Source organism: Microbulbifer sp. 2205BS26-8, from assembly GCF_030731025.1.
In the GTDB taxonomy this organism is placed as follows: Bacteria; Pseudomonadota; Gammaproteobacteria; order Pseudomonadales; family Cellvibrionaceae; genus Microbulbifer; species Microbulbifer spongiae.
This window is the reverse complement of record NZ_JAVAMR010000013.1, coordinates 1-96851: the sequence shown is the minus strand read 5'-3', so window position 1 is coordinate 96851 and position 96851 is coordinate 1. Positions and strand designations below refer to the sequence as shown.

The 96851-nt window shown below is 55.3% G+C and carries 81 protein-coding genes and 1 pseudogene; 34 read left to right on the top strand and 48 right to left on the bottom strand.

From position 1 onward, the window contains the following. Window positions 1-253: 253 nt before the first annotated feature. Complete coding sequence (locus tag Q5Y71_RS06805) at window positions 254-2437, bottom strand: tetratricopeptide repeat protein (protein WP_306041066.1); 2184 nt, start codon at window positions 2435-2437, stop codon at window positions 254-256. A gap of 920 nt (window positions 2438-3357) precedes the next feature. Here Q5Y71_RS06805 and Q5Y71_RS06800 point away from each other — a divergent pair. Then, a complete protein-coding gene (locus Q5Y71_RS06800; protein ID WP_306041065.1) occupies window positions 3358-5121 on the top strand; it encodes an aminopeptidase P family protein in 1764 nt (587 codons plus the stop codon). Between the two features lie 195 nt (window positions 5122-5316). Here the strand turns inward: Q5Y71_RS06800 and Q5Y71_RS06795 are convergent, their stop codons facing one another. The 5 genes from Q5Y71_RS06795 to Q5Y71_RS06775 all read right to left on the bottom strand — a co-directional run bounded on the left by Q5Y71_RS06795 (window position 5317) and on the right by Q5Y71_RS06775 (window position 10831). Then, window positions 5317-6699: an MATE family efflux transporter gene (locus tag Q5Y71_RS06795; protein ID WP_306041064.1), complete on the bottom strand. Its 1383-nt coding sequence runs from the start codon at window positions 6697-6699 to the stop codon at window positions 5317-5319. Between the two features lie 132 nt (window positions 6700-6831). Continuing rightward, entirely contained in the window at window positions 6832-7317 is a 486-nt protein-coding gene (gene rimI, locus Q5Y71_RS06790) for a ribosomal protein S18-alanine N-acetyltransferase (RefSeq protein WP_306041063.1), read from the bottom strand. Further along, window positions 7314-8072, bottom strand: a complete 759-nt coding sequence (locus Q5Y71_RS06785) for a hypothetical protein (protein ID WP_306041062.1) — start codon at window positions 8070-8072, stop codon at window positions 7314-7316. The genes rimI and Q5Y71_RS06785 overlap by 4 nt, the downstream gene beginning before the upstream one ends. Then, window positions 8073-9608: a 2-isopropylmalate synthase gene (locus Q5Y71_RS06780; RefSeq protein ID WP_306041061.1), complete on the bottom strand. Its 1536-nt coding sequence runs from the start codon at window positions 9606-9608 to the stop codon at window positions 8073-8075. 743 nt (window positions 9609-10351) lie between these two features. Further along, window positions 10352-10831 (bottom strand): glutathione peroxidase, encoded by a 480-nt coding sequence (locus Q5Y71_RS06775; protein WP_301415034.1) that lies wholly within the window; start codon window positions 10829-10831, stop codon window positions 10352-10354. Window positions 10832-11002: 171 nt separating this feature from the next. Between Q5Y71_RS06775 and Q5Y71_RS06770 the strand changes: the two genes are divergently transcribed. Further along, window positions 11003-12934 carry a cytochrome c/FTR1 family iron permease gene (locus tag Q5Y71_RS06770; RefSeq protein ID WP_306041060.1) on the top strand — a complete coding sequence of 644 codons (1932 nt, stop codon included), beginning with the start codon at window positions 11003-11005 and terminating at the stop codon, window positions 12932-12934. A gap of 222 nt (window positions 12935-13156) precedes the next feature. On the opposite strand, the gene Q5Y71_RS06765 is transcribed toward Q5Y71_RS06770, so the two are convergent. From Q5Y71_RS06765 to Q5Y71_RS06755, 3 genes are all read right to left on the bottom strand, one after another. Further along, window positions 13157-15043, bottom strand: a complete 1887-nt coding sequence (locus Q5Y71_RS06765) for an MFS transporter (RefSeq protein WP_306041059.1) — start codon at window positions 15041-15043, stop codon at window positions 13157-13159. A 187-nt stretch (window positions 15044-15230) separates the two neighbouring features. After that, window positions 15231-17300, bottom strand: coding sequence for a M13 family metallopeptidase (locus Q5Y71_RS06760; RefSeq protein ID WP_306041058.1), 2070 nt, complete (start codon window positions 17298-17300; stop codon window positions 15231-15233). 165 nt (window positions 17301-17465) lie between these two features. Continuing rightward, on the bottom strand, window positions 17466-18671 hold the full coding sequence (locus tag Q5Y71_RS06755) for a TonB family protein (RefSeq protein WP_306041057.1): 1206 nt from the start codon (window positions 18669-18671) through the stop codon (window positions 17466-17468). 339 nt (window positions 18672-19010) lie between these two features. On the opposite strand from Q5Y71_RS06755, the gene Q5Y71_RS06750 reads away from it, so the two are divergent. The 4 genes from Q5Y71_RS06750 to Q5Y71_RS06735 all read left to right on the top strand — a co-directional run bounded on the left by Q5Y71_RS06750 (window position 19011) and on the right by Q5Y71_RS06735 (window position 25409). After that, the gene (locus Q5Y71_RS06750) at window positions 19011-19721 is read left to right on the top strand and encodes a cyclic nucleotide-binding domain-containing protein (RefSeq protein ID WP_306041056.1); all 711 of its coding nucleotides are present in this window, start codon (window positions 19011-19013) and stop codon (window positions 19719-19721) included. Between the two features lie 372 nt (window positions 19722-20093). Then, on the top strand, window positions 20094-21299 hold the full coding sequence (locus Q5Y71_RS06745) for an efflux RND transporter periplasmic adaptor subunit (RefSeq protein ID WP_306041055.1): 1206 nt from the start codon (window positions 20094-20096) through the stop codon (window positions 21297-21299). Next, on the top strand, window positions 21296-24442 hold the full coding sequence (locus Q5Y71_RS06740; protein WP_306041054.1) for an efflux RND transporter permease subunit: 3147 nt from the start codon (window positions 21296-21298) through the stop codon (window positions 24440-24442). The genes Q5Y71_RS06745 and Q5Y71_RS06740 overlap by 4 nt, the downstream gene beginning before the upstream one ends. 40 nt (window positions 24443-24482) lie before the next feature. Continuing rightward, entirely contained in the window at window positions 24483-25409 is a 927-nt protein-coding gene (locus tag Q5Y71_RS06735; protein WP_306041053.1) for a phosphoribulokinase, read from the top strand. A gap of 76 nt (window positions 25410-25485) precedes the next feature. On the opposite strand, the gene Q5Y71_RS06730 is transcribed toward Q5Y71_RS06735, so the two are convergent. Continuing rightward, window positions 25486-26271, bottom strand: a complete 786-nt coding sequence (locus Q5Y71_RS06730; protein ID WP_306041052.1) for a hypothetical protein — start codon at window positions 26269-26271, stop codon at window positions 25486-25488. A 962-nt stretch (window positions 26272-27233) separates the two neighbouring features. Between Q5Y71_RS06730 and Q5Y71_RS06725 the strand changes: the two genes are divergently transcribed. The 3 genes from Q5Y71_RS06725 (at window position 27234) to Q5Y71_RS06715 (ending at window position 29877) form a co-directional block, all read left to right on the top strand. Then, entirely contained in the window at window positions 27234-28631 is a 1398-nt protein-coding gene (locus Q5Y71_RS06725; RefSeq protein WP_306041051.1) for a tryptophanase, read from the top strand. A gap of 188 nt (window positions 28632-28819) precedes the next feature. After that, complete coding sequence (locus Q5Y71_RS06720; protein ID WP_306041050.1) at window positions 28820-29272, top strand: methylglyoxal synthase; 453 nt, start codon at window positions 28820-28822, stop codon at window positions 29270-29272. Between the two features lie 185 nt (window positions 29273-29457). After that, complete coding sequence (locus Q5Y71_RS06715; RefSeq protein ID WP_306041049.1) at window positions 29458-29877, top strand: biopolymer transporter ExbD; 420 nt, start codon at window positions 29458-29460, stop codon at window positions 29875-29877. A 161-nt stretch (window positions 29878-30038) separates the two neighbouring features. Here the strand turns inward: Q5Y71_RS06715 and Q5Y71_RS06710 are convergent, their stop codons facing one another. Then, entirely contained in the window at window positions 30039-30821 is a 783-nt protein-coding gene (locus Q5Y71_RS06710; protein WP_301415021.1) for a tryptophan 2,3-dioxygenase, read from the bottom strand. A 128-nt stretch (window positions 30822-30949) separates the two neighbouring features. On the opposite strand from Q5Y71_RS06710, the gene Q5Y71_RS06705 reads away from it, so the two are divergent. The 5 genes and pseudogenes from Q5Y71_RS06705 (at window position 30950) to Q5Y71_RS06685 (ending at window position 36361) form a co-directional block, all read left to right on the top strand. Then, window positions 30950-32197 (top strand): Zn-dependent hydrolase, encoded by a 1248-nt coding sequence (locus tag Q5Y71_RS06705; protein WP_306041048.1) that lies wholly within the window; start codon window positions 30950-30952, stop codon window positions 32195-32197. Window positions 32198-32278: 81 nt separating this feature from the next. Beyond that, window positions 32279-33199: a dimethylarginine dimethylaminohydrolase family protein gene (locus Q5Y71_RS06700; protein WP_306041047.1), complete on the top strand. Its 921-nt coding sequence runs from the start codon at window positions 32279-32281 to the stop codon at window positions 33197-33199. 257 nt (window positions 33200-33456) lie between these two features. Next, entirely contained in the window at window positions 33457-34236 is a 780-nt protein-coding gene (locus Q5Y71_RS06695; RefSeq protein ID WP_306041046.1) for an enoyl-CoA hydratase, read from the top strand. Between the two features lie 320 nt (window positions 34237-34556). Next, window positions 34557-35270: an FkbM family methyltransferase gene (locus Q5Y71_RS06690; protein ID WP_306041045.1), complete on the top strand. Its 714-nt coding sequence runs from the start codon at window positions 34557-34559 to the stop codon at window positions 35268-35270. A gap of 61 nt (window positions 35271-35331) precedes the next feature. Next, window positions 35332-36361 (top strand): annotated as a pseudogene (locus Q5Y71_RS06685) (IS256 family transposase). 278 nt (window positions 36362-36639) lie between these two features. Here the strand turns inward: Q5Y71_RS06685 and Q5Y71_RS06680 are convergent. From Q5Y71_RS06680 to Q5Y71_RS06610, 15 genes are all read right to left on the bottom strand, one after another. Beyond that, window positions 36640-37185: a serine O-acetyltransferase gene (locus Q5Y71_RS06680; RefSeq protein ID WP_306041044.1), complete on the bottom strand. Its 546-nt coding sequence runs from the start codon at window positions 37183-37185 to the stop codon at window positions 36640-36642. Window positions 37186-37892: 707 nt separating this feature from the next. Beyond that, window positions 37893-38990 carry a glycerophosphodiester phosphodiesterase gene (gene glpQ, locus Q5Y71_RS06675; RefSeq protein WP_306041043.1) on the bottom strand — a complete coding sequence of 366 codons (1098 nt, stop codon included), beginning with the start codon at window positions 38988-38990 and terminating at the stop codon, window positions 37893-37895. A gap of 195 nt (window positions 38991-39185) precedes the next feature. Beyond that, window positions 39186-40817 (bottom strand): long-chain-fatty-acid--CoA ligase, encoded by a 1632-nt coding sequence (locus Q5Y71_RS06670; protein ID WP_306041042.1) that lies wholly within the window; start codon window positions 40815-40817, stop codon window positions 39186-39188. 102 nt (window positions 40818-40919) lie between these two features. Continuing rightward, on the bottom strand, window positions 40920-42380 hold the full coding sequence (locus Q5Y71_RS06665) for a M48 family metalloprotease (RefSeq protein WP_306041041.1): 1461 nt from the start codon (window positions 42378-42380) through the stop codon (window positions 40920-40922). Window positions 42381-42561: 181 nt separating this feature from the next. Then, the gene (locus Q5Y71_RS06660; protein WP_306041040.1) at window positions 42562-43224 is read right to left on the bottom strand and encodes a hypothetical protein; all 663 of its coding nucleotides are present in this window, start codon (window positions 43222-43224) and stop codon (window positions 42562-42564) included. A gap of 12 nt (window positions 43225-43236) precedes the next feature. Continuing rightward, entirely contained in the window at window positions 43237-43905 is a 669-nt protein-coding gene (locus Q5Y71_RS06655; protein ID WP_306041039.1) for a hypothetical protein, read from the bottom strand. 23 nt (window positions 43906-43928) lie between these two features. Further along, window positions 43929-44933, bottom strand: coding sequence for a VWA domain-containing protein (locus Q5Y71_RS06650; protein WP_306041037.1), 1005 nt, complete (start codon window positions 44931-44933; stop codon window positions 43929-43931). Continuing rightward, a complete protein-coding gene (locus Q5Y71_RS06645) occupies window positions 44930-46012 on the bottom strand; it encodes a VWA domain-containing protein (protein WP_306041036.1) in 1083 nt (360 codons plus the stop codon). The genes Q5Y71_RS06650 and Q5Y71_RS06645 overlap by 4 nt, the downstream gene beginning before the upstream one ends. Next, on the bottom strand, window positions 46002-47306 hold the full coding sequence (locus Q5Y71_RS06640) for a hypothetical protein (RefSeq protein WP_306041035.1): 1305 nt from the start codon (window positions 47304-47306) through the stop codon (window positions 46002-46004). The genes Q5Y71_RS06645 and Q5Y71_RS06640 overlap by 11 nt, the downstream gene beginning before the upstream one ends. A 50-nt stretch (window positions 47307-47356) precedes the next feature. Then, window positions 47357-48151, bottom strand: a complete 795-nt coding sequence (locus tag Q5Y71_RS06635) for a MotA/TolQ/ExbB proton channel family protein (protein WP_301415004.1) — start codon at window positions 48149-48151, stop codon at window positions 47357-47359. Window positions 48152-48174: 23 nt separating this feature from the next. Continuing rightward, window positions 48175-48387, bottom strand: a complete 213-nt coding sequence (locus tag Q5Y71_RS06630; protein ID WP_306041034.1) for a hypothetical protein — start codon at window positions 48385-48387, stop codon at window positions 48175-48177. A gap of 9 nt (window positions 48388-48396) precedes the next feature. Further along, a complete protein-coding gene (locus tag Q5Y71_RS06625; RefSeq protein ID WP_306041033.1) occupies window positions 48397-50487 on the bottom strand; it encodes an SUMF1/EgtB/PvdO family nonheme iron enzyme in 2091 nt (696 codons plus the stop codon). 280 nt (window positions 50488-50767) lie between these two features. Beyond that, window positions 50768-52321: a hypothetical protein gene (locus tag Q5Y71_RS06620; protein WP_306041032.1), complete on the bottom strand. Its 1554-nt coding sequence runs from the start codon at window positions 52319-52321 to the stop codon at window positions 50768-50770. 215 nt (window positions 52322-52536) lie between these two features. After that, a complete protein-coding gene (locus tag Q5Y71_RS06615; protein WP_306041031.1) occupies window positions 52537-53766 on the bottom strand; it encodes a hypothetical protein in 1230 nt (409 codons plus the stop codon). A gap of 16 nt (window positions 53767-53782) precedes the next feature. Further along, on the bottom strand, window positions 53783-54460 hold the full coding sequence (locus Q5Y71_RS06610; RefSeq protein ID WP_306041030.1) for a hypothetical protein: 678 nt from the start codon (window positions 54458-54460) through the stop codon (window positions 53783-53785). Window position 54461: 1 nt separating this feature from the next. On the opposite strand from Q5Y71_RS06610, the gene Q5Y71_RS06605 reads away from it, so the two are divergent. Next, on the top strand, window positions 54462-54752 hold the full coding sequence (locus tag Q5Y71_RS06605) for a hypothetical protein (RefSeq protein ID WP_306041029.1): 291 nt from the start codon (window positions 54462-54464) through the stop codon (window positions 54750-54752). A gap of 334 nt (window positions 54753-55086) precedes the next feature. Here the strand turns inward: Q5Y71_RS06605 and Q5Y71_RS06600 are convergent, their stop codons facing one another. Beyond that, on the bottom strand, window positions 55087-56382 hold the full coding sequence (locus Q5Y71_RS06600; RefSeq protein WP_306041028.1) for an energy transducer TonB: 1296 nt from the start codon (window positions 56380-56382) through the stop codon (window positions 55087-55089). A 606-nt stretch (window positions 56383-56988) separates the two neighbouring features. On the opposite strand from Q5Y71_RS06600, the gene Q5Y71_RS06595 reads away from it, so the two are divergent. The 3 genes from Q5Y71_RS06595 (at window position 56989) to yghU (ending at window position 60492) form a co-directional block, all read left to right on the top strand. Further along, window positions 56989-58059: a branched-chain amino acid aminotransferase gene (locus Q5Y71_RS06595; protein WP_306041027.1), complete on the top strand. Its 1071-nt coding sequence runs from the start codon at window positions 56989-56991 to the stop codon at window positions 58057-58059. 382 nt (window positions 58060-58441) lie between these two features. Then, the gene (locus Q5Y71_RS06590; protein WP_301414996.1) at window positions 58442-59038 is read left to right on the top strand and encodes a Yip1 family protein; all 597 of its coding nucleotides are present in this window, start codon (window positions 58442-58444) and stop codon (window positions 59036-59038) included. 578 nt (window positions 59039-59616) lie between these two features. Then, the gene (gene yghU, locus Q5Y71_RS06585; protein WP_306041026.1) at window positions 59617-60492 is read left to right on the top strand and encodes a glutathione-dependent disulfide-bond oxidoreductase; all 876 of its coding nucleotides are present in this window, start codon (window positions 59617-59619) and stop codon (window positions 60490-60492) included. Between the two features lie 287 nt (window positions 60493-60779). Here yghU and Q5Y71_RS06580 read toward each other — a convergent pair whose 3' ends face one another. The 3 genes from Q5Y71_RS06580 to Q5Y71_RS06570 form a co-directional block, all read right to left on the bottom strand. Then, window positions 60780-61268 carry a hypothetical protein gene (locus tag Q5Y71_RS06580; protein ID WP_301414994.1) on the bottom strand — a complete coding sequence of 163 codons (489 nt, stop codon included), beginning with the start codon at window positions 61266-61268 and terminating at the stop codon, window positions 60780-60782. Window positions 61269-61307: 39 nt separating this feature from the next. Next, entirely contained in the window at window positions 61308-61559 is a 252-nt protein-coding gene (locus Q5Y71_RS06575) for a hypothetical protein (protein ID WP_301414993.1), read from the bottom strand. A gap of 350 nt (window positions 61560-61909) precedes the next feature. Continuing rightward, a complete protein-coding gene (locus Q5Y71_RS06570; RefSeq protein ID WP_306041025.1) occupies window positions 61910-62851 on the bottom strand; it encodes a D-2-hydroxyacid dehydrogenase in 942 nt (313 codons plus the stop codon). A 152-nt stretch (window positions 62852-63003) separates the two neighbouring features. On the opposite strand from Q5Y71_RS06570, the gene Q5Y71_RS06565 reads away from it, so the two are divergent. Next, a complete protein-coding gene (locus tag Q5Y71_RS06565) occupies window positions 63004-63906 on the top strand; it encodes an EamA family transporter (protein WP_306041024.1) in 903 nt (300 codons plus the stop codon). 18 nt (window positions 63907-63924) lie between these two features. Here Q5Y71_RS06565 and metG read toward each other — a convergent pair whose 3' ends face one another. Continuing rightward, on the bottom strand, window positions 63925-65952 hold the full coding sequence (gene metG, locus Q5Y71_RS06560; RefSeq protein ID WP_306041022.1) for a methionine--tRNA ligase: 2028 nt from the start codon (window positions 65950-65952) through the stop codon (window positions 63925-63927). 210 nt (window positions 65953-66162) lie between these two features. On the opposite strand from metG, the gene apbC reads away from it, so the two are divergent. Further along, window positions 66163-67314 carry an iron-sulfur cluster carrier protein ApbC gene (apbC, locus tag Q5Y71_RS06555; RefSeq protein ID WP_306041021.1) on the top strand — a complete coding sequence of 384 codons (1152 nt, stop codon included), beginning with the start codon at window positions 66163-66165 and terminating at the stop codon, window positions 67312-67314. A gap of 616 nt (window positions 67315-67930) precedes the next feature. Next, the gene (locus Q5Y71_RS06550) at window positions 67931-68329 is read left to right on the top strand and encodes a hypothetical protein (RefSeq protein ID WP_306041020.1); all 399 of its coding nucleotides are present in this window, start codon (window positions 67931-67933) and stop codon (window positions 68327-68329) included. On the opposite strand, the gene Q5Y71_RS06545 is transcribed toward Q5Y71_RS06550, so the two are convergent. Next, window positions 68317-69330 carry a rhodanese-related sulfurtransferase gene (locus Q5Y71_RS06545; RefSeq protein WP_306041017.1) on the bottom strand — a complete coding sequence of 338 codons (1014 nt, stop codon included), beginning with the start codon at window positions 69328-69330 and terminating at the stop codon, window positions 68317-68319. The genes Q5Y71_RS06550 and Q5Y71_RS06545 overlap by 13 nt on opposite strands. A gap of 190 nt (window positions 69331-69520) precedes the next feature. On the opposite strand from Q5Y71_RS06545, the gene Q5Y71_RS06540 reads away from it, so the two are divergent. From Q5Y71_RS06540 to Q5Y71_RS06525, 4 genes are all read left to right on the top strand, one after another. After that, complete coding sequence (locus Q5Y71_RS06540; protein ID WP_306041016.1) at window positions 69521-69781, top strand: hypothetical protein; 261 nt, start codon at window positions 69521-69523, stop codon at window positions 69779-69781. Window positions 69782-70060: 279 nt separating this feature from the next. After that, window positions 70061-70975: a transposase gene (locus Q5Y71_RS06535; protein ID WP_306041015.1), complete on the top strand. Its 915-nt coding sequence runs from the start codon at window positions 70061-70063 to the stop codon at window positions 70973-70975. A gap of 335 nt (window positions 70976-71310) precedes the next feature. Further along, window positions 71311-72315, top strand: a complete 1005-nt coding sequence (locus tag Q5Y71_RS06530; RefSeq protein ID WP_306041014.1) for a hypothetical protein — start codon at window positions 71311-71313, stop codon at window positions 72313-72315. Between the two features lie 314 nt (window positions 72316-72629). Then, on the top strand, window positions 72630-73190 hold the full coding sequence (locus tag Q5Y71_RS06525) for an AraC family transcriptional regulator (RefSeq protein ID WP_306041013.1): 561 nt from the start codon (window positions 72630-72632) through the stop codon (window positions 73188-73190). Here Q5Y71_RS06525 and Q5Y71_RS06520 read toward each other — a convergent pair. The 5 genes from Q5Y71_RS06520 to Q5Y71_RS06500 all read right to left on the bottom strand — a co-directional run bounded on the left by Q5Y71_RS06520 (window position 73187) and on the right by Q5Y71_RS06500 (window position 76568). Next, window positions 73187-73471 carry a high-potential iron-sulfur protein gene (locus Q5Y71_RS06520; RefSeq protein WP_306041011.1) on the bottom strand — a complete coding sequence of 95 codons (285 nt, stop codon included), beginning with the start codon at window positions 73469-73471 and terminating at the stop codon, window positions 73187-73189. The two genes, Q5Y71_RS06525 and Q5Y71_RS06520, sit on opposite strands and share 4 nt — an antisense overlap. A 70-nt stretch (window positions 73472-73541) precedes the next feature. Further along, window positions 73542-73865: a hypothetical protein gene (locus Q5Y71_RS06515; protein WP_306041010.1), complete on the bottom strand. Its 324-nt coding sequence runs from the start codon at window positions 73863-73865 to the stop codon at window positions 73542-73544. Between the two features lie 197 nt (window positions 73866-74062). Further along, entirely contained in the window at window positions 74063-75508 is a 1446-nt protein-coding gene (locus tag Q5Y71_RS06510; protein ID WP_306041009.1) for a coniferyl aldehyde dehydrogenase, read from the bottom strand. A 225-nt stretch (window positions 75509-75733) separates the two neighbouring features. Continuing rightward, window positions 75734-76012: a PepSY domain-containing protein gene (locus tag Q5Y71_RS06505; protein WP_306041008.1), complete on the bottom strand. Its 279-nt coding sequence runs from the start codon at window positions 76010-76012 to the stop codon at window positions 75734-75736. A 124-nt stretch (window positions 76013-76136) separates the two neighbouring features. Next, window positions 76137-76568, bottom strand: coding sequence for a hypothetical protein (locus Q5Y71_RS06500; RefSeq protein WP_306041007.1), 432 nt, complete (start codon window positions 76566-76568; stop codon window positions 76137-76139). Window positions 76569-76719: 151 nt separating this feature from the next. On the opposite strand from Q5Y71_RS06500, the gene Q5Y71_RS06495 reads away from it, so the two are divergent. The 3 genes from Q5Y71_RS06495 to Q5Y71_RS06485 all read left to right on the top strand — a co-directional run bounded on the left by Q5Y71_RS06495 (window position 76720) and on the right by Q5Y71_RS06485 (window position 79779). After that, window positions 76720-77751: a Fe(3+) ABC transporter substrate-binding protein gene (locus tag Q5Y71_RS06495; protein WP_306041006.1), complete on the top strand. Its 1032-nt coding sequence runs from the start codon at window positions 76720-76722 to the stop codon at window positions 77749-77751. Between the two features lie 67 nt (window positions 77752-77818). After that, window positions 77819-79516: an iron ABC transporter permease gene (locus Q5Y71_RS06490; protein ID WP_306041005.1), complete on the top strand. Its 1698-nt coding sequence runs from the start codon at window positions 77819-77821 to the stop codon at window positions 79514-79516. Window positions 79517-79533: 17 nt separating this feature from the next. Next, window positions 79534-79779 (top strand): hypothetical protein, encoded by a 246-nt coding sequence (locus Q5Y71_RS06485; protein WP_306041004.1) that lies wholly within the window; start codon window positions 79534-79536, stop codon window positions 79777-79779. A gap of 136 nt (window positions 79780-79915) precedes the next feature. Here Q5Y71_RS06485 and arsB read toward each other — a convergent pair whose 3' ends face one another. The 8 genes from arsB to Q5Y71_RS06445 form a co-directional block, all read right to left on the bottom strand. Then, entirely contained in the window at window positions 79916-80986 is a 1071-nt protein-coding gene (gene arsB, locus Q5Y71_RS06480) for an ACR3 family arsenite efflux transporter (RefSeq protein ID WP_306041068.1), read from the bottom strand. 20 nt (window positions 80987-81006) lie between these two features. Next, window positions 81007-81417, bottom strand: coding sequence for an arsenate reductase ArsC (locus Q5Y71_RS06475; protein WP_306041003.1), 411 nt, complete (start codon window positions 81415-81417; stop codon window positions 81007-81009). Further along, window positions 81414-81887, bottom strand: coding sequence for an ArsI/CadI family heavy metal resistance metalloenzyme (locus Q5Y71_RS06470; protein WP_306041002.1), 474 nt, complete (start codon window positions 81885-81887; stop codon window positions 81414-81416). Before Q5Y71_RS06470 ends, Q5Y71_RS06475 begins: the two co-directional genes overlap by 4 nt. A gap of 11 nt (window positions 81888-81898) precedes the next feature. After that, the gene (locus Q5Y71_RS06465) at window positions 81899-82267 is read right to left on the bottom strand and encodes a helix-turn-helix transcriptional regulator (protein WP_306041001.1); all 369 of its coding nucleotides are present in this window, start codon (window positions 82265-82267) and stop codon (window positions 81899-81901) included. A 304-nt stretch (window positions 82268-82571) separates the two neighbouring features. Next, window positions 82572-83681, bottom strand: a complete 1110-nt coding sequence (locus Q5Y71_RS06460; protein WP_306041000.1) for an ABC transporter ATP-binding protein — start codon at window positions 83679-83681, stop codon at window positions 82572-82574. After that, on the bottom strand, window positions 83678-84949 hold the full coding sequence (gene bioA / locus Q5Y71_RS06455; protein WP_306041067.1) for an adenosylmethionine--8-amino-7-oxononanoate transaminase: 1272 nt from the start codon (window positions 84947-84949) through the stop codon (window positions 83678-83680). The genes Q5Y71_RS06460 and bioA overlap by 4 nt, the downstream gene beginning before the upstream one ends. 49 nt (window positions 84950-84998) lie before the next feature. Beyond that, a complete protein-coding gene (locus Q5Y71_RS06450) occupies window positions 84999-87449 on the bottom strand; it encodes an ABC transporter permease (protein WP_306040999.1) in 2451 nt (816 codons plus the stop codon). Continuing rightward, window positions 87449-88171 (bottom strand): ABC transporter ATP-binding protein, encoded by a 723-nt coding sequence (locus Q5Y71_RS06445; protein WP_306040998.1) that lies wholly within the window; start codon window positions 88169-88171, stop codon window positions 87449-87451. The genes Q5Y71_RS06450 and Q5Y71_RS06445 overlap by 1 nt, the downstream gene beginning before the upstream one ends. 44 nt (window positions 88172-88215) lie before the next feature. On the opposite strand from Q5Y71_RS06445, the gene Q5Y71_RS06440 reads away from it, so the two are divergent. Next, on the top strand, window positions 88216-88884 hold the full coding sequence (locus Q5Y71_RS06440) for an arylesterase (protein WP_306040997.1): 669 nt from the start codon (window positions 88216-88218) through the stop codon (window positions 88882-88884). 91 nt (window positions 88885-88975) lie between these two features. Next, complete coding sequence (ttcA, locus tag Q5Y71_RS06435; protein WP_306040996.1) at window positions 88976-89896, top strand: tRNA 2-thiocytidine(32) synthetase TtcA; 921 nt, start codon at window positions 88976-88978, stop codon at window positions 89894-89896. Here the strand turns inward: ttcA and Q5Y71_RS06430 are convergent. After that, window positions 89778-90386: a hypothetical protein gene (locus Q5Y71_RS06430; RefSeq protein WP_306040995.1), complete on the bottom strand. Its 609-nt coding sequence runs from the start codon at window positions 90384-90386 to the stop codon at window positions 89778-89780. The two genes, ttcA and Q5Y71_RS06430, sit on opposite strands and share 119 nt — an antisense overlap. A gap of 204 nt (window positions 90387-90590) precedes the next feature. On the opposite strand from Q5Y71_RS06430, the gene putP reads away from it, so the two are divergent. From putP to Q5Y71_RS06415, 3 genes are all read left to right on the top strand, one after another. Then, on the top strand, window positions 90591-92057 hold the full coding sequence (gene putP / locus Q5Y71_RS06425) for a sodium/proline symporter PutP (RefSeq protein WP_306040994.1): 1467 nt from the start codon (window positions 90591-90593) through the stop codon (window positions 92055-92057). Between the two features lie 152 nt (window positions 92058-92209). Beyond that, window positions 92210-92722, top strand: a complete 513-nt coding sequence (locus Q5Y71_RS06420) for an O-acetyl-ADP-ribose deacetylase (protein WP_301417088.1) — start codon at window positions 92210-92212, stop codon at window positions 92720-92722. A 105-nt stretch (window positions 92723-92827) separates the two neighbouring features. Beyond that, on the top strand, window positions 92828-93292 hold the full coding sequence (locus Q5Y71_RS06415) for a DUF962 domain-containing protein (protein ID WP_306040993.1): 465 nt from the start codon (window positions 92828-92830) through the stop codon (window positions 93290-93292). Between the two features lie 89 nt (window positions 93293-93381). On the opposite strand, the gene Q5Y71_RS06410 is transcribed toward Q5Y71_RS06415, so the two are convergent. After that, window positions 93382-93867: an Lrp/AsnC ligand binding domain-containing protein gene (locus Q5Y71_RS06410; RefSeq protein WP_301417092.1), complete on the bottom strand. Its 486-nt coding sequence runs from the start codon at window positions 93865-93867 to the stop codon at window positions 93382-93384. Window positions 93868-94067: 200 nt separating this feature from the next. Between Q5Y71_RS06410 and ald the strand changes: the two genes are divergently transcribed. Then, window positions 94068-95213: an alanine dehydrogenase gene (gene ald, locus Q5Y71_RS06405; RefSeq protein WP_306040992.1), complete on the top strand. Its 1146-nt coding sequence runs from the start codon at window positions 94068-94070 to the stop codon at window positions 95211-95213. A 278-nt stretch (window positions 95214-95491) separates the two neighbouring features. On the opposite strand, the gene Q5Y71_RS06400 is transcribed toward ald, so the two are convergent. Continuing rightward, complete coding sequence (locus tag Q5Y71_RS06400; RefSeq protein WP_371877005.1) at window positions 95492-96844, bottom strand: substrate-binding domain-containing protein; 1353 nt, start codon at window positions 96842-96844, stop codon at window positions 95492-95494. Window positions 96845-96851: the final 7 nt, after the last annotated feature.

The window sequence follows — 96851 nt, the reverse complement described above, 5'->3', positions numbered from 1 at the left end:
AATCAATTTAAGCGTATTCTATGAAGTAAGGTGTATTTACAGGGCTTTTGAAAATTAAACTTCCACAAATTGGCTGTTTAGTAATTATTTTTTTCTCGTTATCGGATTATATTTGAAACTTACTCAGAAAATTGGAGTGAAAAATAGTGTCGGGAAATAATAGCATAGCTTTTGAGAGTGCGAAGTAATGTGCCGGTGGGGCACCTGGAAATACCCTTGTGCCCGCCGTAAGTGAAATAATTAACATAAAATATCACTCTTCTGAGGATAAAAGATTGAAAAGCCTATCCAGATTCCGTTCGATACAGTTTTGTGATTCCTGACACATTTCCAAAGCGCGTTTTATCTTTCCATCATTGCCCTGTTCGGCAGCAAGTTTGAAAAAATGCGCTGCCATTTTGAGGTCTTTATCGACCGCCTCCCCAGAGCTGTAGGCCTGGGCGAGTTTAAGCGAGGCGATATCGTGTCCCAGGTCTGAGGCTTTCCGGTAATGGGCCAGAGCGCGGGATGGATCGTTTTCAACCCCCAGTCCCTGCTCGTACATCCTGGCCTGGTTAAAGTAGCCGTATCTGGAATTATTCTCCGCAGCCCGCTCAAACCAGGACAGGGCTTTGGAGTAACTGTGAAATTCCGGGGCAGAATCCAGGTATACTAGCCCAAGTGCATTCATGGCATCAGTTGATCCGCCCTCTGCTGCCTGTGTCAAGTAATCAATCGCTTGTTCCAGGTTTCTGGATACGCCCTGGCCGAGCCGATAGAGTTGTCCGAGATTATAACTGGCCCTGGCTGATCCCTGTGCTGAGGCATACTGGTAAATTTCGACTGCGCGCGGGTAATTTTGTTCCACGCCCCTTCCATGGGCAGTGGCATAGCCGAGGTTTGTGATGCAATCAAGGTTGTTGGCTTTGGCACAAAGGGCATACCAGCCATAGGCAATATCCTGGTTAGTTGCCGTAAGCCTGCCGGTGGAATTTAAAATGCCCATGTGAAGCTGTGCTGGTGGATACCAGCGTACTGCAGCGGCTTCATAGTCCCGCAGGGCCTGAGCCGTATCTATTTTTCGCCCAAAAAGTCCCTCCTCAGCAATCCGTGCTCGCAGATTGAGGGCTGGTGGAAAGTCGGCTGAAGCGGCTTTGTCCAGTAGCGCGAGACCGGTTTTTACAGAGTGCTCGCCTTTTTGCTTCAGAAGGTAGCGGGCGTAGAAAAATTGCGCAGGCGGAAAATTGGTATCAACGGCCTGTTGGATAAATGCTTCAAAATCCTCCAGTGGTTTTTGATCTGAACTGAGCCGGTCAAGAGCCAGTGCCAGTTGAGCTGGAGGATATCCCTTTGAGGCAGATACCTGGCGAAAATCCTGTGCCAGCTTTTCTCTGGCGTTGGTGAATTCTGTGGAAGTCATCAGTAAGGCCACTTCATATTCGGCCTGTCCCGGGGGCATTGATACCGCAGCGCTGTTTAGCAGTTGCTCCGCCAGTGCGGGATCGGCTTCTATACCGAGGCCGGTAAGGGCCATATAGGCAAGCACGATCTTTGCCTCTTCAAGCCCAAGGTCTGATGCGGAGACAAAGAGTTGCGCACACTCGCTTTGGGAGAACCTGGTCGACTTCCCAGCCAGGCAAAGTTTGCCGAGGCTGATATTGGCGGTAACGGACCCCATACCAATGGCATCCAGGTAAGCTTGCTCAGCCTTTTGAAATTCTTCCTCTGCGTGATAAACCTGCCCGACAGCGTGGCGTGCTGCGTAATCGGAGTTTGCCAGTGGCTGCAGGATTTCTCGATACAGAGCGTCTGACAATCCGGCAAAAGGGTGTTCGACTGCAAGCAGGCGATGCAAGAAACGGCTATTGTCAAAATAGATTTTTGCGACCTTATTGTTATCCTGGGTGCGGACATTATAAATCCGGTACAGCCCGTTGCGGCTCTCGGCAAACTCAAAATAACTGTCAATAATCTCATAGCCGGAAAGGGTGAGCAGGTCTTCGGCATCCCCCCAGCTTGCGATTTCATAGGCACTGTAGTAAGTATCACCGCTGTGTTTGCCCAAGATGCCAGTGGCGATAAAATTGAAAATATTTTGATGGAAGAGGGCCAGTTCGGTTTTGCCGAGAGTTTCATAGCATTCGGTGGCGCTGAGGTGTGGCAGTAGGGAAAAGGTATTTTGCTGGGTAATCTGTTGCCAGTTAATTTCCTCGCAGATTTTCTTCCCCGATTCCACTGAGGCCATCGCTTCGAGATACTGCGCCTGCGCGGTCACTGTTTTGAGCGATTGGGGAGATTCCAGGTAAGCCTCCCAGTAGCTGGCAAAACTGACCGAATCCGGTGACTGCGCCACTTGCCGTGTGAGTGAAAGCATTGGATCTTCGAGCGCAGTGGTGACTGTCTGAGCGCTACAGGATGCCAGCAGTAGGGCAGAGAGAATCAACAAGCATTTTTTCATAAGCTTTTCCTGATAAGGGAGTTTTATAAGGAGCGCCAATCCCTTTCTGGTACTGATCGTTTCCTGGGACAGTTGGCTTGGGGCAAAGCGGTTAGGTAAGGCAAATGTACGAAGAATGTCATGTTGGACTTTTTCGCCCCCTATAACAGCAGGGGTGATCTCATTGTGAAACATTTTTTTTAGTGCGGGGCAGTTTTCGCCATTGCGGAGTGTTTCATTTGCCGCACAATTTTGCGCGATGGCGCTCTCCCCACTTTTCCTGACAGTGTTGGTTTTCTCTGCTTCTCTCAAGTGCAGAATGAGTAGCTGCTGTGTGCAAGACATGGCAGTCTGTCACTGATACGGGTACTCAAACCGCGTTGGCCAATCTGTTCAGTCCACTTTTCTCTATTCTGTGCAGAGGTTACACCCAGCCAGAAATGAATTCACGCGGTAAAATACGCCCTTCCATGCTTGAGGTAACGTAACAGCGATAGCGGTGACCCAGGTTATCGCAGGCAGGAAGAGGAAGGCCAAGCAAACTCAGAGTGTTTTCTGTGTTTTTTTGCCTGAACACCCAATCACTTGATTCGCCTGACTGGAGGAAAGAGCATTGCTCAGTGCCGGCAGCAGCTGGGCAGCACACTGGCACAACATTGAATATCCGATTACCCGGTCCGGCGGTAAACACAGGCCTCTATTATACCCTCCAGTGGTGTTTCCAAGATAGGATATACTGCATAACTGGATTTGGTGGAAAATCTCACAAACGCTTTTTTCGGTTCCAATGGGAATCACTGTAGGAGCGGGATTGGCGAGTCACGACATTTTGTGGTTTATCCCGATTGTTCGATTGAGTCAAAACAGGATTGCCTGCAAAGGGTAGCTGACCCGTGGCCGCACCCTTCGGCTTGGCGGGCTCAGCTTGTGAAGGGGGATGTATGAATGAAGAGCGATTAGAGGCCTTGAGAGAGGGACTTCGACAGCAGGGAATAGAGGCCTTCTTGGTACCGCGTACCGATGAATACCAGAATGAGTCTATACCGCCGGGGGAAGAGCGCCTGTCCTGGGTAACCGGGTTTACGGGATCGGCCGGTATGGCGGTGATTGGCTTGAAAGCGGCCGCGTTGTTCGTCGATGGGCGTTACACACTACAGGGACAGCAACAGCTGGGTGACCGGCCAATAGTGCTGGAAAACCTGGATAGCGATGGCATTGCCAACTGGATTTGCGACCAGCTGCACGAGGGGCAGACACTGGGCTATGATCCGCGCCTGCACACAGAACCGGGCCTGGCCCTGTTGCAGGGGCGTCTGGAAGAGCGGGTTATCACCCTGAGACCGCTGGAGGAGAATCCTATCGATGCCATCTGGACAGACAGGCCCGAGGCACCATCCGGTACCGCACGGCCCCATCCGTTTGCGTTCAATGGTGAGCATTCCAGGGACAAACGCCGGCGTATAGCAGCGCAGCTGACGGAGAAATGCGTCGATGCTCTGTGGCTGCCAAGCCCCGAGAACTGTGCCTGGCTGTTCAATATCCGCGGTGAGGATATCCCGCATTTGCCGGTTGCCCTGGCCAATGCTGTGCTCTATCGGGATGGCAGCGCCACTTTGTACCTGTCAGCGGAGGCAGTCGGCGAGGGGCTGCTTGAGCACCTGGACCGGGAAGTGACCGTGGTATCCGACAAGCGCCTGCTGCTTTCGGACTTGCGGCGGCGGCATATCCGCAAGATCTGGGTGGACCCCCAGATCAGTAATTGCTGGATTCTGCAGCAGTTGCGCGCCCTGGATATCCAATTGGTACAGGAGCGCGATCCTGTCTCCGGGGCCAAAGCCTGCAAGAATGCCGTGGAGCTGGCTGGTGCCAGGGCCGCGCATGAGCGCGATGGCGCTGCGCTGTGTGAATTTCTCGCGATATTATCCGAAGCGGTCGATACCGGGCTCGATGAATTGTCGGCGGTTAAACTACTGTACAGTAAACGTGCAGCGAGAGAAGGTTTTCGCGGAAACAGTTTTGACACCATATCCGGTTACGGCCCCAATGGAGCCATAGTCCACTACCGGGTGAGTCCTGAGTCCAGTCTGCCTATGAAACCCGAGGGCATTTATTTGTGCGACTCGGGTGCCCAGTACCCGGATGGCACTACCGATGTGACCCGTACCCTGGCCCTGGGGGATTTCCCGGCCCCGGCGCGGGAGCATTTTACCCGGGTGCTTAAGGGGCACATTGCCATCGCCACTCTGCGTTTTCCACAGGGCACTTGCGGAGAGCAGATTGATGCGATTGCGCGCCGCTCCTTGTGGGAGGCAGGGCTGGACTATGCCCATGGCACTGGCCACGGGGTCGGCAGTTATTTGAGTGTGCACGAGGGTCCGCAGCGTATCGGCAAGGTGGCTACCGGGGTGGCGCTGCAGCCCGGCATGATCCTCTCCAATGAGCCGGGGTTTTATCTCACCGGGCAATACGGTATCCGCATAGAAAACCTGGTGTATGTCAAAGAGAGTGGGGAGTACCCCGGTTTTCTCGAATTCGAGACATTGACCCTGGTGCCGATTGATCGTGTGCTGATCGATACGGATCTGCTCGCCACCCGGGAGCGGGATTGGTTGAACCGCTACCATCAGCGGGTTCGGCAGGTCATAACGCCACTGGTTGACCAGCACACCGCAAACTGGCTGCGGGCAGCCACTGAACCTCTGTGATGTCGGTGCGGGGCACAGTCCGGGCATCGGCTTGCTTTTTCGATTTCGGTACCATACGCAGTGCTGCCCAGGGAGCCGCCCCGGTGTGTTGTCCCGTGGAGTTTTGCTGGCCAGTGGCGAAACACTGTATCCGTCGAACAATCTGGCAGGATTGCTTGCCGGAAAATACTGCGTAAGACCGTTTGGCTCAGTGTTTCAGTTGGCGGACATGTGTGGTGTAGAGGCCACCGCTGAACTGCGTCGGCGGAGGTTGTGCCGCAACCACCACCAGGACAGGGTGCCGAGCAACAGGTTGGCGGCGGCCGTCGCGGCAAAAAGACCGGTCAGGCCCCACAGCTTGTTACCCAGCCAGGCCAGGGGTAAATAGACACCCAGCACACGCAGGAAGGAAATCAGCGTGGCGGGCAGGGGTTGTCCGAGGCCGTTAAAGGCCGCATTGGCTGACATCACAAAACCATAGCCGGCGTAACTGAAAGGTACCAGACTCAGGTAGGCCACGGCCACTGCGACCACCTCGGGGGATTTGCTGAACAGGCGGGCGATCGGCTCCCCGGTAAAAAACAGCAGAATTGCCAGGCCCGCGCCCAGGATCAGGCAGAAGCGGGCAAGTACTCCAACAGTCTCGCGCAGCCGCTCTATGTTGCCGGCACCGGCATTTTGCCCCATAAACGGGCCGATAACTGCGGAGAGTGCATAGAATATGATCAGAGCCAAAGGCTCAATGCGCAGTGCCACCCCGAGACCGGCCACGGCATCCTCGCCGTGCACCGCCACCAGGGCCACCATCACACCGCTGGCCATGGGAATAATCACATTGGTAAGCACCGCCGGTAGCCCCACGGCCAATACCCGGCGCCAGGATTCGAGCAGGGAGCCGAGATGCCAATGGGGCACAGCCATCAGGTGTTCACGGCGGACCAAAAAATACAGCGCCATGAAAAAACTCAGGGTGCGCACGGTCACGGTAGCGATTGCTGCGCCCTGCAACTCCAGCCTTGGAAAACCCAGCAGCCCGAAGATTAAAATTGGGTCGAGAATCAGATTGAAGAGCGCCACGCCCACCATGATCCGTCCGGTGAGCGCGCTGTTGCCGATCGCGCGCAGGGCGGATAGCGCGATGGTGGGCACTATGACGAAGATGGTGCCGAGATACCAGGGCACCATGTAGTCGGCGATCAGCGGTAATATCTCCGGGCCGGCACCGAGCAGGCTGAACAGGGGGCGAATCGTCAGCAAGCCGATGGCGGTGATGACCAGCGATATCAGCAGGGCGAGTACAGAGGCATCGGTCACCAGCCTGCGTACACGGTGGACATCCCCCGCGCCGTAGGCCCGCGCCACCGCCGATGAGGTGCCGGCACCGAGGCCGATAGCAAAACTGTTGATTGCCATAACCACGGGAAAGGTAAAACTCATGGCCGCGAGCGGTGCACTGCCCAATTGGGAGACAAAGTAGGTGTCCACGATGTTGAACGACATCACGGCGAGGATGCCCCACACCATGGGCAGGGCCAAGCGCTGCAAGTGGCCGGATACCGAACCTTCGAGCAGTGAGGGACTACTTGTTGTTAGTGGCATTCAGTAACTCTTTACAAACCGGCCGGATATGCGGCGAATCTCTCCGGGCTCGCCAGAGCGCGCTGGCTTATGTGGTGCAGCACCCTATGCGTCGGTGGCCCAGGTGCGGTGAGAGAGCAGCGGATTTTACCTTCAGCCCGCTTCCTTTACGATCGGATGCAGGGCCAGACTCATCAGCACAGCATCCTCGCGCCCGCCATTGTCTGCGGGGTAGTAATTCTTACGCAAGCCGTCCTCGGAAAAACCCAGTTTGCGGTAGAGTGAGTGTGCGGCGAGGTTTGAGGTGCGCACTTCCAGCAGAAGTCGCCGGGTGTGCCTGGGCAGCTGGGCAATCAGGTGGGATAACAGCTGTTCAGCGAGGCCTCGCCGGCGCCATCCGGGTGAAATCACCATGTCCAGAATTTCAGCCTCGTCACCTGATTGGTTGAATACACAGAAGCCAATGGCCCCCGCGTCAGTGGCAAGCAGCCAGCACTGGTGACCAGCCACCAGGCTCTGCAGGTACTGAGCCTGATTCCAGGGGCGGCTGTGGGCGCTTTTGGCCAGGCCGGCCAGGGTGCTGCAATCCGCTTTCTCGGCCCGGCGCAGATGCAAACCGGTAGCGGATGAGCTCCTCATTGCGCCCGAGTCTCGGAGGGGTAGGCTTTGCACAGCAGCTGCCAGAGGTCCTGTTTGCGTTCCGGCTCCCGCAATAGCTGGGACAGGCTGGGCAGGGGGAGGATGCGCACCCCCTGCCAGTTGTTGACGGTCTCATCGAGAGAGATGGGTGTACAGAATGTCCTCGCCTCGTCCCCCATCAGCCAGATGGACTTCACCGGCTGGCGTGTGCAGGAAGCTTCCAGCCAACTGGAGAAGGTATCGCGGGCCTCGGAGGCGCCCGCGGCCGGAGCAAAGGGGTTTTCTGTGATCGGCCAGCACAGGCGCTCGTGCTGGCATGGCAACTGGTGCCAATTCAGCGCGCGCAGAATATTGCCAAACAGCGACTCCATCGGCAGTGCGGCACCGGGCTCGTGGCTGTCCACCGCCAGCAATTCCTCACCGATCCGCCAGCAGCTGAGGATAAAGGGCTGGACTGCCTGTTGTGGCTGGGCCACTGCCTCATCGGATTTGCCCCAGGTAGGGACAGCCACTGACGCCTTCGCACTGTCGCTTGCGGGAGCGGTCGCGATGGAGTCGACAGCCGGTGCAGCCGACTGTGGCAGTGGGCTCAACACAGCGGGTGCGGCCCGCTGCCGCTGGGAGGTGGCGACCGCGGACAATGCCGGCGGAAGTTGGGCCTGGCGGGGTGCGGGTGCAAGGGGCAAAACAAATCGCGGCACATAACTGGTCACGCCAAGTACCGACAGGTATTCTGCCCGCTCAAGCTCGTTCACTTACACGCCTTGTTTCTTGCTTTCACCCATGGCGAGCAAGTTTAACGCATCCATGTAGGCCTGTGCCGAGGCAACCAGAATATCGGTGTCGGCACCGACACCATTGACCAGGTGACCGTCTTTTTCCAGGCGCACGGTCACCGAACCCTGGGAGTCGGTGCCCTGGGTAACGGCATTCACCGAGTAGAGTTTCAGATCGGCGCCGCTGCCAACGATGCGTTCTATGGCCTTGAAAATGGCGTCCACCGGGCCGCTGCCGCAGGCTTCGGTCTGGTGCGACTCACCCTCTACCAGCAGGCTGATAAAAGCCTGGGGTGCGCTGCCGATCTTGCTGCGCACATCCAGATCCTGCAGGTGGAAGCGCTCCACCGGGGTTTCGCTACCGGTGATCAAAGAGTGCAGGTCCTCATCAAAAATCTCGTGCTTTTTGTCTGCCAGTATCTTAAAACGCTGGAAAACCTGTTGGAAGGTTTCCGAGTCGGAGAACGCGACCCCCAGTTCCCCGTAGCGTGCGCGCACCGCGGCCCTTCCCGAGTGCTTGCCCAGCACCAGACGGTTCTGTCCCCAACCCACATCCTCGGCGCGCATAATTTCATAGGTTTCACGATGCTTGAGCACACCGTCCTGATGAATACCGGATTCATGGGCGAAGGCGTTGGCGCCGACAATAGCTTTGTTGGGTTGTACAGGGAATCCGGTAACAGAGGAGACCAGGCGCGAGGTGGGCACGATATGGCGGGTATCGATGCTGGTTTCTACCGAATAGAGATCCTGGCGGGTCTGTACCGCCATCACGATTTCCTCCAGGGAGGCATTGCCCGCGCGCTCACCCAGACCATTGATCGTGCATTCCACCTGGCGCACGCCGTTCATGACGGCGGACAGGGAGTTGGCCACCGCTAGACCCAGGTCGTTGTGGCAATGGGTGGAGAAGATAGCCCTGTCGGAATTGGGCACATGCTCGATCACCCGCCGGAACAGGGCACCGTACTCGCCGGGTTCTCCATAGCCGACGGTATCGGGAATATTGATTGTGCCCGCGCCCGCCGCGATTACCGCCTCGATAATACGGTACATAAAGTCCGGCTCGGAGCGACTGCCATCTTCCAGGGAAAACTCCACATCGTCGGTAAACTGACGGGCGGTCTTCACCGCTTGCACCGCCTGCTGGAGTACATCTTCCGGAGCCATTTGCAGCTTGTACTGCATATGGATCGGTGAAGTGGCAATGAAAGTATGAATACGGGAGGCGTTGGCTTTTTTCAGGGCTTCCCCGGCGCGCAGGATATCCGCATTGATTGCACGCGCGAGGCTGCAAACACGGGATTCGCGCACGGTTTCGGCAACTGCCTTTACCGCTTCGAAGTCGCCGGGGCTGGCAATGGCAAAGCCGGCCTCAATCACGTCCACACGCATGCGCTCGAGCAGGCGGGCAATGCGGACCTTCTCCTCTTTGGACATGGAGGCGCCTGGACTCTGTTCACCATCGCGCAACGTCGTATCAAAAATGACTAATTTATCTTTCTGGATGCTCATTTTCGCTTTTACTCCTCATTTGGTTCGAGGCTAAACAAGGGGCTCCGCTGCTGTCTATGCGTCGCTCAAATACAGTGGGGAATCCTGTCGAGGGTGGGGAGGAGAAAAATTATATGCCGCGTAGCGGCAGTCGCAGCGTGAAAGCTAGGGCGAGGTGGCCTTGTCTGGTGGTACAGAAGTCAGTCTTCATAGGTGGTGGCTTCCGCGTCGGGTCGGACTGTATCTTGGCATTATGCGTGATCTCCGATCCGGTGGTCAATGTTCATCCTACTAATTTCTAAAATTCAATGCAGATTGCTATTTTTATCCCTATTTTTTCCTCATATGGAATTTATAACCTAAAACCCCCAATTCCTTCGAGGCCAGTCCCTGCTGGTAATGATTGGTCTTATACGCCAACCTGACCGGGAGTCCCTCCGGCATCTTGCGCAAACACAGGCAGAGATGGCCGCTCCGCGTTTTACCTCCGCACGACCGTTCAAAGCGCGTACCGGGTGCCGGCCTACCCACTCCCTGGCTCTGGATTTCAGCGCCAGCCCTGCACGGTTTGCCGTCACCAGAGGGTTGCGCTCATCTTAGATAGCGCGATGCCCTCCCTCAGGGCGCACTGCTCCAGGCCCTGTAGCAGTGGGATCAAGGTGCCGGAATCGGGCATCGGATGCCGCCCCTGGAGGCGACATGGAGGGCAATGCAGAGGTGGCGGTTGAGGGCCAGTGCTTCGCAGTCATCGCAGCCAATTACCATTACAACATCTGTTCAATTTCAGCCTGCAGGGACTCGGGGGTATCTTTGGGGGCAAAGCGTTTCACCGCTTTGCCGTCCCTGCTGATCAGGAATTTGGTGAAGTTCCACTTGATGCCCTCGGTGCCGAGTAGGCCAGGGGCGCGCCTCTTGAGCTCCACAAATAGTGGGTGTGCCGCGGGACCGTTGACATCCAGCTTGGCGTAGACCGGAAAGCTGACCCCGAAATTCAGTGTGCAAAACGTCTGGATTTCCTCGTTGCTGCCGGGCTCCTGGTTGCCAAACTGGTTGCAGGGAAAGCCCAGTACCACCAGACCACGCGCTTTATAGCTGTTGTAAAGTGCTTCCAACCCTTTGTATTGCTTGGTAAAGCCGCACTGACTGGCGGTGTTTACCACTAGGAGGAGCTTGCCTTTATAGGCTTCCAGTGAGGAGGCTTTACCGTCGGCAGTTTCGATGGGAATTGAGTAGAGGTCGGCCATGATCCACTTCCTGTATTTTTATGGTGTGCACATTTTGATTGTACACACTCTTACATCAAGTCCACGCCCAGGCTGAATCAGTTTCAGCACGGGCTTTATTATGAGAATAATTATCAATTATATTATGCACCTGATGATCAACCCGTTTGCAGTAACAAAAAAGGATTCTCCATGCGCCTTTTCCCCTATCTGGCCCGCCTGTTTGTGGTGCTGCTGGCCATTACGATGATCCCCGCCCAGGCCCAGCAAACCGGCCTTTCCGAACAGCAACTGCGCCAGTTGATGCAGATGGCGGAGTATATTGGTGTGGACTATTCGGAGGCAGTGGCCGACGGTGAGGTAATCAACACGGATGAGTACACGGAAATGGAGGAATTTGCCCAACTGCTGATGGATCGTGGGCAGCAATTGCCGGATTCGCCCGAGGCGCGCGTAATCCGCGCCGAGGCTCTGGCTCTGCAGGGCGCGATAGCGCGCAAGGCGAGTCTTGCGGCGGTGCAGAAACATACCGCCAGGCTGCGCCAGGGGCTGCTCTCCATCGCGCCGGCCCTCTCCCTGCCCAGCGCACTGCTCAGCCTCAATGAGAGCCGTGCACTCTACCGGGCCCAGTGCACCTCCTGTCACGGTGTGGAAGGGCGAGGAGATGGACCCCTGGCGGCCGCACTGGAGCCGGCGCCCACCAATTTCCACGAGCGCGAGCGCGCAGAAAACCGCTCTCTGCTGGGGCTTTACGATGCCATCAGTAACGGTATTGACGGCACTGCAATGACCGCCTTCAAGAACCTGAACGAACAACAGCGCTGGTCCCTGGCTTTTTACGTGGGTAGCCTGGCATTTGCCGGAGAGGCCCCTGCCGAGGAGGGGAGCGGGCCGAGCCTGCAGGATCTGGTCATGTACAGCCCGGCGGTATTGCGCAGTGACCGCCCGGACCTATCTGTGCAGTCGGTGGCGGCCCTGCGGGCTGATCCGAGCGCCCTGTTTTCCAAAGTGCAAAATGGCTCCGAGGCCCCCCTTGAGGTGGCGCGCGCACAGCTGCAACGGTCCCTGGCGGCCTACCGGCAGGGGGATTATGCCAACGCCCACACCCTGGCGATCAGCGCTTACCTGGACGGTTTTGAATTGGCGGAGAATGCCCTGGACTCTGTGGACGCGGACCTGCGTGTGGCGACGGAACGCGCTCTGCTGGGCTTGCGTGCCCAATTGAATGCCGGCAGTGATCCCCGTCGCGTGGAAGCGCAGGTTCAGGGCATTCTGGAGCAGCTGACACGTGCCCAATCGCTGATGGCGGATTCCAGCCTGTCCGATGCTGCTCTGTTTATCGCGAGCCTGGTGATCCTCTTGCGGGAGGGATTGGAAGCGCTGTTGGTGGTGATAGCACTGGTCGCCATACTGGTAAAAACCGGCCGTCGCGATGCACTGAAATTCGTGCACCTTGGCTGGATTGGCGCTTTCGCCGCAGGCGTGGCTACCTGGGTCGCCGCCCAGAGCGTCATTACCATCAGTGGTGCCAGTCGCGAAGTGATGGAGGGTTTGGCTGCACTTTTGGCGGCAATGGTGCTCTTCTATGTGGGTTTTTGGATGCACAGCAAAACCCGCACACAGGAATGGCAAAACTATATTCAGGACAGTATCAACCGCAGCCTGAGTACTGGTGCCCTATGGGGAGTTGCCGGGCTGGCGTTTATCGCGGTGTACCGGGAGATTTTTGAAACGATCTTGTTCTACCAGGCCCTGCTAACACAGACTTCTGCCACTCAGTACAACGCACTCTGGGCTGGCATAGCCTCCGGTGCGGCACTGCTCGCGGTACTGGGTTTCGCCCTGATGCATTACTCGGCGCGCCTGCCGATCGACAAGTTTTTTTCCGCGAGTACCTATATTCTGTTGGGGTTGTCCTTCGTGCTCGCAGGGAAGGCAGTCGCGGCACTGCAAGAAGCGGCCTGGATTGGCATTACCCCACTGCCGGTGGCGTTCAGTTTTGACTGGCTGGGCATTTATCCCACCTGGCAGGGTATCGGTCTGCAAGCGGCCATCCTGGCAGCGGCCCTGTGGCTGATACTCAGCAATCACAATCCCGATCGGGCTGCGCTTAAAACGGTGTAAGCGGTTGGGGCAGGGCGAACAGGGATACCCCTCGGGGTGGGGATCCCCTGCCCGCGGCCACCTGGCCCCGTTTAGCAAAGGCGTGCATCCTCCTTGCCCGAATAGCGCTTGTCGATGCACTCGATCGCTGTCGGCTCGGGAATGCTACCGGGGCCTGACTGGCCAGTTGGGTGCCGAGTGGGCACCAGCCACAGTGCCCTGGATGCAGCCCCGCGCCAGCCATCAGCGCTGTTCCCCGCGCAAATCCAATACTTGCTCGTGCAGTGTCCGCGCCTTGGCATCGGTGGCTTCGATGGGGCAGCCTGCCACGACGCTGACTTTGGACCAAAAGCGTTGTGGCCAGGTGGTGAAGGCCTGGCCACCATTATGGCTGAAGAAACTGCCCCAAAGACCGCGCAGGGCCATGGGAATCACCGGCACCGGGGTGCGTTCCAGTATTTTTTCGATACCGGCCTTGAAGGGTTGTAATTCCCCATCTTTGGTGAGCTGCCCCTCGGGAAAAATACACAGCAGGTCCCCGTTTTTTAGGCCCTGCTCTATGGCATTCAATGCCATTTCGTATCCCTGGGGATCTTGCAGCCTGGAGCAGATGGGAATGGCGCGCCCGGTGCGGAAAATAAAGTGCAGCACCGGAATCTCATAAATCGGTTTGTACATAATAAAGCGTATGGGGCGGCGCACCGCGCCCGCCAGCAGGAGGGCATCCACGTAACTGACATGATTGCAGGCGATCAGTGCGGGTCCCTGTGCGGGAATCTGTTCCAGGCCTTCGTGCTTTACCCGGTACATCGTATGGGACAGCATCCAGATCAACAGGCGCATAGCGAACTCTGGCACTCTGGTAAAGACAAAGATGGCCACTGCGGCGTTCATCAGGGCGATAACCAGGAAGAACTGGGGGATAGTGACCTCCAGCACATTCAGGAAAAAGAGGCCGAGCAGGGCCGAGACCACCATAAACAGGGCGTTGAGGATATTGTTGATGGAGATAATCTGCGCGCGGATTTCAGGAGCCGAACGGTCCTGCATCATCGCGTAGAGCGGCACGATGTAGAGGCCGCCACAGATGCCGATCAGCATCAGGCAGGTGAGGATCGCGAAGGCATCATCACGGTTCAGGAAGGCCCCCAGACTCGCCTGCTGCAATTCGACAAAGTTGCCACCGGCTGCGGACAGGGCGATGCCGGTGATGGTGAGGCCGGCGGCACCGAGAGGAACCAGGCCCAACTCAATGTGCCCATTGGACAGGCGCTCACACAGTAGTGAACCCAGGGCTATACCGATGGTAAAGATGCACAACAGCAGGGTGACAACGGATTCGTCACCACCCAGAACGTTTCTGGTAAAGCTGGGAATCTGCGTCAGGTAGGCTGCGCCCATCAACCAAAACCAGGAGATACCGATAATCGCGTAGAAAATGGAAGGGGTTTTGGCGGTTTTTGCCAGGATGCTTTTTGTCTGGGAGAGTGGGTTCGGGTTGATCCGCAGGTTTGGCGCCGGTGCCGGTGCCATTGGAATCCTGCGGCTGGACAGGTACCCTAGGGTTGCTGCACCCATAATCACCAGGCTCAGGTAAAAAAGACCGTTTTTCCCCTGGCCGGTGAGCCCCGCCAGAAGGCCGCCGACGATGGTCCCGGTGAGGATGCCGACAAAGGTGCCCATTTCCACCAGCGCATTGCCGCCAACCAGCTCGGAGCGTTTTAGATGCTGGGGCAGGATAGCGTATTTAACCGGGCCGAAGAAGGCCGACTGCACACCCAGCAGAAAGAGGACGGCGAGGCAGAATATATTGCTGCCGCTGTAGAGGGCGGTCACCCCGAGTGCGCCAATACAGATTTCCCCCAGCTTGATCAGCCTGATCAGGCGGCTTTTATCATACTTGTCGGCCAGCTGGCCGGCGGAGGAGGAAAAGAGAAAGAAGGGCAGGATAAACAGGCCCGCTGCAACATTGATCAGGGCGTTGGCCTCACTTTCCATCAAGCGAAAAGCAATCATCACGATCAATGCATTTTTATACACATTATCGTTAAACGCACCGAGAAACTGGGTGAGGAAGAAAGGCAGGAAGCGGCTGCTGGTGAGCAGCTGGAGCTGAGTGCGATGGGCCATAATTATTCTCTCTCCTAAAGGCACCTCACCTATGTTACGCCATTGCGGCTACAAGTTGTCCAGCCTGTCGTGGTAAGAAAGACAGGGGGTGCGAATGATATACACACATTGGGGAGCGGGGCTGGCGGCGGGACACATCGCGGGGAGAGAGAAAACCGGCAGCCGGGGGCCGCCGGTTTTCATCCTGTTACCAGATTTTTACCCGCTCTTCCTCGGGCAGGTACATGCCGTCGCCTGCTTTCACATCGAAAGCTTCGTAAAACGCCTCGATATTGGGCAGTACACCCTGTACCCGGTACTTGGCGGGGGAGTGAGTATCCGTCTTCATACGGCTGCTGAGCGCCTTGTCACGCATCTTGCTGCGCCAGACCTGAGCCCAACCCATAAAAACGCGCTGATCGCCAGTAAAGCCATCAATCACCGGGGCTTCTTCGCCATTGAGAGACATTTTATAAGCTTTGTACGCAATGCCCAGGCCGGACAGGTCGCCGATATTCTCACCCAGGGTCAGCTCGCCGTTGATGTGCTCGCCTTCCAGCGGTTCAAAAGCGTTGTACTGGGAGATCAGTTTGCTGGTGAGGTCTTCAAAGTTGCTGCGGTCGGAATCGGTCCACCAATTATTCAGGTAGCCCTTGCCGTCGAACTTGCTGCCCTTGTCGTCGAAGCCATGACCAATTTCATGGCCGATGACGCCACCGATACCACCGTAGTTCACCGCATCGTCCGCATGTACGTTAAAGAAGGGCGGCTGCAGAATCGCTGCGGGGAAGACGATCTCATTCATCGTTGGGTTGTAGTAGGCGTTAACGGTCTGCGGGCTCATTCCCCAGGCGCTGCGATCAATGGGTTTGCCGAGTTTATTGCGTTCATAGCTGGCCTCAAACAGATTGGCGGCCAGCACATTACCTACCAGGTTATTCGCGCCCACCTGAAGGGCGGAATATTCGCGCCACTTGTCCGGGTAGCCAATTTTAGTGGTGAAATTTTCCAGCTTGGCCAGCGCCTGCTTGCGGGTATCCTCTCCCATCCACTCGAGGGACTGGATGGACTCGCGATACGCATCCTTGAGATTATCCACCAGAACGATCATGCGCGCCTTGGCTTCCGGTGGGAAATGCTTCTCGACATAGCGCTTGCCGACCAGTTCGCCCACTGCACCATTGACAAACTGTACGCCGCGCTTCCAGCGTGGCTCCATCTGTTTGACACCGCGAATAGCAGTGCTGTAGAAATCGAAGTGGGCCTGGGCCAGTGCACTGTGCATGTAGGGTGCCATAGCGGACAGGACCCTGACCTTCAGATAGCGCTTCCAGGTCGCCATATCGGTATCGGCAATCATCGCGTTCGCCGCTTCCAGGTACTCGGGCTGGCCGACGATAAAACTCTCGGCTTTGGCCAGCCTGGCCTTGGCCAGGTAACTGTCCCAGTCCACAGCAGGCATCAGTTTTTTCAGCTCCGCTACGGATTTCTTGTTGTAATATTTCTCAGGGTCGCGATTGTCCAGTCGGCTGCGCTGGTGTTCAGCCAGGTGCTCTTCCAAATTGAAGATCCTGTCGGAGAAGGCTTTGGCATTCTTGAGCCCCGCTAACTCCTGGATTTGTACCAGATACTCTTTATAGGTTCTGCGCAGTTTCCGGCTCTTCTCGGTATCCTCGAAATAGTAATCGCGGTCCGGCAGCCCCAGGCCCGCCTGCCAGAAGAAGGGGATGTAGTTTTCGACCTGTTTCAGGTCTTGGTAGATAGTGCCGCCAAAAGGCACGTTGTAGCCGGCGATATCGGCATAAGCGAAAAAGTCCGTCAGGTCTTTGCGGGACTTGATAGCATCGACTTTGGCCAGTTCGCCAGACACAGCAGACAGACCTTTCTTCTCGACCAGCTTTTCGTTCATAAAGCTGTTGTAGAGGTCACCGATCTGTTTATCGCCGTCGCTGCCGGTGTTTTGGCCCGCTTGCATAATCAGTGCTTTCACCTGCTCGGTGCTCTGGTCCCGCAGGATCGAGAATCCGCCCCAGCGGGATTTGTCCGCAGGAATCTCGGTATTCTTCAGCCAGGTGCCGTTTACATAGGAAAAGAAATCATCCTGCGGGCGCACAGTGGTATCCATTGCGGTGAGATCGATACCGGAAGAGGGCCTCTCCTGCTCAGGGGTGGCCTTGCTGTGGATGGGGTCCGGGTGATTGTGGGCCAGCGCAGTCAGGGTTAACTGGGGGCTGGCGAGTATGCCAAGGATAGCAGCTGGTAATAGTAGTTTTTTCATTAGTGGCTCTGTTTGGCTCAATTCAGGGTAGTCAAATGATATCCACATGGTAGAATTCTGCGCCATCAGGGGGCAAGGGAACTGCGTCTAAGTGTGGTGAGATCGCGACAGATGGTGTGGCCAAAGAAAAAGCCCCGCCGGACGGGGCCTTTTCACAGGACTGGATCAATCGGGGATGTCAAAAGTAATCGGCACTGTGAAGCTGAAGCTGTCTGACCCCAGTTGTGCAGGCACCGAAGGATAGGGACCGGCCCGCTCAACGGCAGCCACAGCCTCACGGTTGAGGCTGGAATAGCGGGATTCCTGCACTGCCAGGATTTCCTGCACTTCCCCCCGGGTGTTAATCACGACATTGAGGCGTACGCTGCCCTCATGGCCCCGTTCCTGGGCACGCTTGGGGTAGCGAATGTGGCGGAAAGTATGGCGTAGCAGTGCGGAATGGTATATCTGGCGAGCAAGGATCAGATCGGCTGTCAGCGGCGCCTCCTCTTCTTCCATATCCTCTACAACTTCTTCCCTGTACGCCGCGGACGTTTCAGTGGTGCCCGGTGTCCCCTGGACCAGTTCCACGGCTGCGGCTTCAACGGGCTCGACGCTTGCATTGTCCGTGGCAGGGCTTGTCGTGGCTGAGGCAGGGTTTGGCGTGGTCGATGTAGGGTTTGGCGCCAGGGCCAGGGTGGGAGGGGGAAGATCCGCCACCTCCAACGTCGGTTTGGGCAGGATTTCTTCAGCCACCGGGGTCTGCGCTGCCAGGGTCTCCTCCACGCTGATTTGCCTCAGTTGGAGTTCTGCAATGCGTTCGCTGCTGGGTTCGAGCGCTTCGTAAGTGGTGAGCAGGCTGCTGGCCACGTTGCCCGCGGAGAGCAGCCCATCGCGAAAGCCGGTAGATGGAGGAACCGGCCCAATCCAGGCCAGCAAAAGGGTATTATAGAAATCCGGATCGCCGATTTCCCCGAGGGTAATGCCGTTCAGTACAATTCTGGTGACGCTGGTGTCAGCGGCAAACTCAATTGCCAGGCGGTCGCCACGTAAAAAGCGGCCTTTGAACAGGTTGGCGAAAGTCAGCATGGATTCTGACTGGCTGCTCAGGGTATCGCTGTGGTTATTGATGGCGATCCCCTCCATCCACTGATTGCGAAAGCGGCGCGCGGGCAGGCTGCTGGCGATGATGCGTACTTCCAGCCGGCGCGGTGCGTTGCTGTCGAGCAGGATGGCCGTTTCATCTGTGAGGGTTTCCGAATAAACGGCGGCGATATAGAGGTCCTTGTTGAATTGTTTTTCGACTGCAAGACCGTTCAGAAGCGGTACCGCTTTGGCGGATACCGTGACGGTGATTAGCAAGAGTGAGACGACAGTTTTTATCGGTTTCATTGTTCCACAGCGCCTGGAAGTCCGGAGGCAAAAGTTCCGGCAAATAAGAATTTGGGGTCCCTCCCAGAAGTGCAAGAGCCGAGTAACACAGTGCGCGGTTCAAGCGTGAGTGAGCACAGTGTGCTCTCCGTTTTTTCTAACTCTACTGCAACTGTGATGGAGTTCAAGTCCGAAATGGCTGCAATGTCTTTTTGTCTGGTACCGAAAGTGGGTGCTGGAAATGATCGTCACTTCTGAAGTTGGGTGTGGCGGATCAATATCGTATAGAATTCGGTTTTATAAAGTGGCTTCAACCGCACTTTCCAAAAAACGGAATCTTTTCACTAATTTGTAGCACACATGGAAATCAAACCTCTGATCGATTACCCACGGGATGCCGTGGATCGGTTGCTCAACACTATTCATCTGTTTCGTGATATCCGCGCTTCCAGTGAGTGGCAGTACACTGTTTTGCTCAAGCGATCCCGATTGGTCAGTTTACAGCCGCGAGAGCAATTGCTCCGTGCCGGAGAGGTGGATCAGTGGCTTTATTTCTTGCTGCGGGGCGAGTTGCAGGTGCATGTGGATACCGCCGGCGAAATAGCGGAAATGGCTGGTGAGCGCCTCCTGGCGGTGATTCGCCCGGGAGAGTTGTTTGGCGATCTGTCCATGCTGCTATCGGAACCCCGCAGCGCCAACGTGCTCGCTTCGCGTCACAGCCGAGACACCCAGGTACTGGGCCTGGATTGCACGCTGTTTAGTGATCTGGATGACCTCTCTCTGTTGCAGTTGCCAGCAAAACTGATTTTTTACCGCAATATGGTGCACTCATTGCGCTGGAAGCTGGAAGTCTATCGCTCGAAGTACCCGAGTCACCAGCTGGCCGACAACCACCGCAAAATTAAACTCTACACGGGCCCCAAGCGCTGCCGGGAGGAATTGCTGGCATTGTCGGAACAGGCCCGTGGGTTGGCGCGCATTCTGCTGGACTGGAATGCGGAGTTTGGTTCCGGCGAGTTGGTAGATGGTGAGTCGGATATGCAGGATTTTCTGGAATCGATGCTCTCTTGACCCGGCACAAGCGACTGTTCTGCCTGGGGTCTGGCCGCCGGCCCTCTCCACCGGTAATATTCTGGCGCGTTGTAGGGCGGCGGCGCAGAGGGTTTTGCGCAAACCAGCCGAGCCGATGGATATCCCTGCCGATGGCGGGTCCCTGAACCCGCCATATGAATCTCTCAAACAATCGTGAAAAAGTGCGCTTGTAGCGCAGCTGTGCCGCTGGGTTTGCGGACAGGGCACGCACTTTGCGTTGAGAATTTATTTTTGGAATCAGTTCTCACTATGTAAAATTTGACCAGTGCAGGGTGCTGCGATGATCAGCGTGATTAAGCGCAGTTTCCATTCTTACACTGATCGCTTTGTTTTTCTCAACAGGTTTTTTGAATGATAAGTTCACTGGCGTCCATCTGGTCCAACCACAACTATCGGGTGGCAGCGCTTGTCGCCCTTTTGGCTGCCGCCTGGCTATTGAGCGGTGTACTACTTCCGGACAATCAGGGCACCGGGGACGGGGAAGCCGGTGAGGCAACAATGACCAGGCCCGGGGCTTCCCAGCGGGTTCAGGCCCGGCAAATCGGCGCCCAGTCTTTTATTACGCAGGTACTAGTCAATGGTTATACCGAAGCCAACCGCAGTGTGCGTCTGCGCGCGGAGTTGGATGGGGTGATTACCCGTCTTCCGGTGGCGGAGGGAAGCATTGTACGGCAGGGGGAAGTGATTTGTGAGATTGGGGCGGAGGACCGCCAGGAGCAACTCGCTCTTGCCGAGGCGGCACAGCGCAAGGCTGAACTGGATTACGCCGGTGCCCTGAATCTGAAAAAGCAAGGTTTGCTGGCTGAGGCGGCCATGGCCCAGCAGCAGGTTGCCCTGGCCCTTGCCAAACGAGATTACGTTCGGGCGAAAGTGTCGGTGGATGACCTTAAGATCCGAGCGCCATTTGACGGGGTGGTGAACAGTCGAGCGGTGGAGTTGGGGGATTTTATTCGCCGCGGTGAAACCTGTGCAACCGTGCTGGATCTGGACCCGATACTGGTGGTCGGTGAGGTGGCGGAAAACCAGGTGGGTAACCTGATTCCCGGTGGCTCTGCCAGCGCACAATTGCAGGGGGGTATTCCGGTGCAGGGCACACTGCGTTATATCAGCCAACAGGCTCAGGAAATCACGCGTGCCTACCGGGTCGAGATGGCGGTACACAACCCCGGCAATAAGTTGCGCGGTGGGTTGAGCGGGCGTTTGGCACTGCCCACGGGAGAGATCATGGCGCATCGCATTAACGCCTCCCTGTTGACGCTGGATGATCGCGGCGAACTGGGCGTGCGTATTCTCGATGCCGATGATCGTGTGGAATTTGTCAAAGTCACCCTTGTAGGCGATGAGGATGGGAGCGTTTGGGTCGGTGGCCTGCCACATCAAGCTACCCTGATCACCGTTGGCCAGGAATATGTCAGCACCGGCGATCTTGTCCAGGTGGAAATGATTGCGCCCGAGCAGGATGTCGACAGTGCCTCCCGGCCCGATGATATCCCACCGGGGTCAGTCTTAATGCCAACCGCTGAGCAGCACCCCGCCGAGAGGGGTAACCAGCGGTGAAGATACTGAAAAACGGGATTGAGCGAAATCGCAGTACGCTCAGTCTGATGTTGCTGATCATTCTGATTGGGTTGGTGGCGCGCAGCGCGATGACGATTGAATCCAGCCCCGAAGTCAACCCTCCCTTTGTGATAGTGCAGGTCACCCATGAAGGAATTTCTCCCGAGGATGGTGTGCGATTGCTGGTGCGCCCGCTGGAGCAGGAGATACGGGCGGTTGAGGGTGTTGTGGAAGTGATAGCGGTTGCCCGCGAATCACTCGCATATATTGTGGTGGAGTTCGACTCTGCAATCAATGTGGATGATGCGGTTGACGATATTCGCAATGCGGTGGAGAGGGCCAGAGCGGAATTGCCTCGGGATGCTGAGGAACCGACAGTTGAAGAGGTCTCGGCACAGCCATTCCCCACAATCGTGGTTACCCTTTCCGGGGAGAAGCTCAGTGAGCGCACTTTGTTGAGTAGTGCCCAGCGGTTGAAGCGCAAGATCGAAAATATCAGCGATGTATTGAGTGCGGATCTGCGCGGTAATCGCGAAGAGGTAGTCGAGATCACTATTGACCCCGTGCGTTTGGAACACTACCAGGTGACCAGCGCCGAACTGATCAATGCGGTGCTGGGCAATAATCTGATGATTCCCGCCGGTGAGCTGGATACAGAACGCGGCCGCTTTTCTGTAAAGGTTCCGGGGCTTATCGAAACGGCGCGGGATGTCTATGACATCCCCTTAAAAACCTCTCGAGATGGCGTGGTAACTCTGGGGAATGTTACCGACATCCGGCGCACTTTTAAGGATGCGGCCAGTTATACCAGTATCAATGGCGTCCCCGGCCTTGCTATCAATGTCAAGAAGCGCAGTGATGCCAGCTCTGTCGATGTGACGGACCGGGTCAGGGAGGTTGTACTGGAAGAGATGGGGGCATTGCCCCGGGACATGGAGGTGAAATTTGTATTTGACCAATCCAATTTCGCGCGGGATATGGTCAGCGAAATGCAGGGCAATATTCTCACCGCTATGCTGTTGGTAATGATTATTGTGGTTGCTGCACTGGGTTTTCGCTCGGGGATATTGGTGGGATTGGGCGTGCCTTTCTCGCTGTTATTTGGCGCTATTGTCACTTGGTTGTTGGGCTATTCCTTCAATTTTATGGTGATGTTCGGTATGTTGCTGGCACTGGGGATGCTGATCGACGGTTCCATCGTGATTACCGAATTTGCCGATCGCAAGATGGCCGAGGGTTTGAGCGCGCGCAGCGCCTATATCGCCTCGGCAACCCGTATGTTCTGGCCGGTAGTCGCTTCCACTGCAACAACGCTCGCCGCATTTCTGCCCATTATGTTTTGGCCGGGTGTGGTAGGGGAGTTTATGCGCTATCTGCCGGTCACGGTTTTCGCTGTATTGGCTGGTTCTCTCTTATACGCACTCTTTTTCGCCCCAGTGCTGGGCTCCCTGTTTGGCAAGAGTCATCTGAGCGCGTCCACCCGGGGTTACCTGAGGCAACTGGAGGAGGGGCAGCCTACGGCCCTGGCGGGCATTACGGGACACTATGCCCGCCTGTTGATGTTGATTCTGCGCCGTCCTGCCACTGCCTTTGCGGTCACCATTGCGGTACTTGTTGGGATTTTTATTGGCTTTGGCCGCTATGGAGCCGGGGTCGAGTTTTTTACCGAGACCGAGGAGCAATACGGCAATGTGGAGGTTCGGGCTCAGGGCAACTTATCCATGGCGGAAAAGAAAGTGCTGGTGGCACAGGTGGAACAGGCGATACTTGCTGTACCCGAGGTGCGTATTGCCCATACGACCATAGGCTCCGGGGGGATATCCGGCAAAACGGACCGGGCGCCGGACCAGATTGCCAACTTGTTAGTGGAGCTGTTGCCTGCAGAGGCGCGCGAGCGTCGCAGCGGCGCTATCTTTGCGGATATTCGCGCGCGTACCGCCAGTTTTGCCGGAATCAAAGTGACCGCTAATGTGATGGAAGGGGGCCCCCCGGTCGGTAAGGATATTGTGCTGGAGTTGCGCGGACAGGATTATGAAAAACTACTGCTGGAAACCCAGCGCCTGCAGCGGGCCATGGAGGACGAATTCGATGGTCTTAGAGATATCGTGAGTACGGCCCCGGTGCCAGGTATTCAGTGGGAGGTGCGGGTGGATCGCGCCAAAGCGGCCTTGTATGGGGCCGATCTTACTGAAGTGGGACGCGCAGTGCAGCTGGTAACCAATGGCGTTCGTGTGGCTGAATATCGCCCAGATGATACGGATGAAGAGGTGGACATTCGCATTCGGTATCCACAGAGCGCCCGCGGACTTGCCGCGTTGGATGACCTGAAAGTAAATACCGAACGTGGCACAGTGCCTGTCAGCAGTTTCGTACACACCGAAGCGATGCCCAGAGTGGATAACATTGAGCGGATTAATGGCATTACCCGTATGCAAGTCAAGGCGGATGCACAGGAGGGTGTGCTGCCGGACGACAAGGTGAAGGAAATCCGGGCATGGTTGAAGCGCAATCCGGTGGACCCGGGTATTGCGTTGTTGTTCAGAGGCGCCGATGAGGAGCAGAATGCCTCTTTTCAGTTTTTGGGTGTGGCTTTCCTGCTCGCGTTGTTTCTGATGTTTATTTTGCTGGTGACGCAATTCAATAGCTTTTACCAGTCCCTGCTAATCCTGTCCTCTGTGATTATGTCCACCACTGGAGTCCTGCTTGGTCTTCTGCTTACCCAGAGTACTTTCAGTGTAATTATGACTGGGGTTGGGATCGTTGCCCTTGCGGGTATTGTCGTAAACAACAACATTGTACTAATTGATACCTACAATTTTGTTCGCAAGCAGGAGTCCCAACTCAGCACGACTCAGGCTGTGCTCAAAGCGGCGACGCAGAGACTGCGCCCGGTATTTCTGACCACCGCCACCACCATTTTAGGGCTGTTGCCATTGGCGCTGGGGGTGAGTGTGGATATGGTGGGCAGGAATGTGGTGGTCGATGGGGTTATTGCCTCGTTCTGGGTCAAACTTGCCAGTGCCATTGTCTATGGCCTCTCTTTTTCCACGCTGCTCACACTGTTGGTGACACCGGTGATGTTGGTGCTGCCGGGGCATGTGCGCCGCTGGCTACCTGTTGCCGCGTTTAGAGGCCAGCGCTAGCGCCGTTGTCTGTACCAGTAGCTTTTGAGAGGAATCGAACATGGTCAATGCCTGGCCCCGACAGCTTATCGCGCACAGTCAGAAACTCGCAGGCAAACTTCCCGGTGAGGTCATTGAGGGTTTTATTCGGCAGCACCGATTACCGGCTGTATTTCATCGGGTAGTAAGAGACCATTACCTGCCCCTCACACTATGGTTGCGGGAGCGGCATAGGCCGGGGAAAACGTTGATTGTGGGTATCAGTGGTGGCCAGGGCACGGGGAAGTCCACACTGACTGATTTTCTTCAAATTGTGTTGACCGAGTTGGGCAACCACTGCTGCACACTCTCTTTGGATGATCTCTACCTCACCCGCGCCGAGCGACAGCAGCTCGCGCGCGGAATACACCCCCTCCTGTTGACCCGTGGGGTGCCGGGTACGCACGACGTACAGCTGGGCATTGACACTCTCAACGCCCTCTGTAGGGCAGGGGCGCAGTCAGTGACGCCCTTACCGCGTTTTGACAAATCTCTCGATGAGCGTGTACCTCGTGCTGCCTGGCCGCAACACACGGGTCCGGTTGATATTGTATTGCTGGAAGGGTGGTGCCTGGGGGCCAAACCATCGCTCAATCCGGTTTTCCCATTGAATGCTCTGGAGCAGTCAGAAGATGCCTCCGGTACCTGGAGGCACTTTATCAACTGGCAGCTTGCAGGTCCTTATCGGGATCTGTTTGCATTGCCCGAGGTGATAGTGATGCTGAAAGCGCCGAGTATGGAATCTATTCTCGAGTGGCGGAAGTTACAGGAGCAAAAGCTGCGTGAACAAACTGGCGGCAAGGGCTTGCAGGACAGGGAATTGCTGCGCTTTGTGCAGCACTACGAAAGGATAACCCGCAATTTGATTGCGGAGATGCCCGAGTGGGCAGATTGTGTTTTTTTGTTGGGGGAGGACCACCGGATTGAAGCGGTCAGGCTGAGGCACTGAGCGGTGGTTATGAGGTTGTACCCCGACGGAGCCGGGGCATGAACCGGCCGGAGTTTTCACACCCCAGCCGGATATTTCACTTGGCCTTTGGCGGCCGGCCGCGGCCACGCTTTGCTGGAGCGGCTGCTGCAGTTGCGCTCTCAGCTTTCTTTGGGCGCCCTGGCTTTCTCTTGGCCGTTGCGCTTTTGGCCGGGCGTCCCGGTTTCTTGCTGACGGTTTCGGCCTTTGGTGGACGTCCACGACCACGTTTTGCCGGAGTGGCTGCGGTATCAGCTTTTCTGGGACGCCCCGGTTTTTTCTTGGCAGCCTCACTTTTGGCCGGGCGGCCGGGCTTTTTCTTTACAGCGGCTTTTTTCTGTGCAGCGGCTTGCTTTTTCTCCGCGGCAGCGGCCTTCTTGGCAGCAGCAGCAGCTTTTTTGGCTTCAGAAACAGCTTTCTTTTTCTCTGCAGCAGCCAGTTTCTTGGCAATAGCCGCTTCCTCTTTGGCGACAATCTTGGCTACCTGAGAGGCGAGCTTGTTTGCGACTTTGATCGTAGCCAGCTTCTCTTTGGCTTCTGCCGCAGCACCCTTGATTTCAACTGCAACGGTTTTGGCCGCTGCGACGTCATCACGGGCTTTCTGAAGCTGCCGCTGTTGGGCAGGAGTTTTTTTCTTGGCTCTTACGGCAGCCAGCTTTTGTTGGGCGGTTTTCGCCTTTACGACGGCTTTCTTGGCGTCTTTTGCCAATTTTTCCACTCTGCCAATCGCATCCTTCTCTTGCTTGAGACGGGCACTTGCCAGTTTGGCGGTAAGGGAGAGCAGCTCTGCTTCCAGTTTGGCAACGTTATCGATAGCGGTTTTGGGTACTTTCTTGCTAGCCATTATATATATCCCTGTGAAAAGAATTGTTCTAGAAATGGGGGTATTCCTATCAATTATTCTCAGCCACCTCTGTGGTTATCTACATCGTTCAAACCACTTTTACTCAGCAAAAAACAATTGATAGTGAGTCCCCCCAAGCGAGCGGCGCTAATTGCAGCTTATTTATATACCTAAATGCAAGTGTTTTATAAGAAATTTTGTTAAATAAAGAAAAAAATGCTCTTTTTACCGATTTTTGATCTGTGGGCGCGTTCTCAGATGCTTTTGATGTTTATTCAGGTGCCCGTATGGCAACCGGCTTTTTCTCTCTTACTGGTGTGGCAAGTATTCGCAAACAGTACAATACATCGAATAGTTGAGCCGTTACCTCGGGATACCCTCGCAGTGGTTTTGGAGACCTGTCGATTAAGCAGGGAGGGCTCAAATGCTTTCAACTATCCCGCTGCGCGCTATTTTGTATGTTTTTCCATTTTGTTCAATACATCCAGCAATCCAGTAGGTCTTTCCCGCTCTTCTCGACAACGGTTCTTGCAGCAGTGACGAAATTGCATGGCCTTGCCGATGCGCCAAAGGCACTGATCGGCCGCAATGACATTTTGTTCTGCCGCCTTACTCTTCAGGACCTGTGGACCCCCTGTGTAGATTGTTTGAGAGCCGGGTCATTTTGGCGGGCAAAACTGGCAGGGCATGCACAGACTTCTATAAAAAGACACAGGCCTTGAGCGAAGACATTGCCAGCGAGTCTGCCTATAGAAGCGCAAGGTGGCATTGCCATGGCAGAGAGGGTTGCGGATCCGTGATACCGCTGGGGAGCATCCTCTTTTTATGTACAGGTAAACCCGGGCGTATCGCCATGGCCTATTCCTTTCTTCGACTGTACACTGGAATTCCTGTAACAATAGGCAGTTCCAGTGGCAGTTTCGGTACCAAGGGCGCTGGATGGATTTACGAGGACAATAACCATGAAGCGTATTCCTGAACCCTTCCGCATCAAGATGGTTGAGCCGATCAAAATGACAACCCGGGCAGACCGTGAAGTAGCCCTGGTGCAAGCGGGCCTGAACCCTTTCCTACTGCGCAGTGATGATGTCTATATTGACTTGCTCACTGACTCTGGCACAGGTGCCATGAGTGATAACCAGTGGGCGGGGTTGATGCTGGGGGATGAGTCCTATGCGGGCAGCCGCAATTATTACAATCTTTGCAAGGCCGTTGAGCATTTCTTTGGCTATCAGTTAACCGTGCCCGCGCACCAGGGCCGGGGGGCAGAGCAGATGCTGTTTCCGGCGCTGATAGAGCGCATGCGCCAGGTCCGCGGCGGCACCACGCCGGTATTTGTCTCAAACTATCATTTTGACACTACCGCCGGTCACATTGAGCTCAATGGTGGCAAAGCGGTCAATGTGGTGGATGAGCGCGCATTTGATACCACGACCGCCTACGATTGGAAAGGTAACTTTGATTTACATAAACTGGTGAACACCATTGAGGCGCACGGGTCGCAAAATATCTGTGCAATTATTACCACGGTGACCTGTAACAGCGCTGGCGGGCAGCCGGTTTCCATGGCGAATATGCGGGCGGTTTACGAAATCGCTACCGGATACGATATTCCGGTGGTGATCGATTCAGCGCGGTATTGCGAGAATGCCTACTTTATCCAACAACGAGAAGCGGGTTACGGGGACAAATCAATCCTTGAGATCATTCGCGAAATGTACCGCTACGGCGATATGCTGACCCTGTCGGCAAAGAAAGACCCTATGGTGAATATTGGGGGTCTCTGCTGCATTCGCGATCATGAGGAGCTTTTCCAGGCGGTGCGTACCCGCTGTGTGCCCATGGAGGGCTTTGTGACCTATGGCGGTATGGCCGGGCGCGATATGGAGGCGTTGGCGCGCGGACTCTACGAGGCCGCGGATGTACATTTTCTGCATTACCGCATTGGCCAGGTGGCCTATCTGGGAGAACGGCTGCGGGAAGGGGGGGTACCCATTCAATACCCTACCGGGGGCCATGCGGTTTTTGTGGATGCCGCCAAAATGTTACCGCAGATCTCGCCGGAACAATTTCCCGCACAGGTATTGGCCAATGCGCTGTATCTGGAGGCGGGGATTCGCGCAGTGGAGATCGGATCGCTGCTGCTGGGACGGGATCCGGAAACCGGGCAGCAGAAGAAGGCAGAACTGGAATTGATGCGCCTGACGATTCCTCGTCGGGTTTATACCAATGATCATATGGACTATATCGCAGAAGCCATTATCGAGCTGCAAAAGCGGGCCCACCGGTTAAAGGGCCTGGAATTTGAATACGAACCTCCGGTGTTGCGGCATTTTACGGCGAGATTCCGGTCTCTGTAGGCGAACGATCTGGGGGGTACCGATGGTGCACGGGAGAGCCCTCCGGCGGTTGACCCGGCGATTGAGGGGATTGTAGGGTGAAAGTAGGGGGGGTACCTAAACCGCCCTGACTTGGGAAAAGACGCGCAGGCTGGAGAAATTGGGATACTATAGGATTGCTGGGGACTGTCCCCCGCGTTGAGGAGCAGATGGAATTTATTACTAAACCCCTACCGGCCAACAAGCGAGTTGCCCTGGTTGCCCACGATCATCGCAAGAGTGCGATGATCCAATGGTGCTCCCGGCATCGCATATCGCTGCAGAAGCATTACCTTCTGGCCACAGGGACCACGGGGGGCAAAATAGAGGCCGCTACCGGTCTGAAAGTCGAAAAGCTGCTGAGCGGCCCCCTTGGCGGTGACCAACAGTTGGGAGCGCGGATCAGCGAAGGCAAGGTGGACTTTCTTGTCTTCTTCTGGGACCCCTTTGAGCCCATGCCCCACGATCCGGATGTCAAGGCGCTGTTGCGCATTGCAGCGGTGTGGAATATTCCCGTGGCCTGTAATTCGAGCAGTGCCGATATGATGGTGCAGTCCGCCCTGATGGAGCGCTCCTTTGGCCGGGAGGTGCCGGATTACCAGTGTTACCTGAAACAGCGCTAATCGGATTTGTTGCTCAAAAAATAACCTGCCAGTGTGGTTTTTTTACATAACTTATTGATTTACAATAGTTATTTTTTCGGGTAATAGGTTGTGCTTGCAATGCTTGCCAATTCGCGGCAATCTTGCCCTCCTGATCAGACCGGTTAAACCGGCACCCTTGATATTTGATAACTGCACGGTGTTTTATGAGTAGAAGACGCGGAAAGGCCGTAGAAGAAGAAAAGGCGGATATCGACCTGACGCCCATGCTGGACGTTGTATTTATCATGCTGATCTTCTTTATTGTGACGGCGTCCTTTGTGAAAGAGAAGGCGTTGGATGTCAATGTGCCGGACCCGAATGAGACTGATCAGAGAACTAATGAGGATAATAAGAACATCCTGCTGATGGTGGATGCCAATGACGAGATCACCCTGGGTGGCAGCCGTATTGATACCCGTGCCGTGCGCGCCCGCATTGCCCAGTTGTACGCCGAGAACCCCGAGGCCATTGTGATTGTGCGTGCGCACAACAAGTCCAGTGCCGATACCTATGTACAGATCGCGGATGCGGCCAAGGAAGTTAGCCCGGGCATACAGGTATCCCTGGTTCCTTCCGAAAACTGAGTGCGGCTTGTACTGAGTCAAAAAAGCCAGCGATCCGCTGGCTTTTTTTATGTACCACAATGGTGTCGGTCCATGACAGAGGGCGGCTTTTCCCGCAAATACATCCTTTGTGTGGCCCCTGCCCGCTATAGCCCAAGCGGGCCGATCGCCAGCGCCTGCGGTCAGAATTCCGAGCGGATAGCCCACAAATCGGGAAACACCGTCTTGTGCAAGGTACTCTGCAGGTAGCCAACGCCACTGGAGCCCCCGGTGCCGCTTTTGCTGCCAATGGTGCGCTCCACCATCTTCACATGCCGGTAGCGCCACTGCTGCAGGGAAATATCGATATCCACCAGGGCCTCGCAGATCTCGCTAACCAGGGGGTCATTGCGGTAAATATCGATCAGTATGTTCTGCACGGCTGGAGAAGGCTCCGCAACCTGGCTGACATCCCTCTCCAATACACTTTTGGGTACCTGGTGTCCCTCATGAACAAGGAATCTTAGGAAAGCATCCCAGAGTGTCGGGGAGGCCAGACGTTGGTGCAAGCGGCGGTAGTGTTCGCAACCCGGTGTATAGTTGTCCAGTTTCTTTGGGTCCTTGGCGCCATACAGGAACTCCAGTTCACGGAACTGAAAGGACTGGAAACCGCTGGCACTGGAGAGGCGGTCCCGAAAGGAGAGGAATTCGAGTGGGGTCAGGGTCTCGAGGATATCCACCTGCTGGATCAGGGTGCGGTAAATTGCATCCACCCGCTTGAGGGTATGCAGGGCGCGGTTGCGCTCACCGGCATTGAACAGGCGCACCAGGTAATCCAGCTCATGGAGCATTTGCTTGAACCAAAGCTCATAGCTTTGGTGAATCACAATAAACAGTAATTCGTCGTGCTCCGGGCCCTCTGAGAGCGGCTTTTGACACTGTAAAAGCGCATCTAACTGAAGGTAACTGCTATAGGTAAGAGGCATGTGGATTGCGTCCTGGTCAGGTTTTGATCAATCACGAAATAATGCGCACTTTCACCCGCCCGGATCAAAACAAAAGTTTCGGCAGATTGATTAGTATATTGCGCAATACCCGGTCCGGAGTTCTTTGCATGAAAAATCCCGCACAACAACTGCGCGTTGATGGCGCCCGTCTGTGGCGCAGCCTGATGGCAATGGCTGAAATTGGCGCGACCCCGGCCGGGGGTTGCAACCGCCAGGCACTCACCGATGAGGATCGCGAGGGGCGCGATCTGTTCGTGCGCTGGTGCCGGGAAATCGGTTGTGAGATCCGTGTGGATCGTATGGGAAATCTCTTTGCCCGGCGCCCCGGGGTCGACAACAGCCTGCCCGCAGTCATGACAGGGTCACATCTGGATACCCAGCCTACCGGTGGCAAGTTCGACGGTGTGTACGGCGTGCTGGCGGGCCTGGAGGTGCTGCGTACCCTGGAGGGAAAGGGGGTCAGGACCAGAGCGCCGCTGGAACTGGTGGTGTGGACCAATGAGGAGGGAGCACGTTTTTCCCCGGCGATGGTGGGCTCTGGAGTATGGGCAGGAGAATTCAGTCTTGAGTATGGCCACAGTCGCAGGGACAAAGCCGGCAAAAGTATCGGGGAGGAACTGGCGCGTATCGGTTACCTGGGATCAGAGCCGGCCCAACCCACCCAGATCAAGGCGGCTTTTGAAGCCCATATCGAGCAGGGACCGGTTCTGGAAAAGCAGAATCAGGTGATTGGCGTGGTGACCGGAGTACAGGGTATCCGCTGGTACGATGTCACCTTCTCCGGCACACCCTGTCACGCCGGTCCCACGCCTATGGAGGACCGCCGCGATCCGGTACAGGCCCTGTCCGGGCTTTGTGAGAGGCTTTATGCCGAAGTGAAGGCTTACTCTGGCGACGCCAGAATCACCTGCGGCGATCTGCGTGCCGAGCCGGGCAGCCGCAATACCGTGCCGGAAAAGGTGGTACTGGCTTTGGACTTGCGCCATCCCGCGCCGGAGGGCCTGACGCATCTGCACCGTACCCTCTACCGTCTGGCGGCGCAGGTCCAGGAAGCCACTGGCGTTGCCATCACTGTGCGTGAGGAGTGGCACTCACCACCAGTGGCCTTTGATAAGGACTGCATCGAAGCGGTGCACAGTGCGGCACAGCGGTTGGGTTACAGTCATCACCGCATGGTTTCCGGCGCCGGCCACGATGCAGTCTATGTTTCCAGGGTTGCCCCGGCCTCCATGATTTTTGTCCCCTGTGCCGGGGGGCTTTCCCACAATGAGGCTGAGTCCGCAGAACCGGCGCACCTTGAAGCTGGCTGCAATGTATTGCTCCAAGCGATGCTCGCCAGTGCGGAGTTGGCCTGAGCCGGTAAACATTTGATGTGAGTAAAAGAGCTGCTGGCATCTGGTGCCAGTGGCCCGCCATAAAAGAGTTGGATGGATCAGATGCGTGAATTTACCTTGAAGTACCGCAAGGATAACGGCGGTACCGCTGCGCTTAACCACTGGGGCATGGATTCCGAATACGGTGTGCTGCGCGATGTTCTTATCGGGCCTGTGGATAACTTCAGCTGGCGCACCGGCAATGCCAGTGCCCGCCGCGCCGAGCGATTGGGCATGCAGTTCGATCACAAGGTGGCAAAAGCCCAACATACAGAGATGCTGGATGCTTATCGCCATGCGGGGGTGAACACGCACCTGATCCCGGCTGACAATAGCCTGCCGTATCAGATCTATGGGCGCGATTCATCAGTGATGACTCCCTGGGGACCTATTGTGACACAGATGTACAGTCCCTGGCGCCGCGGTGAGTGGGTTCCCATTGTCAAGAAGTATGTCGAACTGGAAATCCCCATCTACGATGTGATTACTGCGGGCTCCCTTGAGGGCGGTGATTTTATGCTGCTGGAACCGGGCGTGATCCTGTGCGGTTACTCTGGCGAGCGCACCAGCTCCCAGGGCTTCAAACAAATGCAGGGCTGGGTGGAAAAAGAGGGCTGGGAAGTGAAGGGTTACCAGTTTGATCCCTTCTTCCTGCATATCGATGTGATGGTGGCGATGCTGGCGGAAAAGCTGGCGGTTGTCTGTGTCGATGCAGTAGAGCTCAGCCTGGTGCAGTGGTTCAAGAGCCGTAATATTGAGATTATCGATATCCCCTTTCCGCAGGTGCTGGAGCTGGGGGTAAACGTAGTGGCTCTGGGCAATGACCGGGTGATGCTGCCCAGGGCCAATACCGACCTGGCTGACAAGTGCCGCGCCCACGGCCTGGAGGTGATCGATCCGGACATCTCCATGATTACCCCCGGTGGGGGTGGTGTTCACTGCATGTGCCAGCCCCTGCGCAGGGATTCAGCGTTGAGGTTGTAATGGCGCTGTTCTCCAGATGCCAGCCAATTTACCCGGCGGCCAGCGGCTGCCGGGCTCTTCCCGTCAACGAATGTGGTTGTTTATGAACTCGCTTACGCGAGCGCAGCCGGTACTATGGCTTCTCTGAACCGGTGGCTCGCCGTTATTGACTCGGCACAGCGCCAAAAAAAGGGGTTGCTAGCGTGAGACAGCTTTCTCGCAGGCCAGTCTGAAAGGCTGCCAGCCAGCCCCATTGGATTCCAAACCCGGAGAATACTATGCAAAGCGCATGTGAGGAAATTCAGGCTCACGTCAGTGATCGTATACTGGAAATTACCATCAATCGTCCCGAGCGCAAGAATGCCCTGACCATGGCCATGTATTCCGCCATGGCGGAGCTGTTTAACCGTGCTGCCGACAACAGGGATATTCGAGTGGTTATCATCACTGGTGCCGGGGGCAACTTCACCAGTGGCAATGACCTGATGGATTTCCTCGGGGGCTCTGCAGAGGGTGAAGCGTCGCCGGTATATCAGTTTATGAGCGCGCTGTACAATTTTCCCAAACCGGTAGTTGCAGCGGTAAATGGCCCGGCAGTGGGAATCGGCACCACTATGCTGTTGCACTGCGACCTGTCTTTCGCCGGTGAAGACGCCATGTTCCAGATGCCTTTTGTGAACCTGGGATTGTGTCCGGAGTATGGTTCCAGTTACCTGTTGCCCCGTATTGCAGGTCATGCCAAGGCCTCAGAACTGCTGCTGCTCAGCAAGAAGTTCTCGGCTGAGGATGCGGTGGAAATTGGTATTTGTAACGCTGCGGTAGAGCCTGAGCAGGCAATTGTTCGCGCCCGCGAAGCCGCTGCTGAGCTGGCAGCGAAGGCGCCTGCGGCAGTGCGTTTGACCAAGCAACTGCTGCGCCAAGCCACCGAGGAAAAAGGCCTGGAATTTATCCAGAATGAGGGCCGCCACTTCAAGGAGCGCCTGGCTTCCGAGGAATTTAAAGAGGCTGCAACCGCCTTTATGGAGAAGCGGCCCGCTGACTTCTCCCACTTTGATTAAATCCACGGTCGCCAGAAGCGGTTATGGATGTGTAATATGTACGCCCGGCATGGGTATGAACCAATGTGGTGAAAGCCTTCTGTAGGAGGACCAGAGCACCAGGCTGCCGGTGATCATAGCTGAGTCCATTAACTGCTTTGGAAACGTTGGCAAGCTCTGGGTTGGTGGGTATACCCGTTGCCCATGATGATTGGTTTTAAAATGGGTTGTTGCGTTTACTGTTCAAAATATCTTACCACTTTTGATCAACTTTCTTTATTTTTTCAGCAGGTGGTGGGATATGCCTGAACTACTAAGCCTTAATCAAGTGCCACTGAACTATGAATTTGTTTAGACCTTTAGCCAATTTGTTTGGCTATGACATAGTTAAAAAAGAGAAGGCTCTGAAAATACAATGGCATTTACAAAAAATTTTCGCCGACTTTAAAATCGATACCGTTCTGGATGTTGGAGCGAACAGAGGGCAGTATGGAAAGCTGTTGCGCTCCATTGGTTTCAAAGGACAAATACACTCGTTTGAGCCCGTTAGAATGTACTATAAAGAACTGATTGAAGCGAGCAAGGATGATAAAAATTGGTTCTCCTATAACTATGCCCTGGGAAGAGAAAGTGGAGAGCTCAGGATCAATATTGATAATGTCTTTTCTTCTTTTTATGAATACAGTGACTACTATCTTAAAGAAAGAGGAAAAGCTGGCAATTCAGGAATAGTCAAAATATCAACCCTGGACAACTTTATCGAAGAAAATTTCAGCGGGCCCGTACAGCCCAAAATTCATTTAAAATTAGACACTCAGGGATTTGATGTCGAGGCATTTGCAGGCGGGCAAAGAAATATTAAAAATATCTCTACCTTTCAATCTGAAATGGCTCTGAAGAAAATTTACAAAAACATGCCTGACATCACAGAGAGCTTGAATATTTATCGCAAGTACGGATTTGAAGTGTCAGGTTTATTTCCGGTATCCAAAGAAAAGAGTGGGCATGCAATTATTGAGGTTGACTGTGTAATGATAAGGCCTTCGAGAGTGTAAATTAAATTGTGTAACTGCTCATGCCTCCGTACTCTGAACCGGAGAATACCATGAGCAAACCATGAATAATCAGGATTTCGAACAGCAGCTGCAAGCGCATGCCACCGAACTGGCCAAGGGCATCAAGTCCGAGGCTGACCTCAACACCCTCACCCAGAAGCTCGTAAAGATGACGGTTGAGGCTGCCTTGGGTGCTGAGCTTGAAGAGCACCCCGGCTATAGCAAGCACGACTCCGTCGGACGCGACTCCGGCAATAGCCGCAACGGCACCAGTTCCAAGCGCCTAAAAGGCCAGCATGGGGATGTGGAGATCAACACTCCCCGCGATCGTGCAGGTACCTTCGAGCCCCAATTTGTCCGCAAGAGGCAGACCCGCTTAACGCAGATGGACGACCAGATCCTCGCGCTGTATGCACGAGGCATGAGCACCCGCGACATCGTCGACGCCTTCAAAGAGATGTACGGTGCCGACGTCTCTGCAGCCCTGGTATCCAAGGTCACAAAGCAAGTTCTGGTTGTCCGTGCTCACCGAACTGAAGAACCGCGGTCTGGAAGATATCCTGATCGCCTGTGTAGACGGGCTAAAAGGCTTTCCAGAAGCCATTGCTGCAGAATACCCTGAGGCTAAGGTTCAGTTGTGCATCGTGCACATGGTGCGGAACTCGCTGAAATACGTCTCCTGGAAGGACTACAAGGCGGTTACGGCTGACCTGAAGGAAATCTATACTGCGGTCACAGAAGCGGCTGCACAGGTGGAGCGAGACCGTTTCGCGGAGAAGTGGGATGACACCTACCCGCAGATTAGCAAGTCTTGGGCCACGCACTGGCCAAACTTGATTACGCTGTTTGAGTATCCGCCGGAGATCCGCAAGGTGATCTATACCACCAACGCTATTGAGTCTCTGAACAGCGTCATTCGCAAGGCCACGAAGCAGCGCAAGGTGTTCCCTACTGACGACGCCGCGATGAAGGTGGTGTGCCTGGCTATGCAGGCTGCTTCAAAAAAATGGACGATGCCAATCCGTAACTGGAAGCCAGCTCTAAACCGCTTTATGATCGAGTTCAGTGGTCCACTCGCCGACTACCAATAAGCAACTGGCAGGAGCGGTTACACAGAATTATTTACACTCTCAGGCCTTCCGTCGTTTTTGTATCTGACGTGGTGCAAAATTCGGGCTAGCCTAGTTTCCGGCAACAACGGCAATTTTCTTATGCGGCGAGCAAATCGTTTTGCTGCCTCATAAATAACGTATTTCGCGATCGATCACATCTGATTGTTCTTGGTCTGCTGCTCAAGCAACCCATAATAAGTCAAGCCTGCTTATCTGTGATCTTGCCAAAGTGCTAAAGGCATGCGCTGGAATCTTTGTCATGTGCACGCTGTCTGTTTTTGCTTTTTTATTGATTCTTTTTTTGTGATGTAAGTTGTATTGGACTCTATATCCTTATTTACGAAGCTCATTGCCCCTAATGTAACATTATCGCCAATGCGTACGCCATCACCAATGATGCAGCTATTTGCTCCAATGTTGACATTATCACCGATTACAACACCTTCTGAGCTTGCATCATTTACCGTTCCAATGGTCGTATTTTGTCGAATTTTACAATTTTTACCAATCTTTGTCTTGGGATTGATAACTATTCCAGACAAATGCCCAATACAAAATCCAATATCTATGCTGCTTTCTCTATGAATGTCGCAGCAATACTTGAATCTTATTCTTTTGTTTATTCTTTTGGCTAGTTTATCTGCTAAAAAATTATTTTTCCGATATAAAACATATGCTGCACGATACCAAAATATATAGTTGGCTTCCCTGTTATTTTGTATTCTTTTTAGAGCTTTTATCCAAGAAAATTTATGTTTTTGTTTTAAAACTTCATAAATTACATATTCTTTGAAAGTATACATCTTTAGTGCTTTTAGCCTGGTCAATTGTAGATGCACATAATGGTCATAACATGGGCGTAGTTTACCTTGTAGCTCGCCTGTACTTGTATATGCTCTGCATGACGACTTCGTCGTCGGGGGGCGGGAGTGACCCATAAAATGCGCCTTCAGGGAGGCATTTATTGAAGACGGGCGAATGTGTGGCGTATCATCCAAGACAGTCTCGCTAGACATCTGGAGTTGGGGTTAGCCATTTCTCGGTGTTGCTGCACCGGGGGGTGGCGCTTACGCCTAGCACCTACGGTCATGGTGTAATCCTGGTTTGGCTTTTGTAGTAATGCCCGCGAGCGCCGTCGTTACAGGGCGCTTTGCGGGCTGAACGATGATCGTTGCGGTATTTTTTATCCATGTATAATTCTATGACTGCGCCGGTGAGGCGCCTAGGCGCTATAGCAGCAAATTTACCGTAATCCCTTTTTGCAATGAATTCAATCAATGTGAAGCTTTAGGCGACAATGAATTCAGCTCCCGAGCAGCTGGCGAAGCCATTTTCCACACATCAGGGTAACAGCAAACTGTTCCCGGGGCATTCAAGATTTGTTGGGTAAGGGATATCTGGATGGAATTTCACTATTCGAATGGCCTATTTAAATAAACTGCCGTCTACAGACCTGCAAGTACGGTGATGTAGGATTGGCGAGCTGGAATCCCCCTTTTCCCGATGGCTCTTACCTGGTATGGGATCGTCCGCGCACGCTGGACAGATAATTCACTACTTTATCCGGGTGGTCAGTAAAGAGGCCATCGACGTGCAGTTGGGTTACAGCGAAGTATAAAAACTGGTTGAAGTTCTCAAACGCCTCCGGGAGTTTTTCCGGATCGGCGCGGAAGGTGTAGGGATGTACCTGCAGCTGCCTGCGGTGCGCGCGGCGCACGACATTGTTTGCACGTGGCTGGCCGTTCTTGAATTCCATCAGCATCGGGTACCAGGGGCCGATCCCGTCTGCATAAGTGGCGATCTTGCGCAACCCGCCCGGCTCCAGCATCCAGTCATAATCATAATGTTGGATGGTACCGTCAATTTCAATCCGTTTTTCCCCCCAGTTTGTTTCAGCAATCAGCTGCACCAGAGGCAGATCCATAGCGAGAGCCGGCATCAGTTCAAGCTTGATGCGCTGTAATTCCTCGGCGTCGAAGCACTGCAGGAACACTTTTTGTTGTCCGCTGGTATATCCGTATTGCTTGAGTGTATCCAGCGCAATGGCAGCAATATCCCTGCCCTCCCAATGGTGGAAATAGGGTTTCTTAATTTCCGGGTAGATGCCGATATCGTAGCCGAGGGATTTATTCAGCCCCTGTATCAGTTCGATTTCCTCCTCGAATGTAGAGAGCTGGAAACTGGATTTCCACACAGGAAACCGATGCGGATACCTGGCTTTGGGGCCATCCTCCCGCATAACAAAAGCCTCGCTAACCCGCAGTTTTTTTAACTCATCCAGGGTGAAGTCAATGGTGTAGAAGTGGCCATCTTCCCGGGCGCGGTCGGGGAATACTTCGGCAACATCCGTGGTGCTGTCCAGGGTGATGTCATGCATGACAATCAGGTGATTATCCTTGCTGAGCACCAGGTCCTGCTCGATATAATCCGGGCGCATGACGTAGGCCAGGGATTTGGCCTCCAGTGTGTGTTCCGGCAAATAGGCCGATGCACCGCGGTGCGCAATCACCAGGGTGTGTTTGGCGCCACTTTCCGTGCTCTCTGCACAAGTGAGCCCCGCTGCCATGGAAAAAAACAGGAGTAAAACAGGTAGAGTTTTTTTGAACATTTCAAGGCCGTCCCATAGTGGTATGCAAGCCTTTCTAGCAAAAGAATATGACAGGAATATATCAGGGCAGGGCGCGCAGTGTAAGGCGGAGACCGGTTGAACCGGCTGTGGGGCCCGGTGACTGCTTTCCCTGCAACCAGGCAGGTTTTCAGGCACTTCCCGGCTGCAGGTCTGGCTAGGCATTTGGCTGGCTGATCACACGGTTTCTTCCCTGGGCCACAGGTGTTCTGTAAACTGTTGCCGCAGTGCTTTCTTACTGATTTTGCCCGTGGCTGTGTGGGGCAGTGCACCGGCGATTACGCAGTCATCGGGAATCCACCACTTGGCGAACTGGTTCTGGAAGGCGCCGAGGAGGGTATCCGGGGTGAGGCTGGCGCCCGCTTCGGGTACGACCACCAGTAGTGGGCGCTCCGCCCATTTTTCATGGGGTAAACCGATCACCGCCGCCTCTGCGACACCGTCCAGGGTCATGGCGAAGTTTTCCAGTTCGATTGAGGAAATCCATTCGCCACCGGACTTGATGACATCCTTGGTACGGTCGGTAATGGTCAGGTAACCGAGGGGGTCTATGGTGGCGACATCGCCGGTATCAAACCAGCCATCCGCGCTGAGAGCTGATGTTTCCGCCTTGTAATAGCGTTCGCAGACCCAGGGGCCGCGGACCTGCAGGGTACCGAAGGCACGGCCGTTGTGGGGCAGGGGGCTGCCCTGGGGATCGAGAATCCGCATCTCCACGCCGAGCCCCGCCTGCCCCTGTTTCAGGCGCAGGTTTTTGGCTTCCTCTGGTGGAACTGTCTCCGCTACTCGTGCGTTGTAGGTGCCGAGCGGGCTCATCTCGGTCATACCCCAGGCGTGGTGGGTGTAGACCCCGTGTTTCTGCTCGAACTCCTCCATGATGCTCCAGGGGCAGGCGGAACCGCCGACCACCACGCGATTGAGGCTGGGAATGGTTTCGCCACTTTCGCGCAGGTATTTGAGCAGCGCCAGCCAGACGGTGGGAACACCCGCGGCAATAGACACCGACTCCTGCTGTATCAGTTTGCTCAGGGTTTGTCCGCACCCCATCCTGGGGCCGGGCAGCACCAGTTTGGCGCCCACTGCCGGTGCCGCATAGGGGATGGCCCAGGCGTTGACGTGGAACATGGGTACGACCGGAAGAATGGCTTCGTTGTGCCGGATGGCAAAGGCATCCGGCATCAGCACACCGTAGGTATGCAGGGTCATCGCGCGGTGGGAATAGAGCACGCCCTTGGGTTTACCCGTGGTGCCTGAGGTATAGCAGAGGGCTGCTGCGCTATCCTCGCACAAATCCGGCCACTGGTATCCGCTCGACCCGGAAGAGAGCAGTTCTTCATAGCAGAAATAGCCCGGTGGCAAATCTGCGGGCATATGTACTCTGTCGGTCAGGACGATAATGCCTTCAACCGCGCTGAGTGTTTCCGCCATGGCCTGTACAAGTGGTACAAAGACTGGGTCGATAAAAAGCCAGCGGTCTTCGGCGTGTTGGATAATATAGCCGATCTGCTCGGGGAAGAGACGCGGGTTAATGGTATGGCAGACGAGGCCGCTGCAGGAAGTCGCATAGTAGAGTTCGAAATGCCGGTGGTCATTCCATGCTAGAGTACCGATACGATCTCCACTGACTGCACCGAGTTCAGCCAGTGCACTGGCGAGTTGGCCCGCACGTGCAAAAGCCTGCCGGTAGGTGCAGCGATGTCTCGGATTGTCAGCGGTGACCGAGACGATTTCACTGTTTGGTGCATTGCCCAGTGCCTGGTGAATAATCCCTGTGAGAGTGAGTTGTGACTGCATCATCAAGCCGTCCATCACCGACCTCCTATTATTGTGTTTGTTGCGACCTGTGCGTCAACGGGGCAGGCGATCTGGTGCAGAACAGCTGCCTGGTGTAGATGCGGGTAACCGGGGCAATTACTGCACAATCTTGATCCACTCGCCGGGTTTGGGTTCTCCGCGAGGGTAGTATCCATTTAAAAGTCGCAGCTGTTCCTCTGCGTAATCACCGATTTCCATATGCTTGGCCAGCGAGGAAAAAGTGGTTTTTTTATTTGCCTTTACATAGCGCAGGCGCTTGACTTCTTTTTTCACCATATCCGTTTTGCGCAGGGGGCGGAAGCTGCGAATGCTGGTCAAAAACAGGTTGTCGTAGCCATCGAGGGATTCTTTGTTCTGAGTTGCCGGATCAGCCACCTTGCCTTCCAGCATAAACTGTCGACTCCCATAGTAAATGACTGCAACTCTATCGGGTGCGTGATTCCCTTTTTCTGCAACGGGTATTTTCCCTGTGTGGCCCACAAGCCTATATTGTGCCAACTTTTCATCCTGTTCCAGTTTGCGTATACCGTACTCCTCCCGAAGCGCCATATCCGCAGGCTGGTTGCCATTGCGCTGGGCCACCTTGATGGTAATCGTTGCCTGGTTGTCCGGGGCAGTACCAATAATTTCGGAGCGCTGATTTATCACTGTCCAGCCATCGGGAAACAGGAGGGAAAAACCCAGGCGTTTGTGATTAAAACGGTTTTTTTTCGACTGCCTTGCGTTGTCTCCATAGACCAGACCATCGGTTTTCTCCCGATAATAGGCCACTTTGGTGGCACTATCCGCTTCAGGTAATTTGCCGGCCGCTTTTATCACTTCCTGCAGGCGGATATCGTTGCGGGGGTGGGTGGAGAAGACGCCGTGGTAGGTCTGTTGTTTCTTGCCCTCTATGCGGGCACGGCGCCGGGCAAAGGTCTCCTGGTCTTTTAGCAGGCCGATGACATTCATCATGGCTTGGGGGTCATAGCCTGCATTGAACATATACTGGGCGCCAAACCGATCGGCTTCCAGCTCCATCTCACGCCCGTACCCTTTTACTGCGGCAGTGGACCACAAGTTGGTCACGTCGCCGACCACACCGCTGCCGGTGACCAGTACCGAAAGCACCGATGCCACATTGGCCCCGGTGGCTGCCGTTTTCTGGCGCACTGCGTGGCGTGCGGTGATATGGCCGATTTCATGGGCGAGGACAGCCGCCATCTCGGCTTCAGAATGCAGATAGGTCAGCAGGCCCCGGTTAATATAAATATAGCCTCCGGGTAGGGCAAAGGCATTGATATCCTGGCTATCGATAATGGTGAAATGGTACTTGATCTCGGGCCTGTCGCTGGCTGCGGCCACTTTTTGCCCCACATGGTTGACATACGCCGTGAGGACGGGGTCGTGATAAATCGGGGTGCTTTCAATCAGTTTTTCGTGCATCTCCTTGCCGATGGCGATCTCCTTGTCCTCAGACATGAATACCAGGTCCGGTCGGTTCGTGGCCGGGTTAAATGCACATCCTGCAGTGATTAACATCAGCGTAATGGCAAACAGCTGGTAAAGATGGTTCATTGGCTTATACCTCCCTGCGTATTTATTGATTCGATGATCAACATTTATTGGGCTCTGTGTCCTGGCGTACAATCCTTGCGGCAGTTCAAGGAGGAGCACCGGTCAGTGGCTGGTGGTAGTACCTTCCCCCCGGTACCGAATGTATCGTGCCAGTGGTTTGCTTTTTCCCGATCGATACTGTTTATGAACTGGCACCACCCGATGGTACCAGGAACTGTTGCAGTTGTGCCGCCATCCCTTTACAGGCATTGTTTTTGACTCTGGCAATCAGGGGAATCGGGATAACAATGGCGGGCATATAGGAGGTTCCCTTGGCATCCGCACTTAATTTTCCAGACAATTCCCGGTCGCGAAAATCCCAGATAGAAGCCTCGTAATCGGATTCCTTGTCCCAAGTACCGAAACCAAAACAGCCCGCGCCGCCAGTACTGATGGTACAACTGATGGAGCCGGCACTGGCTGTTGTCTCGGTAGAGCCGTCTATCCAGACTATATATTTCACCCCATATGCCTCCATGCGCTCGCGCACGCCTGCGTTTTCCAGCAGGCGATCCAACGAGCGCACATGCATGGGCGCCGTGCGCGGCTCAAACCAGGGGTACATAATGTCTACAAATTCCTTTTCCGGAATAATATTGACCCCCAATGCGGGGTTGTGCAGCTCGCTGCCGACACAGGAGATCAGGTCGGGCTCTGTTTCGTAGTCGCTGGAATGGCGGCGCCCCAGGATGACAACCGAGTCACCCATGGCAAGTTCGCCGTCACTGCGCCGGTACTCATCGATAACGATCGTGGTGCAACCACTTAGGAAAATCAGCGTAGTCATAAATACTGGTTTGAGCACGACATACTCCCTCTATTCCATCTTACTGGATTTCACTTTGAACTCCTGCAGGGACGCGGATCTGAGCTTTCCGGAAAGAAATGCCCGCAGTTCAGGCACTTTCTCGAAACCCGTATAGAGTGTTGCTCCCGCGTCACGCAAGGCAATATTGATTGCCTGGGCCAAAGCTTGCTCCTGGGTTTTCAGAAAGGCGGTGGGGGTTTTCCCATAGGCGGTAATCACCCAGTTGGCGAGCTGCTCTCCCTGAGGGTCATAGGCATTGATATCGTATTTTATCCACACCTCGAAGATATTCACCCTGGTTTCCCGCGGCATAGTAAATTGAAGTTCCCGCACTTCGGGTACTATGACTATCTCAACATTTGCGGGCACTTTTTGCGGAAACTGGGACAGGGAAATAGTATTGGAGAACATGGAGCCGAGCACCGTTTCAAACAGATTCTTCTGTGCCCTGCCGGTATTGATATTCCATTCCTCGCGATCTTCACTGTCTTCGCGATAGGTGTAATTCTTGAAGTCCTCACTGAGATAAATACCCACGGAAAGCGGGATTTGTTCCCCTACGGGTGTAGGGTAATCATCCGCCACCTGTACTGTATGGGAGCAGGATGCCATCAGCAGCAAAAGACCGGCCATTGCCACCAGGGGGGCAGGGAAATTCCACTTTATCCTGTGCTTCATAAACTTCTCCAACTATCTGTTAGCTAGCGGAAATCGTTCAGCCCTACAAAGGTACCGCCATTGCGGTAAGTGAGCTCCCGCATCAGGGCTGCAAACCGAAGTCCGGTGGTTTGCAAATGGGGCGGGCGGGAAAACTGTATTGGAAACCCCACCGCATGAATGCGGATATTGCGTTTGCCTTCACCATGTCGTGCATTTACCCGCTCTACAGCCATCATGACATTGCGAATAGACTTGCCGGTGAATTCATCACCCAACACATAAATGCTGATTTTCTTGCTGGGGTCGTAAAAACTTCGCACCGCTTTTTGAATGCCTTCCACCGGGCTGGAGTTACTGAACGGGTTCCAGCTCTTGAGGCGCTTGAGGATAGCCTGGCGGCGACCGGGAGTATCCGGAATCCACTTGTTGCGGTAATTGAAAAACATGTAGTCGCCCATGTCGTTCATTATCTGGATACCTTTGACCTCGGGATAGAGGTCCAGCGTGTTGACCATTTCCTCCATCATGCGTTCCCAGCCGTAATTAAACATACTGCCCGAGGTATCAATGATGAAAAGAATGTATTCACTGTCTACCGGAATTCCGCCGATGACATTATTTTTACGCTGGTAGTTTTCCCCGAGTAACCGACGCATTTCCTCGGTCATGGTCTGCAGGGCGATGGTCAGCTCGCCTTTCAGCCTGCCCTCCTCGTGCTGGCCTTCAGTTTTGCTGGCATACACTGCCTTCAGTGCTTCCAGTTCTCCGCGCAGGTTGGCAATACGCTTGCGCTCAATATCGATCTGTTCGCGCTTGGCATTGAGATCGCGGTTGAGCACTGTGGTTTCCCCGCGGATTTCCATCAATTGTTGCTGCAATTCAATGACCTGAGCCTCCAGGTCTAGCTCAACCTCTTCCAGAACAATGGGTTCGGCAGTTTTGGCGATCATCAACAGCAGCACGATGGCGCCGAATCCGCAGCAGATCACATCGAGAAAGGAAATACTGAACTCTTCCTGTCGCTTTTTTTTTCTTGAACCTATCATGGCCAGTCCCTCGACGGGGCCAGAAAGGAGCCCTGAGTCTGCATGGCCAGTTTCCAGAATTCGCTGGCGGCGAAGGGATCTCCCTCCATGGGCGCCAGGATGATGTTGACGGGAATATTCTTGGGCAGCACCTTGACGGCGCTTTTGAACAGATTGCGCCTGTTTCTACCGGAAATGGTGCTGCCCCTAGGTGGCTTCATTCCCTGGGTGGGCAAACCATCGGTAATCAGAATGATATTATCCGGCAGAGGCGTCATGGCGTGAATGGCGTTGAAAACTCTTTCCAGGCTGGTGCCGTCTTCAGGTACTATCTCATCCAGCTCTTTGATGGCCTGATCCAGCTGGTCGCGATCATCCACATTGAGCCAGCGGTCTTCCGTGCCGGCGATAGCGGCGCGAAATGCTGTATTGAAAGTATAGATCTGGTACCGGCTATCCGGCGGTAATTGTGCCGTTAGCCAGGAAACCGTATTGACTGCCCTGCGCCATTTCTCGGTTTGGCGTTTGATCCTTGATGACATATTTCGGGCGCGGATGATTTTTATCAGTTCGTCTCCCAGCATGGAGGCGGATGCATCCAGTAGAATAAGAATGCGGTTACCCCCCAGGCGCAGACCGGTGAGGTACTGGCGATCGCCATCGCCGATATACTTGCGTACATTATTGCCGAGCTTTTTGTTTTCCTCCTCGAGATTTTTCTTGGCCTGCTCCAGCTTTTTCAGCTTGTCTCGCAGCCTTTTGATGTCTTCCTGTTCGTCGACACTGTCGACTTCGGCGATATTGCCTTTTACCTCTTCTATGTGCGCCAGTATCCGGCGGGAGAGACCCTGTGCCTGGGCCAACTCGTCGCTGGCCGTATCCAGGGTATTGCGCGCTTGCACCAGGTGTTCCCGGCCAAATTCAACTTCTTCCTGCAGCAGATTGACTTCGGCACTCAGGTTCTCGGCTTCGATTTCAATTTCGTGATCAGAGCCATGCTTGATGATTAGGAAAATCAGTGCCACGGCACCAAAACCACAGGACATGATGTCGAGAAAAGAGAGGCTGAAGGTGGAAAAACGACGCTGTTTACGTCTCATAGTGCTCCACACTGATTGCGGTTATCGCATCGTGCCTGTCCGCAATCCCAATTCTGTCGCCGGCATTTAGATTGATCGGCGCTGTAATCTCCTCTCCGTTGAGCATCAGGCACACACCGGCGTCCACCCGCAGCGCCAGCCTGCCAGCGTGATTGGTAACGGTTGCGGCGGGGTGCTCAGGTGGAGTGGGAGTCACCTGAAATTTATCCTCGTGCCAGAAGACGAAGAGGGGTTGGTGTGCAGCGAGCGCGCGATGTCCGTACAGAAGATGTGTTGCCCCTGTCTCAGATGGGCAATCCACCTGCACGGTGACCTCGCTTTCCGGCAGGGCACTGACACTATTGGTCAGACGCAGCGCTGGGGTGTCACTGTGCAGTTCCTTCCAACGCCTGTTGATGGACTGTGCGATGCAATCCCTGGGCAGGAGATACATGCGTTGCGCCAGTTGGATGCCTCCGGGGATTTCTGCCCAGCGGTGTGAAATAAATTTCACGCTGGTGCTTTCCTCAAGGTTTTCGATCATTGCCCGCACTCGTGAAAGTATTGGGGTAGTGGCATCCTGCAGCTGTCGGAGGGTGGCTTTTGCCGTGCGGTCATCCAGCTCTGCTAGCACTTCTCCCTGCTGCATAGCACGATTTACCCATTGCGGCATCAAATCGTAGAGCTGTTGTTCAGATCCGGCGGAATGCAGTGGATCAAAGCGGCATTGCATAATAAACGCATCGGTAAATACGCGTACCCAGGCTTCCTGGAAATGATGCAAGCCGGCATCAGCGATGGCTTCCGCAGCCGTGACGGTTGCCCGCTGATTCACCTCAATGCGGGACACCAGAGTCTGGTGCAGTTGTAATTCGACATGAAGCTGAACACCGGTGGGGGAGAGGTTTCCCGTACAGGCGGTGGCGGCGTCGACCAGGCCGACGGTATGAATGCCGCTCTCCTTGAGCACGCCGAGCAGCAGTGCGAGTTGCTCGCGGGTAAAGTTCCCGGGCACGGCGACAACCAATTCGTCGGGCATATCGCAAAGTTCGCAGATCTCCTTCAGGTGGCAGTAGGCAAGATCCGCATGATGGCGACAGCGCAGGTTCTCGGATTTCAATGATTCAAGACTCAACCGGTGCCAGAACTGGTTGTTGACCTGTGTGGGGTGGCTGCGTGCGCGCATTTGAGCCGCGGTACCTACGTGGATACTGCGCGGTTCAATCACTGCAATACCTGGGCTTTCCAGCACTTCCACAGTACCGGAGAAAACCCTCAAACCACAGTCATTTATTTCGAGGACACCTTGTTCCATGGATTATCTCTCGCAGCGGCTACCCAAAAAATCTGATGTTTGGTGAACAGTCAACTGATTTTTAAAAATCTCAGCAGGCGGTTGTCACAATAGTTTTGCGTGTCCAAAACCAGTCTTTCCTGCATCAGTTGCAACTGGTGGGTAAAAAACATAATGACAATACTGATCACCAAAGCGATGAACGTGGAGTTAAAGGCAACGCCAAGGCTTACGGTAACGCCGGCAATGTCGCCTTCTACAGCTTTGTGTGCCTGCGAAAGTGCTTCGCCGATTCCCCTTACAGTGCCGATAAAGCCAATCGAGGGAATGGCCCAGGTAATGTAGCGGACCATCGCCAGTTCAGAATCGAGCCGGTCACCTTCAGTTTCACAAACTTCTTTGACTGAGTTGGAAACGGCCGCCACATTTTGTGTTGATCCGAACCGCTGCAGAGCGGTGAGAAGGGCTCTGGGGACAAGAAAGCTGCGCTCACTTTCGGGAAGTGCCTGTATCGGACGGGAGAGGTCACGGGTGTCCTCGGGTAATATTGATGTACCCTCGCTGATATTCAGCAGCGCTTTGTCGAGTAATTTCCGTTCACGTATACTGCGCTGGGCCTTCAGTACCATAATCGCCATCGCCCAGAGCATCAGCACAAAACAGGCTTCCTGTTCGTAGTCGCGCATCACAATATAGATTGAGCGCTGTTGCACGTAGGTCTCACCAGCAGCTTCACGCGCTAACTGCTCTTCGATTAATGCATCGGCATTGGGACGGATAATGGCAACATAGATCGCGTGGACAAGAATGATGGAAGCCAGTAATGCGAATAGTTGGAAAACAAACTCTGATGACTTGAAGTTCATGGTTGTACTCTTGTAAATCGTTTCTATATATCCACGGGATAGGAAACCGAGAGGTCCTCGGAAATTTCTTCTGAGGCCTTGTATTCGTCAGAGCGCTTCCCTGCATTTTTATTCTTCTCTACCTCGGTTTTTCGTTGTACAACGGTATTGTCCGATGCCTTTTCAGCGTCCTGTTTATCCTGGGCAAAAAGGGGCAGTGAAAGGAACAGGATAAGAATAAGATTGTTGCGGAACATATGACCCTCCTAGTCTATCCAGCGCGCTATTCTGAATCCGATATCATTGCGCGGTGTCTCTCCGTAGTCTCGGTAAGACAGGCGCAATTCTGTCAGCCCGGAATGGCGCCAGCTGGAGCCGCGAATCACATGGTAATCACCATCCTGCGGACCCGTAGGGTCCTCTTCATGGCGTGTCGAGAGGCCTGTACCGATGGTGTAGAGATCGTGTATCCACTCTGATACATTGCCCCCCAAGTCGTGAATGCCCAGGGAATTGGCGCTGTAGCTGGCGACGGGGGCTGTTGCCGAATAGCGGTCGCTGTATGTGCGCATGACGGTTGGCAGCAGTTTTGCCGCATGGCTGTCGGCATAATTTCCGGAGTTATCTCTGACTGGAAGCGTATCGCCCCAAGGGTATTTGCGCATGGTGCCGTTGTCATAGCGCGCCAGCCAGGCCCACTCTGCTTCCGTAGGCAGGCGGTAGCCGTTTGCCGCAGAGTCAAATCCAATAACCCGTCCCTGCCCGGCCAGGTAAACCGGCGTTAAACCGTCACGCAGACTCAGCCAGTTGCAGAAAAGAGCGGCATCGGCCCAACTGACATTGACAACAGGCAGGTTATCGTTATCCAGGCTCACGCCGCTGACATGGCTCGAGCTGTGCATACGTTTGTATTGGCGGTACTCGCGGTTGGTAACTTCCGTCGTGCCTATATAGAAAGGGCGGGTGAGGGATACTTTGCGCATGACCTCATTGGCACGGCGACCCTGTTCACGGCGGGAAGAGCCCATGGTAAACACGGTATTGGGACGCATCAGTTTCATGGTTCCGCCCGCGCCGTGGCGAAACTCCGACGGCACCTTCTCCCAGCGTACCTGCTCGGAAGTGAGGAGGACCGCACGCACAGTCTGCTGCAGTTTGGCACTGGGTATAATATTGGTATCAAACGCTGCGTAACCCTCCTTGCGCACGACGATACTGTGATTTCTGGCGGGGAGGTTAAACGTCTGGCCACTCATCCCTGCATACTGTCCATCGATATATACCTCGGCATCGACGGGGACACTGGTTATACGCACTCTGCCATAGATCGCATTCAGATTGATACTGAGATCGCGCTCCATACCGGCACCCAGGTCAATGGTGTGTTCGATCGAGTTATAGCCGTCCTTGAAAAAACGCAGACGATGTATTTCCCCTGACGGCAGTTCCAGTTTTAAGGGTGTGTGTCCGCGAAATTTGCCATTGACAGTGACTCCGGCACCCTCAGGAACCGTGACGACCCGCAGCAGCCCGTCAGCCGGGCCCAGGTGTACTGTGGCCAGGGTCTGATCCACACCGGCTGTGACCGCCACGGGAATATCCACTGTCTTGTGATCTGGAAGTGAGACAGAGACCGTTTGATTGCCCTCGATTAGTTCAGCGGTAAGTGGTGTGGTGCCGAGAACGGTCCCTTTGACTGTGACTGTGGCTCCGATAGGATTACTGCTGATGTGTATATTGGCCCAGGCGGGGCGGAGTTTTGCCTGCAGGCGATAGGTATTGCCCAATCCCTCAATATCGATTTCCTGGGTAAATGGCAGGTAGCGATCAGACAGCACGGTCACTTGCATGATCCCGGCAGGAATTTTTTCTACCAGCCCATTTTCATTGGGCAGTTCATGACCATTGATGAGTACTCTGATCGGTACCGCGGGATCACTTTCCACCTGCAGCCGACCCGGTAATTTTTCCAGGGTTACGCTGTGGCGGCTGTGTCCATCGCCAGTGACCTCTACCTCTCCACTTTTAGGCAGATAACCCTCGGCGCTGATGGTATAGCGATAACTGCCCGGCAATACCAGATGGCCATCACCCAGAGGAAGCGCAAGGCCACTAATGCTGACGTTTGCATTGGCGGGTTTGGTATCGAAGATCAGAGACCGTGCACTGACCAGGTAAACGAGCGCGAGTAGACCCAGTACCAGACAGGACGACACAACCAGGGCGCGCTTGGAGAGCAATAGGCGGGCGCGGGTGGTGTTCAGCTGTACCGGCGTAAAACCGATCGGTTCGATGAAGGGGGAATCATCGAGCGCAGATTCAACATCGCGGACAGGTACTGCCTCTTTCACTGCCATGTTTGCTTCCCTATGGCTGCGCACTTATGGACTTATCGCAAATGCTCTGGCGTCGTACGCCTGTGCCGAAACGGATACTCCGGTGTCGCGAAAACAGGGGTGGATGCCTTGCGGTGTGCAACAAAGCTTAGCTCGCAGGCACTGCAGATAGTGGACCTGACAGGTTGTTTGTCACAAAATCCTTCATTTCGCGGCAACGGGCAACCATTTCCATTCCGGTGCCACTACCCAACAATATCGTCATTTTTTAGAACGATAGCCATGGGTGGGGTTCTTGTTTCTAGCTGTTATTGACGCCGTTTATTTTATCCGCACACTGGATGACAATTTCTGTGACGGGTTTACCAGGTACAACAATAAATTCGCGCCGCACATCCCTATAGCCTTCACGGGTCCCTACAGCCGTATAGCGGCCGGGTTTGAGTGCAATTTCGCGCCTATCAAAGATGCCCAGTCTGCCTACATGATAAATAGTGACGTGAGTACTGCTATCGGACTTAAAGCGTACGGGTAATGGAATCATTGCCTGTGTGAGTGCATGCTCAAGATCCTTGATTTGCTGTTGTAAGCGCGGTGTCTGTGCGTTGAGTGTGCGTGCATCTGCAAGTACCTGTCGGGCCAGGGAATTGCGCTTTTGTTCACCCAGAGTCAGGGGGTCCTTGAGAAGATCCTGCAGTTTGTCATCGAGTTGGGCTCTGGCAGTGGCGCGGGCCTTTCCGGTGATTGCAGCGACCAGGCTGGCATCTTTTTTAACAAGAGTGGTATAACTGAGTAAAGCCGCATGCCAAGCCTCTCTGTTCTCCTCTTTACGGGCCTGGCGAAATAACCGATCAATTTCGTCTCTCTCGACACCACTGTGGGCCTGGGTCAGGCCGATGCCCGGTGCTTTGGCATCCGGTTTCAGTTTCTGTGCCTGCGTAAAGTATTTTTTTGCAGAGGCATAACGCTTGCCCGCGATCGCGGCGTACCCTGCCGACATGGCATCCTGATAATTCCGCTCAGTAATTTCCTGTAGAACTTTTTTCAGTAACACTTTTGCCGGCGCCGTTTCGGTGTCGACGGAGAGCGCTTTTTGCAAGGTATTTTTTGCCAGATCCAGATTTCCTTCCAGATAAGCCGCTTTGCCATGAATAAAGTTCCACCAAGCCAGAGGTAATCGATCTGCACGCTCAAGCCCCTTTAACCCTCTGGGGTGGTGCTCAGAAATAGTCAGCACCAGTTGAAATGCGGCGACTGCGGCCGCCCGATTGCCCTTTTCCAGAGCCTGGTTTCCTTCAGTGATATGTTTTTCCAGGCGATCGGGGATACTCTCACGCAGTGATTGCAGAGCCTGCAGGGCTTCCCTGTACTTTTCCAGCGCTTGCAGGAATTGCCGGTTGCGGTAAATTCCGTCTGCCTCTAGCGCCAGACCCTCAGCCGCAGTGAATTCCTCGAGAGCCCATACTTCCACCCGCCGCTCCAGCAATTCTTCCTTGAGGGCGAGAATATCCTGTAGCGTCTCCTGTACGTTTCGGCGCTGCTGCATAATCTCCGCATCGCTGTATGGGGAAGCCTGACTGGATTTGATGGGTCCGCCGGCCTTTACAGAAATCTTGTCTGTATCCCCCAGGCGTAATTGCGGCTTGTCTACCACTCTGGGCAATCCCCAAAAGACACCAACTAAGGCACAAAGCAATACAACGCCGATGGCTGTTGGCCAGTGAGATCGCCTCCGCTGGTTATTGTCAACGCTTTCGATTGGGTTTTCGGGTCTGTGCGCTCTCTCACCGCCAAAGGTGAATTCGGCGGGTTCAATGGGGGCTGAATCTTCCTTGGAGTTGTTGCGGGGCTGCATAGTGGTTCCGCCGTGTTATTGATGTCTCCAGTGAAAATTTCGGGTGCTTTGAAAAGGTGGCCGGGCTAGTGTGGTGGCGTGTTGCACCTCAGCAAGACAAGCGGCTCCACACTGCAGCGCCTGTCTCTCAGGGCAGGCAGTGGCATAGTTGGCAGTCGGTCTACCCGCTTGCCGGCTTTGTTGAGATCTGATTTGTAAAGATATCCTATTTGTCTCTAGATACTGGAAGTCGATGAGCCGGTTTCCGCGTTGTAGATTTCCTTCAAAATTTCTCGCCACTGTCTGTATTGGTTCTCTACGGAACCGGTGAGGGTTACTGTGCGATCCTCGAGTTCAACGATTTGTGGCTCTACCTCGGCCTCCATGGAATCCCCCAGTTCCTGTAGGGCCTCCAAGTGCATTTTGGCATCCGCGCGGCGGTCGAATGCACTTTTGATCAGATAGCCTCCCGCACCTAGCCCAACCTGGCCCGCGGCCCGGGCACTACCGGCTCCTGAGCCGGCCGCGGCAATGCCGCCGATAATAGCGGCAGCGCCAATAAGCGTGTGGTTGCGGGCCTTGCGCTTTAATTCGCGCATTTCCCGCACCTCCTCATAGCTTCTAGCGCGCCATTCCTGATAGGGAGCCTCCATGGTTTTTGCAAAAGTTCCGTAATATTCTTGAAGGGTATCTACAAATAGATGATCCCGCTTCCTGATTTTACGCACACGTTCGAGCATTGGATCATTTTCCGCGGGCAGGGCGCTCAGGTAGTAGATACCATCTTGCCTTTGGCGTAAATAGCGGTTGAAAGCCTCTGGAGAAAAGCTGCGGGCGAAACGCATCTCTGAAATTGTGCGAAGTTCGGCGATCTGCCGGTTTGACAGTTTTTGCCGGTAAGCGAGCATGTCATTGGCGATACGATTGTAGATGCCCTGGAAGGCGTCGCCTTCGGTGGGGTGCTTGCGGTCATAAGCGTAGTGAGAGGCGGCTTCGGAGTAGGCCTTGGTGAACCAGCGCTGGCCGCGGGAGTCGGTCACCGTGATCTCCACAGACAGTGTTTCTCCATCGGACTGCAAAATACGCCCTGAGACAGTGACGTCAATATTGGTGCGGGCGGAGGGAATAACCCGCACAGCCCCCCAGCCCAAACTGGACTGGAGTGAATATGCCAGGGTTACCGCCATATATCGGGATTCAGCCTGACGCAATTCGGGAAAAACAAGCGTATCCTCCCCGGCTTCGGCACTGTCGAGGCCGGGATTAAATTGAATAACCCCTACATCTAGTAGGCGCTCTTCGGCGATGTTTTCATCTTCAATGGTCAGAGGGGTAAACGCGGTGGTTCGCACTTCGGTAGTGGTACAACCTGAGAGCACAGAGAAAACCAGAAAAACAACCAGCCAGGTATCGAAGCACTTCGAATGCAGCTGGCCACTGAGGCCGATTCTCTTGAAAAATAACATTCGTTTTCCTCAAGTGCTATTTCGTGGCACTTTTGTATTTCCGATACTCCTCCCAGAGTTTTTCCCGCAACTCGGGATCGGTTTCGCGCGTGGCGGCCTCGCGAATCTGGCGCGCTACCACATCGTCATCGGTACCATTGGGGATGTCGGCGGGTATCACCGCCTGTGTGTTGCTGTGATTGTAATCCCCCTGACGGCCAGAGGTCGGCAGGCCGGGCCCGGTAATCTGACCACTGGAGTTATTCTGCTGCGGCCCGACGTCCGCAGAGTTGCTGCCACCTGGTGGTGCGGGAATTTCGGCTTCGGCGGACTCTATAAGATCTTCCAGGGATTCGCCCGTGGGGGGTTCATCCATCGTTTCTTCACCAGCCTCGGCGGAGGTGGAACCAGGCTTGTTACGGACATAGTCCCGCTCGCGGAGGATCATGCCGTCGTAGCTCACCATCGTGGACTCGAAACGTCCCTCCAGTTCTGCAACCCGATCTGCAGCCGAGGTGGGTATCTCGTTGGGGGCACTGTCCGGGCGGGCAGCGCCCGCCGGTGGCTGCCCCGATTTGGCACTGCTACTGGAAGCGGAGGTGCTGGCAGAACTGCTGGATGCGGTGTTGGCGGAGGCGGCTGATTGCTCCTCTTCGGAAAAATCAATGTCTTCAGGCGGGGGGCCCTGTTCACCTGAGGAGGGATCCGGCGGCATTGTGCGATCTTGTGGCGTCTGGTCGGAATCGCTGTACACCGGTGAAGAGCGGGAGCGACTGCGTGAGTCTGATGTGGGTAAATTGTCCTCAGGCGGGCGCGCCTGTGATGACTGTTCGTCGCTATTGGCGGCTGTTTGCGTGTCGCGACGGGATCTTTTCTCCGCTGCTGGTGGCCTGGCGCCTGGCTGGCTGGAAGAACTGCTGCGCGATTGGCCGCTGCCTGCTGTTTGGGGTTGGCTGGGACTTTGTGAGCGGCTAGTAGATGGCGGGCTGCTCTGGGATTGTGGCTGAGCGGGGGAACTGGCCGAGGGCATCGACGGCACTGCCGGAGGCTGGGATTGTGTCTGCTGGCTTTTGCACCCGGCAATCGCTGAGGCCATTAGAACGGCAGAGCACAGGGTGTGCCAGCCTGTGACCCGGCGGTGGCTTTTGCTGACCGCTTCCCGAGATGTCATCTCTACTCTCCTTAGATTGCCCGGTGATGTACCGGGGCAAAGGGGTTGGCGGTGAAAACTGATCAGTAGTGCCAACCCGACATGCCTCAGTGTGGAATCTTAAAAATAACCCTTATTGCATGGTAAATACGATTTCCACACAAATATCGGAGTGCTGTAAAGCAAAATCTTCAGTCGAAGACAAAGCGCTGTACTATGCCGCGAGTTTCCACCGCCTCGCCATCTTCAAAGCGCGGGCGGAACTTGGCGCGTTTTAAAATGTTGCGAACCTTGGAACCGGTGTGCAGTTTGCCCGGCGGGTAGGCTCTCAGAATTTTGATATTGCGCGCTTTGCCAAAGGCGGTAACGTCATAGGTAACCGTAATATGGGCATTGGCCAGCGCTTTGCTTTCCGAGTCCAATATCGGCAGTGCCGGTAGAGCGACCGGGCGGCCAAAAATAGCCTTGATCTCATCATTGGAGGCGCCGTTGTCCCACAGGGCCTGGTAGGCTTCGCCATAAGTCTTGCGCGCCGAGTGCCATTTGTTGAACATCATATACCAGTCACCCAGTTCCACTTTGGCTTTCGCCGAGGCTGCCGGCGGGGACTGCGGATTTTTTTGGTAGACATCGACAATTCGGGTAATGGCTTTTTTGCCGGTATTAAACCCTTTCGCCCGGTACTGATCCAATTTGGTATTCTGGTACACGCCGGGGCCGATATGCCTGAAACTGGTGTTGATAATCACGGGCGCTTGTGGTTCGCCTTTGTAGGTGGCCAGGTAATAGTTCGTGGCTGTCAGTCCGCGAAGCGCATCCACCAGGCGAAGGTCCGCAGAGCCAAAGTTTTTGCTGATGATATCCACTGCCAGGGTATACAGTTTGGTGGCGCTGATCAGGTGCTCAACCACTGTATCGCCTTTTTCCTCCTTAAAGGCCTGCAGGTGCCAACGGCTCAAGTTGTCAATTGCCGGCAACATGCGCGGGTCTTTTTCGCCGTAATTCTTCTCGTACAACCAGTAGAGGTATTGCTGGTTGTCATTGGCCTCATCCCACTGATTCATTGCGATCTGGCTTTCGATCAAGCGTTCAATCATTGGAATCTGGTTGAGTGAGAAAAGCCCTTCATTAACCCGGTTGACCAACATTGCCCGCCGGAATTCCCCGGCAGCCTCGCGGTGTGCTCCGGCCTTTTGCAAAGCTGTGGCCAGCCCCAGCAGTTGTTCGTCAATGCCAGCGCCATAGGCGCCGTGCTGGGCCTCCAGCTCCTCGATGCGTTCGCGATAATTCTGCACGGCTTCAGAGGGCCGCAGCTGTCGCTGTTTTTTCTTTAGAGGCTTGGAGGCAGCTTCGATAAACGCCTGGGGAGGGGCGGTATCCGGGTGCACAGGGGTGCCACTTGTCGCGAGAGCATTGCTACTCAGCAATGCTGTGGCTGTAAACATCAAGCCGATAGCGAGGGAGTTGCCGGTATCTGTCTGTGTCACAATTGAACCACTTCCGTTCCATATTTGCTTTACCCACACCTGCGAATTGCACCTGTGCTATTGCGCGGGTATGTGTCCTCGTTTCCGCCTGCCGGCCTGACCGGCATCAATATGGCGGAAGCTCTCTCCTGAAATATGGTTCCATCCAATCCTGAGTGCCGGCGATTGCTCGCTCTGAAAGGCCTTCAGTTAAAACGCTCCCTGACGCTGATATACGCTTTTCTGGCCGAGTATTAAACAGTATAGCCAGCATAAACTGTCATCAGAGGTACCGTGACGGAGACTTCAACCAACCGTCGCAATACCAATATGCTTTGGGTCACCCTTTTGGTTTAGCAGTTTGGAGGGGCAAAGAGTCCCGGGGCTCAGCAAGCAGATGCCAAAAGTTTGCGTAGAAGGATTCAAATTTTCTTCTGCACGCGCAGATGGCGCTTGCTTCCGGTTGCGGGATCGATCGTGATTATGAGGCGCAGCGGGAGGAAAAAGAGCGTTTAGTCTGGTTGATTGTGAGAGAATGGCAGTGATTTGGGGACTATTGAAAACTGCATTTGGATTACAGCACCTCAGGTACCATAATCCGCCAATTGGAGTAAGAGGAGGATTTTGGTGAGCATTTATATTGATCCTGATGCCGTATCGCGTCTGCGCCAGTACGAAATGCCCGGAAAACTGGGTTTTGGGCGCGTTATAGCACCTGTGATGTTTCGTGCTGTCTGCCAGGATGGCTGCTGGAGCAGAGGCGAACTGGTTCCCTATACTGCGCTATCTTTGGATCCCGCGGCTAAAGTGCTGCACTATGGTCAATCGTGCTTCGAGGGATTGAAGGCGTACCGTACCCCGGATGACGAAGTCGCTCTGTTTCGCCCGGAAAAAAACGCTGCCCGCATGGCATACTCCGCCAAGCGCCTGTGCATGTCCCCCGTGCCTGAATCCCTGTTTCTCGATGGGGTGCGCACAGTGGCTTTGTATTGCGCAAATCTTGTGCCTGCTAACAGTGGTGAGTCCCTCTATCTGCGCCCTTTCCTGATGGGCACACAGGCCGACCTGACGGTATCGGCCAGTGCCTCTTATATGTTCTACGTGATCGCCAGTCCATCGGAGGCCTACCACGCTGGTAATATGCGCCTCTGGGTGGAACGCGATGACACCAGGGCTGCAGTGGGCGGTACTGGAGACGCAAAAGTCGGCGGCAACTATGCGGCTTCCCTGCTGAGTACTGGGCGCCTCCGGGAACGCGGTTACGATCAATCCCTGTGGCTCAATCCTGCCAACCGCAGCAGCGTGGATGAACTCTCCGGTATGAACTTCTTTGCTGTAATGGGAGAGGTACTTTATACCCCGGCACTCAACGGCTCCATTTTGGAGGGAGTGACGCGGGCATCCCTGATCGAACTGGCCAGAGACCACGGCTATCAGGTGGTAGAGGGAGAGATCCATATCAATGAACTACTGAAGCAGGTGGCTTCCGGTGTCTGCTCAGAGGCATTTGCCTGTGGTACCGCTGCGATCGTCAGCTCCATCAGTGTGATAGGAGATGCAGGTGGCAGTTACCGCTTATCAAAGGCGCCAGGACCTGTCGCCCAGAGTTTGCGCCAGGCGCTGTTGGATATCCAGGAGGGGCGGGCTGAGGATCGCTATGGCTGGATGCAGCTGCTGGGGGCCATCACAAATATCTGAAGCTGGCTACACCCTACCCCGGGTAAGCAGCCAGAGGTTTTGGGAACAGAGGATTCGCGCAAAAGCCCTGTGACAATCTTCCAGGAATGTGGTTTCAGTGATTTACCCGGTATTGTCACTATCGTACCGGGTTAATTCGTAGCACTTGAATGTCACTTATTGTTTCGAGGGGAAACGTCATTATGGATATTCCCGCCAATCCCCTTCTTGCTGTTGACTTCAACGACTGAGGATTCTACAACTAGCCTGGTACTAGAAGAAACGAGCTGGAACTTGGAGGATGACCTTTTAGTGGTATCTCTCATTTTGACCAGTGGTTCCAGGATCAATTTGAGCGGCTAGGTCGCACTCAGGGTTCCTTACAGAGCGTGAGGAAGACGGGATGTTGATCCATATGTTCGGCCTTATGATGCAGCCGCGCAGGCAGTGGCAACTTATTGGCAATTTATCCGAGAAAAATTTACGTCGGCAAATACCCTACGTGATTCTGCTGGCCCTGTTGCCAGCGGTGGCTTGGTATTTTGGCACAACCAAAATTGGCTGGAGCATCGGTGGTGGTGACCCGGTAAAGATTACTGGTCAGAGCGCCCTTGAGCTGGTCGCGGTTTTCTACTGCACCATGGTTCTGGCGGTTGTCGCAATTGGCTACTTTATCCACTGGATGGCCAAAACCTACGGAGCAGAAACCCACCCAATGAAAGGCGTGGTTGTTGCCGGATTTACCGCGACGCCGATCTTCCTTGCCGGTATTGCCGGTGTCTATCCACTACTGTGGCTGGATATTCTCTTGGCCACAGTGGCCGTAGCCTACGCGGTTTATCTGCTGTATCTCGGTATCCCGATAGTGATGGGTGTTTCCGAGGAGCGGGGTTTTCTCTTTGCCAGTGCCATAGTCACGGTTTCTTTGGTGGTTGCCGTGCTGATCATGGTGGGTACCGTGCTGTTTTGGAGCTATGTCTCTGCACCGGTCTTTTATTAATCCTGCACCGGGAGTGGTTCGCGCAGGCTGCCCCCGGCATCTGAACATAAAATTATGTTTCTCTATAGGGCCCGGTTAATGAAGGTTACCTATGGTGCGTCCGTAATAACAATACAAAATGAAGCGGTGGCTATGCATTTCGATTAGCAGGGCGACCTGATATAACACAAGGCTTGAGGTTTCAGAATCTGAGGGAGTTAAGGTTTTTCTACTTTGCAGGGACAGTGATCACTATAAAAAAGGGTTGTTGATAATCTATTTTAGGTACTGAGTTTGACTTGCATGAGGCACAATCTTTCGTTTCCTGCTGTTCTCGTGGCTGGCATGTATAAATTTCATCCAGGCACCATTGGGATGCTTGTCGAGAAAAACGCTACAAAGTTTGTAGCTGGTTGCTGCGGACTTTCACTCCACTCTGTCAACCGCTTGCACAGCGACGCCAATATCGACAGAATGCCGTAAGCAAGTGTGAATCTGTTTGTGCTTTCATTGATAAGCGCGAGGATCACGGTTTAGGGTAAATTGGTCGATCCATAACTATTGTTGGATTGACGTGTAACCCCAGTTGGAGTCGTGCAATGTCGGATCAACCCTATACTCCGCCAAGAGTCTGGAAATGGGATACGGAAAGCGGGGGGCAGTTTGCCAACATCAACCGCCCAGTGGCGGGCGCTACCCATGAAAAAAAGTTACCGCGTGGCAGGCATCCCATACAGTTGTACTCGCTCGCGACCCCTAATGGGGTTAAAGTCACGATTATGCTGGAGGAATTGCTGACACTCGGTTTTGAAGGTGCGGAGTACGATGCTCACCTGATTCGCATCACCGAAGGCGACCAGTTTGGCAGTGGTTTCGTGGAAATCAATCCCAATTCAAAAATCCCTGCTCTGGTAGATCAGAGTACCACACCGCCGATTCGGGTGTTTGAGAGCGGTTCTATTCTACTCTATCTGTCTGAAAAGTTTGGCGCTTTCCTGCCGCACACCCCGGAACAACGCACTGAAGCCCTTAACTGGCTGTTTTGGCAAGTGGGCGCGGGCCCTTACCTAGGGGGTGGATTTGGGCATTTCTACGCCTATGCACCGGAAAAATACGAATACCCCATTAACCGCTTTGCGATGGAAGTAAAGCGGCAGATGGATGTACTGGATCGACAGCTGGCAAAACACCCCTTTATTGCCGGGCGGGAATATACCATTGCGGATATGGCCATCTGGCCTTGGTACGGCGCACTGGTGCGCAATGAGGCCTATGATGCCGCCGAGTTTCTCGATAGCAAGAGCTATCAGCATCTGAACCGGTGGGTTGTAGAGATTGCTGCGCGTCCGGCGGTGATGCGGGGGTGTATGGTCAACCGCACCTGGGGCGAACCCAGTGAACAGTTGCATGAACGCCATGATGCCAGTGATTTTGTGACAAAAACTCAGGACAAGATGCCCCAGGAGGGTCGTTAGCGATCTGTCGCTCGGTCTGCAACACGCATTGCGTCACTTGTGGTATCGGGTAGCGCTCCGAGCAGAACTAAAAAGCGCGCAGAGAGAGCATCAGTCGTACCATCTGCGCGGTTCCTGGGAATCGCCACAGCTTTTCGGCGGCAAAACCGGCAAGGCACGCCAGACCCAACAGAACGGGTAGAGGGGTTGCCCGTAGGCGCCGGTAGACTTGCTGCCGCTGCCGATTAACTATGCGCCGCAGCCTTTGTCGCTGTTTCTCAGCCTCGTGGCTGCACTGCTGGATCTGCTTATTTAATTGTCTCAGCGACATCGTTCAAAGCCTCTTTGATCTGACGTTTGGTTTCTGCGAAGCCAAGCAGTGGACGCAGTTTTTTCTGGTAGATCACGGCCCCGATAAAGATAACCACCTGTAGTAACAGGAAAACCAGGAACCCGAAATACACCGATTGGGAGAAGTAATAGGCAACTAAACCCATCCCCCCGCAAAGGCTTACGAGTAGGGCTGTGCCCAGAGGCACCAACATCAGCTGAAGAAGGACAAGGCGTTTACCGGCAGTTAAGGTTCTATCCAGCTCCAACTGGAACAGCTTCTGGATATTGGCCAGCCAGGCAGTCAATAGGGCCAACATGGCTTCGGCACGGGCCAAAGTCATTTCCAGGCGCTTATCAGCCCCCTCACCGTGGCCATCCTGACCGGCAGATTGATTCCGAGTATGCGCCTGTGCTGCCGGATCGGGGTGCGTACCAGATGCCTGGGATTTTTTTTCAGTTCCCATGTTGCGGATGTTCTTCCTTGTTGGAAAAAAGTAAAAGGATTATTTAAGAAGCTTGGCAATGGCCCAGCCGACCACAAAAGCACAGCTTACTGCCAGAATCGGGCGCGCCCTGACCGAGGATTCCGCCTTTTGCATCATATCGGTAGCGCGTTGTTTCTGGATTTCAACAGAAGACCGGGCTCTCTGTTTTAGGCTCTCGGCGGCCTCTGAGGCTGCTTCCCCTGCGAGATTATAGGCCTGTTGCAGCTTTTTCCTGCTGGAATTGGTATGTGGAGCTCTTGCGGTTGCCATTGGGGTTTCTCCTTTTCAGGGGTTAATTGCCGAGGCATTGTATAGTCCCGTCGGCGAATTCCCACTCGGATAAATAGTTTTTATAGGACAATAGAAAATAATCACTGTCGATGTTTTCAAGAAAAGTTATATCAGGACTCCGCTGGACCGCTGCGGTAGCCTTGTTGAAGTGCGGGTATCCCGAGGACAGGTTTCTGGTTGGGTGCACAGCTCAGGGGTAAATCAACCCAGAATGGATAACCCCCCCTCTGGCCTCACAGGGACTGGTTCGGCAATCGAATGGGGTTTTCATCAGCAATGGGGTATCTGCCCCAGATCTTCGGGCGCAACCGTGTGAACTTGTGTGTAGTTTAACGGGTTGCATCCCGTTTCCAGGTTTTTATATTTTCTACCACGCCATCGAGTAGCCGCTGGCGACTCTCGCGGCTGATCCAGGCGGTGTGAGGCGTGATGATCAGGTTGGGGATACTGGAATCCAGTAGGGGATGGTTCGCTGGCGGTGGCTCTTCACTGAGTACATCCAGTGCGGCACCCCCCAGGTGCCCACTGCGCAGCGCACCGGCCAGGGCCTCCTCGTCGACCAAGCCGCCGCGGGCAGTATTCACCAGTAGAGCACCGGGTTTCATGGCTGCGATGAAGGGGTGATCGATCAAATGTTCTGTCTCCGCAGTGAAGGGACAGTGCAAGCTGATCACATCCGATTCCGCCTGCAATTGTGCCAGGGACACCCGATTATTATGGAGTTTGCCACGGAGAGACTCGGCGACCAGCACCCGCATCCCCAGAGCCTGTCCAAGTCTGGCAACGCTCTGTCCCAGTGCGCCGTAGCCGATAATCCCGAGAGTCTTGCCGGCCAGCTCTACCACCGGGTAATTCAGCAGGCAGAAAATCTCAGACCGGCTCCATCGCCCGGCCATCACGTCCCGGTGGTAGCAGTACCAGCGGGAGGCGAGGGCCAGGATCAGTGCCAGGGTGTGCTGTGGCACAGAGGCGTCGGCATAGCCTTTGACATTGCGCACAACAATGCCGAGGTCCCGTGCCGCCTCCAGGTCGATATTGTTGGTGCCAGTGGCACAGACACAGATCAGTTTGAGCTGGGATGCCTGTGTCAAAAGCGGGCGATCCAGGATCACCTTGTTAGTGATCACTACTTGGGCACCGGCGATGCGCTCGGCGGTTTCGATGGCGGAAGTGGTATCGTAGAAATCCCAGTGGTCTAGACTGTTCTGCAGGGCCGATGTGTCCAGTTCCTCGAGCTTCATCGTCAACGCGTCCAGAAATACGCTGCGCATGGGGTCTCCTTGGTATCTGTACATAAGGTACAGATATGCTATGGCAGTGGGCGCTGAATGCAATGGCGACTCCCGAGTATGGCGCGCTGAGTCCGGTGTGCATGACTACGGTGCGTTCGTGAGCCCTTCTGTTGGGATTGAAAAGGGCTTTTATGGGAATATCGATAACCGCTGCAGCTCTGGTTCTGGTATCGGCATTTCTACACGCGGGTTGGAATCTACTAGGAAAGTCCCGCACTCCTTCCCCGGCATTTTTCTGCATCGCCACGCTCAGTGTGGGCCTGTCACTGCTGCCTCTGAATATTTGGGTACTGTTGCAGGCAAAAGCACTGCCCAGCGCCTTCTGGTTGTTGCTGGTGGGCAGTGGTTTCTTCCAAATGGTGTATATGGGCAGCCTGGCGCTGGCCTACCAGCGCGCCAACATGGGACTTGTGTACCCTATAGCGCGGGCGCTGCCGGTGCTATTGGTCGCGGTGGCCACAGTGCTGCTGGGGCAGCGGCTGCCGGGGTTGGCCTGGGTGGGGATGCTGCTGGTTACTGTCGGCTGTCTGCTGGTTCCTCTAGTGTATTTCCGCCAATGGCACTGGCGGGCTTACTGGCGTGCGGATTGTGCCTGGGCACTGGTGTCGGCGCTGGGTACGGTTGGCTATTCTCTTGCAGATAAAGGGGCACTGATGTATCTGGAGGTGGCACTCGAAGGTGCCGTGACACCTTTGGCAATGGCTTACAGTTACCTGGGCATGCAGTTTTTTGCCTGTGGCATATGGTTGCTTTTGGGCTGTCTGGGCAAACGTGGGCGCGCCCAGTTGGCACTGGGTCTGAGGGATTTGAAGCTGGGGGCCCTGACCGGCCTGATGATGGGGGTGGCCTACGGCCTGGTACTGCTGGCGATGACCATGACTGAAAATGTGAGCTACGTGGTGGCCTTGCGCCAACTCAGTATTCCACTGGGGGTTGGGATGGGGATCTGGTTGTTGAAGGAACCGGCGCACAGGCCCCAACTGCTGGGCGTGGGGTTGGTGTGTGCCGGTTTGATTGCAGTGTCTCTGCGCTAGAGGAGACAGCCCGTGTCGTTACATCACGCGCATGCCCGGTTTGGCGCCCGCATGGGGTTCGAGAATCCACAGATCCTTGCCACCGGGGCCCGCGGCCAGCACCATGCCTTCACTAATGCCAAAGCGCATTTTACGCGGTGCCAGATTGGCGACCATTACCGTGTGCTTGCCCTCTAACTGCTCCGGTGTGTAGGCGCTTTTGATACCGGCAAACACCTGGCGAGTTTCGCCGCCAAGGTCCAGGGTAAGCCGCAGCAGTTTGCCGGCACCCTCCACGTACTCGGCTTTGGCAATCAGGGCGATGCGCAGGTCCACTTTGGCGAAATCGTCAAACGGGATCTGCTCAGCAATGGGGTTTTCGGCCAGTGGGCCTGTGGCTGTTTTAGCCTCGGCCTGCAGTTGTGCCAGGGACTCTTTGGCGGCATCCATCACCGCGTCCACCTGGGTTTTATCCACTCGTTGCAGCAGCGGTTTGAACGGCTTGATCTGGTGGCCTGTCAGCGGGGTTGTGGCACCGTTCCAATCCAGTTCGCTGTTGAGAAACTCCGCCGTTTTTTGTGCGGTGACAGGCAGTACCGGCGCCAGCCAGGTAATCAGAGCGCGGAACATATTCATGCCCTGAGAGCAGATGGCCAGTACCTGCGCCTGACTGTTGTCCGCCTTGGCCAGAGACCAGGGCGCCTTGTCGGCAAGCCAGGCGTTGGCGGTGTCGGCCAGGGCCATGATGTTGCGCATGGCGCGGGCGTATTCTCGCTGCTCGTAGGCGTCGGCAATATGCGGCGCCGCTTCCACAAACTGGTTCCAGAGTTGTGCATCGGCCAGTGCATCGGCCAGCTTGCCGCCGGACTTGCTTACAAACTTGGCAGTGCGGGAGGCGATATTGACGACCTTCCCTACCAGGTCCGAGTTTACCTTGGCGATAAAGTCGTCCAGGTTCAGGTCCAGGTCGTCCACGCCCGCGGTCAACTTGGCGGCGAAATAGTAGCGCAGGTACTCCGGGTTGAGATGATCCAGGTAGTTACGAGCGTTGATAAACGTGCCACGGGACTTGGACATCTTCTTGCCATTGACGGTAAGGAAGCCATGCACGCACACTTTGCTGGGGGTGCGCAACTCCGCGGAGTTGAGCATTGCCGGCCAAAAGAGTGCATGGAAGTTAACGATATCCTTGCCGATAAAGTGGTAGACCTCGGCTGTGCTGTCTCTCCTCCAATATTCCAGCCAGTCCCTGCCATTGCGGTCGCAGTAGTTTTTCAGGCTGGCCAGGTAGCCAATGGGGGCATCCAGCCAGACATAGAAGTATTTACCCGGAGCATCCGGGATTTCAAAGCCGAAATAAGGGGCGTCCCGGGAAATATCCCACTCCTGGAGGCCCTCTTCGAGCCACTCGGCCAGCTTGTTGGCCACTTCCTCCTGCAGGGTGTCGCAACGGGTCCAGTTGCGTAGGAATTTGGTAAAGACAGGCAGAGTGAAGAAAAAATGCTCGGACTCTTTTTCTACCGGAGTGCTGCCGGAGATTGCGGAGACCGGATCGATCAGTTCCGTGGGGCTGTATGTGGCGCCGCAGACCTCACAGTTATCGCCGTATTGGTCGGGGGTGCCGCAGTGTGGGCAGGTACCTTTGATATAGCGGTCCGCCAGGAACAGCTGTTTCTCTGGATCAAAGGCCTGGGTGATGGTGCGCGAGGCGATATGACCGTTGTCACTGAGGCGCCGGTAGATCATTGAGGACAACGCGCGGTTCTCCTCGGAGTGGGTGGAGTGGTAGTTGTCCACCGCGATCAGGAAGTCGGCGAAATCCCGCTCGTGTTCTGCCTGCATATGGGCGATATGCTGCTCTGGGGTAAGGCCCAGTTGTTCCGCCTTGAGCATGATCGCAGTGCCGTGTGCGTCATCGGCGCAGAGGTACAGACAATCGTTGCCGCGGGCGCGCTGGAAACGCGCCCAGATATCAGTTTGGATATATTCGAGTACGTGGCCCAAGTGCAGGGAGCCATTGGCGTATGGGAGTGCGCTGGTGACCAGGATCTTGCGCGTATCGGACATCGGTTTTTCCATCGCTGAGGGGTTTAAACCAGAGGCTCCGCTGGAGGGGGCGGAGCTTGTCAAAAGACCGCGGAATATAGCAGATTTGGACAATGCCGTGGAGATGGGAGTGCATGTCCAAGGCATGGCCGGATTGATTCAGTCACTGGCTTTGGTGTGGTTCATTCGAGACAATGCGAGTCTGACAAGAAGCACCGAGAGGGGAACACCGTGAGCGATCATTATCACGACCATGAAGAGCTATCGCAGGAAGTTCAGGCAGACCTGGAGCGCCTGGCTGAATGCCTTGGTCAATTACACGACCCGGTCAGCGGTTTAGCGCTGGACAAGCTGGATGCGAAAATAGAAGTGGGTTTTGAAGCGGGCGGGGTCTTTGCCGGTATTACCCTCGGGTACCCTTGCGCGGGCGAAGAGGCAGGCTGGCGCGAGCGGGTGTTGACAGCGTGCGAACCCCTGTTGAAAGGGGGGCCTTTGGCCGGCAGTGGCGTGCAGTTTGAACTGTTCAGCGATATTCCGGCTAATTCCGTTGCAAATGCGCCTGAATCCTTGTGTGGTGTAAAAAATATTGTTGCGGTGGCCTCTGGCAAGGGTGGTGTGGGAAAATCTACCACTGCGGTAAACCTGGCTCTGGCCCTGATGACAGAAGGTGCCCGTGTGGGGCTCTTGGATGCGGATATTTACGGACCGAGCCTGCCTACTATGCTCGGTACCGAGGGGGTGCGCCCGCAGGTTAAGGAACAAAAATGTTTTGTACCGGTAACGGTTCATGGCATTGAGACCATGTCCCTGGGCTACCTGATGACAGAGGACACCCCCGTAGTCTGGCGCGGCCCTATGGCCAGTGGTGCGCTCAACCAGATTCTGACTCAAACCCTTTGGTGTAATGCCAAAAGTGAGTTGGATTACCTGATTGTTGACATGCCCCCCGGCACTGGGGACATCCAGCTGACACTGGCACAAAAAACTACTATGGCCGGTGCTGTGATTGTAACCACCCCTCAGGACCTTGCGCTGAAAGATGCCATAAAAGGTGTGGAGATGTTTCGCAAGGTCTCGGTGCCGGTGCTTGGTATCGTGGAGAATATGGCACTGCATACCTGCTCCAAGTGCGGCCACAGCGAACCTGTTTTTGGCACTGGCGGTGGTGCGCGCATTGCAGAGCAGTACAGCACGCATCTACTTGGAGCACTTCCGCTGGCACAGAAGATCCGTGAGGATGCAGACAGTGGGTGTCCCAGTGTTATTGCAGATCCCGAGGGGGAGATCGCCACTTTTTATCGGCAAATAGCCCGCAGAATGGCAGCGGGTATCTGGCTAAATAGTACCGGCGATGAGGCACTGCCGGAAATCGAAATTAGTTGAGCGCAATCGAGATGTCGGTCACAAAGAAATAATTTCTTTTTTTGGGGGGTTTTTCGCGCAACGAATTGTCCCTCTATTGACGCTCTCGGTGTGCCACTAGCGGAAATTCCAGTTGCGTGAAAGGCTTGTCAAGCCGAGGCCGGGTCACGAGTCCGGCCGCGGTTTTTCAACTGCCGACATTTGGGAGAGAATACAAAAGATAAAATAATCACTGCTGGTTTTGCGCTATTCATTGGTCAACCATTTTTGGTCTTTGTGAACCTGGATTGATACTTCGCAATTGCTGCTGCCCTGACGTTATCGAAAATTCCAGTATTGATACTGTATTTTTGTCGTGACGGTCAGGGATGCCTGGGAATTTAATTTCTCGCGACAGCCGGAATAACTGCCCTGGGTGGTACATACAAGCTGGTAAACTCCCATCGCACAGTTTTCTGCGTATCGTGGATAATATAGTGGCGGGCCAGGGCTTATATGATTTGTAGTGATAGTGTGAGGGGCGTGCGGGAAAAGCGCTTGACCAGCCTGGTTGGAAAATACGGTGAGGAGGTAAGAAACAGGCGTTATTGAAGCGGTAATTCATGAAATACAGGCGAAAGCATGGATGCTGGAATTAATGAATTTTCATATCAGTTATCGACCGGTGGGTGGTGTAGTGCGGGTGCTGTTTTATGGGGCAGTGGGATTCGCGGAGAAAATGGAGGCCACGGCCCGTTTGGTAGAAAAATACCGCCACAGGGCGCCGTTGCGCGTGCTGCTCGATCTGCGTTATGCACATTCCAAAGTCACCTTGGAGGAGCAGCGGCAGTTTACCCGTTATATTGCGGAACACCCCGTGCTGCGGCGTGCCTATATTGCCGTGCTGCACCCGCGCAGTCGCTGCACCGTGCCGCTGGCGAGGCGGGGTTGTTTATTTTGGCATAGTTCTAGGGAATTTGTTGCCGAGTCAGAAGCCGAGGCCTGGCTCTCCCGGATCAAGGGCGCACCCAGGCCTGTGGTGCTTCAATCGCTATAAGCTCGTTGCTGGATTTGTACCAGTTGGCTTTGCGCTTGGCGGCGACGCTCTTCTCGCTTTTGCTGGCGCTTGTTGGTTATCAGGTTGCGGACATCCTGCCCCATATGCTGTTCGCCACGCTGTTTTGCCAGTTGGATCTGCTTTTCCCGTTCGCGAAAACGGGTGCGGTCGGCTTCCTCCACCTTGTCGTGGCAGTGGGGACAGCTGACTCCCTGCTCGAATAGTGGGGATTGTTGGTCTTCTTTGGTGATTGGCATACGGCAAGCGTTGCACTGGTCGTATTGCCCGCGCTCCAACTCGTGGTTGACCGTGACCCGCTCATCAAAGACGAAGCACTCGCCCTCCCACAGGGATGTCTCCCTGGGTACCTCTTCGAGGTATTTGAGGATACCGCCGCGGAGGTGGTAGACCTCCTCAAAGCCCTGTTCTTTCATATAGGCTGTGGACTTTTCGCAGCGAATGCCGCCGGTACAGAACATGGCGACTTTCCGATGCCTGGCCGGGTCGAGGTTGTCTTTGACGTACTGGGGAAACTCGCGGAAGGTCTCGGTCCTCGGGTTGATGGCATCCTTGAATGTGCCCACCTGGAACTCATAGTCGTTGCGAGTGTCCACCAAGACGACCTCCGGGTCGCTGATCAGAGCATTCCAGTCCTTGGGTTCGACGTAGGTGCCTACCACGTGCAGGGGGTCAATACCCTCCACGCCCATGGTAACGATTTCCCTTTTCAACTTGACCTTGCTGCGCAGGAAGGGCATCTCGCTGGTGAAGGACTCCTTACAGTCCAGATCGGCCAGGCGCTGATCGGATTTCAAATAGGATAGCAGTGCGTCTATGCCACCGCGGGAACCGGCAACAGTGCCATTGATCCCTTCGCGGGCGAGCAGCAGAGTGCCGCGTATGCGGTTTTTCAGCATAACATGCAGCAGGGGAGAGCGAAGGGACTCAAAATCCTCCAGGGTGACGAACTTGTAGAGTGCGCAGACAACAAATTGATCCATGGTACTACCTTATTTGCGGGCCGGAGCGTAAATCCGGAGCAGAAAAAATCACCGTGGAGTTTATCGCAAAAAAACAGCCTGGCGTAGCTTTGCCTGGCAGTTTGCACCTGATTTGGCCGGTGGTTGACCGGAAGGCCGCAACTTGTCAAAGTTCTGGTTGAAATTTCAGGGCCACAGTGAGGCGAATTCCATGGACGAAGAATATGCACCGAGAGAGTCTGAGTTGAGCCGGAGCTATCGCGAGGGAGACGTGTCTGTCCGAATCGATATATACGAAGGTGAGGTTGGCGGTTGGCTGCTCGAGGTTGTCGACGAGAATAACTACTCCACCGTATGGGAAGATGTGTTCGAGACAGACAAGGAGGCCCTGGATGAGGCTCTCGACTCCCTTCGTGAGGAGGGCATCGCCTCCTTTGTAGGGCCGGTTCAGGAAACGAACGGCAACTGGTGAGTCAACTATTAAGCTGTTAATGGCAGTGACCTGCTGGTACTGATTTAGTGCAAACCGATGAAATACAGGTGGCTCCCTGCAGGTTTGCTTCTATACCAACGCGGACATACACTGCCTTACAGCTTGGTAGTTTGCCCCGGTAGCTCTTAGGCTTGTAGTTTTATCCCTTCAATCTATCCCAAGCTCGCCTAGCCCGGATTTTGCATGGTTCCAGACACAAGAACGGCGGAAAGTCTTATCATTACGAGTGTACAAGACAGTCCAATAAGAAATTCCGCCGTGACAGAATGCTACCAACCTGAACTCCGATTTTCATCCTTTTCCCGCCGCAAAATCACCGCAGATTTCACTGGTGGTGATTTGACCTCCAATGCCGGCCTTCTGCTTTTGCGTGAGTGCGACCAGCACCTTGGTCTGTCTCGCTCTGTGGCCGAAGTCGTGAATGACCCGCGCCGCCCAGCCTGTGTCGAGCACAGCACTGAACAGCTGGTGCGCCAGCGGCTGCTGGCTATCGCCGCCGGCTACGAAGACCTGAATGACCACGATCAACTGCGCTTCGACACCGCACTCCAGGTCGGCAGCCAGCGCTTGAGCCCTCTGGCAAGCACGGCCACACTATGTCGCTTTGAACAACAACAGGACCGCTCCGTCGCCATAGGTCTGCACAAGGTGCTCTTCGACCAGTTCGTGGCCCGCCACAAGAAACCGCCCAAGCGGCTGGTGTTGGACTTTGATGCCACGGACATCCCGGTATACGGGGAGCAGGAGCAACGGATTATTGGCAAGGCAGAATATACTCGCGGCGGCCCCAACCCTCGTTTCATCACCACCAACCTGGAAGGGGATGGTGAAGAACTCTATCGGAAGCTCTACTGTGCCCGTGGCGATATGGAGAATCGCATTAAGGACCAGCAGATGGACCTGTTCGCCAGTCGTACCTCCTGCCACCGCTGGTGGCCGAACCAATGGCGACTGCTCCTCTCGGCACTGGCCTGGGTACTGTATGAATATCTGCGCGAGCAGCTACAAGACACCAAACTAGGCAAAGCCTCGGTAGCCACCTTGCGCAATCGCTTGATCAAAGTTGGGGCCGTGGTGATCAAGAATACGCGCCGCTTTCGCTTCCTGCTGCCGACATTGCTTCCTGACAGAGAAATCTTCTGCAAACTGGCTACCCGTTTGGTACCGACGTAGAGTCTTGAAGTGCTGCTCCCGGCACAGGCAAATAACGGGGTAAGGGGAAGTTGTGTCCAACGCAGCCTGGATCGAACAAAACCTGTTCAAAGAGGATAAATTGCCAGCAAAAGTCAGGAGTTCCAGTTCCGCTCAGGCCAAAAGCATAAAATGCTGCGGTGTGAAGCTGGCCGTGCAAAATCCGGGCTAGGGGGCAGGGTCATCAATATTCTTTCAAGAGGGCGGCTTACAATATGCATCATGCTTTGTGTGGATACTATGTTTCCAGTGTTGAAAAAAGTCGCAAATTATTTCGTATTCTGAAGTTTCTGGTATATTTTTTAGAGTAATACAATATGAAAAGTGTAATAATAATCTCCATTGAAATCATAGTGTTAAGCATTTGTCTTGCGAGTGCTAGTCTTGCACAAAATCCTATTTGTGCTGAAAATAGTTCTCCGTATAGAGATTTGGATTTTCTGATTGGGGATTGGGAGTTTTATTCCAATAAAGGAAATCTTATTGCCAATCAAACGTATCACAAAAAAGAACAGGGTTGTTTGATACTTGAAGACTGGAAGACAATTTCCGGTGAGACTGGTACAGGGATGAATTTTTTTGATCCTGAAACAAAAAAATGGCGTCAAGTCTGGATGAGCCCACGATTTCATATAGATTACTCAGGTGGCATTAATGAATCCGGTGATTTTATTCTTGAGGGAAAGATGCATCCTAATAATGGAGAGCCAGGTTCTGCGATAAAAGGTATATACACTAGAAACAAGGATGGGTCAATTACTAAAGAATTTCTCAAATATGATGATAAGGAGAATAACTGGAAACGTTTTTTCATTGGTATTGCCAGAAAGTCACAAGAATCCTTAGAAAAAAATGATTTGGTAAAATCTAAAGAAAAGTTTAAAAGTTGTCATGCTACTCATGAGTTGTCTGCGGCATTGAATTTTTTGCCAGGAAAATATAATTATTATCTTGGAGATGGAAAAAAAATTGGGCAGACAGAATATAAGATTGTATCTGGTGGGTGTGCAATATTGGAACAATTTAAAAATAATAATGGTGAGTTATCTATTGGCGTGCTAAATTTAGATGTCAATAGATCGAAGTGGAGACATTTTTGGAGTAGCAAACGTTTTACTTTTGAGGTTTTTGGTGGGCCAAATTCTGATGAAGACTTGTTTTTTGAAGGAGATATTGTTAATCACTCATCTGGAGAAAAATCCCCTTTTAGAGGTACTTGGTTCATTGATAACAAGGGGAATGTTAAACATACTTATGAAATATATGATTTAAAGTCTGAAAGTTGGCGATTATTTCTTTCAGATGTCTCAGAGAAAATATAACAGATAAATTCTCCGAGATTAATCGCTATGCTTCTTTCGGCGATGTGTTGGGGTGTTTTACTTAAATAGGCATCTTCCAGGATGAGTGAGTTTCACGACAAGACTTGGAAAAGTAATCAGCTGAAAGAAAGACTTCCCCAAGATAGTATCATGTATTTTTCACTCTCTCAGTGAGGTAAGTTCAAATATAAATTTTTTGCCGGTACTGGCTCATACGAGATACATAGTGAGAATTTGATAGCGGTTGAACTGCCGCAAGAGCTGACTCAGTAGAGGCTTGAAAGCACTTAAGTCAAATGGGGGATAAAGCCCCAATGGCCGGGGGCTACGATTGCCTGGAGGTAAGCTGCGGGCTCTGTGTCACGCAGATGGACCTGGGCATGCTGGAAGCGGTGAACCGGCTGGTACAACTGCTGGAAACGCCGGCAGATGCCCCCATACTGGCGCCGTTGGCTCGCCGGGAAATTCTTTATCGCGCCCTGATGGGTGACATCGGCGCACGCATGCGCAAATTTGCCATGACAGACAGCCACGCAAACCGCGTATCGCGGGTGATCGAGTTGCTCAAAGACCGGTTCTGTGAGCCGTTGCGCATCAGCGAGCTTGCGGAGCGGGCCAATATGAGCGAATCCTCCCTGTATCACAGTTTTAAACAGATCACCCGTATGTCGCCTCTGCAATTTCAAAAGAAATTGCGCCTGCACGAGGCGCGCCGCCTGATGCTCGCCGAGGGATTGGAGGCGGCCTCTGCCAGCTACCGTGTTGGCTACGAGAGTCCATCGCACTTTAGCCGTGAGTACAGCCGAATGTTCGGTTTGCCACCGCGCGCTGACGTCAGTAAATTGCGCGGCGAACAGCGGGGCGTGCCGGCCTAGCCTTGTGTGGCGCCGCCCTGCTTAAGCACGAACAGGCTGCACCAGCCCTCCGGGCTGATATCTCCCTCTACCACAATACAGGCATTGGGCGGCTCGAATAACTGGCAGTCTACGCACTTCTGGCCGTTATTTGGTGTGTCCTGGTAGTTGACCGCCGCCTTCTTTGCCTTGACTTGTGCACTTGCTCGGTCTGTTGCGATCAAGGCAACAGGCAGCATTGCCAGAGAACAGCCGGTCAGTTTGAGGAATACTCTACGCGAACGATCGTGCTTCTTGTTCATTGGGGCAGAATCCATAGGGTATGGGAAAAGTCTTCTGCCCTTCAGAGTAGCCGGGCTGGCGAGATTTGCTTCAATTGGGAATGCTTCGCATTCCTGCCGGTCGATCGGCAATAATCCTTCCGCTGTCGGGGTCCACTTCCAGGGCTCTCAGCTTCCCACGATAAACGGCCTGCATCTTCCAGCGCCCTCCCACAAACCGCACGCGGGTCACTGGGCGAAAACCGAGGTAGTGCAGCTTGGCTATGATCGCGGGGAGCGCCAGTGCTATCACGGAAGGCCCGGCTCCGTACAAATCGGGGCTGTCATAGATGGGGGCCGGTTTTCTAGGGTTCAGCCCCGGGGGGATGGGATTGGTCAGGTTACTGGCGAGCAGGAGGGTGGCGATAAAATCCATGCGTGGCTCCACAGGATGCATCCGCTGGGAAACTCGGTTGCGGAGGCATGAAATCGGGTGCTCTCTCCAGTGTGGGCGGGGCGTGGTCACAGTCCAGTGATTGCCCGGCCGGTTTTTTTGAAATGCCGGTTTTGGCGAGTGTATCCGCGCAATCCCGGCAGCATAAAAGCCCGGCAAGGGGATTGCCGGGCGTGGGCCTAACGGGTCAGTTTCAGCATCAGACGCAAGAGTGCATCGGAGCGCTTGCCGTAGGGGGGCTGCAGGAATTTCAGCAGGTTGACCGGACCCTGGTGGTAGACCGGTCGCAGTTTGGAAAAGGTCAAAAATCCCTCGTAACCGTGGTAGTGCCCCATACCACTTTCACCCACACCGCCGAAAGGCATATCGTGCTGGCCAACATGTAACACACAATTATTGATCGATACGCCCCCGGACATGATTTTTTCGATATACAACTTCTGCAGGTTTTTATCCTGGGTATAGGGGTAGATGGCCAGTGGGCGGGGACGCTCATTGATATAGCTGATGACCTCCTCCGGGTGGGAGTAGGGAATGATCGGCAGGAGCGGGCCGAAGATTTCACGCTGCATGACCAGCATATCACTGTGGACATCCACCAGAAGATGCGGGGGAAACCGGCGCAGGTTGCTATCGCGATCCAATTGGCCTGCACTCAGGTCGAAAACCTTTGCCCCCTTCTCCCTGGCGTCGTCCAGGGTGTTCCACAGGCGCTGGTGGGAGGCCGGATCAATAATGGAGGTGTAGTCGGGGCTTTGCCAGTCCGGAAAGCGTTTATTGGCCAGGCGCTGGGCATGTTCAATAAAGGGCTCCAGTGTGTTCTCCGGCAGGAACAGGTAGTCTACGGTGAGACAGATTTGCCCTGCGTTCATCAATTTCCAATAAACCAGCCGTTCTGCCGCCTTTTCAATGGGATAGTCGGGCGCGATGATCGCAGGGGATTTGCCGCCAAGCTCCAGGGTGACGGGGGTGAGGTTTTCCGCTGCCGAGCGCATCACGGCGCGGCCGGTGGCACTGGAACCGGTAAAAATCAGGTGATCGAAGTCGAGGCTGGAAAACAGCGGGCCGGTATCGCCACTGTCGGGAATAAAAACCAGCTTGTCCTCGGGAAAGTACTGGCTACTCACCGCTTTGAGCAGCTCCGCCAGGTGGCCCGAGTTGGTGGACATTTTCACCATCGCCCGGTTGCCCGCTGCGAAGATATTGGTCAGTGGCGAGAAACTCAGGTTTGCCGGGAAATTCCACGGCACTATCACACCCACCACACCCAACGGCTGGGGGATAACCGTATTTTTTGACAAGGGGTAGGCTTTCAAGTCGGTATGGCGCCGGTGGGGCTTCATCCATTTTTTCAGGCTGCCGATGGTTTCCTTAATGCCCGCGAGTGTGGGATAGATTTCAAAGAGCAGCGTCTCTTCACGGGAGCGATTACCGTAATCGGCGCAGATGGCTTCGATAATAGGCTCCTGCTGCTCGCGCAGCATACGCGCCAGCGCCTTCAAGTCTTTTATCCGCTGGGGGTAGTCGGGTACAGGGTCGGTGTTATAGGCCCGGCGCTGCTGCTCGAGCTGGTTTTGCAGCAGCGCTTTATCCGCTGCCGGTCGAGTGAGGGTCTGGGTGGTCATCTTGTTGTCCTTGGGCGTTAACCGTTGCCCAGAGTAAACGAATTTTTCGCCAAGAGATTGACAAATCGTGTCACCGGGCAGGCCGCTTGTGCATTTTTGCGCTTGTTGCCACGATTGCCCGGGACAGGTCCCCCGGTTTCGGGGCCTGGACACAAGAGACAATGACCTTACCAGCTTGTGATAGGGAGGGATAGCAGCCGATCCCCTGGGATCGGTTGCGGGGGTTCAGTCGTTATCGTCACCGTCCAGGGGTTTGTCGGAAAGAATTTCCGCGGAGTTGGGGTCCACCTCCAACCCGTGCTTCTCGTCCCCCTTGTAGGCCTCTACCTTCCAGTGACCCTGCTCCAGGTCGACTTCGACAATGGGGGTATAGCCCTGCTGCTCGAGTTTGGTCAGTATCGTGGACAGCGCCATGGCGCCGGGAGGGGGTTTCTCGCTGGCAATGGCCGGGTGTAGGGCTGTGGCGGCGACTGCGGCCAGCATCAGCTTGCTCAAGGCCTTCATGATCACAATACCTCACTGTATCAACAGGCAATGCCTGTTTTCCCGATGGTTTAACAGTCACCCCGAACGGATTGGTCTGCGCCGGCCTACCACTTGGTGCCGGCCTGAGCCGCCTGGTCTGGCCCTAAGGCGCCTCTGCCCCGTTGGCGGACAGGCGTTTTTGGATCGCCTCACACCACGCAGTGCTGCCGGGCACCGTTCCGTCCAGGTTTGCGCCGGTCAGTGTTGTCACTGCTTCGAACCACTCGCTGCTGCCCACAGGGGGCAGGCCGGAAGGATACAATTGTGCCAGGTCACCATTCTGCCGGGTGACCAGCTGGGCCTGGACCCAGGCGAACCACTCGGGCGTACAGAAGCTGGCACTGCCATTGTCCGCTGCAGCGTCTGTGGCACGGGCGTTTTCTGATCCCGGTGCAATGGGATGCTGCATCTCGTCGGCGGCAGTTTCACCGGCAGCGGGCGCCGCCACCGGCTCCGAGGCGCTGTGGCGATCGCACTGACGGCCGCAGCCACCAAGGGCAAGTATCAGCGCGAATAGGGGGACCCAGCGGGGCATGGCACCTCTGTAAATGACCGGCTCACAATTAAGCATAGGTGGGACTTTGCGACTTCGCGCGATGGGCGCTTGATGGGAAGCTTTGGGTTGACAGGGTTGCTGCTTTAAATGAGAATACTTCTCAATTAAATCCTACATAAATGGAAGCGCCATGTTTTTCAGAGTCCTGTTACAAAAATGGGTGGTCATCACTGGTCTGCTTGGCACCATCGGCGCCAGTGCCGCTGAGCAGGTGAATATCTACTCCTACCGCCAGCCCTTCCTGATAGAACCGATACTGGCAGAGTTCAGCAACAAAACCGGCATTGAGACCAGGGTGGTGTACGCCAGCAAAGGGCTCAACGAGCGCTTGCAGCGGGAGGGACGCAACAGCCCCGCGGACCTGGTGTTGACCTCCAACACCAGCAGCCTGATGGACCTGCTCAACAAGCAGCTGACTCAGCCGGTAAAGAGCGCCGTGCTGGAGCAAAATATCCCGGCACAGTTTCGTGATGCGGCGGGCAACTGGTTTGGCCTCACCACCCGCGCGCGCCTGATTTACGCTTCCAAGGACCGGGTCAAACCCGGCGAGATCACCCGCTACGAAGAGTTGGTGGAACCCAAGTGGAAAGGCCGTATCTGTACCCGTAGCGGCAAGCACCCCTATACCCTGTCTTTGATCGCGTCCATGATTGCCCACCACGGTGAGGCGGAAACCAAAGCGTGGCTCAAGGGGGTGAAGGCCAACCTGGCGCGCAAGCCCCAGGGCAATGACCGGACCCAGGTGAAGGCCATCAGTGAAGGTGTGTGTGACCTGTCTCTGGGCAACAGCTATTACTTCGGAAAAATGATCACCAACCGGGAGCAGCCCGAGCAAGTGGCGTGGGCCAAATCCGTCAACCTGGTATTCCCGAACCAGGCCGACCGCGGTACCCATATGTTTATCTCCGGTGCGGCACTGACTAAACACGCACCCAATCGCGACAATGCCATCAAGCTGTTGAAATTTCTCAGCGGCGCCGAAGCCCAGTACGCTTACGCCGAGAAGAACTTTGAATTCCCGGTGCGCCCGCAAACGCCGCGCTCAGAGCTGATCAATAGGTATATGGGAGAGTTCAAGGAGGACAACCTGAGCCTGACCGAAATCGGGGCTCATGTGCCGGCCGCGTCGCGGCTGGTAGATGAAGTGGGTTTCGACTTCTAGCGATTACGCCTCTTACTGACCGGCAAAGCGCGGTCCCGTCGGGAGGTGTGGGCCGCGTTTTTTTACGATGACTGTGACTGCCTTAACCCCCCGTGCAAATCTATCCGGCCTGCGCTGGTTTTTCCTGGTTGCCGGTATTGCCATCCTGGTAGCACTGCCGGTGCTGTCCATTTTCTGGCTGGCCCTGTTCCCCGAGGAAAACATCTGGCCACACCTGTTGGACACCGTGTTGTGGCACTATGTGTCCACAACGCTGCTGCTGGCTTTTGGGGTGGCTGTGCTCACATTGGTGGCGGGGGTGGGCAGTGCCTGGCTGGTGTCCATGTGCCGGTTTCCCGCACGGCGTTTTTTTGAGTGGGCGCTGCTGTTGCCTTTTGCCGTGCCCGCCTATGTGATCGCCTATGTGTATACCGACCTGCTGGAGTACGCCGGGCCGGTACAAAAGGCCCTGCGCGGCTGGTTTGGCTGGCAGAGCGCGAGGGATTACTGGTTCCCGGAGATCCGCAGTCTGGGCGGTGCCGTCGCCATGCTGTCGCTGGTGTTTTATCCCTATGTGTATATGTTGGCGCGTGCTGCGTTTCTGGAACAGTGCGGCAGTATCCGCGCCGCCAGCCGCTCCCTGGGGTGTTCGCCCTGGCAAAGTTTCCTGCGTGTTTCCCTGCCCATGGCGCGCCCGGCCATTGCGGTGGGTTTGTCCCTGGTATTGATGGAAACCCTGAACGATTTCGGCACCGTGGACTTTTTTGCGGTGCGTACCCTCAGCGTTGGCATTTACGATACCTGGCTGAGCCGCGGTAACCTGGGCGGAGCGGCGCAGATTGCCTGCAGCACCCTGCTGTTTGTGGTTTTGCTGATTGCGCTGGAGCGTATCGGGCGCGCGCGGCGGCGGCACTTTGTACAATCGCCAACAGCCAACCGCGACCGCTATCGGCTGGCTGGATGGCGCAGCCTGGCTGCGGTGTTTTTTTGCGGGATACTGCTGCTGGGGGGCTTTGTGATACCGCTGGTGGTTCTGGCAGGCTATGCCCTGGGGAACCTCTCCGGTTACTGGACTGATGCGTTTGTTGAGATAGCCCGCAACAGCCTGCTGTTGTCTGCCGTTGCCGCGCTGCTGTCAGTGCTGCTGGGCCTTTTACTGGCCTATGGCAAGCGCTTGCAACCGCGCAGACCGGTGCGATTGTTGGTGGGTTTTTCCAAGCTGGGCTATGCCCTGCCGGGGGCCGTGATGGCGATTGGGGTGTTGATTCCCCTGGCAGGGTTTGACAACGCCGTGGATGCCCTGCTGCGGGAGCATTTCGGTATTTCCGTGGGGCTCTTGCTCAGTGGCAGTGTGTTCGCCATTATTTTCTCCTATACCGTGCGCTTCCTGGCGGTTTCCACCGGGGCGATTGAAACCAGCCTGGAAAAAGTGACCCCCTCCATGGACCGGGCCGCGCGCGCGCTGGGGCGCAACAGCTGGCAGACCCTGTGGGCGGTCCATCTTCCCCTGGTGCGCGCCGGACTGCTGACCGGTGGACTGGTGGTGTTTGTGGATTGTATGAAGGAGTTGCCGGCTACGCTGCTGTTGCGCCCGTTTGGTTTTGATACGCTCGCCACCTACGTGTACCAGTTTGCCGCCGACGAGATGCTGGAGCGCTCGGCACTGGGCGCCCTGCTGATTGTGCTGGTGGGTTTGATCCCGGTTGTTTTGCTCAGCCGCGCCATCGGCTGGCGGCGGGGGGATGGCGTTGCTGAACTGATCGAATCGGAGGCCCCGGCTATTTAGCACACAAGACAAGGCCTGTGGCCAGCCTGGAATACCGCCATCAGTCACTGGATATGCAAAGTCAACCGGCAGGCGGCATACCAGAACCACCAGGCGCTGAAAAACACGATTTTACACAGGGCAGGTCAGAAAGCGGCGTAGGTGCAGGTTCGCACTGCGTCGAAGAGGGTTCAGGGGACATTGTAGCTGGCTGGCAGTATCAATTCCGCCATTGCGGCAAAGTCAATGCCGGACAGTTTAATGGATGGATAATGCTTGGGTAAAACTGATCATCGTAGATTGAGGCTACCCTACCGAACGGATGAAGACGAGGCGGTGAGGAGAGGCAGGGCAAGAATTAGTGTTTTCATGAACTAGGGATACCCTGTTTTCTGCACAGACTAGTCGACACACTTTCCCTTATATCAATTTTTTCTGCACCGATCTGTCTGAAAAAGTTGAGTCAACGCACTTCTTATCAAACCAATGGCGGGTGCGATTGGCGAAAGCCACCAGTGTGAGCATAACAGGTACCTCTACCAAAACGCCCACAACCGTAGCCAGTGCCGCACCTGACTGCAGGCCAAACAGTGAAATGGCCGCGGCTACAGCCAGTTCGAAGAAGTTCGAAGTGCCTATCATGCAAGCGGGCGCAGCGATGTTGTGAGGCAGATTCAATGCTTTAGCCGCCCCATAGCTAACCGCAAAAATTCCGTAAGTTTGTATCAACAGCGGAATAGCAATAAAGGCAATCGCCATGGGTTGTGCCAGGATGGCACCTGCCTGAAGCCCGAAAAGAATAACTACGGTGGCGAGAAGACCGACAATAGAGAGCGGTTTCAATTTGTGTACGAAATGGTTCAGGCGTGCGTGATTTGTTGGCGTATCCAATAAATAACGCGTTATAATACCTGCAGTGAGAGGGATAACAACATACAGCAGAACCGATAACAGCAATGTATCCCAGGGAACTGTAATATCGGTAACACCAAGAAGAAATCCTGCAATGGGTGCAAATGCAAAAATCATAATGAGATCGTTGACGGAAACCTGCACCAAGGTGTAGTTGGCATCTCCCTTGGTTAAATGGCTCCAAACAAACACCATAGCGGTACAGGGAGCAACACCCAGTAAAATCATACCGGCGATAAATTCAGTCGCAGTTTGGGGGTCTACAAAATCTGCGAAAACGATACGAAAGAAAAACCAGCCCAATGCCGCCATTGTAAAGGGCTTTACCAGCCAGTTGATAGACAATGTCAAGAGCAAGCCCTTCGGTCTCTTGCCAACATCCTTAATCGAAAAAAAATCGACTTGAATCATCATTGGGTAAATCATCACCCAGATGAGTACTGCTACTACAAGATTAACATTGGCATATTTGATGGAGGCTACTGCCTGAAAAGTTTCAGGTGATATTGCTCCGAGACTGATTCCGATGAATAGACACAAAGTAACCCAAAAGGAAAGATAGCGTTCGAATAGACCCATTGGAGATGGTGATTCGGTACTCATAACAACTCTTCTTCTATTTTGCTTTTGAGGAAATTGAAGGTATCTTTAAACGCTGCTTTAATTTCATCCCCTGTGCCTTCTTTTTTGTCAGGGTCAGGTGTATTCCAATTCAACTTTTTGTGCTTTCCGAAAAATAAAGGGCAGAGTTTACTGTCATTCTGATCGCAGACGGAAATCACTACATCGAAATGCATGCCCTGGAATTCGTCCCACAATTTGCTGTGAAGATCTTTTGTATCAATTCCATGCTGTTTTAATACTTCTATAGACTTTGGATGCACGAATCCAACAGGTTCACTGCCGGCACTTTTGGCAATATACTTTTCTTCGGCAAGAGTATTGATGAGCGCTTCGGCCATGATTGAGCGGCATGAATTTCCTGTGCAAAGCACGAGTATACTTTTCATAAACGGCAACGGCCCATTGCTTTTGAGGGATCTTTGCAGCAACCTGGCTGACCTTTGGGCTGAGACTGACAACTGGCCTTCTCTGCCGAAGACGCAATACCGGAGAAATAGTGTATGTCTTTCAAAGTTTGGTAAGCTTCCCAGGCAATTCCGGCAGGGTCAGTGACCCAGGATTTTTCTGAATGGGCGTAGCAACAGAGGGTTTCGCCTTCATCGAAGGGTGACATCTCCGCTTTTTTTAGCCGCTTTCTTATTAACCCCAGTTCACGCTTATCATCTACCTGTAATCCGAGGTGATCGACACCGTTTTTTGCATACGTTGAAATTGCAAAGTTGATGCGTGGGTCATCAAGCATCCACTTTGCATAGCCATGTTTTATTTTTACAGGTTGAGTATCGAAGAGAGCGCTATAGAATTTAATGCTGTCAGCGATATTTTCCACGCCAATGTGTATATGCAGACGCTTCATAGCAAAACCCTTTATTTCGGCTGGGGCTCACAGCAATAACCAGCCATTTCAATGATTGAACATCCTTTACGTTTGTCTTCACGGATGCTGGCAATATCAAGGCTGCAGCAGTCTTTGACCATAAACCCGATCAAATCCCGAATTGCATCGTAGTTAGCGGAATAGATCACGGATCTACCTTCCTTGTGTGAGGAAATGAGCTTTGCGTTGGAAAGGTGATTCAAATGAAAGGACATAGTGTTGTGTGGCGTACCCAGTTTCTCACTAAGGGCTCCTGCAGGCAGGCCATTTGGACCTGCCTGCACAAGCAGTCGGAATGCCCTCAGCCGGGTTTCCTGAGAGAGAGCAGCGAATAGGGGGATAGTGTCTTTTAAGTCCATACGTCCAAAATAGTGGACTTATATTGATATGTCAACAGAAATCGACATAACTGGCAGATTTGCGATAAAGTTGGCTATTCCCAGAAAAAATCACAACCATATAGTGACTATTTTGTCATGGCCATTATTGACAGAGGTTGAGGTCAGAGCTTAATCCAGGCGTGAACCATTAATCGCCCGCGCCGATACGGTAGCCACGGTGGTTGGCGCTGACAGTCTTTTTTCATTACGCTCTGCGGATGTGGAGGCGCGATTGATTTTGCATGTGGAAGTGATTCCCTGTGAGTGAGTATCCACTTGTCGGTTAATCTGCCTGCACTTTTTGGTATGGCGATCGGTCCTCGCTGTGGGCGGTAAAAACCAGGGGCCGGGACAGGCGCAGTGGCACTGTACTGTCTGCTGGGAAATGGTGCGCAGCCTTTAGGGATGTGCTGAAACTGTTTCCCCCCGGCAGGCGAAACCTGTACACGGCCCGGTCCCCGAGGAAGGTTTTTTCAATAATATGGGCGAGGACGGCATGAGGGTGATCGCCCGGCAGGATATCCTCGCTGCGCACAAACACCCGTATTTGCTCTCCAGCTGTAAACCCCTGGTGCGGTAGTTCCAGCTTGCCAAGCTGGGTTTCTGCAAGCCCCGTGTGGATAACCCGACCCTCGAACAGGGTGCCATCGCTGACGATACGCGCGACGGCAATATTGGCCGGGTGGCGGTACAGCTGCTGGGGGGTGTCCCACTGCTGCAGTTGCCCACCGCTCAGTACCCCGAGTGTATCGCCGGCAATAAATGCCTCACGGCGGTCGTGGGTAACGATCATTGCCGGTGTGCCCTGTGCGCGCAGAATCTGTCGCACTTCTGCGGCTAGGCTGCGGCGCAGTGCGCTATCCAGATTGGAGAAGGGCTCGTCCATGAGCAACAGGCGCGGCCGCGGTGCCAGGGCGCGGGCCAGGGCAACACGCTGTTGCTGCCCACCGGAGAGCTGGTGGGGAAACTGTTTGGCGTATTGCTGCAGCTGCACCAGCTGCAGCAATTCCGCCACGCGCGCCCGGCGCTCCTGCCCGCCGAGTGACTGGATGCCGAAAGCTACATTGTCGACAAGATTTAAGTGCGGAAACAGTGCGTAATCCTGGAATACCATGCCGATATTGCGTTTCTCCGGGGGCGTCATGGCGCCTGCAGAGGAGATGGTTTTGCCCTCCAGGGTAATAGACCCGCTGGTGAGCGGCTGGAAGCCGGCAATTGCCTGCAGAAGCGTGGTTTTGCCGCATCCGCTCGGCCCCAACAGGCAGGCGATCTCCCCCGGCAGCAGGGACAGGGAGACGGATTCGATTACCACCCGGTTGCCGTAGCGGCATTCCAGGTCGTTTGCGGAGAGTATGGGTTGCACAGGGAATCTCGGGCGTATTCGCTCTATCATTCGATTTCGCCGAGTACATCCACCATCGCCGCAGTCAGCTGGGTAAGATCGGCTTCGGAGATAATATACGGCGGCATTGTGTAGACCAGCTTGCCAAAGGGGCGCAGCCAGACGCCGCGTTTGATTAACGCCGCCTGCAGACTGGCCATAGGCACCGGTTCGCGCATTTCCACCACACCGATGGCGCCGAGCGCGCGCACATCTGCGACACCCCCTGCCTGTTCGAGCGGGGCCAGCTGTTCTTTGAGTTGGGCCTCAATGCTTTCAACCCTGTGCTGCCAGGGGCTGCTGAGCAACAGGTCGATACTGGCATTGGCCACGGAGCAGGCCAGGGGGTTGCCCATAAAGGTGGGGCCGTGCATAAAGACCCCGGCCTCGCCGCTACAGATGCCCTGGGCGATGCGGTCGCTGCACAAGGTGGCGGCCAATGTCAGTGTGCCGCCGGTAAGGGCCTTGCCCAGGGTGAGAATATCCGGGCTGACAGCGGCGTGATCGCAGGCGAACAATTGGCCGCTACGACCGAAACCGGTGGCGATTTCATCGGCGATCAGCAGCAGGTCATATTCGTCGCACAGTGTTTTTACCCGGCGCAGGTAGTCTGCGGAGTAGAAGCGCATACCGCCGGCACCTTGCACAATCGGCTCCAGGATCACCGCGGCCAGTTGCTCGCGGTGTTGCGCCACCAGTTGCGCCAGTTCGCCAATGTCCCCATCGGGGCAGGGCTGGCCGAAAGAGGTTTGCGGAGCGGGGGCGAACAGATGCTGACCGAGCTGCCCGGCAAACAGGTGATGCATACCGGTGACAGGGTCACAGGTGGCCATGGCCCCAAAGGTATCGCCGTGATAGCCGTTGCGCAGGGCCAGCAGTTTGTGTTTGCCCGGCTTGCCTTGAGCGTGCCAAAACTGCAGCGCCATCTTGATCGCGACTTCCACAGAGACCGAGCCGGAATCAGCGAGAAATACCCGGTTGAGTCCCGGCGGGGTGATTTCCACCAGCTTCCTGCACAGTGCAATGGCGGGCTCGTGGGTGAGGCCGCCAAACATCACATGGGACATCTGCTCCATCTGTGCGCGCAGGGCGCGGTTCAGCTCGGGCACATTGTAGCCGTGCAGGGCACTCCACCAGGAGGACATGCCGTCAATCAGGCCGCGGCCATCCTCCAGGAAAATACGAACACCCTCAGCCCGCACCACCGGGTAAACCGGTGGCGGGTTGAACAGGGAGGCATAGGGGTGCCAGATATGCTTGCGGTCAAATTCCAGGTCCATCAACAGCGCTCTCTCTTTTGTGCGGCCAGCACGGGCCAATTGACTGCGTTCAGGCCAGTTCCCGCAACACTTTCAGTGGCGGCTGGCGCACCGCGCTGTAACAGGCCAGGGTGCCGGCGGTGCCCACCAGCAGGGTGCCTGCCAGCGGGCCCAGCAACCACAGGGTGGGGTGCAGCACCAGGGGCAGCTCGAAAACCCTGTGCGATAGTACCATCAGGGTGGCCTCGGCGCCGATGGCGGCGAGCAGGCCGGCGGCACAGCCGAGCAGGCCGAATTCCAGCACCAGGCTCTTCAGCAGCAGGCGCCTGCGCCCGCCCAGTGTGCGGATAATTGCCGCTTCCTGCAAACGCTCGGCGATACTGGCGCGCACTCCGGCAATCAAGACCAGCACCCCGGCAACCAGCATCAGCGCCATCACCGATTCGATGGCGAAAGACACCTGGTCGATGGTGTCGCGGATCCGCAGGATAATCTTGTCCAGCTCTATCACGCTGACACTGGGATAGCTGCGCACCAGGTCGTTGACCAGCAGCTTGTCTCGCGGGGGCAGGTAAAAGCTGGTGATATAGGTGGCGGGGAAACCTTCCAGTGTGCCCGGCGCGAACAGCATATAGAAGTTGGGGCGCATGCTATTCCAGTCCAGGGAGCGGAAGCTGGCCACCGGGGCTTCCACTTCCAGTCCGCCGATGGAAAAGCGCAGGCGGTCGCCGAGGGCCAGATTGAGCTGCGCGGCCAGCTCCACTTCTACCGAGACACCCTTTCGGGTCTTGTCCCACCACTCGCCTTCGAGAATTCGGTTGTCCGGCGCCAGGTTTTCGGTCCAACTCAGGTTGAGTTCCCGCCGCACACCGTTGGGGCGGTCCTTGAGGTCCCTGGTGGGGGTGTCGTTGATGGCGGTCAGGCGGCCGCGCACCATCGGGTAAAATTCGCTGCTGCTGACGCCCGCCTTTTCCAGCATCTGCTGCAGCCCCCCTACATCGGTGGGGGTGATATTCAGCAGGAAATGGTTTGGTGCCTTCTCTGGCAGTTGCATGCGCCATTCGTCGATCAGCGCGGTGCGGGCAAAGATCAGAGCCAGCATCGCCAGCAGGCCGGTGCCAAAGGCGGCGATCAGCAGGGTGTTGAAGGCGGCGCGGCGCTGCAGGCTGCCCAGGGCAATGCGCCAGGCACCACCAAGGTCAGCGAGCTTGGCGCTCACCAACAACTGGTTGACCAGGGCGCTGCCGCCTACCAGCAGCCCCATGCCGGCGAGCAGTGCCAGCGTCATCGCCAGGCTCCCCGACAGCCACCAGATCAACAGCAGCATGGCTCCAGGGCCGAGGATCAGTCCCAGCCATTCGCGCTGATCGGGGTTGCTCCAATCCTTGTGCAGTGTCTGCATGGGATCGGTGCGCGCCAGGCGAAACAGGGGCGGCAGGGCAAAGCCGAGGGCGCAGGCGAAACCGGTGGCCAGCCCCACCAGCAGCGGATTCCAGTGGCTGGGCGGTGGCACCACCGGAAAGAAGCCCGCCATCAGGTTGACCACCTGGGCCTGGATAACACTGCCCAGGGCCAGGCCTGCGGCAGTGGCGATCAAGGTCAGGGCCGCTAGCTGCCCCAGGTAGATGGTGAGGATTTTGTTGCGCCCGGCGCCGAGGCTCTTCATTACCGCCACATAGGTAGCGTGGCGCAGGCCGTAGCGGCGTGCGGCCAGACCCACGGCGACACTGGCCAGCAGTACGGCGAGGCTGGCAGCGAGAAACAGGAAGCGCTCGGCGCGATTCAGGGCCGAGGCCACGCGCGGCTGGCCCTCGCGCAGATCCAGCACCCGCTGGTGCTCGGTGAGTTGGGGTTTCAGCCAGTCGAAATACTGTCCCAGGGCCCGGTCGTCGCCGGCAAACAGGTAGCGATAGCGCACCCGGCTGCCGGCCTGGATCACCCCGGAGGCCGGCAGGTCATCGATATGGACCAGTACCCGTGCGCCCATATCAAACAGGCTGGTGCCCCGGTCGGGTTCTCGCTCCAGCAGCCCCGTCACTTTGAGCTGCGTGTCCCCCAGGCCGATGGCGTCACCCATGGTGATCCCCAGCAGGGGCAACAGGCGGGGCTCTACCCAGGCCTCTCCCGGAGGCGGGCCCTGTTGGGTGATCTCACCCGGGGCGTCCTCGCCCCTGCGCATTTCCAGGTGGCCCACCAGGGGATAGCCGCCGTCCGCGGCCTTTACCGAGACAAACTGGAACTGATCGTTGGCGGATATCATCGAGGCAAACTGGATGGTCTGCCCCTGCGCCAGTCCCCGCGCTTTCGCTGCATCCAGCCAGGCCGGGTCGACCGCTTGGCTGCTGCGCAGGACCCGCTCGGCGGCCAGGAAGCTGAGGGATTGCTGTTCCATGGCGCGGGTCAGGCGGTCGGTGAAGTGGGCGATGGCGGTGACACAGGTCACCGCCAGTACCAGGGCACTGGCGATCAGGGCCAGTTCGCCACCGCGCCAGTCCCTGAAGAGCAGTCGCAGCGGCAGCATCAGGCGGGTTCCTCCGGCAGATTGCTTTTATCCGGTACCGATGTGCCGTGCTCTGCACACCCGGCGGCCATATACAGGTGTCTGGTACAGCGCTCGGCCAGGCGCCGCTCATGGGTGATCAGTACCAGCGTGGTGCTGGATTCGGCGTTGAGCCTGAACAACAGGTCAATGACCTTGGCACCATTGCCCGCGTCGAGGCTGCCGGTGGGTTCGTCGGCAAACAGAATGGCATCGTCGGCGACGAAACTGGCGAAAGCGCGGGCGAGGGCGACGCGCTGCTGCTCACCCCCCGAAAGCTGGCGGGGGTAGTGGCGCAGCCGGTGCTCAAGACCGACCCGTGAGAGAAACTCCTGTGCACGCCTGTCGGCGCCGCGCTCCCCGCGCAGTTCACTGGGCAGCATGACATTTTCCAGGGCAGTGAGGCCGGGCAACAGCTGGAAAGTCTGAAATACAAAGCCCACACAGCGGGCGCGCAGGGCCGCGCGCCGCTCTTCGTCCATCGCGGTGATCTCTTCGCCCGCCAGCCAGATTCTGCCTTCACTGGGTTTGTCCAGCCCCGCCAGCAGACCGAGCAGGGTGGATTTACCGGAACCCGAGGCGCCCGTCACCGCAAGGCTTTCTCCGCGCGCCAGTTGCAGGGAGATATTGTTTAATAGGGTCAGTGGCCCTTCGCTGGTGGGGACTCTGTGATACAGGTTTTCTGCCGTGAGAATGGCGGACATACTGTGTTTCCTTTGCGGATCGACGCGTTTTTGGAGAGTATGACATGACGACAGCTTTTTTTCGGCGGCTGCTGGCTCACTTTAGCTTGATATTGCTGCTGTCTGTCCCCGCGGGGATTGCCAGTGCGAACGGTTCGGAGACCCTGCTGGTACTGGGTGACAGTATCAGTGCGGCCTACGGTTTCGATGAGGCGCGGGGCTGGGTACAGCTGCTGCGGGAGCGCCTGCAGGAGCGGGGCCGGACCGTTCGGGTGGTGAATGCCAGCATCAGCGGCGAGACCACCTCCGGTGGTTTGACCCGCCTGCCACGTCTGATGCAGGCACACAGTCCGCGCTGGCTGATTGTGGAACTGGGTGGCAACGACGGCCTGCGGGGCTACCCGCCGCAGACCCTGCAGCGCAATCTGCAGGCCATGGTGAAACTGGCAAAGGATGCCGGCACCGAGGTTCTGTTGCTGGGGATGCGGATCCCACCCAACTATGGCCGCGCCTACACCGATGCATTTGCCGCGGTCTACCCCCGGGTGGCAAAAGCCGAGCAGGTGGCGCTGGTCCCTTTCTTTCTGGAGACAGTGGCCCTGAAGGAGGGCGCCATGCAGTCCGATGGCATCCACCCTACCGCCAAGGCCCAGCCGGCGCTGTTGGAACACGTTTGGCCCTGTGTTGAATCCCTGCTGGCGGAGGGCGGCAAAGACGGTTCGTGTACTCCGTGAGTGAAATGCGTACAATCGCGCCCCCGGATACTGAAAGCGCCGCCGGGGCCCTCAGCCCGGTCACCGCTAGCGAATCAGTCAGAGAGACACCATGTCCGCATTGGAAAACCGCCGCGAGCGGCTCGAATTCAACAAGCTGCAGAAACGCCTGCGCCGCCAGGTAGGCCGCGCCATCGCCGACTTCAATATGATTGAAGCGGGTGACAAAATCATGGTTTGCCTGTCCGGCGGTAAGGATTCCTATGCCATGCTGGATATCCTGCTGGGCCTGCAGAAAACCGCGCCGGTCGAGTTTGAGCTGGTGGCGGTGAATATGGACCAGAAACAGCCGGGGTTTCCCCAGCATGTGCTGCCGGATTACCTGCGCGCCCTGGGTGTGCCGCATCATATCGTGGAGAAAGACACCTATTCGGTGGTGCGGGAAGTGGTGCCCGAGGGCAAGACTACCTGCAGCCTCTGCTCCCGATTGCGCCGGGGGACTCTCTATGGATTTGCCGAGGAAATAGGCGCCACCAAAGTGGCGCTGGGCCATCACAAGGACGATATCGTCGAGACGTTGTTCCTGAATCTGTTTTACGGCGGGAGGCTCAAGGCAATGCCCCCCAAACTGCGTGCCGACGACGGGCGCAATATTGTGATCCGCCCTTTGGCCTACTGTCGGGAAGCGGATATTGCCCGTTTTGCCCGACACCGGGCGTTCCCGATAATCCCCTGCAACCTGTGCGGCAGCCAGGAGAACCTGCAGCGACAGGCAATCAAGCAAATGGTGCGGGAGTGGGATGGGAAATTCCCCGGGCGCTGCGAAAATATCTTTGCGGCGTTGACAAGGGTTTCCCCGTCACAACTGGCAGACAGGGATCTCTACGATTTTAAAAGCCTGGCGCTGGACCGCTCTACGCCGTCGGCTGCCGGGCACCCCGACCATTCAGACCACCGCTGCCGGGTGAATTCCTGGGTGCCGGAGGATGCGCGGGAAGCTGTGCCCCAGCATATCGAGGCGCTGAATCTGTAGGGTCGGCACCGCTCACCAGTTGGGCGTAGCTGCATTCGAAATCCCGGGTTGTGGCACTGGGACCGTGGTGGAAGTGCTGGTGCCAGAGCTGCGCCATCAGGGTGACATTGGCGGCGTCCGCCTCTTCGATTCTATGCACATCGGCGGAGCGGTAGATCAGCCAGGCGATCGCCGTGGCGTAGCGGAGGTTGGTGGTCAGCTCGCTGTGGGGGTGGTCGAGGAAGTCCCGCTGGCTGGCGAGACCGCGCACCTTGGAGGCCAGAGGGGGATAATCAATCAGGTAGTGATCCCAGATCTCCCGGTGCGTATGCGGTTGGATTTGATAGATGCCCAATCCATGGCGCCGTCCCTGCTTGAGATGAAAACCCAGTTGTGACTCCTGTGCAGCTGTTCCCAACAGGAGATTTTCCATGCCCAGGTTCCAGGCTTTCAGGTGTTGCAGGGTCGGACGGATGACCTGGAGGCGCAACTCGTCCAGACAGATGCCCATAAGTGTTGTCTTTTTTCTGTAGGTGTCCTCAATATTTAGTTTACGGATTGAGTTGGCGCCACCTAATGGGTAGATTTACGCGAAATAAACATAACGATTCCTGAAGTGGTGCCAACTCCGTAGTGCAATGTATCGAACAGCCAGCGGGGCGTCAGAGGGTTTTCCTTTTGGCCACCATTCCACATTGAGCAAAAGGAACTCCCTATGCCCGCACAGTGGCTCATTGCCCTAACCTTTGTTGCCTACCTGGCCCTGATCCTGGTGATCGGAGTCTACGCTTATCTGCGTACCAAAAATGCCAGCGATTATTTCCTTGGTGGCCGCTCTCTGCCCCCGGTGGTGGCGGCCCTGTCTGCCGGCGCTTCGGATATGAGCGGCTGGCTCCTGCTGGGGTTGCCCGGCGCCGCCTATGCTGCCGGCCTCTCCGCCGGCTGGATCGCCATTGGTCTCTTCTCCGGCATTGTGCTCAGTTGGGTCAGTATGGGCCGCCGGTTGCGTGTGTATACCTATGCGCTGGACGATTCACTCACAGTGCCGGCCTATCTCCATCGCCGTTTCAGGATGGGACACCCCTATCTGCGTACGGTATGTGCCGTTTTCATTCTGCTGTTTTTCCTTTTCTACGTGGCCTCGGGCCTGATTGCCGGTGGCAAGTTATTCGAGACTGTCTTTGGGTGGGATTACCGGTGGGCTGTTATCACTGGTGCCGTGGCGGTGATTTCCTACACGCTGTTCGGCGGCTTTCTAGCGGTGTCCTGGACCGATGTCTTCCAGGGGCTTTTGATGAGTGTCGCGCTGATCACTGTGCCACTGGTGGTTATCTCTGACCATGGGGGCCTCGCAGACAGCTGGAGCCAGCTGCAGGCAAGTGTGCCGGAGTTGACACACTGGATGACGGATAACACGGGCCAGGCTCTGGGCCTGGTGGCGATTTTAAGTTCCCTGGCCTGGGGGCTTGGCTATTTCGGTCAGCCCCATATTCTGGCGCGCTTTATGGCTGTGCGCAGTCCGCGGGATGTGCCCGCAGCGGCCACTGTGGCAGCTCTCTGGTCCCTGATCGGGTTTCTGGGCGCCATGGCTGTGGGCCTCTTTGCCCACCTGCAAATCCAGCAGGGCCTGCCCGACGGTGAAAAGGTGTTTATGGAACTGGTACAGGTGTTGTTCCATCCGATCGTTGCCGGCGTGCTGTTGGCGGCGATTCTCTCCGCCATTATGAGCACTGCCGACTCCCAGTTACTGGTTTCCTCCGCGGCCCTGGCCGAGGATATCTACCACGTCTGGGTTGGCCGCAAGACTAGCCCGGAGGCAATGGTGAAAGTCGGGCGCTGGGCGGTTGTAGCGCTGTCGCTGGTGGCAGTGTGGATCGCTTTGGACCAGGATTCCAAAGTGCTGGATGTTGTGGGCTATGCTTGGGCCGGGCTGGGCGCCGCTTTTGGGCCGACGTTGTTGATCAGTCTCTACTGGCGCCGTATGACCGGCAGTGGCGCGATTGCCGGAGTGATTGTGGGTGGCGTGACAGTCGTTGTCTGGGAACAGTTGTCCGGCGGACTATTTGAAGTCTATGAACTGCTGCCGGGTTTTATTTTCTCAGCAGCTGCTATCTTGATAGTTAGCGCGCTGACAAAATGCCCGCAAGCCGTGTCCTCCCAGTACAAGAGACTGCTTGGGTGAGGCGGTGGGTGATTGCTTGCCAACCCCGCTCTGAATGGGGCGCAAGCCAGGCGGTTGCGCGAAGGGCGTGCCTGGACCAAGGGCGCGGCAGTTGTGAAGAGAAAAGGATTTCCATCCGCAGCGATTATGCAAATAGCGGTTGGAGATACTGAGTGATCGAAGTTCACCTCGGCGATATCACTCGACTCAATGTCGACGTTATCGTCAATGCCGCCAATACCCGCCTGCTCGGTGGGGGCGGTGTGGATGGGGCCATTCATCGCGCAGCGGGTCCCAAGCTGCTCAGAGCCTGCCGTGATCTCGGAGGCTGTCCTGTCGGCGAAGTCCGTGCCACCGGTGCTTTTTCCATTCCCGTAAAACGTATTTACCATACCGTCGGGCCGGTCTGGCGCGGTGGGCGCCTCGGTGAGTCGGAGCTGCTTGCCAGCTGTTACAGCCATTGCCTGACCCTGGCGAGGCGGGAAAACATGCGCTCCATTGCCTTTCCGGCAATCAGTTGTGGTATTTATGATTATCCTCCCAGGCTCGCAGTGGAGATTGCTGTTCGTCAGGTACAGAGTCATCTCGAGGGGGAGGGTGAGCCCCGCAGCATTGTTTTTTGTTGTTTTGATCGGAAAATAGCCGAACTCTATCACGCCCAGTTGGATACGCACGTACGGCGATGAACAGAATGCTTCAGCGCGTGTCCGGTATTTTGGGCCACGGGAAATGGCCCTGGCTGCGAGAGTGATCAATAGTCCGGCGATCATAGATAAGAACAAGAGGTAGGAATGCGCACTGTGCAGCAGTGGTTTGCCGAATACAGCGAGAGTCACCAGAACCCTGTCAACAAGGCCATCCACTGGATTGCGGTACCGGTGATTTACGCGGCCATTACGGGCCTCCTGTGGGCCATTCCGCAGCCGCAATTCATGAGCGCGTTTCCCTGGTTGAACTGGGCCGTCATAGCCGCGGTGCCGGTATTGCTGTTTTATGTCGCCCTGTCTTTCCCCATTGCCCTGGGCATGACGGCGCTCACGGTTGTCTGCCTGTGGGCCTGGTCTCTGCTGGAGCGTGTGGGTGTTTCTGTTTGGCAGACGGCCTTGGGCCTGTTTGTGGTGATGTGGATCTTTCAGTTTATTGGCCATGCCTACGAAGGGAAGAAGCCCGCTTTTTTTAAGGACCTGGAGTTTTTACTCATTGGGCCGGCTTGGGTCGTTGCCTTTATTTATCGGGCTCTTGGCATTCGTTACTGACTGATGCCCGCCCTGCAGCCAGTAGAGCCCAACTCTGGCACAAACCCGTCGCTATCTCGGCAAGCGCACAGGCTGTAAAAACCTGTGCATCAGCGATTGTAGTGTACCGGCACTTCCAGAGTCTCCTTGACCTCTTCCATAACGACATAGCTGGTGCATTCCTGTACCTCTGGCAAGGTCAGCAGGGTCTCGCCATAAAATTTGCGATAGGCACTCATATCCGCAACACGGGCCTTAATCAGGTAGTCGAAATTACCCGAAACCAGGTAGCACTCCTGTACCTCCGGCAGTGCAGCTACGGCGTTGCGAAATTCCTCGAAGGCATCCTGGGCAGAGCGGTTGAGGCGGATTTGCACGAAAACCACCAGTGCCGCATCCAGAAACTCCGGGTTGATCAGGGCAGTGTATCCCTGGATGACGCCATCATTTTCCAGACGCCTGACCCGTTCTACACAGGGTGTGGCCGTTAAGCCTACCTGGCGGGCCAGCTCCGCGTAGCTGGTGCGGCCGTTTTTCTGCAGAACCCGCAGGATATTGCGGTCCACGGTACTGAGTTCCCCAGCGCGTTTGCGCATGCCTCTGCCTCCCTCCTGGGTGAACAGCTTAAAAACTGAGCTCTGTCCCAATAGTATTGGTGGATTCCATTAGTTTTATAGAAAAAACGACAGAAATCCACTCCTTGGGTAGCTCTATACTGGGTAAAACATAGGGTTATGGTGCCGATTTTGCAATCTTGCAGAGGGTGTGCCAGAGACAGAGACCGAGGAGCAGAAAAATGCTGATTGGCGTCCCGAAAGAGATCAAGAACCATGAATACCGCATTGGCCTGGCGCCGGCGAGTGTGCGCGAACTGGTTGGTCACGGCCACCGGGTGATTGTACAGAGAGGGGGCGGCGCTGCGATTGGTTTCACCGATGCCATGTTCCAGAAAGCCGGCGCCGAAATCCTCGATACCGCGGAGGAAATCTTTGCCACTGCCGATATGATCGTCAAGGTCAAAGAGCCCCAGCCTAATGAGTGCAAGATGCTGCATCCGGGCCAGGTACTCTATACCTACCTGCACTTGGCACCCGACCCCAAGCAAACTGAACTGCTGGTGAAATCCGGTGCTACCTGTATTGCCTACGAAACCGTCACCGACCGCTTTGGCGGCCTGCCTTTGCTGGCACCCATGTCCGAAGTTGCCGGGCGCATGTCCGTGCAGTGTGGCGCGCACCACCTGGAGAAAGCCCAGGGTGGCCTCGGAGTGCTGTTGGGCGGCGTACCCGGTGTGGCTCCTGCCAGAGTCCTGATTATCGGTGGAGGTGTTGTGGGGACCAACGCGGCCAAGATGGCGCTGGGCATGGGCGCAGATGTCACTATTCTGGATCGCTCCCTGCCCCGTCTGCGCCAGTTGGATGATATCTTTGGGGGGGCCGTGCGCACCGAATTCTCCACCAGCGACGCTATTGAGCAGCATGCCCTGAAAGCAGACCTGGTAGTGGGTGCGGTCCTCATCCCGGGCGCTGCAGCACCCAAGCTGCTGACACGCGATATGATCAGCCGCATGAAGAAAGGTGCTGTCGTCGTGGATGTGGCCATTGACCAGGGCGGCTGCTTCGAGACCTCCAAGGCGACCACCCACCAGGAGCCGACTTATATTGTAGACGGTGTAGTGCACTACTGTGTGGCCAATATGCCCGGCGGCGTTGCGCGCACCTCTACTATGGCGCTGAATAATGCCACGCTGCCTTTTGCGGTAGCGCTGGCCAACAAGGGTGCGAAACAGGCGCTGCTGGATGATGCCAACCTGCTGGAAGGTTTGAATGTGCACGCCGGTATGGTGACTTACAAAGCGGTTGCCGATGTACTGGGCTACGAGTATGTCGATCCGAAACTGGCCCTTCAGAAAGTGGCCCAGCGACAAGAAGCCATCGCCTGATCAACCTGCGGTTGCCTGGCAGGCTTTTTTAAGACAACAAGGCAATCGCGCGCTTCTTCACTGGTTTGGCGGTTTTCCCCGGAGCGTTTGTCTGGCGCTCCACTCTGTGAGGCCTGGTGGCCCTATGCCACCAATTGACGGCCGCGTTGTTACGCGGCTTTTTTGGCAATGGGTCTGGAGTGTTGGTCTTTACTGCCCTGGGTGATCGAGCTGTGCAAGCCAGGTTGTGTTGTTGAGGGCTTTTTTCTTTTTATCGGGGAGAATCTTCCCATAAATGGTTAAAGCAGCCAGACTTCCACCCTGCGGTTTTTGATTTTTGCCTTGGAATTATTTGAGGCGACAGGAAGGTAGGCTCCAAACCCCTGTACCGGTGCTGTGTTGACCTGGTGATGGTGAAGGGCGGAGCGAACTGTTAGCGCACGCAGTTTGGACAATACAATAGAGCGTTCTGCACTGGCTTTTTCGTCCCCAAAACCGATCAACAATAATTGACGATCACGGTTCTTCGGCTTTTTCATATACTTCGCCAGCCTCTGGATATCCTGTTGGGCTTTATTGTCCAGAGTGGCGTTGCCCTCTGCGAAACGGAAATTGATACTCAGGCGTTCCGCATGTTGGGTTAATGCAAGGTAATCTTCAGGGCCTTCCCGCGTGCTTGCGGGCTTGATACTGATCGGGGTTTGGGAGATAAACCCGGTCGTCTTTACCTGCTCCTGGCCCGCCTCGCTCTGCACAAAGTACAGAAACTCCTCTGCTGCCGGCTTGAGGGAATGCACCGGCGTGTACAGGAACAGGCGGCGAGAGAGAGGGTAGTCTTCGGTTGCGATGGTGAGATGCACCGGGGCTTGAGGCTGGGTGTCCTGATGGGAAACAGCGATGGCTCTGGCGTGGCGAATCGATGCCAGCCCGACAAACCCGATACCGTTTAAATCCGCGGCAACCCTGTCGGAGAGCTGATCGTTTGATTCGAATCGTTCGGCATTTTCAATAAGGCTGTAATCCTTGCCAAGGACCAGGGATTTAAACGTGTCCCAGGTGCCGGACTGGTTGTTGCGGGCGTAAACTCGGATGTGGCCGCGGTGCCCACCAACTTGTGACCAATTGCGAATATCACCAGAGAAAACAGCTGCAATTTGCTGCAAGGTCAAGTGCTTCACTGGATTGTCCGAATGCACAATAATCGCAATTCCATCAATGGCAATCACATGTTCTGCGCGATTGCTGCGCATATCTCCCAACCGGTTTAATAAGACCCATTCCGCGGCCTTGATGGGCCGGGAGGCCATGGCGATGTCCGCCCGAGATTGTTCCAGCCCTTTGAAACCGGTGCTGGAGCCGTGTGCGGCAATATCAATAAAAACTGCTTGGTTTCCAACATCCGCCTGAATGCGTTGCTCGTTGATTGTGCCCAGGGGTGTGGATCGGATGTTTCGTGCACCCTTTGTGGCTAGGTAGTTGCGAATCAGATTGGGTGCCAGTTGAGCCCCAATAGTGTTGGAACCGTGCAGGGTAAATAAGAGACCGCTTGTGTTTGAGTCGAAAGCAGGGACTTCCGCTGCGGCCGCGGAGGTCAAGGACAGTCCGAATGACAGTATCAATGTGCGGCACAACCGATGAAGGAACGGGTACATAACAGTT

Bases quoted from the DNA above. Each gene is read 5' to 3' on its own strand.
- Q5Y71_RS06805 (WP_306041066.1), bottom strand. From the start codon at position 2,437: ATGAAAAAATGCTTGTTGATTCTCTCTGCCCTACTGCTGGCATCCTGT.
- Q5Y71_RS06800 (WP_306041065.1), top strand. From the start codon at position 3,358: ATGAATGAAGAGCGATTAGAGGCCTTGAGAGAGGGACTTCGACAGCAG.
- Q5Y71_RS06795 (WP_306041064.1), bottom strand. From the start codon at position 6,699: ATGCCACTAACAACAAGTAGTCCCTCACTGCTCGAAGGTTCGGTATCC.
- rimI (WP_306041063.1), bottom strand. From the start codon at position 7,317: ATGAGGAGCTCATCCGCTACCGGTTTGCATCTGCGCCGGGCCGAGAAA.
- Q5Y71_RS06780 (WP_306041061.1), bottom strand. From the start codon at position 9,608: ATGAGCATCCAGAAAGATAAATTAGTCATTTTTGATACGACGTTGCGC.
- Q5Y71_RS06775 (WP_301415034.1), bottom strand. From the start codon at position 10,831: ATGGCCGACCTCTACTCAATTCCCATCGAAACTGCCGACGGTAAAGCC.
- Q5Y71_RS06770 (WP_306041060.1), top strand. From the start codon at position 11,003: ATGCGCCTTTTCCCCTATCTGGCCCGCCTGTTTGTGGTGCTGCTGGCC.
- Q5Y71_RS06765 (WP_306041059.1), bottom strand. From the start codon at position 15,043: ATGGCCCATCGCACTCAGCTCCAGCTGCTCACCAGCAGCCGCTTCCTG.
- Q5Y71_RS06760 (WP_306041058.1), bottom strand. From the start codon at position 17,300: ATGAAAAAACTACTATTACCAGCTGCTATCCTTGGCATACTCGCCAGC.
- Q5Y71_RS06755 (WP_306041057.1), bottom strand. From the start codon at position 18,671: ATGAAACCGATAAAAACTGTCGTCTCACTCTTGCTAATCACCGTCACG.
- Q5Y71_RS06750 (WP_306041056.1), top strand. From the start codon at position 19,011: ATGGAAATCAAACCTCTGATCGATTACCCACGGGATGCCGTGGATCGG.
- Q5Y71_RS06745 (WP_306041055.1), top strand. From the start codon at position 20,094: ATGATAAGTTCACTGGCGTCCATCTGGTCCAACCACAACTATCGGGTG.
- Q5Y71_RS06735 (WP_306041053.1), top strand. From the start codon at position 24,483: ATGGTCAATGCCTGGCCCCGACAGCTTATCGCGCACAGTCAGAAACTC.
- Q5Y71_RS06730 (WP_306041052.1), bottom strand. From the start codon at position 26,271: ATGGCTAGCAAGAAAGTACCCAAAACCGCTATCGATAACGTTGCCAAA.
- Q5Y71_RS06725 (WP_306041051.1), top strand. From the start codon at position 27,234: ATGAAGCGTATTCCTGAACCCTTCCGCATCAAGATGGTTGAGCCGATC.
- Q5Y71_RS06720 (WP_306041050.1), top strand. From the start codon at position 28,820: ATGGAATTTATTACTAAACCCCTACCGGCCAACAAGCGAGTTGCCCTG.
- Q5Y71_RS06715 (WP_306041049.1), top strand. From the start codon at position 29,458: ATGAGTAGAAGACGCGGAAAGGCCGTAGAAGAAGAAAAGGCGGATATC.
- Q5Y71_RS06710 (WP_301415021.1), bottom strand. From the start codon at position 30,821: ATGCCTCTTACCTATAGCAGTTACCTTCAGTTAGATGCGCTTTTACAG.
- Q5Y71_RS06705 (WP_306041048.1), top strand. From the start codon at position 30,950: ATGAAAAATCCCGCACAACAACTGCGCGTTGATGGCGCCCGTCTGTGG.
- Q5Y71_RS06700 (WP_306041047.1), top strand. From the start codon at position 32,279: ATGCGTGAATTTACCTTGAAGTACCGCAAGGATAACGGCGGTACCGCT.
- Q5Y71_RS06695 (WP_306041046.1), top strand. From the start codon at position 33,457: ATGCAAAGCGCATGTGAGGAAATTCAGGCTCACGTCAGTGATCGTATA.
- Q5Y71_RS06690 (WP_306041045.1), top strand. From the start codon at position 34,557: ATGAATTTGTTTAGACCTTTAGCCAATTTGTTTGGCTATGACATAGTT.
- Q5Y71_RS06680 (WP_306041044.1), bottom strand. From the start codon at position 37,185: ATGTATACTTTCAAAGAATATGTAATTTATGAAGTTTTAAAACAAAAA.
- glpQ (WP_306041043.1), bottom strand. From the start codon at position 38,990: ATGTTCAAAAAAACTCTACCTGTTTTACTCCTGTTTTTTTCCATGGCA.
- Q5Y71_RS06670 (WP_306041042.1), bottom strand. From the start codon at position 40,817: ATGGACGGCTTGATGATGCAGTCACAACTCACTCTCACAGGGATTATT.
- Q5Y71_RS06665 (WP_306041041.1), bottom strand. From the start codon at position 42,380: ATGAACCATCTTTACCAGCTGTTTGCCATTACGCTGATGTTAATCACT.
- Q5Y71_RS06655 (WP_306041039.1), bottom strand. From the start codon at position 43,905: ATGAAGCACAGGATAAAGTGGAATTTCCCTGCCCCCCTGGTGGCAATG.
- Q5Y71_RS06650 (WP_306041037.1), bottom strand. From the start codon at position 44,933: ATGATAGGTTCAAGAAAAAAAAAGCGACAGGAAGAGTTCAGTATTTCC.
- Q5Y71_RS06645 (WP_306041036.1), bottom strand. From the start codon at position 46,012: ATGAGACGTAAACAGCGTCGTTTTTCCACCTTCAGCCTCTCTTTTCTC.
- Q5Y71_RS06640 (WP_306041035.1), bottom strand. From the start codon at position 47,306: ATGGAACAAGGTGTCCTCGAAATAAATGACTGTGGTTTGAGGGTTTTC.
- Q5Y71_RS06635 (WP_301415004.1), bottom strand. From the start codon at position 48,151: ATGAACTTCAAGTCATCAGAGTTTGTTTTCCAACTATTCGCATTACTG.
- Q5Y71_RS06630 (WP_306041034.1), bottom strand. From the start codon at position 48,387: ATGTTCCGCAACAATCTTATTCTTATCCTGTTCCTTTCACTGCCCCTT.
- Q5Y71_RS06625 (WP_306041033.1), bottom strand. From the start codon at position 50,487: ATGGCAGTGAAAGAGGCAGTACCTGTCCGCGATGTTGAATCTGCGCTC.
- Q5Y71_RS06620 (WP_306041032.1), bottom strand. From the start codon at position 52,321: ATGCAGCCCCGCAACAACTCCAAGGAAGATTCAGCCCCCATTGAACCC.
- Q5Y71_RS06615 (WP_306041031.1), bottom strand. From the start codon at position 53,766: ATGTTATTTTTCAAGAGAATCGGCCTCAGTGGCCAGCTGCATTCGAAG.
- Q5Y71_RS06610 (WP_306041030.1), bottom strand. From the start codon at position 54,460: ATGCCGCCGGATCCCTCCTCAGGTGAACAGGGCCCCCCGCCTGAAGAC.
- Q5Y71_RS06590 (WP_301414996.1), top strand. From the start codon at position 58,442: ATGTTGATCCATATGTTCGGCCTTATGATGCAGCCGCGCAGGCAGTGG.
- yghU (WP_306041026.1), top strand. From the start codon at position 59,617: ATGTCGGATCAACCCTATACTCCGCCAAGAGTCTGGAAATGGGATACG.
- Q5Y71_RS06580 (WP_301414994.1), bottom strand. From the start codon at position 61,268: ATGGGAACTGAAAAAAAATCCCAGGCATCTGGTACGCACCCCGATCCG.
- Q5Y71_RS06575 (WP_301414993.1), bottom strand. From the start codon at position 61,559: ATGGCAACCGCAAGAGCTCCACATACCAATTCCAGCAGGAAAAAGCTG.
- Q5Y71_RS06570 (WP_306041025.1), bottom strand. From the start codon at position 62,851: ATGCGCAGCGTATTTCTGGACGCGTTGACGATGAAGCTCGAGGAACTG.
- Q5Y71_RS06565 (WP_306041024.1), top strand. From the start codon at position 63,004: ATGGGAATATCGATAACCGCTGCAGCTCTGGTTCTGGTATCGGCATTT.
- metG (WP_306041022.1), bottom strand. From the start codon at position 65,952: ATGTCCGATACGCGCAAGATCCTGGTCACCAGCGCACTCCCATACGCC.
- Q5Y71_RS06550 (WP_306041020.1), top strand. From the start codon at position 67,931: ATGAATTTTCATATCAGTTATCGACCGGTGGGTGGTGTAGTGCGGGTG.
- Q5Y71_RS06545 (WP_306041017.1), bottom strand. From the start codon at position 69,330: ATGGATCAATTTGTTGTCTGCGCACTCTACAAGTTCGTCACCCTGGAG.
- Q5Y71_RS06540 (WP_306041016.1), top strand. From the start codon at position 69,521: ATGGACGAAGAATATGCACCGAGAGAGTCTGAGTTGAGCCGGAGCTAT.
- Q5Y71_RS06530 (WP_306041014.1), top strand. From the start codon at position 71,311: ATGAAAAGTGTAATAATAATCTCCATTGAAATCATAGTGTTAAGCATT.
- Q5Y71_RS06525 (WP_306041013.1), top strand. From the start codon at position 72,630: ATGGCCGGGGGCTACGATTGCCTGGAGGTAAGCTGCGGGCTCTGTGTC.
- Q5Y71_RS06520 (WP_306041011.1), bottom strand. From the start codon at position 73,471: ATGAACAAGAAGCACGATCGTTCGCGTAGAGTATTCCTCAAACTGACC.
- Q5Y71_RS06515 (WP_306041010.1), bottom strand. From the start codon at position 73,865: ATGGATTTTATCGCCACCCTCCTGCTCGCCAGTAACCTGACCAATCCC.
- Q5Y71_RS06510 (WP_306041009.1), bottom strand. From the start codon at position 75,508: ATGACCACCCAGACCCTCACTCGACCGGCAGCGGATAAAGCGCTGCTG.
- Q5Y71_RS06505 (WP_306041008.1), bottom strand. From the start codon at position 76,012: ATGAAGGCCTTGAGCAAGCTGATGCTGGCCGCAGTCGCCGCCACAGCC.
- Q5Y71_RS06500 (WP_306041007.1), bottom strand. From the start codon at position 76,568: ATGCCCCGCTGGGTCCCCCTATTCGCGCTGATACTTGCCCTTGGTGGC.
- Q5Y71_RS06495 (WP_306041006.1), top strand. From the start codon at position 76,720: ATGTTTTTCAGAGTCCTGTTACAAAAATGGGTGGTCATCACTGGTCTG.
- Q5Y71_RS06490 (WP_306041005.1), top strand. From the start codon at position 77,819: ATGACTGTGACTGCCTTAACCCCCCGTGCAAATCTATCCGGCCTGCGC.
- arsB (WP_306041068.1), bottom strand. From the start codon at position 80,986: ATGGGTCTATTCGAACGCTATCTTTCCTTTTGGGTTACTTTGTGTCTA.
- Q5Y71_RS06475 (WP_306041003.1), bottom strand. From the start codon at position 81,417: ATGAAAAGTATACTCGTGCTTTGCACAGGAAATTCATGCCGCTCAATC.
- Q5Y71_RS06470 (WP_306041002.1), bottom strand. From the start codon at position 81,887: ATGAAGCGTCTGCATATACACATTGGCGTGGAAAATATCGCTGACAGC.
- Q5Y71_RS06465 (WP_306041001.1), bottom strand. From the start codon at position 82,267: ATGGACTTAAAAGACACTATCCCCCTATTCGCTGCTCTCTCTCAGGAA.
- Q5Y71_RS06460 (WP_306041000.1), bottom strand. From the start codon at position 83,681: ATGATAGAGCGAATACGCCCGAGATTCCCTGTGCAACCCATACTCTCC.
- bioA (WP_306041067.1), bottom strand. From the start codon at position 84,949: ATGGACCTGGAATTTGACCGCAAGCATATCTGGCACCCCTATGCCTCC.
- Q5Y71_RS06450 (WP_306040999.1), bottom strand. From the start codon at position 87,449: ATGCTGCCGCTGCGACTGCTCTTCAGGGACTGGCGCGGTGGCGAACTG.
- Q5Y71_RS06445 (WP_306040998.1), bottom strand. From the start codon at position 88,171: ATGTCCGCCATTCTCACGGCAGAAAACCTGTATCACAGAGTCCCCACC.
- Q5Y71_RS06440 (WP_306040997.1), top strand. From the start codon at position 88,216: ATGACGACAGCTTTTTTTCGGCGGCTGCTGGCTCACTTTAGCTTGATA.
- ttcA (WP_306040996.1), top strand. From the start codon at position 88,976: ATGTCCGCATTGGAAAACCGCCGCGAGCGGCTCGAATTCAACAAGCTG.
- Q5Y71_RS06430 (WP_306040995.1), bottom strand. From the start codon at position 90,386: ATGGGCATCTGTCTGGACGAGTTGCGCCTCCAGGTCATCCGTCCGACC.
- putP (WP_306040994.1), top strand. From the start codon at position 90,591: ATGCCCGCACAGTGGCTCATTGCCCTAACCTTTGTTGCCTACCTGGCC.
- Q5Y71_RS06415 (WP_306040993.1), top strand. From the start codon at position 92,828: ATGCGCACTGTGCAGCAGTGGTTTGCCGAATACAGCGAGAGTCACCAG.
- Q5Y71_RS06410 (WP_301417092.1), bottom strand. From the start codon at position 93,867: ATGCGCAAACGCGCTGGGGAACTCAGTACCGTGGACCGCAATATCCTG.
- ald (WP_306040992.1), top strand. From the start codon at position 94,068: ATGCTGATTGGCGTCCCGAAAGAGATCAAGAACCATGAATACCGCATT.
- Q5Y71_RS06400 (WP_371877005.1), bottom strand. From the start codon at position 96,844: ATGTACCCGTTCCTTCATCGGTTGTGCCGCACATTGATACTGTCATTC.